General features: G+C 60.5%; 98 protein-coding genes, 1 tRNA gene and 1 pseudogene. 50 read left to right on the top strand and 50 right to left on the bottom strand.

The features are described from left to right. Nucleotides 1-126: 126 nt before the first annotated feature. Nucleotides 127-1044: a polyphosphate kinase 2 gene (gene ppk2 / locus DYL59_RS18075; protein WP_135290382.1), complete on the bottom strand. Its 918-nt coding sequence runs from the start codon at nt 1042-1044 to the stop codon at nt 127-129. 185 nt (nt 1045-1229) lie between these two features. Here ppk2 and pstS point away from each other — a divergent pair, with 185 nt between their 5' ends. The 6 genes from pstS (at nt 1230) to DYL59_RS18105 (ending at nt 6337) form a co-directional block, all read left to right on the top strand. Continuing rightward, nucleotides 1230-2258, top strand: coding sequence for a phosphate ABC transporter substrate-binding protein PstS (pstS, locus tag DYL59_RS18080; protein WP_135290383.1), 1029 nt, complete (start codon nt 1230-1232; stop codon nt 2256-2258). Nucleotides 2259-2332: 74 nt separating this feature from the next. Continuing rightward, complete coding sequence (pstC, locus tag DYL59_RS18085) at nt 2333-3301, top strand: phosphate ABC transporter permease subunit PstC (RefSeq protein WP_135290384.1); 969 nt, start codon at nt 2333-2335, stop codon at nt 3299-3301. Beyond that, on the top strand, nt 3298-4191 hold the full coding sequence (gene pstA / locus DYL59_RS18090; RefSeq protein ID WP_135290385.1) for a phosphate ABC transporter permease PstA: 894 nt from the start codon (nt 3298-3300) through the stop codon (nt 4189-4191). Before pstC ends, pstA begins: the two co-directional genes overlap by 4 nt. A 75-nt stretch (nt 4192-4266) precedes the next feature. Continuing rightward, nucleotides 4267-5028, top strand: coding sequence for a phosphate ABC transporter ATP-binding protein PstB (gene pstB, locus DYL59_RS18095; RefSeq protein ID WP_010210300.1), 762 nt, complete (start codon nt 4267-4269; stop codon nt 5026-5028). A 29-nt stretch (nt 5029-5057) separates the two neighbouring features. Further along, entirely contained in the window at nt 5058-5756 is a 699-nt protein-coding gene (locus tag DYL59_RS18100) for a hypothetical protein (protein ID WP_135290387.1), read from the top strand. Then, nucleotides 5756-6337, top strand: a complete 582-nt coding sequence (locus DYL59_RS18105) for a hypothetical protein (RefSeq protein ID WP_135290388.1) — start codon at nt 5756-5758, stop codon at nt 6335-6337. The genes DYL59_RS18100 and DYL59_RS18105 overlap by 1 nt, the downstream gene beginning before the upstream one ends. Here DYL59_RS18105 and DYL59_RS18110 read toward each other — a convergent pair. The 8 genes from DYL59_RS18110 to deoC all read right to left on the bottom strand — a co-directional run bounded on the left by DYL59_RS18110 (nt 6327) and on the right by deoC (nt 13231). Continuing rightward, nucleotides 6327-6929 (bottom strand): cysteine hydrolase family protein, encoded by a 603-nt coding sequence (locus tag DYL59_RS18110; protein ID WP_135290389.1) that lies wholly within the window; start codon nt 6927-6929, stop codon nt 6327-6329. The two genes, DYL59_RS18105 and DYL59_RS18110, sit on opposite strands and share 11 nt — an antisense overlap. 150 nt (nt 6930-7079) lie before the next feature. After that, the gene (locus DYL59_RS18115) at nt 7080-7733 is read right to left on the bottom strand and encodes a 3-oxoacid CoA-transferase subunit B (protein ID WP_135290390.1); all 654 of its coding nucleotides are present in this window, start codon (nt 7731-7733) and stop codon (nt 7080-7082) included. Nucleotides 7734-7736: 3 nt separating this feature from the next. Beyond that, the gene (locus tag DYL59_RS18120; RefSeq protein WP_135290391.1) at nt 7737-8423 is read right to left on the bottom strand and encodes a 3-oxoacid CoA-transferase subunit A; all 687 of its coding nucleotides are present in this window, start codon (nt 8421-8423) and stop codon (nt 7737-7739) included. A gap of 43 nt (nt 8424-8466) precedes the next feature. Further along, nucleotides 8467-9168, bottom strand: coding sequence for an SDR family oxidoreductase (locus DYL59_RS18125; protein WP_135290392.1), 702 nt, complete (start codon nt 9166-9168; stop codon nt 8467-8469). 43 nt (nt 9169-9211) lie between these two features. Then, complete coding sequence (locus DYL59_RS18130) at nt 9212-10555, bottom strand: MFS transporter (RefSeq protein WP_135290393.1); 1344 nt, start codon at nt 10553-10555, stop codon at nt 9212-9214. Nucleotides 10556-10613: 58 nt separating this feature from the next. Continuing rightward, nucleotides 10614-11564 (bottom strand): 3-hydroxyacyl-CoA dehydrogenase, encoded by a 951-nt coding sequence (locus DYL59_RS18135; RefSeq protein ID WP_202877202.1) that lies wholly within the window; start codon nt 11562-11564, stop codon nt 10614-10616. Between the two features lie 753 nt (nt 11565-12317). Further along, nucleotides 12318-12404, bottom strand: a tRNA-Leu gene (locus DYL59_RS18140). 146 nt (nt 12405-12550) lie between these two features. After that, a complete protein-coding gene (gene deoC, locus DYL59_RS18145; RefSeq protein ID WP_135290395.1) occupies nt 12551-13231 on the bottom strand; it encodes a deoxyribose-phosphate aldolase in 681 nt (226 codons plus the stop codon). 142 nt (nt 13232-13373) lie between these two features. On the opposite strand from deoC, the gene deoR reads away from it, so the two are divergent. The 8 genes from deoR to DYL59_RS18185 all read left to right on the top strand — a co-directional run bounded on the left by deoR (nt 13374) and on the right by DYL59_RS18185 (nt 22098). Continuing rightward, a complete protein-coding gene (deoR, locus tag DYL59_RS18150; protein ID WP_135290396.1) occupies nt 13374-14132 on the top strand; it encodes a DNA-binding transcriptional repressor DeoR in 759 nt (252 codons plus the stop codon). 154 nt (nt 14133-14286) lie between these two features. Then, nucleotides 14287-15261 carry a substrate-binding domain-containing protein gene (locus DYL59_RS18155; RefSeq protein WP_135290397.1) on the top strand — a complete coding sequence of 325 codons (975 nt, stop codon included), beginning with the start codon at nt 14287-14289 and terminating at the stop codon, nt 15259-15261. A 47-nt stretch (nt 15262-15308) separates the two neighbouring features. Beyond that, complete coding sequence (locus DYL59_RS18160; protein WP_238340711.1) at nt 15309-16325, top strand: galactitol-1-phosphate 5-dehydrogenase; 1017 nt, start codon at nt 15309-15311, stop codon at nt 16323-16325. Nucleotides 16326-16406: 81 nt separating this feature from the next. After that, a complete protein-coding gene (locus tag DYL59_RS18165) occupies nt 16407-17927 on the top strand; it encodes an FGGY-family carbohydrate kinase (RefSeq protein WP_135290398.1) in 1521 nt (506 codons plus the stop codon). Next, nucleotides 17924-18898 (top strand): sugar-binding transcriptional regulator, encoded by a 975-nt coding sequence (locus tag DYL59_RS18170; protein WP_135290399.1) that lies wholly within the window; start codon nt 17924-17926, stop codon nt 18896-18898. The genes DYL59_RS18165 and DYL59_RS18170 overlap by 4 nt, the downstream gene beginning before the upstream one ends. Then, nucleotides 18891-20378, top strand: coding sequence for a sugar ABC transporter ATP-binding protein (locus DYL59_RS18175; protein WP_135290400.1), 1488 nt, complete (start codon nt 18891-18893; stop codon nt 20376-20378). Before DYL59_RS18170 ends, DYL59_RS18175 begins: the two co-directional genes overlap by 8 nt. Nucleotides 20379-20382: 4 nt before the next feature. Beyond that, nucleotides 20383-21411, top strand: coding sequence for an ABC transporter permease (locus DYL59_RS18180; RefSeq protein ID WP_135290401.1), 1029 nt, complete (start codon nt 20383-20385; stop codon nt 21409-21411). 12 nt (nt 21412-21423) lie between these two features. Next, nucleotides 21424-22098: an HAD-IA family hydrolase gene (locus tag DYL59_RS18185; RefSeq protein ID WP_135290402.1), complete on the top strand. Its 675-nt coding sequence runs from the start codon at nt 21424-21426 to the stop codon at nt 22096-22098. Between the two features lie 62 nt (nt 22099-22160). Here the strand turns inward: DYL59_RS18185 and DYL59_RS18190 are convergent, their stop codons facing one another. Continuing rightward, nucleotides 22161-22442 carry a hypothetical protein gene (locus DYL59_RS18190; protein WP_135290403.1) on the bottom strand — a complete coding sequence of 94 codons (282 nt, stop codon included), beginning with the start codon at nt 22440-22442 and terminating at the stop codon, nt 22161-22163. A 123-nt stretch (nt 22443-22565) separates the two neighbouring features. Beyond that, nucleotides 22566-23093: a DinB family protein gene (locus tag DYL59_RS18195; protein WP_135290404.1), complete on the bottom strand. Its 528-nt coding sequence runs from the start codon at nt 23091-23093 to the stop codon at nt 22566-22568. Nucleotides 23094-23215: 122 nt separating this feature from the next. Here DYL59_RS18195 and DYL59_RS18200 point away from each other — a divergent pair, with 122 nt between their 5' ends. Further along, the gene (locus DYL59_RS18200) at nt 23216-23914 is read left to right on the top strand and encodes a tellurite resistance TerB family protein (protein ID WP_135290405.1); all 699 of its coding nucleotides are present in this window, start codon (nt 23216-23218) and stop codon (nt 23912-23914) included. A 13-nt stretch (nt 23915-23927) separates the two neighbouring features. On the opposite strand, the gene DYL59_RS18205 is transcribed toward DYL59_RS18200, so the two are convergent. The 3 genes from DYL59_RS18205 to DYL59_RS18215 form a co-directional block, all read right to left on the bottom strand. Then, nucleotides 23928-24539 (bottom strand): LysE family transporter, encoded by a 612-nt coding sequence (locus DYL59_RS18205; protein WP_135290406.1) that lies wholly within the window; start codon nt 24537-24539, stop codon nt 23928-23930. A 72-nt stretch (nt 24540-24611) separates the two neighbouring features. Further along, a complete protein-coding gene (locus DYL59_RS18210) occupies nt 24612-25403 on the bottom strand; it encodes an AraC family transcriptional regulator (RefSeq protein ID WP_135290407.1) in 792 nt (263 codons plus the stop codon). Between the two features lie 37 nt (nt 25404-25440). Continuing rightward, entirely contained in the window at nt 25441-26724 is a 1284-nt protein-coding gene (locus DYL59_RS18215; protein ID WP_135290408.1) for an arsenic transporter, read from the bottom strand. A 140-nt stretch (nt 26725-26864) separates the two neighbouring features. Here DYL59_RS18215 and DYL59_RS18220 point away from each other — a divergent pair, with 140 nt between their 5' ends. The 3 genes from DYL59_RS18220 to DYL59_RS18230 all read left to right on the top strand — a co-directional run bounded on the left by DYL59_RS18220 (nt 26865) and on the right by DYL59_RS18230 (nt 28195). Continuing rightward, nucleotides 26865-27080, top strand: coding sequence for a hypothetical protein (locus tag DYL59_RS18220; protein WP_135290409.1), 216 nt, complete (start codon nt 26865-26867; stop codon nt 27078-27080). A 108-nt stretch (nt 27081-27188) separates the two neighbouring features. Further along, the gene (locus tag DYL59_RS18225; RefSeq protein ID WP_135290410.1) at nt 27189-27884 is read left to right on the top strand and encodes an AzlC family ABC transporter permease; all 696 of its coding nucleotides are present in this window, start codon (nt 27189-27191) and stop codon (nt 27882-27884) included. Further along, the gene (locus DYL59_RS18230) at nt 27881-28195 is read left to right on the top strand and encodes an AzlD domain-containing protein (RefSeq protein ID WP_135290411.1); all 315 of its coding nucleotides are present in this window, start codon (nt 27881-27883) and stop codon (nt 28193-28195) included. Before DYL59_RS18225 ends, DYL59_RS18230 begins: the two co-directional genes overlap by 4 nt. A 155-nt stretch (nt 28196-28350) precedes the next feature. Here the strand turns inward: DYL59_RS18230 and DYL59_RS18235 are convergent, their stop codons facing one another. Next, nucleotides 28351-28566 carry a hypothetical protein gene (locus DYL59_RS18235; protein WP_135290412.1) on the bottom strand — a complete coding sequence of 72 codons (216 nt, stop codon included), beginning with the start codon at nt 28564-28566 and terminating at the stop codon, nt 28351-28353. A 164-nt stretch (nt 28567-28730) separates the two neighbouring features. Between DYL59_RS18235 and DYL59_RS18240 the strand changes: the two genes are divergently transcribed. Beyond that, complete coding sequence (locus DYL59_RS18240; protein ID WP_135290413.1) at nt 28731-29084, top strand: hypothetical protein; 354 nt, start codon at nt 28731-28733, stop codon at nt 29082-29084. Between the two features lie 145 nt (nt 29085-29229). On the opposite strand, the gene DYL59_RS18245 is transcribed toward DYL59_RS18240, so the two are convergent. The 7 genes from DYL59_RS18245 to DYL59_RS18275 all read right to left on the bottom strand — a co-directional run bounded on the left by DYL59_RS18245 (nt 29230) and on the right by DYL59_RS18275 (nt 35792). Continuing rightward, nucleotides 29230-29934, bottom strand: coding sequence for a YoaK family protein (locus DYL59_RS18245; protein WP_135290414.1), 705 nt, complete (start codon nt 29932-29934; stop codon nt 29230-29232). 76 nt (nt 29935-30010) lie between these two features. After that, complete coding sequence (locus DYL59_RS18250) at nt 30011-31048, bottom strand: DNA topoisomerase IB (protein WP_135290415.1); 1038 nt, start codon at nt 31046-31048, stop codon at nt 30011-30013. A gap of 60 nt (nt 31049-31108) precedes the next feature. Further along, entirely contained in the window at nt 31109-32188 is a 1080-nt protein-coding gene (gene modC, locus DYL59_RS18255) for a molybdenum ABC transporter ATP-binding protein (protein ID WP_135290416.1), read from the bottom strand. A gap of 5 nt (nt 32189-32193) precedes the next feature. Continuing rightward, entirely contained in the window at nt 32194-32874 is a 681-nt protein-coding gene (gene modB, locus DYL59_RS18260; protein WP_033902954.1) for a molybdate ABC transporter permease subunit, read from the bottom strand. Continuing rightward, a complete protein-coding gene (gene modA / locus DYL59_RS18265) occupies nt 32875-33627 on the bottom strand; it encodes a molybdate ABC transporter substrate-binding protein (protein WP_135290417.1) in 753 nt (250 codons plus the stop codon). 112 nt (nt 33628-33739) lie between these two features. Then, on the bottom strand, nt 33740-34804 hold the full coding sequence (locus DYL59_RS18270; protein WP_135290418.1) for an NAD(P)H-dependent flavin oxidoreductase: 1065 nt from the start codon (nt 34802-34804) through the stop codon (nt 33740-33742). 109 nt (nt 34805-34913) lie between these two features. After that, a complete protein-coding gene (locus DYL59_RS18275) occupies nt 34914-35792 on the bottom strand; it encodes an alpha/beta fold hydrolase (RefSeq protein WP_135290419.1) in 879 nt (292 codons plus the stop codon). 174 nt (nt 35793-35966) lie between these two features. Here DYL59_RS18275 and DYL59_RS18280 point away from each other — a divergent pair, with 174 nt between their 5' ends. Continuing rightward, nucleotides 35967-36545 (top strand): CGNR zinc finger domain-containing protein, encoded by a 579-nt coding sequence (locus DYL59_RS18280; protein ID WP_238340712.1) that lies wholly within the window; start codon nt 35967-35969, stop codon nt 36543-36545. Here the strand turns inward: DYL59_RS18280 and ada are convergent. From ada to DYL59_RS18295, 4 genes are all read right to left on the bottom strand, one after another. Continuing rightward, the gene (gene ada / locus DYL59_RS18285) at nt 36542-37588 is read right to left on the bottom strand and encodes a bifunctional DNA-binding transcriptional regulator/O6-methylguanine-DNA methyltransferase Ada (protein ID WP_135290421.1); all 1047 of its coding nucleotides are present in this window, start codon (nt 37586-37588) and stop codon (nt 36542-36544) included. The two genes, DYL59_RS18280 and ada, sit on opposite strands and share 4 nt — an antisense overlap. Nucleotides 37589-37664: 76 nt before the next feature. Continuing rightward, nucleotides 37665-38330, bottom strand: coding sequence for a DNA oxidative demethylase AlkB (gene alkB, locus DYL59_RS18290; protein WP_135290422.1), 666 nt, complete (start codon nt 38328-38330; stop codon nt 37665-37667). A 4-nt stretch (nt 38331-38334) separates the two neighbouring features. Further along, nucleotides 38335-38502 (bottom strand): hypothetical protein, encoded by a 168-nt coding sequence (locus DYL59_RS31400; RefSeq protein ID WP_167496692.1) that lies wholly within the window; start codon nt 38500-38502, stop codon nt 38335-38337. A gap of 25 nt (nt 38503-38527) precedes the next feature. Beyond that, nucleotides 38528-38830: a DUF1883 domain-containing protein gene (locus DYL59_RS18295; protein WP_135290423.1), complete on the bottom strand. Its 303-nt coding sequence runs from the start codon at nt 38828-38830 to the stop codon at nt 38528-38530. A gap of 211 nt (nt 38831-39041) precedes the next feature. Here DYL59_RS18295 and DYL59_RS18300 point away from each other — a divergent pair, with 211 nt between their 5' ends. Both DYL59_RS18300 and DYL59_RS18305 read left to right on the top strand, forming a co-directional pair. Beyond that, entirely contained in the window at nt 39042-39392 is a 351-nt protein-coding gene (locus tag DYL59_RS18300) for a hypothetical protein (RefSeq protein ID WP_135290424.1), read from the top strand. Between the two features lie 21 nt (nt 39393-39413). Then, complete coding sequence (locus tag DYL59_RS18305; RefSeq protein WP_135290425.1) at nt 39414-39644, top strand: hypothetical protein; 231 nt, start codon at nt 39414-39416, stop codon at nt 39642-39644. A gap of 8 nt (nt 39645-39652) precedes the next feature. Here the strand turns inward: DYL59_RS18305 and DYL59_RS18310 are convergent, their stop codons facing one another. After that, a complete protein-coding gene (locus DYL59_RS18310) occupies nt 39653-39934 on the bottom strand; it encodes a hypothetical protein (protein ID WP_135290426.1) in 282 nt (93 codons plus the stop codon). A gap of 144 nt (nt 39935-40078) precedes the next feature. Continuing rightward, nucleotides 40079-40264, bottom strand: coding sequence for a hypothetical protein (locus DYL59_RS18315; RefSeq protein WP_071484118.1), 186 nt, complete (start codon nt 40262-40264; stop codon nt 40079-40081). 311 nt (nt 40265-40575) lie between these two features. On the opposite strand from DYL59_RS18315, the gene galU reads away from it, so the two are divergent. After that, on the top strand, nt 40576-41415 hold the full coding sequence (galU, locus tag DYL59_RS18320; RefSeq protein WP_135290427.1) for a UTP--glucose-1-phosphate uridylyltransferase GalU: 840 nt from the start codon (nt 40576-40578) through the stop codon (nt 41413-41415). Between the two features lie 108 nt (nt 41416-41523). Beyond that, nucleotides 41524-42882, top strand: coding sequence for a glutathione-disulfide reductase (gorA, locus tag DYL59_RS18325; RefSeq protein ID WP_135290428.1), 1359 nt, complete (start codon nt 41524-41526; stop codon nt 42880-42882). Here gorA and DYL59_RS18330 read toward each other — a convergent pair whose 3' ends face one another. After that, complete coding sequence (locus DYL59_RS18330) at nt 42883-43890, bottom strand: DNA-binding protein (RefSeq protein WP_135290429.1); 1008 nt, start codon at nt 43888-43890, stop codon at nt 42883-42885. Nucleotides 43891-44060: 170 nt separating this feature from the next. Here DYL59_RS18330 and DYL59_RS18335 point away from each other — a divergent pair, with 170 nt between their 5' ends. The 3 genes from DYL59_RS18335 to ahpF all read left to right on the top strand — a co-directional run bounded on the left by DYL59_RS18335 (nt 44061) and on the right by ahpF (nt 47368). Next, complete coding sequence (locus DYL59_RS18335; protein ID WP_135290430.1) at nt 44061-44987, top strand: site-specific integrase; 927 nt, start codon at nt 44061-44063, stop codon at nt 44985-44987. Between the two features lie 133 nt (nt 44988-45120). Continuing rightward, nucleotides 45121-45684 carry an alkyl hydroperoxide reductase subunit C gene (gene ahpC, locus DYL59_RS18340; RefSeq protein ID WP_003173835.1) on the top strand — a complete coding sequence of 188 codons (564 nt, stop codon included), beginning with the start codon at nt 45121-45123 and terminating at the stop codon, nt 45682-45684. A gap of 118 nt (nt 45685-45802) precedes the next feature. Beyond that, nucleotides 45803-47368 carry an alkyl hydroperoxide reductase subunit F gene (gene ahpF, locus DYL59_RS18345; protein WP_135290431.1) on the top strand — a complete coding sequence of 522 codons (1566 nt, stop codon included), beginning with the start codon at nt 45803-45805 and terminating at the stop codon, nt 47366-47368. A 51-nt stretch (nt 47369-47419) separates the two neighbouring features. On the opposite strand, the gene gloA is transcribed toward ahpF, so the two are convergent. Then, entirely contained in the window at nt 47420-47941 is a 522-nt protein-coding gene (gene gloA / locus DYL59_RS18350; protein WP_135290432.1) for a lactoylglutathione lyase, read from the bottom strand. 182 nt (nt 47942-48123) lie between these two features. Here gloA and DYL59_RS18355 point away from each other — a divergent pair, with 182 nt between their 5' ends. Continuing rightward, on the top strand, nt 48124-48660 hold the full coding sequence (locus DYL59_RS18355; protein WP_135290475.1) for a DUF4946 domain-containing protein: 537 nt from the start codon (nt 48124-48126) through the stop codon (nt 48658-48660). Between the two features lie 111 nt (nt 48661-48771). Here the strand turns inward: DYL59_RS18355 and DYL59_RS18360 are convergent, their stop codons facing one another. Together DYL59_RS18360 and DYL59_RS18365 are read right to left on the bottom strand one after the other, a co-directional pair. Next, the gene (locus DYL59_RS18360; RefSeq protein WP_135290433.1) at nt 48772-49137 is read right to left on the bottom strand and encodes a histone-like nucleoid-structuring protein, MvaT/MvaU family; all 366 of its coding nucleotides are present in this window, start codon (nt 49135-49137) and stop codon (nt 48772-48774) included. Between the two features lie 198 nt (nt 49138-49335). Next, nucleotides 49336-50877 carry an EAL domain-containing protein gene (locus tag DYL59_RS18365; RefSeq protein ID WP_135290434.1) on the bottom strand — a complete coding sequence of 514 codons (1542 nt, stop codon included), beginning with the start codon at nt 50875-50877 and terminating at the stop codon, nt 49336-49338. A 146-nt stretch (nt 50878-51023) separates the two neighbouring features. Here DYL59_RS18365 and DYL59_RS18370 point away from each other — a divergent pair, with 146 nt between their 5' ends. The 6 genes from DYL59_RS18370 to hppD all read left to right on the top strand — a co-directional run bounded on the left by DYL59_RS18370 (nt 51024) and on the right by hppD (nt 58087). After that, nucleotides 51024-51575, top strand: coding sequence for a fimbrial protein (locus tag DYL59_RS18370; RefSeq protein WP_135290435.1), 552 nt, complete (start codon nt 51024-51026; stop codon nt 51573-51575). A gap of 24 nt (nt 51576-51599) precedes the next feature. Beyond that, nucleotides 51600-52382 (top strand): fimbrial biogenesis chaperone, encoded by a 783-nt coding sequence (locus tag DYL59_RS18375; protein WP_135290436.1) that lies wholly within the window; start codon nt 51600-51602, stop codon nt 52380-52382. Between the two features lies 1 nt (nt 52383). Further along, nucleotides 52384-54978 carry a fimbria/pilus outer membrane usher protein gene (locus DYL59_RS18380; protein WP_167496693.1) on the top strand — a complete coding sequence of 865 codons (2595 nt, stop codon included), beginning with the start codon at nt 52384-52386 and terminating at the stop codon, nt 54976-54978. Next, complete coding sequence (locus DYL59_RS18385) at nt 54975-55997, top strand: fimbrial protein (RefSeq protein ID WP_135290438.1); 1023 nt, start codon at nt 54975-54977, stop codon at nt 55995-55997. Before DYL59_RS18380 ends, DYL59_RS18385 begins: the two co-directional genes overlap by 4 nt. After that, nucleotides 55994-56686, top strand: a complete 693-nt coding sequence (locus DYL59_RS18390; RefSeq protein WP_135290439.1) for a fimbrial biogenesis chaperone — start codon at nt 55994-55996, stop codon at nt 56684-56686. The genes DYL59_RS18385 and DYL59_RS18390 overlap by 4 nt, the downstream gene beginning before the upstream one ends. A 324-nt stretch (nt 56687-57010) precedes the next feature. Further along, the gene (gene hppD / locus DYL59_RS18395) at nt 57011-58087 is read left to right on the top strand and encodes a 4-hydroxyphenylpyruvate dioxygenase (RefSeq protein WP_135290440.1); all 1077 of its coding nucleotides are present in this window, start codon (nt 57011-57013) and stop codon (nt 58085-58087) included. Nucleotides 58088-58144: 57 nt separating this feature from the next. On the opposite strand, the gene rarD is transcribed toward hppD, so the two are convergent. The 3 genes from rarD to DYL59_RS18415 form a co-directional block, all read right to left on the bottom strand. After that, the gene (rarD, locus tag DYL59_RS18400; RefSeq protein ID WP_135290441.1) at nt 58145-59026 is read right to left on the bottom strand and encodes an EamA family transporter RarD; all 882 of its coding nucleotides are present in this window, start codon (nt 59024-59026) and stop codon (nt 58145-58147) included. Between the two features lie 226 nt (nt 59027-59252). Next, entirely contained in the window at nt 59253-60263 is a 1011-nt protein-coding gene (locus tag DYL59_RS18410; protein ID WP_135290443.1) for an aldo/keto reductase, read from the bottom strand. 80 nt (nt 60264-60343) lie between these two features. Beyond that, on the bottom strand, nt 60344-61246 hold the full coding sequence (locus tag DYL59_RS18415; RefSeq protein ID WP_135290444.1) for a LysR family transcriptional regulator: 903 nt from the start codon (nt 61244-61246) through the stop codon (nt 60344-60346). Between the two features lie 102 nt (nt 61247-61348). Here DYL59_RS18415 and DYL59_RS18420 point away from each other — a divergent pair, with 102 nt between their 5' ends. Further along, on the top strand, nt 61349-62053 hold the full coding sequence (locus DYL59_RS18420) for an SDR family oxidoreductase (RefSeq protein ID WP_135290445.1): 705 nt from the start codon (nt 61349-61351) through the stop codon (nt 62051-62053). A 126-nt stretch (nt 62054-62179) separates the two neighbouring features. Here DYL59_RS18420 and DYL59_RS18425 read toward each other — a convergent pair whose 3' ends face one another. Then, on the bottom strand, nt 62180-63490 hold the full coding sequence (locus DYL59_RS18425) for an MFS transporter (protein WP_135290446.1): 1311 nt from the start codon (nt 63488-63490) through the stop codon (nt 62180-62182). 158 nt (nt 63491-63648) lie between these two features. On the opposite strand from DYL59_RS18425, the gene DYL59_RS18430 reads away from it, so the two are divergent. From DYL59_RS18430 to DYL59_RS18450, 5 genes are all read left to right on the top strand, one after another. Continuing rightward, the gene (locus tag DYL59_RS18430) at nt 63649-64755 is read left to right on the top strand and encodes a sugar diacid recognition domain-containing protein (protein WP_135290447.1); all 1107 of its coding nucleotides are present in this window, start codon (nt 63649-63651) and stop codon (nt 64753-64755) included. 91 nt (nt 64756-64846) lie between these two features. Next, on the top strand, nt 64847-65986 hold the full coding sequence (locus DYL59_RS18435) for a glycerate kinase (protein ID WP_135290448.1): 1140 nt from the start codon (nt 64847-64849) through the stop codon (nt 65984-65986). A 102-nt stretch (nt 65987-66088) separates the two neighbouring features. Further along, nucleotides 66089-67366, top strand: coding sequence for an AAA family ATPase (locus tag DYL59_RS18440; protein ID WP_135290449.1), 1278 nt, complete (start codon nt 66089-66091; stop codon nt 67364-67366). Further along, nucleotides 67363-68082: an HNH endonuclease family protein gene (locus DYL59_RS18445; protein ID WP_135290450.1), complete on the top strand. Its 720-nt coding sequence runs from the start codon at nt 67363-67365 to the stop codon at nt 68080-68082. The genes DYL59_RS18440 and DYL59_RS18445 overlap by 4 nt, the downstream gene beginning before the upstream one ends. Nucleotides 68083-68142: 60 nt before the next feature. Next, a complete protein-coding gene (locus DYL59_RS18450) occupies nt 68143-68655 on the top strand; it encodes a GNAT family N-acetyltransferase (RefSeq protein ID WP_135290451.1) in 513 nt (170 codons plus the stop codon). Here DYL59_RS18450 and DYL59_RS18455 read toward each other — a convergent pair. Next, nucleotides 68652-69344, bottom strand: coding sequence for an aspartate/glutamate racemase family protein (locus DYL59_RS18455; protein ID WP_135290452.1), 693 nt, complete (start codon nt 69342-69344; stop codon nt 68652-68654). The genes DYL59_RS18450 and DYL59_RS18455 overlap by 4 nt on opposite strands. 216 nt (nt 69345-69560) lie before the next feature. Between DYL59_RS18455 and DYL59_RS18460 the strand changes: the two genes are divergently transcribed. After that, nucleotides 69561-70232: a DUF3313 domain-containing protein gene (locus DYL59_RS18460; RefSeq protein WP_135290453.1), complete on the top strand. Its 672-nt coding sequence runs from the start codon at nt 69561-69563 to the stop codon at nt 70230-70232. Here DYL59_RS18460 and DYL59_RS18465 read toward each other — a convergent pair. The 5 genes from DYL59_RS18465 to DYL59_RS18485 all read right to left on the bottom strand — a co-directional run bounded on the left by DYL59_RS18465 (nt 70229) and on the right by DYL59_RS18485 (nt 75069). Then, nucleotides 70229-71215: a DUF3829 domain-containing protein gene (locus DYL59_RS18465; protein ID WP_135290454.1), complete on the bottom strand. Its 987-nt coding sequence runs from the start codon at nt 71213-71215 to the stop codon at nt 70229-70231. The two genes, DYL59_RS18460 and DYL59_RS18465, sit on opposite strands and share 4 nt — an antisense overlap. Beyond that, nucleotides 71212-72738 carry a J domain-containing protein gene (locus DYL59_RS18470; RefSeq protein WP_135290455.1) on the bottom strand — a complete coding sequence of 509 codons (1527 nt, stop codon included), beginning with the start codon at nt 72736-72738 and terminating at the stop codon, nt 71212-71214. The genes DYL59_RS18465 and DYL59_RS18470 overlap by 4 nt, the downstream gene beginning before the upstream one ends. Nucleotides 72739-72837: 99 nt before the next feature. Beyond that, complete coding sequence (locus DYL59_RS18475) at nt 72838-74238, bottom strand: DUF1254 domain-containing protein (RefSeq protein ID WP_135290456.1); 1401 nt, start codon at nt 74236-74238, stop codon at nt 72838-72840. Between the two features lie 230 nt (nt 74239-74468). Beyond that, nucleotides 74469-74834 carry a response regulator gene (locus DYL59_RS18480; RefSeq protein ID WP_135290457.1) on the bottom strand — a complete coding sequence of 122 codons (366 nt, stop codon included), beginning with the start codon at nt 74832-74834 and terminating at the stop codon, nt 74469-74471. Between the two features lie 28 nt (nt 74835-74862). Next, nucleotides 74863-75069 (bottom strand): hypothetical protein, encoded by a 207-nt coding sequence (locus DYL59_RS18485; RefSeq protein ID WP_135290458.1) that lies wholly within the window; start codon nt 75067-75069, stop codon nt 74863-74865. Nucleotides 75070-75073: 4 nt separating this feature from the next. Here DYL59_RS18485 and DYL59_RS18490 point away from each other — a divergent pair, with 4 nt between their 5' ends. From DYL59_RS18490 to DYL59_RS18510, 5 genes are all read left to right on the top strand, one after another. Further along, nucleotides 75074-78571, top strand: a complete 3498-nt coding sequence (locus DYL59_RS18490; RefSeq protein ID WP_135290459.1) for a response regulator — start codon at nt 75074-75076, stop codon at nt 78569-78571. Next, a complete protein-coding gene (locus DYL59_RS18495) occupies nt 78572-79402 on the top strand; it encodes a CheR family methyltransferase (protein ID WP_420359293.1) in 831 nt (276 codons plus the stop codon). It abuts the gene before it with no gap. Next, the gene (locus DYL59_RS18500) at nt 79399-80004 is read left to right on the top strand and encodes a chemotaxis protein CheB (RefSeq protein ID WP_135290461.1); all 606 of its coding nucleotides are present in this window, start codon (nt 79399-79401) and stop codon (nt 80002-80004) included. The genes DYL59_RS18495 and DYL59_RS18500 overlap by 4 nt, the downstream gene beginning before the upstream one ends. Continuing rightward, on the top strand, nt 79998-81191 hold the full coding sequence (locus tag DYL59_RS18505; protein ID WP_135290462.1) for a hybrid sensor histidine kinase/response regulator: 1194 nt from the start codon (nt 79998-80000) through the stop codon (nt 81189-81191). Before DYL59_RS18500 ends, DYL59_RS18505 begins: the two co-directional genes overlap by 7 nt. A gap of 79 nt (nt 81192-81270) precedes the next feature. Beyond that, entirely contained in the window at nt 81271-81648 is a 378-nt protein-coding gene (locus DYL59_RS18510; protein WP_003217591.1) for a response regulator, read from the top strand. Between the two features lie 159 nt (nt 81649-81807). Here DYL59_RS18510 and DYL59_RS18515 read toward each other — a convergent pair whose 3' ends face one another. From DYL59_RS18515 to DYL59_RS18530, 4 genes are all read right to left on the bottom strand, one after another. Then, nucleotides 81808-83433 carry an ATP-binding protein gene (locus tag DYL59_RS18515; protein ID WP_420359294.1) on the bottom strand — a complete coding sequence of 542 codons (1626 nt, stop codon included), beginning with the start codon at nt 83431-83433 and terminating at the stop codon, nt 81808-81810. A 47-nt stretch (nt 83434-83480) separates the two neighbouring features. Then, entirely contained in the window at nt 83481-84980 is a 1500-nt protein-coding gene (locus tag DYL59_RS18520) for an ATPase domain-containing protein (RefSeq protein WP_135290464.1), read from the bottom strand. A 125-nt stretch (nt 84981-85105) separates the two neighbouring features. Next, nucleotides 85106-86164: a tetratricopeptide repeat protein gene (locus DYL59_RS18525; RefSeq protein ID WP_135290465.1), complete on the bottom strand. Its 1059-nt coding sequence runs from the start codon at nt 86162-86164 to the stop codon at nt 85106-85108. A 65-nt stretch (nt 86165-86229) separates the two neighbouring features. Further along, nucleotides 86230-87123 carry a bestrophin family protein gene (locus DYL59_RS18530; protein ID WP_135290466.1) on the bottom strand — a complete coding sequence of 298 codons (894 nt, stop codon included), beginning with the start codon at nt 87121-87123 and terminating at the stop codon, nt 86230-86232. A gap of 201 nt (nt 87124-87324) precedes the next feature. On the opposite strand from DYL59_RS18530, the gene DYL59_RS18535 reads away from it, so the two are divergent. From DYL59_RS18535 to DYL59_RS18550, 4 genes are read left to right on the top strand one after another with little or no spacing between them, the layout of a single operon-like run. After that, entirely contained in the window at nt 87325-88092 is a 768-nt protein-coding gene (locus DYL59_RS18535; protein WP_135290467.1) for an SDR family NAD(P)-dependent oxidoreductase, read from the top strand. A 12-nt stretch (nt 88093-88104) separates the two neighbouring features. Further along, nucleotides 88105-89289, top strand: a complete 1185-nt coding sequence (locus tag DYL59_RS18540; protein WP_135290468.1) for an acetyl-CoA C-acyltransferase — start codon at nt 88105-88107, stop codon at nt 89287-89289. Between the two features lie 9 nt (nt 89290-89298). Beyond that, nucleotides 89299-90426 (top strand): acyl-CoA dehydrogenase, encoded by a 1128-nt coding sequence (locus tag DYL59_RS18545; protein ID WP_135290469.1) that lies wholly within the window; start codon nt 89299-89301, stop codon nt 90424-90426. An 11-nt stretch (nt 90427-90437) separates the two neighbouring features. Beyond that, entirely contained in the window at nt 90438-91211 is a 774-nt protein-coding gene (locus DYL59_RS18550; RefSeq protein WP_135290470.1) for an enoyl-CoA hydratase, read from the top strand. A gap of 119 nt (nt 91212-91330) precedes the next feature. Here DYL59_RS18550 and DYL59_RS18555 read toward each other — a convergent pair whose 3' ends face one another. The 4 genes and pseudogenes from DYL59_RS18555 to DYL59_RS18570 all read right to left on the bottom strand — a co-directional run. Then, a complete protein-coding gene (locus DYL59_RS18555; protein ID WP_135290471.1) occupies nt 91331-92482 on the bottom strand; it encodes an acyl-CoA dehydrogenase family protein in 1152 nt (383 codons plus the stop codon). A 3-nt stretch (nt 92483-92485) separates the two neighbouring features. Continuing rightward, entirely contained in the window at nt 92486-93589 is a 1104-nt protein-coding gene (locus tag DYL59_RS18560) for an enoyl-CoA hydratase/isomerase family protein (RefSeq protein ID WP_135290472.1), read from the bottom strand. Nucleotides 93590-93706: 117 nt separating this feature from the next. Continuing rightward, nucleotides 93707-94417: an HPP family protein gene (locus DYL59_RS18565; protein ID WP_135290473.1), complete on the bottom strand. Its 711-nt coding sequence runs from the start codon at nt 94415-94417 to the stop codon at nt 93707-93709. Nucleotides 94418-94580: 163 nt separating this feature from the next. Then, nucleotides 94581-95574: pseudogene (locus DYL59_RS18570) on the bottom strand (glycosyltransferase); the annotation flags it as partial.

Consider the following 95574-nt stretch of genomic DNA (forward strand, 5'->3'; position numbering starts at 1 on the left):
AGGCGCAGGATAGTTGCCAGCAGTACCACCGCCTTCGCAGCCTCGCTAAAGCTCGACAGCTTCCACATTTAGACGTGTGCAGGGCTTGAAGACTGAGCACATCCCCAGCCCCACTGAGTGTTTGGCTCAGTAAAGCTGTGGCACGATCAGTTCCGGCGGCGTCGGGCTGCGGGAGTATTCCTCGTGCCGCACACGTTGCGGCAGTTCAATTACCGGCAATTCAACTTCTTCATAGGGCATTTGCCCCAGCAAGTGGCTGATGCAGTTCAGGCGCGCCTTCTTCTTGTCATCGGCTTGCACCACCCACCACGGCGCCTCGGCGATGTGGGTGCGCTCCAGCATGATTTCCTTGGCCTTGGTGTAGGCCTCCCAGCGTCGGCGCGATTCCAGGTCCATGGGGCTGAGCTTCCACTGCTTGAGCGGGTCGTGGATGCGGCTCAAGAAGCGCAGGTGCTGCTCCTGGTCGGAGATGGAAAACCAGTACTTGATCAACTGGATCCCGGAGCGGGCGAGCATGCGTTCGAATTCCGGCACGGTGCGAAAGAACTCCTCGTACTGGTCGTCATTGCAAAAGCCCATCACCTGCTCGACGCCCGCGCGGTTGTACCAACTGCGGTCGAACAGCACGATTTCACCCGCCGCCGGCAAGTGCGATACGTAGCGCTGGAAGTACCACTGGGTCTGTTCCCGGTCGTTTGGCGCGGGCAGGGCGGCCACCCGGCACACTCGCGGGTTGAGGCGCTGCGTGATGCGCTTGATCACGCCACCTTTACCGGCAGCATCGCGGCCTTCAAACAGGATCACCACTTTGTGGCCGGTCTTCACCACCCAACTCTGCAATTTCACCAGTTCGCCCTGCAGGCGGAACAGCTCACTGAAATAAATCCGGCGGGCGGCTTTTTCGGGGCTTTCACCGACGTGCTCATCGAACAACGCGTTCAGGTCATGCCCGTCTTCGGACAGTTCCAGTTCCAGCTCTTCGTCGCTGTGATCCAGCAATTCGCGGTGGATGCGCTGCATCAAGGCGTCTTCTACGGAGGACATGGGCGTAGCTCACATGGTGGGGGATGGCAAAGTCTTAGTCGCAATTTGTTACCAACCAATGACATCAAAAGGCCTTATTGAGGACGGTTCAGGCGGAAACAAGGCGATTTGCCATTCCGCATTCATAAAAGCGTAACAAGAATGTTGCAGAGTGCCCGAGCCCGAAATCACAAGGATTTTCCTGAATGAAACGTCTGATGAAGTCTGCTGCACTCGCCGTCGCGGTTTCCCTGAGTGCCTCCTCGGTGTTTGCTGCCGAAAGCATCCGCTTGACCGGCTCCGGCGCCAGTTTCCCAGCGCCGATCTACCTCACCTGGTTCAAGGATTTCAGCAAGAAAACCGAAGGCGTCACCGTTGACTACCAATCCAAGGGCAGCGGCGCAGGTGTGCAAGACTTCCTGAACAAGACCGTCGACTTCGCCGCCAGCGACTCGGCCATGAAAGACGAAGACATCGCCAAAGTGGCCGAAGGCGCTCAATTGCTGCCGATGACCGCGGGCGAAATCGTGCTGGCGTACAACCTGCCGGGCAACCCGAAGGGTCTGAAGCTGCCGCGTGACGTGTACTCCAATATCTTCCTGGGCAAGATCACTAAGTGGAACGACCCGCAGATCGTTGCCGCCAACCCAGGCATCAAGCTGACTGACACGCCGATCACCGTGGTTGTACGTGCCGACTCCAGCGGTACCACTGCTGTGTTCACCAAGCACCTGGCCGCCATCAACGCCGAGTTCAAGACTGCACTGGGTGAAGGCAACACCGTCAACTGGCCGGCCACTGACAAGTTCATCAAGTCGCCGAAAAACGACGGTGTAACCGCCACCGTGCGCCAGACCCCAGGCGCCATCGGCTACATCGAATACGGCTTCGCCAAACTGGCCAAGGTCGACTTCGCCGAACTGCAAAACAAGGCAGGTCACTATGTAGTGCCTAACGCCGAAAGCGGTGCCGAAGCGCTGGCCGCCGTGACCATGCCGGAAAACCTGATTGCCTGGCTGCCAGACCCGGCCGGTGCCAAGTCCTACCCGATCACCACCTACACCTGGATGATCTTCCGCAAGGACAACGGCAACCCGGCCAAGGCCAAGGCCATGCGTGAAATGGTCGAGTACAGCCTGACCGAAGGCCAGAAGATCGCTGATTCGATGGGCTACATCCCACTCCCGAAGTCGGTCGTCGATCAGGTGCGTAAAGCTTCCGCCAACATCCAGTAAGGCTCGCGAGACCTCCTTCGGCGTGTGCAGACCGCCACGCCGAACGAGTTTCCCCCCTGTTCCGGAATTAGCCCATGAACACACCTTTTGTCGTACCGGTTAACCCGGATTCTGCATGCCGGCCACCGTCTACCAAAGACTTCCTGGTCGATCGCACCTTCCGTGGGCTCGCGCGCATTGGCGTGGTGCTGGTGCTGGCGCTGGTCTTCGCGCTGGTGTTCGAGGTAGGGCGCAAGGCGCTGCCAGGCATGGAAAAACACGGCCTGGACGTGATTTTCGGTAGCGTCTGGGACGTTAACCAAGGCAAGTACGGCATCCTGCCGGCGATTTGGGGCACCCTTTACAGTGCGTTTATCGCGCTGCTGATCGCGGGCTTCTTTGGCGTCAGCATGGCGATCTTCCTCACCCAGGATTTCCTGCCGGCAAAACTGGCGGCGGTGTTTCGCACCATCGTTGAATTGCTCGCAGCCATCCCCAGCGTCGTCTACGGCCTGTGGGGCATTTATGTGGTCATCCCGGCCATCCGCCCGCTGACTGCATGGCTGAACACTGAGCTGGGCTGGATTCCTTTTTTCGGCACGTCCCTGAGCGGTCCGGGTTTGCTCCCGGCGGCGCTGGTACTGGCCATCATGATTCTGCCGACCATTGCAGCGGTCTCCCAGGACGCCCTCACGGCGGTCCCGATGAAAACCAAGCAAGCGGCCTACGGCATGGGCACCACCCACTGGGAAGCGATCCTCAAGGTCATGGTGCCGTCTGCGGCCACTGGCATCTTCGGCTCCCTGGTGCTGGGCCTGGGGCGCGCCCTGGGTGAAACCATGGCCCTGGCCATGCTGGTGGGTAACGCCAACAACATCTCGCTGTCGCTGTTTGCCCCGGCCAATACCCTGGCGGCCTTGCTGGCGCTGAACTTCCCCGAAGCCGGCCCGACTGAAATCGAAGTGTTGATGTACGCCGCCCTGGTGCTGATGTTTATCACGCTGCTGGTGAACGTCCTCGGCTCGATGATCATGCTCTACGCACAACGGGGTCAAAAATCATGACTAACCTGACGTCCCCTATCAAAGCCATGCCGAGCCTGCAGCGCAAGTTCGAAGGCCGCGCCCTGCGCAGCCTGGTGCTGACCACCCTGGTGTGGGGCGGGGCGCTGCTGGCCGCCGTACCGCTGATTTCCGTGCTGTACATGCTGATCACCCGAGGCGGTGCCCGCCTGAGCCTGGAAGTGTTCACCGAACTGCCACCCACCGGTTTCGAGACTGGCGGCGGTTTTGGTAACGCCATGGCCGGTACCTTTGTGATGGTCGGCATTGCCGCTGCCATCGCAGTGCCCGTGGGCATCCTGGCCGCGATCTTCCTGGCTGAACTGGGCCCGGAAAGCAAGCTGGCCAACTCCGCACGCTTTGCCGCCAAGATGCTCACCGGCCTGCCGTCGATCCTGGCCGGTGTATTCGCCTACGCCCTGGTGGTGATGACCACGGGCACCTACTCGGCCCCGGCCGGTGGTGTGGCGCTGGCGGTGCTGATGCTGCCCATCGTGGTGCTGACCGCTGAAGAGTCGATGCGCATGGTGCCCAAGATCATGAAGGACGCCGCCTACGGCATGGGCTGCACACGCTCCCAGGTGATCTGGAAAATCATCCTGCCCACCGGCCTGCCGGCCATTCTGACGGGCGTGATGTTGGCCGTGGCCCGCGCCGCTGGCGAAACCGCACCGTTGTTGTTCACCGCGTTGTTCAGCAACTACTGGATCTACCACGACGGCAGCCTGGCGGTCATGAACCCCACGGCCTCCCTGGCGGTGCTGATCTACAACTTCTCCGGCATGCCATTTGACAACCAGCTGGAGCTCGCCTGGGCGGCCTCGTTGGTGCTGGTAATGATCGTGCTGGTCGTGAATATCGTGAGCCGTATCTTCGGCAAGCCAAAGTACTAAGAAGGGAGCATCTGAATCTTGAACGCCTCTACTGCGCAAATAGCCGCTCCGTTTATCACCGAGTCGCCTGTGGTCATGGACTGCAAGCTGGACAAGATTTTCTACGGCAACTTCATGGCCGTGCGTGACAGCCACGTGCCGATTGAAAAGAACAAGATCACCGGTTTCATCGGTCCGTCCGGTTGTGGCAAATCCACCGTGCTGCGCAGCCTCAACCGCATGAATGACCTGGTGAAGGGCTTTCGTTTCGAGGGCCATGTGCACTTCCTCGGCCAGGACGTGTACGGCAAAGGCGTAGACCCGGTGGTGGTGCGCCGCTACATCGGCATGGTGTTCCAGCAGCCCAACCCGTTCTCGATGAGCATCTTCGACAACGTGGCGTTTGGCCTGCGCCTGAACCGCTACAAGGGCGACCTGGGCGACCGCGTCAAGCACGCCCTGCAAGGCGCTGCGCTGTGGGATGAGGTCAAGGACAAGCTCAAGGTCAGCGGCCTGTCGCTGTCCGGCGGCCAGCAACAACGCCTGTGTATTGCCCGCGCGATCGCCACCGAGCCGGAAGTGCTGTTGCTGGACGAACCCTGCTCGGCACTCGACCCCATCGCCACGCGCCGCGTTGAAGAGCTGATGGTGGAGTTGAAAAAGGACTACACCATCGCACTGGTAACTCACAACATGCAGCAGGCGATCCGTGTAGCAGACACCACCGCGTTTTTCTCGGTGGATATTTCCCAGGGCACTCGCACCGGTTACCTGGTGGAGATGGGGCCGACGGCCCAGATCTTCGAAAACCCACGGGAACAAATGACTGGCGACTACATCAGCGGCAAGTTCAGCTGATTTCCATGCAGCGTTTTTCAGGATTGCCAATGATTGCAACACGTCGTCTTGATCTGGACGCCATTGAACGTGCACTGCGGGAGGTGCAGCGCCGTTTTGCTGCGCTGAGCCGGGACTTTGACGAGCCACGCGACCCCTTGACCGATGAGGTGTTGCAAAATGTGCTTGAAGGCTATGCCCTGATTGACGAGTATGTCGCGCGGGATGTGGACCTGTTTGACCTGCAGCAGCTGAACCTCATGCTGGAGATCAACGCCACCGTGCTCTGTGGCAAAGACCCGGTGCGCCGGCTCGAATACGCCCAGCACCTGGCGGCCACCGAGCAACACTTTTTCAATAATGTGGAAGGCGGCATCAAGGACTTGCACAGCTGGTACTGCAAGCACCACAACGAGTCGGTGTGGAAGCGCGCCGCTGGGGTGTATGTGCGGGTCCTGAGCAAGCCGCAGTTGTTTATCGAAGGCAACCACCGCAGCGGTTCGCTGATCGTCAGCTATTTGCTGATGCGTGAGGGGCTGTCGCCGTTTGTGCTGACGTTGGACAACGCCGAGGGCTACTTCAACCCGTCGTCGGTCATCCGTAACTCCGCTAAACATGGTGTGAAAGCTTTGTACGAATTGCCCAAGATCAAGAAAAAATACGCGGCATTCCTGGAAGATAACGCCCCTGACCCGGCTAAATTTTTCCTCGCGGATGGCCCGGTGTCCGTTTATCAGGGTGGCCACTGATGGCAAGCAATCCAGTGCTCAGCACCATGAACACCGTGTTCAAGCGCCAGCGCGTGCGCATTTCGTTTGATATCGATGACACCCTGGCCTGCCAGCCCCATCACAGTGCCGCTGAAGACAGCAAGTTGCCGGAGTGCGTGCACCGCTGGTTGGGCGAGCCATTGCGCAATGGCACCCGCGCCCTGATCCGTGAATTGCGCCGCCAGAACTGCAGCATCTGGGTCTACACCTCGTCGGGGCGTACGCCGGCCTACATCCGCCGCTGGCTGTTGCTGTATGGCATCCATGTCGATGGCGTGGTCAACAGCGTGCGCCACGGCCATGCCCTGGCCGCGCGCGGGCTGTCGAATGCTCCCTCCAAACTGCCGACGGCATTTGATATCGACCTGCATGTGGATGATTCCGAAGGCGTGCAGATCGAAGGCCATGACCACGGTTTTCGCGTCGTGGTGGTGCAGCCGGACGACGAGCAGTGGGCGCAGAAGGTGCTGGAGGCGGTCGCCCGTGTACAGGCGCAGCTGGCCTGGCAGCAACAACCGCGTCGGCGTGCGGTGTATTCGGGTATCACGCTCAACGGCTGAGCGCGTCCAGGAACTCTGTGTGCCGCAGCACCAGGGAAAACATCGGTAAGGTGAAATGCTCTGCTGCGTGTTGCTGCTCGTCGGTAAAAGTGGCGGTGCAATCGGACAAGGTCACCACGTTGTAGCCTTTCTCATACCCTGAGCGCACCGTCCCCTCGACGCAGCAGTTGGTCAGAAACCCTGCCACCACCAGGTTCTGGATACCGTTGTTGCGCAGTACCAGGTCCAACCCCGTGGTAGCAAACCCATCCAGCCCGCGCTTGCCCTCCACAAGCAAATCGTCGCGCTCCCGTCCCACCGCCTCGCTGATCTCGGCGCCCCAACTGCCACTGCGAAAAGCACTGCCATCGGCTACGCCCTTGAGGATCCCATAGTCACGCGTGGTCAGCTCCGGGTAACCCTCGGCGAACTGAATTGGCAGGTGGATGATCTTTACACCGAGCTTGCGTGCCTGCTGCACCGTGGCCGCCGTGTTGGCCAGCATGTCTGTGGTGTGCATGACGTCTTTGACGGCGTCGTGGAATACGCCGCCTTGGGTGGTGAAATCGTTTTGGAATTCGATCAGGACAAGGGCTGTGCTGTGGGGATTCATCGTGGACCTCCGGTAAGGGGCTGTCTCTGATTGCTTGAGCTCATCGCTCAAGCCGGCAGTTGAGAATACCCGCGCGCCGGTCGGTCGGCCACCTGTAGGAGCTAAAAGCCACCTGTGGCAAAGGCGCAGGCCCCCGCCACAGGCCTGGTGTTACGCGGCGGTGGCGTCAAGCAGGTGTGCGCCTGTCAGGCCTTGCAGCTCGGCAAAGCTCAGCCCTGGGATGATTTCGATCACCTGCAGGCCGGTGTCGGTGACGTCGATCACACACAGGTCCGAGTAGATGCGGTCAACACAACCAATGCCGGTGACGGGGTAGCTCAGCTGTTCGACGATTTTCGGCTCGCCCTGGCGGGTCAGGTGCTCGGTCACGACGAAGACTTTCTTGGCGCCGATGGCCAGGTCCATGGCGCCGCCCACGGCGGGGATGGCATCCGGTTCACCGGTGTGCCAGTTGGCCAGGTCGCCGTTGCTGGCCACCTGGAAGGCGCCCAATACACAGATATCCAGGTGCCCGCCGCGCATCATCGCGAACGAATCGCCGTGGTGGAAGAAGCTGCCGCCCTTGAGCATGGTCACGAACTCTTTGCCGGCGTTGATCAGCTCAGGGTCTTCCTCACCTTTGGCGGGAGGCGGGCCGAATGCGAGCAGGCCGTTTTCCGAGTGCAGGAAGATGTCCTTGTCGGCCGGCAGGTAACTGGCAATTTTCGTCGGCAGGCCGATGCCCAGGTTGACGTAGGCGCCTTCGGGAATGTCCTGGGCCACCCGTTGGGCAATGGCGTCGCGGGAAAGCTTGGTGTAAGGCATGGGTTAAACCTCCTTGGCCGGTTGGGCGGTGCCGACCCGCACCACGTGCTGCACGAAAATGCCTGGGGTCACGATGTGCTCCGGGTCAAGGGCGCCCAGTTCGACGATTTCGCTCACTTGGGCAATGGTGGTCGTGGCGGCCATGGCCATGATCGGGCCGAAGTTGCGCGCCGACTTGCGATACACCAGGTTGCCCCAGCGGTCGCCCTGATAGGCCTTGATCAAGGCGAAGTCGGCCTTGATCGGGTACTCCAGCACATAATGCTTGCCGTCGATCTCGCGGGTCTCCTTGCCTTCGGCGAGCAGGGTGCCGTAGCCGGTAGGCGTGAACACCGCGCCCAGGCCCGAGCCAGCGGCCTGGATACGGCAGGCCAGGTTGCCCTGGGGGACAACCTCCAGCTCGATCTTGCCGGCGCGATACAGACCGTCGAACACCCAGGAGTCCGCCTGGCGTGGGAACGAGCAAAAAATCTTGCGCACCTGGCCAGACTTGAGCAGCGCCGCCAGGCCGTAGTCGCCATTGCCGGCGTTGTTGCTGACCAGCACCAGGTCCCGCGCGCCGTGTTCGATCAGTGCGTCGATCAATTCGGCGGGTTGCCCGGCGGGGCCGAAGCCGCCAATCATGATGGTGGCACCGTCGGGGATCTGGCTGACCGCGGCCTTTATGGATGTATCGGTTTTATCGAGCACATGGCCCTCCTGGGAAGGTTTCAAAGTCGTTGGAAACGTGGGTTCAGACCGGTGCGAAACCAACGGTCATGCCGCCGCACACATACAGGGTCTGGCCGGTGATGAAGCCGCTGCGTTCATCGAGGAAAAACGCCGCCGATTGCGCCACGTCTTCAGGCAGCCCGATGCGCTTGAGGGGGATCGAGTCGATGATCTTTTGCGTGCGCGGCGCGCCCGGCGGGTTGGCTTTGTTGAACAGTTCGGTGCTGATCGGGCCAGGGCCGATGGCGTTGCAGGTGATGCCATGCTCGCCCAGCTCCAACGCCCAGACCCGGGTAAACCCCAGCAGGCCAGCCTTGGTGGCGGCATAGGCACTGCGCAGGTCCTTGCCCAGGGCGGCGCGGGACGATACATTCAGTACCCGGCCAAAACCGGCTGCCTGCATGCCGGGCAGCAGCGCCTGCAGGCATTGCAGGGCGCAGCGCAGGTTCAACGATACGGCCAGTTCGAGTTCGGCCAGGGTCTGTTTCTCGACGCTGGCGGGCACCACGATGCCCACATTGTTGACCAGGCGGGTAATAGGCCCGCCCTTGAGGGCTTCCTGCAGGGCCACGGCAGTGGCCTCTGGCGAGGACAGGTCGGCAATGATGCCATTGCCCACCCGGTCGATGACCACGGGCTCGTAGCCCTCCGCCAGGCAGCGTTCGACAATGGCCGCACCGATTCCTGAAGCGCCGCCAGTGATGAGTACGCGTTGTATAGTCATGATCATTCCACTGCAAATTGAAGTAGGAGCAACTGGGTCGCCATCAAGCCAGTGCTGACTTGGGTTTGGTCGCCGACACGGCGCTGGCTTGGTGCTCAGTGGCGGGCAGGGTGCCAATCCGGGAAATCAGCATCAGCGCGCAGACGATAGTGATCAACACATGGGTAACGGCCAGGGCAATGACCGGCACGATGGTGCCCGTGAGGCCGAACAGGAACTGGCCGACAATCGGCGTGGTGCCCGCGAACAACATGCCGCACAGCTGGTAGCACAGCGAGATTCCGGAGTAACGCACGTTGGCCGGGAAGCCCTTGACCAGGATGCCGGCCATGGCGGCGTAGTACATCGAATGCGGGATGGAGGCCAGCGCCATGCCGAACATCGCCCAGCCGATGGAGCCGGTGTCGATCAGGTAGAACATGATCGGCATGGCGATGATTTCCGGCAGCAGCATCCACAGCACGGCTTTTTTCAGGTCGATACGGGTGGCGAGGATGGCGCCAAAGGGTTGCACAAAGAACTGCACCAGGATGGCGAACGAAATCACGCCGAGGAAGCTGGTACGGTCAAAACCGACGGAGTTCACTGCCCAGGACAGCGCAAAGGTGGTCTTGAAGTACGTAGCCGATAGCGCGATCACGCAGGCCCCCACCCCCATGGCAATGATCGCCTTGTGATTGCGCAGCAGTTCGGCAATCGGCAGCTTGACCACTTTGTTCTGTTGTTTGAGGGCTTCCATTTCTGGGGACTCCTCAACGCTCATGCGGATAAACAGGCCCACCAGCACCAGCACCGCTGACATCAGGAACGGCACGCGCCAGCCCCAACTCACAAACTGCTCATCGGGCAGCGTGGAGCAGGCGAGGAACGCCAGGGTCGCCAGCAGGTTACCGGCGGGCGAGCCTTGCTGGGCGAACGCTGCATAGAAAATCCCTTTGCCCTTGGGCGCATGCTCCGAGGCCAGCACCACCGCGCCGCCCCATTCGCCGCCCATGGCAATGCCTTGCAGCAAGCGCAGTATCACCAAGGTGATGGGCGCGGCAATCCCGATGGTTTGGTAGGTGGGTAACAGGCCGATGGCCGTGGTGCACACCCCCATCAGCATCAGCGTGATGACCAGGGTTTTCTTGCGGCCGATCTTGTCACCCATGTGCCCGAAGATGATGCCGCCCAGTGGACGGGCCAGGAAGCCGATCCAGAAGGTCGCGAATGCGGCCAGGGTGCCGGTGAGGGCCGAAGAGGCCGGAAAGAACAGCTTGCCCAGCACCAGCGCGGCGGCGGTGCTGTAGGCGTAGAAGTCATACCACTCGACGGTGGTGCCGATGAAGGAGGCGATACCTGCCTTTTTGGCCTTGCGGGCCTTGTCCTGTTCGGTGTCGTGATTCACGGGGTGTCTCCGATTATTTTTATGTTGGCATGCACTGAAACGGTGTTGCAGGAGGGGGTTAGTCTTGTTGCTCGCGTGACCGCTTGGCCACGCGCAGGGCCAGCAGCTCACGGTCGCGCCAGGCAACGCGGGCGGCCCACTGCTCCAGGGGCAACAGCGCGCGGCGTTGGTGGGCGACTTCAGCCACCAGTTCGGCGCGCCAGGGCGCTGTGTCGGTGCGCTCGGCAGCCATGTCCGCATAGGCCTGGCCCATGCGCTGGGCATGGTCGGTAATGCCGCCGCGGTAGTTGAGGTCCGAGGTTTCGAACGGGCCGATCACCGACCAGCGCAGGCCCAGCCCGTGCTTGACCACCGTATCGATGTCTTCGACGCTGGCGACGCCGTCATCCACCAGGCTGTAGGCTTCGCGCAGCACGGCGCCTTGCAGGCGGTTGAAAATGAACCCTTTGATTTCCCTGTTGAGCACCACAGGTTTCAACGCGCAACGCGTGTAGATCTGGCGAGCCCGTTCAACACTGGCCGCAGCGGTGTGCGGTGAGGGCACAATCTCGATCACCGGGATCAGGAACGGCGGGTTGCCGGGGTGACCCACCAGGCAGCGCGGCGCGCAGTCCAGGTGCTGGCAAAAGGCGGAGGAGGGCAGTGCCGAGGATGAACTGGCAAACACCGCCGTGGGTGGCGCGTGCTGCTCCAGTTGTTGAAACACGGCTTGTTTGATCGCCAGGGTTTCCAGCACGCATTCCTGTACAAAGATGACGTCTTCAACGGCGCTGGCCAGGGTGTCATGCAGGCTTACCCGTGCGCAGACATCGTCAACACGACCGTTCAGGAAGCCGCTGTCGGACAGTAGCGTGGCTTGTTTGAACAGTTTGTCTTTGGCCTGGCTCAATGCATCTTCATGGCTGTCATAAAGATGGACTGTATAACCGGCCTGGGTGAACAGAAGTGTAAAAGCCAGGCCAATACTGCCCGCACCGATAACGGCAATTTTCTCGGAAGTGGATGTCACAGCAACCTCGCGGTACACCTGAGTGCATAAGACGATGGCGCGAAAAGTTATACCCAAGGCCAACTAGCCGGTAACGGGTTAGTTGCGGATATATACGTTTCGATTGTTATTGTTCGGGCTGTTTTTGCTGACGGCCATCATAGCTTTGCGCGCCGGCCAGACAAGCGTTGAAATGGGATAATGTTCGATAATCGCCCAAATTGAGCTTTTCACCGTTGATAAGTCAGTGGCGCAACACCCTCCAGGCGCGGCTTCTGCAGGCGCGCCCCGGCGTTCTACCCGGCCCTGTGCGTGGCTCGGGTGCTTGCGTACTGAGCGCGGAGGAACTTCAAGGGTGGAGAGTCAAGTTGTGGCGTTGTGCTCCAACCCAATGCCGCCAATAACACGCTAGGGGTTGCTGTTCTCTTGGCTTTATTGTTTTAAGTGACCCGGTCTGATTGCCGTGAGTGAATGAGCGAAGGCTTGGAAGTCAATGACGTTGATAAAGCCGAATCTAAACTTAGGTATTTCAATCGAAGGGGTTTGATGACGCTCTCGGTTGCAAACTATCGGGGTCGTCAATCGACATTTGAACAACGCTCTGGAGCGGGGTTCGGGGGAGGTTAATTGTGAAAGCGGGACGTCATTGGCATCGCAGAGCATTTGGATGCTTATCAGTTGGAGTCCGAGAGAGCGCCATAAACGAAAAAACCCGCCAAGCGGCGGGTTTTAAAGGGTTCTATGGACTTTACTGGCTGTCCATGGAACAAGAGATGGTGCCCGAACCCGGAATCGAACCGGGACGCCCTTACGAGCGGGGGATTTTAAGTCCCATGCGTCTACCAGTTTCGCCATTCGGGCGGTAGCGCGATGTTGCAGGGTTGGGAATATATAGGCCCAGGCGCGTTGATGCAAGGTCGAATGACAGCTTTGTTGCGTTGGTGCAGGTAGGAAAAAGCTCTGTAGATCAGTGGTCTACAGAGCTTTTTTAAGAATCCTCCAAACCTTCAGTAAGCCCCCGCTGCTGCCTGGGCACCACTCACAATCGCAATCCCGGAACTGCTGCCCAACCGCGTGGCGCCGGCTTCAATCATCGCCAGGGCTGTCGCCACGTCACGCACGCCGCCAGAGGCTTTCACGCCGATTTCGGGGCCGACCACTTCACGCATCAGGCGCACGTCCGCCAATGTGGCGCCGCCATGGCCGAACCCAGTGGAGGTCTTGACGAAGGCGACGTTCAGGTCCCGGCAAATCACGCAGGCCTGGGTCTTTTGTTGATCATCGAGCAGGCCGGTTTCCAGGATCACTTTCAGCGGCACGCTGGCGCAGGCGTCGAGCACCAGGGCAATGTCGTCGCGAACTGCATCCAGCAGGCCGTCCTTCAACCAGCCGATGTTCAGCACCATATCGATTTCCCGGGCTCCGGCCTCAATGGCCAGGTGGGCTTCCTGAGCTTTGGCGGCGCTGAGACCTGCGCCCAGCGGGAAGCCGACGACAGCGCAGACCAGCGAGGGCGCGCCCGCCAGGCACTCCACCGCAAGTGGCACATTGGCGCTGTTGACGCACACCGACTTGAAGCCATAAGTACGCGCTTCGTCACACAGTTGGCGAACGCTTGCCTGGGAGGCGTCGGCGGCCAACAGGGTGTGGTCGATGTAAGCGGCGAGGGGCGTGGTGTCTTGGGGCATGGCAGAAGTCCTGTGGGGAAGGGTGCTGGCAAAAGCCTGTTTGTGTTAAGTTGAATGCATTAAATGTGAAATAAATAACATTGTAAATGGATTTTGTGAGCCGTTTTGTCACTCGGCCGCATTCAATCAGGGTGAGCACGCAGTGGATTCAAAGAAAACCGAACGATTCAAAGCCATGCACCGCGCCTTGCAAGGCGAGGCGGCGGTGCACCTGCGGGATATGGCCGCGCTGCTGGGCGTGTCGGAAATGACCCTGCGTCGTGACTTGGCGGACAACGCCCAGGGCCTGCGTCTGCTGGGCGGCCATGTCACTCGCAGCGGTGCGCCGGAGGCGGATTACCAGGTGGCCGAGCAAGACCTGCGCAACATTGCCCAGAAGCGCCAGATCGGCCAGCACGCCGCCAGCCTGGTGCGTCCAGGCGATACGATCTTTATCGATTGCGGCACCACCACGCCGTTTATCGTCGATGCGCTGCCGGATGATCTGGAGTTCACCGCACTGTGCAACTCCCTCAACGTACTGCTCAAACTCCAGCAAAAGCCTTTGTGCACGGTGATCCTGTGTGGCGGGATGCTGGACCGGCGCAACCTGGTGTTCGAAAGTCGTGCCGAAGCCGGGATCATCGATGGCATCCGTGTGGCGTGGGCGTTCATCTCCGCCGCTGGCGTCAGCGCTGCCCATGGCGTGACCTGCTACAACCTCAATGAGGTGGACGTTAAACAGCGCGTGATGGCGCGGGCGCAAACCTGTGTGCTGGTGGCCGATCACAGCAAATTCGATCAAGTACGGGCCGCGCATTTTGCTGAATTGAATGACTTCCAGCGGGTCATCAGCGACCCAGGGTTGTCCCCGGCCCTGCAGGCGATCATCCGGGAGGGCGGCGCAATACTGGTGGTGTGATTTTTATATCGGATGTTTGGATTCTAACAAAATAGCCTTGACACCTTCGGGCGCAAGGCATAGTTTTTCAAATGTGATCGCGGTTCACATTTGTGAGCACGACCTCCCTGAAGGCCGTGCCCGAATCCAGACAACAATAAAAATAGGAATCACCATGCTACAGATAGCCCGTAAACCTGTTCATGTGCTGTCCCTTGCCCTGGCTGTCGCGGCCTCGACGCTGGCGTTGAATGCCCAGGCCAAGGACCTGAAGATCGGTTTCAGCCAGGTCACCCTCCAATCCCCGTTCTATGTACAGCTGCGCGACGGCGCCAAGGCCGCAGCGGCCAAGGACGGCGACGAGCTGATCTTCCTCGATGCCAACGGTGATATCAGCAAGCAGAACAACGATATCCAGGACCTGCTGACCCGTAAGGTCGATGTGCTGATCATCAACGCCGTCAACCCTGATGCCGTGGGCGCTTCCCTTGAGGCGGCCAAGCGCGCCAAAGTGCCGGTCATTGCGGTCGACCGTGCCATCAACGCGCCGGTTGCCGCCACCATTGGCCGTAACAACGCCGAGATGGGCGAACTGTCCGGCAAGGCGCTGGTGGCGGCGCTCAAACAAAAAGGCGTGGTCAACGGCAAGATCATCGAAATTCAAGGCGATGCCGGTGGCACCGTGATGAAGGAACGTCGCAAAGGCTTCCACACCGCCCTGGCCGGTACCGACTTCAAGATCATCGACGGCCCTTACAGCGAATACATGCGCGCCAACGCCGTCACCGCGATGCAAGACCTGCTGCAAGCCCACCCCGACCTCAAGGCAGTGATCGCCCACAACGACGACATGGCCATGGGCGCCCTGCAAGTACTGAATGAAAGCGGCAAGAAAAACGTCCTAGTCGCCGGTGTGGATGGCCTGTCGGAAGCCATCAACGCCATCCAGAACGGTGACCAGTACGTGGCCACCGCCCTCAACGACCCACGCTACCTGGGCGAAGTCGCGATCGAAGCCGCCCGCGGCCTGATCAGCGGCAAGACCATCCCGGCGTTTGTCGATGCCGGTACCAAGGTCGTGACCAAGGCCGATGCGGCCGAGATCAAGCACGACGCCACCTTCGGCGAATACCGTCCCGGCGCGCTCTGAACCCGCGCTGAAAACACTTCATTGCCTATCCAACAGGGGATTTCACTGTGAAAGCTGCCGTCATGTACAAACCGGGTGATATCCGGGTCGAAGACGTTCCAAAACCTGCGGTAAAAGCTGGCCACGCCCTGGTGCGCGTTGCGGCCTGCGGCGTATGCGGTTCGGATATTCCGCGCATGCTGAGCAAGGGCGCCCATGTGATGCCGCTGATCTGCGGCCACGAGTTCGCCGGTTTCATCGAAGAGATCGGCAGTGGTGTCGAGGGTTACACCATCGGCGAACTGGTCACCGTGCCACCGATGATTCCCGATGTGACCAGTGACCAGTACGCCCGTGGCTTCCCGTCACGCTGCGAACGCTACGACTACTTTGGCAGCCGCCGCGATGGCGCCTACGCCGAATACGTCAACGTGCCATTGAGCAACCTGATCAAGGTACCGCAGGGTATGGACCCGATTGCCGCTTCACTGGTGGACCCGGCGGCGATTGCCCTGCATGCCATCTGGAAGTCGGACTTCAAGGCCGGGCAGAGTGGGGCCGTGGTGGGATGTGGGCCGATTGGCCTGTTTGTGATCCAGTGGCTACGCATCATGGGCGCCAAGGACATCGTGGCCATCGACATTGCCGAAGAAAAACTCGCCATGGCCCGCGAGGCTGGTGCGACCCATACCTTGCTCAGTGGCGCTTCGGATGCCGAATTGCCGCGTTGCCAACTGGTGATCGAAGCAGCCGGTCACCCCAGCTCCATCAATCAGGCGGTGCAATTGACCAAGGCCGGCGGCCATGTGGTGTTTATCGGTATTCCAGCCGGCGAAGTGCCGCTGAGCACCGCGACTTTTTCGCACTTTCTGCGTCAGGAAATCTCCCTGCACGGCGCCTGGAACTCGTTTTCCGCACCGTTTCCAGGGGATGAATGGACCGCCTCCATCGACAAGCTGGCCTCGGGTGAGCTGCAGTGGAAATTCATGATCACCCACGACCTGCCACTCACCGAGTTGCCCTCGATGTTCCAGCGTTACGCAGACCGTAGCGAAGTGGCGGCCAAGGTTATTTTCCGCCCGTGATGCAATGCCAGCCCTGTAACCTGCGTGTTGCAGGGCTAAAAACAAAAAGCGTCGGCAAGCCAAGACGCAGGAGGACTACCGATGACCTTGTTGTTGGGACTGGATTTCGGAACAGGTGGAGTGCGCGCCGGTTTATACGACCTGCACAGCCATAAACTGGTGCAAGTGGCAGAAGCCCCTTACACCACGCAATATCCCCGGTTGGGCTGGGCTGAACAGGCGCCCGCCGACTGGTGGTCGGCACTGGGCAAGGCCTGCCGGCAATTGATGAGCCAGGCCGGGCACCCGGCGGTGGCAGCGGTATGCGTTGCAACCACAGCATCCACGGTGGTGGCGGCCCAAGCCGACGGCCAACCCCTGGCCCCGGCGTTGCTATGGATGGACTGCCGCGCCGCCGTCGAGTCGGCACGCACCGCCCAGATCAGCCACCCGATGATGAACCAGGGCGGCGATGCGGTGGAGTGGTTGGTACCCAAGGCCATGTGGTTGGCTGAACACGAGCCGCAGGTGTACCGGCAGGCCGCACGCATTTGCGAAGCCGTGGACTGGCTCAACTTCCAGCTGACGGGCCGCTGGGTTGCCTCTCAGCTCAATGCCAGTTGCAAGTGGAACTACGACACCCTGCAACAACGTTTCCCGGTGGAGCTGTATGCCGAACTGGGCATTGCGGAGCTGGCGCAAAAACTGCCGCCGGAGGTGATCAAGGTTGGCGGGCGTATCGGCCCATTGACCGCTGACGCCGCTAATCACCTGGGCCTGACCCGCGACACGCTGGTGGCGCAAGGCGGCATCGACGCCCATATGGCCATGCTCAGCGCGGGCACCACGGGCGCTGGCGAATTGCTGTTTATCGGCGGGACGTCGGTGGTGCAATTGATGCACACCCCCAAGCGCATCGACGTGCCCGGTATCTGGGGGCCTTACCCGGACGCATTGCTGGACGGCCAATGGCTGATGGAAGGCGGGCAAGTCTCTGCCGGTTCGATCCTCAACTGGCTTGCGCAAAAAATGTTTGGCCTGGACGACGCTGGCCACCAGCAACTGATCCGTCAGGCTGCGGCCCTGCAACCGGGCTCCACCGGCCTGTTGGTGCTGGACTACTGGATGGGCAACCGCACGCCGTATCGCTCGCCGGATATGCGCGGCGCGATCATGGGCCTGTCCCTCAACCATGACCGACATGACCTGTACCGCGCCTCGGTGGAAGCCATCGCCCTGGGCTCGGCAAATATCTTTCACACCTGGCGCAGCGAAGGCATCGAGATCACCCGAGTGGTCGCCGCCGGTGGCTTCCAGAAGAACCCGCTGTGGTTGCAGGCCACAGTCGACGCCACCGGCGTGCCGTTTGAAATGGTGCCCCACGACAACCTCACCCTGATCGGCACCGCCGCAGCGGCGGCGTGTGCCCTTGGCCAATTCAGCGACTTGCAGCAAGCGGCCACTGACTTCACCACCACCGGCAGGCTGATCGAGCCGGATCCTTACGCCCACGAACAATACATCGAACTGTTGGGCCGTTACCGAGCGGCCACCGAAAGCGTGGCGCCCATCAGTTGCAAGCCGCCGGCGAACCGCGTGCTCGGCGTAAGGCCGGCAGCATGAGCGCCGAATCGCTGTCACCCAAACCCAGCGCAGACTCCCAGCGCGACGACTTGATGGTGCAGGTCGCCAAGCTGTACTTCGACCTGGAAAAAACCCAGAGCGAAATCTCCAAAGAGACTGGCCTGACCCGCTGGCAGGTCAGCCGTCTGTTACGCGAAGCCCGCGACTGTGGCGTGGTGCGCATCGACATCGTCGCCCATTCCGCCCGTGTACCGGCGCTGGAAGTCGCCTTGCAACGCCGCTTTGGCCTGCGCGAGGCACTGGTGCTGGACGTCGAGGACGATGACGCCCTGAACGTGGTCACCCAAGCCGCCGCGCGCTACCTGTGCAACCTGCAACCCCAGCCTGCGCTGATCGGCGTGTCCTGGGGCCGGACCCTGACCAAGATGGCCCAATGGCTGGTGCCGCGCTGGAACGAAGGCGTCAACGTGGTACTGCTCAATGGCGCGATCAATACGCGCTCCTCCGGCGAGCCCAACCATAACGTCGCCGAACGTTTTGCCCAGGCGGCCCGTGGCCAGGCGACCCTGCTGCCGGTGCCCGCGATTCTGGGCCACGCCGATACCCGCCAGGCGCTGGAACAAGACCCGGTCATCGCTCAGGTCATGCAACTGGGAGAGCAGGCGCCAGTGGCATGTTTCAGCCTGGGGGAGTTGTCCGATCATTCGGTGCTGATGGAGTCGGGTTACATCGACCAGCCTCTGCTGGCTGAGTTGGAGCGCCTCGGCGCCGTCGGCGACATCATGGGCCGGTTTATCGGCATGGATGGCGAGCCGGTGCTACCCGAACTGGACGCACGCACCCTGGGGCTGCGCTTGTCGGCGCTGCGCGAAAAGGACTGGTCGATTGCCGTGTGCGTCGGCGCCCACAAGCACCGCATCGTGCACGCCAGTGTCAAGGCTGGCTACGTCAACGTGCTGGCCACCGACGCCGCCACCGCCCGCTATTTGCTGGAGCAGGATCATGAATGAGTTGGCCTTGGAAATTCGCCATGTCAGCAAGCGTTTCCCACCGAATGTGATTGCGCTGACCGATGCATCCCTGGATGTACGCCCCGGTGAAGTTCACTGCCTGCTGGGCGCCAACGGCGCAGGTAAAAGCACGCTGTTGAAGATCGTCGCCGGAGCCCATCGCCCGGATGGCGGCGACATGTCCATCGCAGGCGCAAGGGTGGAATTGAAGAACCCGCAACAGGCGCGCCAGGCGGGGATCGCCATGATTTATCAGGAACTGGACCTGATCCCGCAGATGACCGTCGAAGAAAACCTGATGTTGGGCTACGCGCCACGGCGTTTGGGCATGATCGACCGGGGCAAGCGCAGCGCCTTGGCCAAGGCGGCGCTGTCGCGGGTGGGGGCTACGTTTGCCAGTACCGACCGCGTGGGCAGCCTGTCGATTGCCAACCAGCAATTGGCGGCGATTGCCCGGGCGCTCACCTGCGAAGCCAAGGTGGTGGTGATGGATGAGCCGTCCGCTGCGCTGAACGAGACTGAACTCAAGCAGGTGTTCCAGGTGATCCGCGAGATCACTGCGGCGGGCGTTGCGGTGTTGTATGTGAGCCACCGGCTCAATGAAATTCGCGAGATCGGCGACCGCGTCACGGTGCTGCGCGCTGGGCGCACCTTGCAAACCCATGAGCTGGCGCAGATCGACGATCAGGCGTTGATTACAGCAGTGGTGGGCGAGCACCGTGATTTGCTCGAACGCAGCCCTCGGCAACCGCCGCGTGAGGCATTGGCGCTCAACATCCGCCACCTCAAAGGCGCCCAAGGCCTGGACGTACGTGAGTTGCAGGTACGCCAGGGCGAAATCGTCGGCCTTGCAGGGCTTAACGGCGCGGGCCGCAGTACCTTGCTAAAGGCGTTGTTTGGCGTGGGGCGCAACGACAGTGATGTCGAACTGTTTGGCCAAGCCTACCGCCCGCTGACCTCACGCCAGGCGATCCGCCAGGGCGTTGGCCTGGTTCCGGAAAACCGCAAGACCGAAGGCCTGCTACTGGACGCGCCGATCTATCGCAATGCCTGCCTGGTGCACGCACGGCACCTGCGCTGGTTTTCCCATCGCCAGGCCAAGGACCGCGCCGGCCCGGTGCTGCAACGCCTGCAAACCAAGCTCGACAACCTGGAGCAGCCGGTACGCCAGCTGTCCGGTGGCAACCAGCAGAAGGTGGTGATGGCCAAGTGGGTAATCGACGGCGCGCGCCTGCTGTTGCTGGACGAGCCCAGTCGTGGCCTCGATGTGGGCGCCAAGGCCGATCTCTACGCCCTGGCCCGTAGCCTGGCACAGGAAGGCGCGGGGGTGCTGGTGGCCAGCAGTGAGCTGGATGAGTTGTACGTCAATTGTGACCGGATCTGGGTCATGCACGAAGGGCGCAACGCGGTGTGTTTCGACCCGTTGAGTGCCAGCCGCGACCAGATCGACCAGGCCATCCTTATTGGTAAAAGAGTGTAGAACCATGACTATCGCCAGTAACCCGACACCCGTGTTCGACAAGCCCGTAGCCCTTGCCGCCAGCCGCCGCAGCGCCGTGCTGGAGTGGGTGATGCGCTACAACTTCGTGTTTATCTTTCTGTTCGCCGTGGGGGTGGCGACGTTCTTGTCAGATGACTTCCTGACCTTCGGCAACATCGCCAACCTGTTCCAGCAAGGGGCGATTGTGGGCATTGTCGCCATCGGCATGACCTTTGTGATTCTGACCGCGAACATTGATCTGTCGGTGGGCAGTTTGTGCGCGTTCGGCGGCATCCTGGTCGCGGTGCTGTTGCAGAACCAGGTCAGCGGTTGGCTGGCTGTGCCCGCCACCTTGCTGGTGGGGCTGGCGATTGGCACCTTGATGGGCAGCCTGACCGTATTTGGCAAAGTCCCCAGTTTTATCATTACCCTGGCCGGGCTGGTGTCGCTGCGCGGTGCGACGTTCCTGGCTTCCGACGGCGCGCCGATTGGTGGCTTGCCCGCCAGCTTTACCGGCTTTGGCTCTTCGATGATCGAGATACTGCCCAGCGCCGGTATCGTATTTCCGGTGTTGGGGCTGATCTTTATCCTTATCACCCTGATTGCCTGGTTGGTGCTGCGCTACACGGTGTTCGGCGAATATGTACTGGCCACCGGCGGCAACCTGGAAGCGGCACGCTTGTCGGGTGTGCCGGTGCGGGCGGTGACCATCGGGGTGTTTGCGATCTGTGGCGGCCTGGCAGCGTTTGCCGGGTTGCTGATGACGTCCCGCCTGCACGTTGGCCAGCCAACCGCAGCCCAAGGCTTGGAACTGGACGCCATCGCCGCCGTGGTACTGGGCGGCACCAGCCTGTTCGGCGGGCGGGGCAGTGTGGTGGGCACCGCCGTGGCGGTGATGTTGCTGCAGGTGCTGCGCAATATTTTCAATCTGCTCGGGCTGGGTTCGTTTTATCAAATGGCGATTACCGGCGTGATCATCGTGTTGGCCATCTTGCTCAACCGCTTGATCGACCATTACGCCGGGCGCACTTGAGGATAACGACCCATGAATACACCCCAGGTCAAGGCCGTGATTTTCGACATGGATGGCTTGTTACTCGACACCGAGGGCGTCTATACCGAGGTCACTCAACTCATTTCCGACCGCTACGGCGGCCGGGCGTTTGACTGGCACTTCAAGCAGAACACCATTGGCCTGGGGGCGTATGACTTGGCGAGCTACATCGTGCGCTCGCTGGAGCTGCCCATAAGCCCCGAGACGTTCCTGGAACTGCGTACGCCGTTGATGAACGAACGCTTCCCCCAGGCTGCGGCCATGCCAGGCGCCGAAGCCTTGGTGCGGCACCTGTCGGCCAAGGGCGTGCCGATTGCGGTGGGCACCAGTTCATCGCGGCATTACTTCGAATTGAAGATCAGCCGGCATCGGGAGTGGTTCGGGTTGTTCGATGCGATTGTCACGGCGGACGACCCGCAGGTGGGGGCCGCCAAACCGGCACCGGATATCTTCCTGGTAGCGGCCCAGCGGTTGGGAATCGATCCGGCCGATTGCCTGGTGTTCGAAGACTCGCCGTTTGGAATTACAGCGGCGAAAGCAGCGGGGATGTATGCGGTGGCGGTTCCGGACCCGGCGATGCCGGAGGAGAAGTTCCGGCATGCCGACCGGCGTCTTGCCAGCCTGGAAGCCTTTGAAGCAGACCAATGGGGCCTGCCTGCACAGTGATAACGGCTCAATTGCTGTATGGGAGGGAGCAAAAGCCCTCCCACACAGCAATAGGTTCGCCGTTAAACGAACCCTTGCCCGCTGAATCCACGGGGCAAACGCTGCAACCCTGGCAAGTCGGTAAGTCGCTGCGTCCAGGCGCTGCGCCAGTCGCCCGCAGGATGGGTCTTGGCCTTGCGGTTTGCCCGGCGGGCGGCATTGCGCTGAACGCGGCGCGCTTCCTTGTAGGCATCGGTATTGCGGCAGGTACGGCACTTGACTCGGTTCAGCTCGGTGCTGGAAGGGAGGTTGGTGCCGTGGTGGCCGCAGGCCAAATGACCGGCGACCTTGAAGTGAATGACCATGTAAGCGTCTCCTTCGATGGGGTACGCGCATTGGTAAACCCACAATGCACGCGGGGAGGGCGGGGCAAGCAAAAGTCCCGGCACCTGAAGTTACGACCCCAGGCCGATGGCGACGTTCGATAATCAGTCGATAAGCGCCAGCAGGTCGGTATCCCCTACGTCCACGCCCGCCTGGGTCAGCAGGGTGGTTGCCTGGCCCCGGTGATGGGTCTGGTGGTTGAAAAAGTGCACCAGCAGGCCAAAAAAGGGTTTGTCCGCTGCGATACCGCGCATGTTGTGGTACTGCAGGCGATGGTCAAGGTCGGCCTCCCGCAGGGTGGGAACCCAATCGATGATCAGTTGATCGAGCCAGGCGCGGTAGGCTGCCAGTTGGCGGATATCGGCAAAGGCCAGGTGCTTGAGATCGGTGGGGGTGGCGATGGTGTCCAGCGCGGCTAGCACCGAGTAGTCCGCCGGGTGTTGCGCAAAACGTTTGAGCCAGACCGTGTCGCCCAAGGCCAGATGATTGAGCGTGCCGAGGATCGAACCAAAAAACGCCTGTCGATCCAGGACCAATTGCGCGTCGTTCAGCCGGGCGCTTGCCTCGTAGAGCTTGCGGTTCATCCACTGGTTATAACTCGCCAGCAGCGCAATATGTTCGATCCGGTTCACCTGGCTTTTCCTTCGCAGTCGCAGTGGCGCCATCATAAGCCGTGCCCGCCCGGCGGTCATGGTGTTCCGGCAGGCGCGGGCTATGGTTGATAGACGTCAACAGTGCGCTCTTGGAGGACACCATGAACACCAGCGATCTACTCGAACAACTCCTGCGCGCCGGGCAATCCAGCGGTGCCTCCTCGGGCGGTGGTCTGGGCGGGTTGCTCGGCGGTTTATTGAAAGGCACCCGCACCGGCAATGCCTCCGCTGGCGGCGGTCTGGGCGACTTATTGGGCGGCCTGGGCGGCATGCTCGGCGGTGGCGCAGCGGCGCGTCCAAGCCAAGGGCGTTCCGGTGGGATGAATTATGCGGCACTCGCCTCCCTTGGCATGGCGGCGTACCAGGCCTATCAGGCTTGGCAGCGCCAGCAGGCCAGCGCACCGCAGTCATCCTTCCAGACGGTGGACCAACTCGACGGCCCAGAGGCCGAAGCCCATAGCCACGCCGTACTGCGCGCCTTGATCGCGGCCGCCAAGGCGGACGGGCGTATCGATGAACAAGAACAGCAGCTGATTTCCAGTGAGTTGGGCCGACATACCGACGACCCGCAACTGCAGCAGTGGCTCGACGCAGAAGTCGCCAAGCCCCTGGATGCAGCAGACTTTGCTGAGTTTGCCCACGACCCTGCCGTAGCCGCCGAAGTCTACCTGGCCAGTGTGATGCTGGTGGACGACCAGCAGGACGCAGAACGCAATTACCTCGATGACCTCGCGGGCCAATTGCAAATAGACCCGCAACTGCAAGTGCACCTCGAACAGCAGGCCCGCGTCACGGCATAGATTCGCCGGCGGTTCACAGGCCCTGGGCAGCGAGCACGGCCAGATAGATCAGTACCACTGCGCACACGCCATGGCTCACGCGTTGCCAGGCAGGCGAGGCATTCTTGCGCAACAGATTGACCAGCGCGGCAGTGAGGAAACACGAAAGTACCGAAGCCAGCATGAAACCGGCGAAGAACATCAGGGTTTGCTCGTGGCTCGGGGTGGCGCCGACGATGCCCGTGAGCGCACTGCCCAAGGCGCCCCAGTAGACGATGTTCTTCGGGTTGGCCAGGGAAATCGCGGCGCCCACTGCCAGCGCATTCTGGTTGGAACTGGCCGGTGCGCTGTCGGCCTGGGGCAAGCGCCTGGCGTCCATCAGGCTTTGCACGCCGAGCCAGGCCAGGTAGAGGGCGCAGGCGATCGTCAACGGCACGCGAACGGCGTCATGCTGGATCAGCAGGGCGATACCGGTCAGGCCAATCACCGCCCATACGGCATCGCCCACCAACGAACCGACCTGCACCAGCAGTGCCGGGGTAAAGCCGTGGAGCAGGCCACGGCGCAGGGTCTCCGCCAGCACGGCACCGGGAGACAGGCAAAACACGAAACCGAATACCAGCGCATAGAAAAAAATCGTCAACATGCCCGCGTTCCTTCAACAGATGGCCAGCATTCTGCGGACACGCAGGCGTGTTGTCTTGAACCAGATTGCTGTTTAGCGTTTGAGGAGGCTTTGATAGCGGCCGGGGGTGGTGCCGTAGGCGGCCAGGAAGTGCCGGTTGAGGTGGCTCTGGTCGGCAAAGCCCAGGTCATGGGCGACTGCGCCTGCGCTCAGCCCATTGCGCAACAGCCCCTTGGCGCGTCGGGTGCGCAGTTGCATGGCCCACTGGCGCGGGCTCAACCCGGTTTCTTTTTGGAAAGCACGTAGCAAATGAAATTTGGACAGCCCAAGCTCATCACCCAGATGATCCAGGGGCAGGGATTGCTGCAAGTGTTCGGCCAGCAACTCCTGGGCGCGGGCGATCAGGTTTTTGCCGGCGGCCGCGGTGCCGGGTACGCGAACACCACTGGCATTCACCACCTCACCCAGCAGCATGATCAACGCGTCTTCACTCTGGTCACGCTCCAGCGCGTCAAGGCTGAACGCGTTGTTTACGGTAGCCGCGAGGCGCAGTGCCAGTTGCGGTTGGAAGCATACCGCGCGATCAAACTCCAACTGCCCAAGCCCCAGGTCGGCCGCCAATTGCTCGGCTGTGACGTACAGGCTGACAAACTGCCACGCTGCGCCTTCGGCCGCACCGCCGCCCTGGATCTGCCCTGGGTTGTACAAGGTGATCGACCCGGGCCCCGCTTCGAACTCCCTGCGGTCGAGCCACACCTTTTCCTCGCCCACCAGGTTGACGCCGATCACGCATTCGTCATGACTATGGCGGGCAAAATTCAGGCCGGTACAGGTGGTACTGCTCAACTCGTAATTGCCCAGCCAGGCGTGTTGCATGGCACTCATCAGGTCGACTCAAGACAGAGGAAGGCGTCGAGCATAACTAAATGCTCAAGCGCAAGGCGAGGGCGGCGAGGGTGACCAGCAGCACCGGAACCGTCAGTACGATCCCGACCTTGAAGTAATACCCCCAAGTAATAGTGATGCCCTTGCGCGCCAGAATATGCAGCCACAGCAGCGTGGCCAGGCTGCCAATGGGGGTGATCTTCGGGCCCAGGTCGCTGCCGATGACGTTGGCGTAGATCATCGCCTCCTTGATGACACCCACGGCATGGCTGGACTCGATGGACAGTGCACCGATCAACACGGTGGGCAGGTTGTTCATCACCGACGACAGCAGCGCCGTCAGTACACCAGTGCCCATCGCGGCCCCCCATATGCCGTAAGTGGCGAAGGTATCCAGCCACGTCGCCAGGTAACTGGTGAGTCCGGCATTGCGCAAGCCGTAGACCACCAGGTACATGCCCAGGGAGAACACCACGATCTGCCACGGCGCTTCCTTCAACACCTTGCGCGTGGAAATCTTGTGACCCTTGGCGGCGATCACCAGCAAGAGCACGGCACATGCCGCGGAAATCGCACTGATGGGAATCCCCAGGGGTTCCAGGGCAAAGCAGCCCACCAACAGGATACCCAGCACCCACCAGCCGGCACGGAAGGTGGCGCGGTCGTGTACTGCGCTGGCAGGGTCATCGAGGTCGGCGGGGTTGTAGGTGTGCGGAATATCGCGGCGAAAAAACCACAACAGCACCGCCAGGGTGGCCGCAACGCTGACCAGGTTGACGGGGATCATCACGCCTGCGTATTCGTTGAAGCCAATCTTGAAGTAATCCGCCGAGACGATGTTGACCAGGTTCGACACCACCAACGGCAGGCTTGCGGTGTCGGCAATAAACCCCGCGCCCATCACAAAGGCCAGGGTCGCCGCCGGGGAAAAGCGCAGCGCCAGCAGCATCGACATCACGATGGGCGTAAGAATTAACGCCGCGCCATCGTTGGCAAACAGCGCCGACACCAATGCGCCAAGCAGCACCATATAGGCAAACAACCGCCGGCCCCGGCCACGCCCCCAACGCGCCACATGCAGCGCCGCCCATGCGAAGAAACCCGCCTCATCCAGCAGCAGACTGATGATGATCAGCGCCACAAAGGTGCCGGTGGCATTCCAGATGATGTGCCACACCACCGGTATATCGGCCAGGCTGATGACGCCACAGGCCAGGGCCAGGATCGCGCCGAGGCTGGCGCTCCAGCCCACGCCCAAGCCCTTGGGTTGCCAGATGACCAGTACGATGGTGAGCAAAAAGATGCCAGCGGCAATAAGCATGAATGTCCCCGGAGAAGGCGAAATGCGCCTAAAGATTGACCTGCGCCAACGTTTATTAATTCAGCCACAAGTGTTTGAAATTAAAATGAAACACGCGTGTCCTAAAGTGCCCCACCCTTGGTGATAAAGGAAGTAACCGCGTGACCCGTGCCACTCGTAACCTGCGCAAGACCCTCGATTCCGTCGCGGACAATAACGAAACCGCGGCCTTTGATTTGATGCGCGCCGTCGAAAAACTCGGTGATGAAGTGCTGCGCCAGCGCCTGCTCAATACCATCCACCGCCTTAACCAGGATGCGTATGAACTGCGCGAAGCGCGGGACGCGGTGGAGCGTGTGTCGGTCAAGCTGGCGTAGTTGGCCATTTATTTTCCCCCCACGCTATAAAGGGCGCGCAAGATCGTTCAAGACAAGGCCCTGTTTGCACTGGCATCCTTGTCGACTGTCTGTCGATGAGCCGTATCCATGCCTACTGCCTTACCCCATTACGCCTTTGCTCGCGGCGCCATTGCCGTTATTCCTTTGTCCCTGGCCTGCGCGCCGTGGGGCCTGTTGGCAGGCTCAATGGCCATCGATGCGCAATTCACGCCGCTGCAGGCCCAGGGGTTGTCCGCCATCGTATTTGCCGGCGCCGCGCAGTTGGTAGCCATCGGCATGGTCAAGAGCGGCGCCAGCCTGATATCCATCGTACTGACTACCTTGTTGCTGACATCCCAGCACCTGCTCTATGGCATGCACATGCGCCCGACCCTGTCGACGCTCACTACCCGCTGGCGCATGAGCCTGGGTTTTTTACTCACTGACGAATTCTTCGCGCTGGTCAGCCACTACGATCGCCAGACGTTCAACCGCTGGTTTGCCCTGGGCGTAGGCCTTACGTTCTACATCGCCTGGAACCTGTTCACCCTGGCCGGCATTGTGCTGGGTAAAAGCATCCCCGGCCTGGACCAATTGGGCCTGGAGTTCTCGATTGCCGCGACGTTTATTGCGTTGATCACCCCCGTGGTCCGTGATGTGCCGACGGTGGTCTGCGTGGCCGTTTCGTTGCTGTGTTCGGTGTGGCTGAGCTTCCTGCATTGGGAGTCGGCCGTGGTGGTGTCTGGCCTTCTGGGCATGAGTGCAGGCTATGTGTGCAAACGACTGGGGGTAGGGCAGCCATGATCTACATCATGATTGCAGTGATGGGCCTGGCGGTTTTTCTCAATCGCTACCTGTTTATCGAGCCGCGCCTGCCGGTGCGCCTGAACCGTGGGGCGCGGGAGTTCCTGGGGTTTGCGGTGCCGGGCATGCTCACGGCGATCTGTGGGCCGATTATTTTCCTGGCCGATCACCAGCACCTCAACCTCAGCCCGGCCAATCCGTACCTGCTGGCTGGCATCAGTGCCGTGGCGTTGATGTACTGGACGCGCAACGTGCTGCTGACGGTGTTGCTGAGCATGGCGGTGTTCTATCTGCTGCGCTGGTGGCTCTGAACAGCAGGCAAAAAAAAGCCTGCGGGAGGGCAGGCGTCAAGGGAGACTTCTAAAAATGAGCCAAGCCACTATAGGCGGCGCATTCTCCCTTCACAGTGAAACTAAATTCATCCACTGCCGCGCAAAGCAGCCCCGCGAGGGGCCGCCACGTCGCATCAGTTTTTCGCGTTGAGCTTGCGCAGTTCCTCATAGGTAGCCGACTGCACGAACCAGAAACCGGAAATGATGCACCACGTCAAAGTACCGCCCACCAGGACCGCCAGGCCCGACAGGAAACTCGCGCTGAACATCGACACCAGGCCGATGAGCCAAACGAAGGCCAAAGCGATGTAGAGCACGGAGTTGTTGACGCTGATGACGAAATCTTTCATGACGCTTCCTTGTAGAGAATATCCCGTGGCCTCCTCAGTGAGACCAACGGCGACATCATAATGCCATGTCAGCGGCCTGCGCCACCTTGATTGCTTCTCAAGTAATGCGTCGTGGAGCGGCCGGCTAATGGTAGAGTCGCGTTTTTTTCCAACGGAGCAATGGCATGCACAAGGTGGTAGTGGGCGCATTGGTACTGGCAGCATTGGCCGGTTGCGCAGGTTCCAAGATGAAGGATGCACGCGCAGGTGCCCCTTATAAAACCCTGGCCTCGGACAAGGCGACCCTGGTGGTTGCCGAATGCATCCAGTTCGGCTGGCAAGACGAAAGCGTATTTGGTGTGGATGCCGGCGGCTTCAAGGAACCCATCGGCACGGGCGGTTTTACCGTGTACACCACCGGCGGCGATTACTTCGTTGATGTGCAAGGTGCCGGTGCCGGTTCCTCCGTCAAGTACTACGCCATCGAAGACAATATGCCTGCCAAACGACGTTTGGCTGCGCTCGCGACCTGTCTGTAATCCATTGCCTTAGTGTTTTTAGGAAATGCCCGGCACGACAGCTGCGGGACATTCGCTTATGATTCACATCGCTCGCCCGACATGATGGCTCTTTACCAGTACACGGATGTCGAGGCTGGAAAGTCGGGCGGGCATCCCCCTTTGCTCAACGTGGCATGAAACCCAAATGCCAGCGCCTGGGGATCTTCAGCGATACCACACCCAGCACACCGGCCAGCGCAGCGCTGACAACCAGCGCCCGGAGGCCCATGTGCTGCTCCAGCAGCGCCCCGATCACAGCCCCCACGAACATCCCCGCCCACGGCACCAGTTGCACCCGCCAGCCGTTGCGGCGTTCCCCCAATACCCAGCGACCCAGGCCGCGCCCGAAGCGTGAAAGTGCGCCTGTCACGTAGGTCAGGCCTACGGGCAAGCCGTTGACCTCTTCCACCGCCGCATTGAGCATGCCCATCGCGATGATCGCCGCGAGAAGCGCGGGCAAGGCGTCGGTCACTGGTAACAAGGCCCCGCCGCAGAGCAGTGCGGCAATGCACAACAGCAAGGGCAGGGCATGCCGGCGACCCAATCGGCTGACCACCACCCCCAGCGCATTGCCCACCACAAAGGTAGTGATCAGCAACAGCAGGCGCCCCGTCAGCCCCAGGTCCCCCGCGCTGATCGCCACGGCCAGGCGAGTGGTATTGCCGCTCATGAACGACACAAAGTCCCCGCTGGCCATAAAGCCAATGGCATCGGTCATGCCCGCCAATACCGAAAGGCTGGCCACCAACATCAAGCCCACCCGCCCACGCCAGCGCTGGTGGTGAGCGAGTACGGCATTTGCGTAGGGCTTGCGGGGCGCAGGCAACATGGTGGCGGGGTTCCTCGGTGAGATTATCCGGCCACTACGGTAGGACGCTTTGCACAGGTGTGCAATGGCCTGAAGGCTAGGGCGCCTTGGCGTTCTTCGGCAGGTCCGCAGCCAATTGCTCCAGAAACATCGCCAGCGCCACTTCTTCGGCCTTGAGCCCCTTGCGTACCCGAGGCTTGGGCAAGCGGGACAGCTCGCCCAGGCTGAAATGCTCCAGCACGGCGGGGTGGATGTAGCACTTGCGACACACCGCCGGGGTGTTGCCCAGTTGCCGGGCCACATCCTTGACCATGGCCACCACATGCCGCTTGGCGTCGGATTCCGGCTGCCATTCCAACTCGCGCAATACCGCCAATGCCAGCGCGGTGCCGGCCCAGGTGCGGTAGTCCTTGGCGGTAAAGTCAGCGCCAGTGAGGCTGTGCAGGTAGGCATTCACATCATGGGAACTGACGGTGTGGCGTTCGCCGTCCTCGTCCAGGTACTGGAACAGGTTCTGCCCCGGCAATTCCAGGCAACGTTTGACCACCGTGGCCAGGCGCCGGTCCTTGACGCTGACCTGGTGTTCGACGCCGCTCTTGCCGCGAAACTGGAACTGAATCTGACTGCCCTTGATGTCCACATGCCGGTTGCGCAGGGTGGTCAGGCCGTAGGATTTGTTATCCCGTGCGTACTGGGTGTTGCCAACACGGATCAAGGTGGCGTCCAGCAGCATGACCACGGTGGCCAGTACTTTTTCTCGGGTAAACCCAGGCTCGGCGATTTGCGCTTGCAGTTGCTTGCGCAGCTTGGGCAGCGCATTGCCGAATTCCTGCAGACGCGAATACTTGTCGGTGTCGCGTACCTCGCGCCAACGTGCGTGATAGCGATATTGCTTGCGCCCTCGGGCATCACGGCCGGTGGCCTGCAGGTGGCCACGCGGATCGGCGCAGATCCATACATCGGTGTAGGCAGGCGGCACGGCCAGGGCATTGAGGCGTTGAATCTCAGCAGCATCCTGGATGCGCTGGCCCTTGGCATCGAAATACTGGAACTTGCCCCGAAGCGTCTTGCGACGGATACCGGGCTGGGTGTCATCTACATAATGCAAATCGCGGGGCAGGTCGACGTCGGACATGGTGGCGTTCCTTTGGGCATGTTCGATTGACCGCAGCGTTGCGCGGTCGTGCCAAAAGGTTTATGCCAGCACGGCCACTGCCTTGATCTGTGCCCACAGCCGTTGGCCTGGGTGCAGTTGCAACTGGTCGCGGGAGAAGCGGGTGATGCGTGCCAGCAACGGTGTACCGCTGGCGTCCAGGCGCACCAGTACATGGGCTTGGTTGTCTGCGCCGAGTTCCTGGGTGACCGTCACCGGCAGGCGGTTGAGGATGCTGCTGTGCGCCTCGGGTTGCAGGTTGAGGCTTACGTCCCGCGCCTGCACCTTGACCCGCAAGGCCTTGCCCACTGCCAGCGGCGCATGGGCTACGCGCATATGCAGGTCGCTGTCGGGCAGTTGCAGCGTCAGCAGTTGGTAGTGGGCGTCGTAGGCGCTGACCGTCCCCTTGATCACCACCCCGGCGTCGTCGCCTGACGCCATGGGCAGGTCCAGCCGTGCCAGGGTTTCGCCGATGGGACCGCTGGCCAGGGCCTTGCCGTCATTGAGCAGCACGATGTGATCGGCCAGGCGCGCCACTTCATCCTGCGCATGGCTGACATACAACACTGGGATGTCGAGCTCGTCATGCAGGCGTTCCAGGTAGGGCAAGATCTCGCCTTTACGCTGGCTGTCCAGCGCGGCCAACGGCTCATCCATCAACAACAACCTGGGGCTGGTGAGCAAGGCGCGGGCGATGCCGACGCGCTGGCGTTCGCCGCCGGACAGGTGTTGCGGGTGACGGTCGAGCAAGTGGCCGATCCCCAGCAACTGCGTGGCCTGGGCCATGTCCACACGCCGCTGCTCACGCGCGATGCGCTTGAGACCGAACTCCAGGTTGGCGCGCACCGCCAGGTGCGGGAACAGGCTTGCTTCTTGAAACACGTAACCCAGCGCGCGTTTGTGGGGGGGCACGAACAGCCCGTTGCGGCTGTCTTGCCAGACTTCGTCGTTGATCTGGATAAAGCCATCGTCGGCCCGCTCAAGGCCAGCGATGCAACGCAAGCAGGTGGTCTTGCCCGAACCAGAATGCCCGTACAGCGCGGTCACGCCACGGCCGGGCAGATGAAGGTCCACGTCCAGCTCGAACCCCGAGTACTTGAGTTGCAGGCGTACATCAATCATCGCAATCAACTCCAGCCCATCTTGGTTTTACGACTGGAATACAGCGCCAGCAGCACCAGGAACGCGAACACCACCATGGACCCTGCCAGCCAGTGGGCCTGGGCGTATTCCATGGCTTCTACGTGGTCGTAGATCTGCACCGAGACTACTCGGGTCTTGTCCGGGATATTGCCGCCGATCATCAGCACCACGCCAAACTCACCGACGGTGTGGGCAAAACCCAGGATCGACGCGGTGATAAAGCCTGGGCGTGCCAGGGGCAGAATCACCGTGAAAAACGTGTCCCACGGGTTGGCGCGCAACGTGGCGGCCACCTCCAAAGGGCGTGTACCGATGGCAGAGAAGGCGTTTTGCAACGGCTGCACCACAAACGGCATGGAATAGATCACCGAGCCAATCACCAACCCGGCAAAGCTGAAGGTGAGGGTGCCCAGGCCCAGCCATTGGGTGAACTGGCCGAAGTAACCGTTGGGACCCATGGTCAACAGCAGGTAGAAGCCGATCACCGTGGGCGGCAGCACCAGCGGCAAGGCAACAATTGCGCCGATGGGCCCGCGCCACCACGAACGGGTGCGCGACAGCCACAGGGCAATCGGAGTGCCGATGACCAGCAGGATCACCGTGGTCAGGGACGCCAGTTTGATGGTCAACCAAATAGCGGAAAAATCGGCACTCGATAGCGGCATTTAGAGCTCGTAACCGTAGGACTTGATAACGGCAGCGGCTTTTGGCCCCTTGAGGTATTCAACCAGTGCCTTGGCAGCGGCGCTGTCTTTGCCTTTATTGAGGATGACCGCGTCCTGTTTGATCGGATCATGCATGGACGATGGGACGATCCACGCCGAACCGCTGGTGACTTTGCCGTCTTTGTAGATCTGCGACAAGGCGACGAAGCCCAACTCGGCGTTGCCGGTGGACACGAACTGGTAGGCCTGGGTGATGTTCTGGCCTTCAACGATCTTGTCCTTGACCTTGTCGCTCAGGCCTTCTTTGGCCAGCACCTGGGTCGCAGCCAGGCCGTACGGCGCGGCTTTCGGGTTGGCGATGGACAGGTGCTTGAACGCATTTTTCTTCAGCACGTCGCCCTTGGCGTCCACGTAGCCTTCCTTGGCCGACCACAACGCCAGGGTGCCCACGGCGTAAGTGAAGCGCGAACCTTTGACGGTGTCGCCTTCGCTTTCCAGTTTTTGCGGAGTGGTGTCGTCGGCGCTCAGGAATACCTCGAACGGCGCGCCGTTTTTGATCTGGGTATAGAACTGGCCGGTGGCACCGTAGGCCGCGACCAACTTGTGGCCGGTGTCTTTCTCGAAATCGGCGGCAATCGCCTGGATCGGCGCGGTGAAGTTGGCGGCGACCGCCACCTGTACTTCATCGGCGTGAGCCGAACCAAAAGCCAGGGCAGCGACCAGTGCGGCCAGGCGTGAGACACGGATCATCATGAAGCAGCTCCTTGGGGATGTACGGCGTGTTATAGGTAAAAGGCTATACCGCTATTTACGGGAATATATAGCGGTTAGCCACTGCCGGTACAGCCAAAAGTTGCCTCGGGTGTCAGTTCGGCTTGAGCTTGGCCAATGCCTGCTCGGCCAATTGGCGGGTCAGGTCATACGTGCAGATGTCTTTGCCCAGGCGCAGCGCCTGACCAGACCACAGGTTGCTGAAACCCGCTTCGTCCTTGGCCTTGAGCGGGATCAACGCACCACCGGCCGTGGGAAACGCTGGGGCAGCCTGGTTTATGGGGCCCAACTCACGCATTACTCGGTTGACGATGCCACGGGCCGGGCGGCCGGTGAACAGGTTCGTCAGTGCGGTTTCGCTGGCTTGGGCGTGGCGCAAGGCGTGGTAGTGGGAAGGGGTGACGTTGGCTTCCGGGGTAAACAGGTAGGCGGTACCGATCTGAACCGCAGAAGCGCCTAGCGCAAACGCCGCGACAATGCCCCGCGCATCGCCAATACCACCGGCGGCGATCACCGGCACACTGACGGCATCCACGATCTGCGGCACCAGGGCAAACAGGCCGATCTGGGTGTTGAGGTCGTCGCTGAGAAACAACCCTCGATGCCCACCTGCCTCGATGCCCATGGCGATGATCGCGTCGCACCCATGCTGTTCCAGCCAAATGGCTTCTTCGACTGTGGTGGCCGAGGACAGCACTTTGGCGCCGGTGGTTTTAACCCGCTCCAGCAGGTCTTTTTGCGGCAAGCCAAAGTGAAAGCTGACGACTTGGGGATGAAACTCTTCGATCACCTGGCAAGCGGCTTCGTTGAACGGCTCGCGGTTGGACACCGGCGTTGGCGCGTCATAATCGGCGCCCAATTCGCGGTAGTAGGGTTCCAGCAACGCTTTCCAGTGACGGTCGCGTGCCGGGTCAGGCTGGGGTGGTTGGTGGCAGAAGAAGTTGACGTTGATTGGGTGGGTGCTGGCTTGACGGATTTCGCTCAACGCCTGGCGCAGTTGCTCGATGCTCAACGCTGCTGCCGGCAGCGAGCCCAAAGCGCCCGCTTGGCTGGCTGCTATAACCATGGCCGTCGTCGTGCCGACGGCCATGGGCGCCTGGATGATGGGCAGTTCGATGCCCAGCAGGTCAAGAATGCGGGTGTCTGGCCAAGTGCTCATGGGATGCGTCTCCAGCGTTAGTAAGGCATTTCGCTGTTTTAGCAGGGCACCCGGCACCCGGCCAGTCTGTTTTATTCACTGGACGAAACCCAGGTTTCGTGCGCCTGCATCAATCGATAGCGTGGCCCAGCACCGCGTGAATACGTTGGGCAACATGGACGGCATGGGTTTCCAGGGCGAAGTGGCCGGTGTCCAGCAATTCCACCACGGCGTTGGGGTTGTCGGACGCGTAGGCGTGGGCGCCCGGTGGGATGAAGAAGGGGTCGTTCTGGCCCCAGATCACCAGGGTCGGTAGTTGCGTGGCCTTGAAGAACGCCTGGAAGGCAGGGTATTGCGTGAGGTTATTGCGATAGTCGAGGAACAGGTCCAGCTGGATATCCTCGTTGCCCGGCCGCTGCATCAGCAGTACGTCGAGCATGTAGGACTCGGGCGCCACACGGTCCGGTTGGTTCACCCCTTGCAGGTATTGGTAGCGCGTGCCTTCAAGGCCCAGCACTCCTTTGCGCACCACATCGCGATTGGCCGCGCTTGGGTCGGCCCAGTAGGCACGAATCGGCGCCCATGAATCCCCAAGGCCTTCCAGGTAAGCATTGCCGTTTTGCGAGACCAGTGCGCTGACCCGCTCCGGGTGCGCCACGGCCAGGCGCAGGCCAACAGGCGCGCCGTAATCAAAAACGTAGAGGGCGTAGCGGCTCAATTGCAGTGCATCTACAAAATGCCCCACGGTGATTGCGAGGTTGTCGAAGCTGTAGGGGTAATTGCGCTCGGCCGGTACTTCGGTGAAGCCAAAACCTGGCAGGTCAGGGGCGATCACGCGAAAGCGCGTCGCAAGCAGGGGGATCAGGTTGCGGTACATGTGGGACGAACTGGGGAAGCCGTGCAACAGCAGAATCACCGGGGCGGTCGGTTCGCCGGCCTCACGGTAGAACATGCGAACGCCATCGACGTCGACGTGGCGGTAGTAAACAGCGGTGGCTTGAGTGGTCATTTCGAGTGCGCCTTATGTAACTTGATTGGGTTGATATAGCGGTTACCTGGCTTAAAAGCTGCGCCCAAAAAAGTAACCTGTCAAATGGTTTATACGGGTTATTTGTTTTTGCTCTGTAACTATCATTAAGCTTAAATGGCGGTTACTATTTCATCGCTCTCACGAGGAATGAACATGACCGCCACCGCACTGCTGGAACCCTACGTCCTTGCCGATGACCCGGTACTGGACATGCTCAACACACGCGCCAATGTCGACGGTGAGCCCTTCGAGTTCTGGCAAAGCGATGCCGATGTCGAGCGCTGGCTGGTGCGTTTGGGTTGGGTCGCAGAAGGCGCGACACCTGTATTCGAGGTCGGGAGCTTGTTGGCGACGGCCAAGGTGTTGCGGGAAGTGATTCGTACGCTGCTTGAACAACGCAAGGCGGGGGAGCAGGGCGATCCGGCTGCACTCAATGGTTTTTTGCGCAAGGCTGTCAGCCATCCGCAACTGATGTGGCCTGCACCGGGTGAAGTGCGCCTGGAACGTCAACGCAAACAGCAAACGCCGGAGCAGTTCCTGTCACCGATTGCCGAGGCGGCTGCGGGCTTATTGGTGGACGGTGATTTCAATCTGATCCGCACCTGCGAGCACCCCGAGTGCGTGCTGTGGTTCTACGATCGGACCAAGGCCCACAAACGCCGGTGGTGCAGCATGGCGCTGTGTGGCAACCGGCATAAGGTCGCTGAGTTTCGCAAGCGCAAGCTGCTTTAGGCTTGGCTTTCGCGCTCCAGCAATTGGCGCTTGCGTTCGACGCCCCAGCGATAGCCCGATAAATCGCCATTGCTACGCACCACCCGGTGACACGGAATCGCTACCGCCAGGCTGTTGGCACCGCAGGCCTGGGCCACTGCGCGGAAGGACTTTGGCGCGCCGATACGTTCGGCTATTTGCCCATAGCTGGCAGTGCTTCCCAGCGGAATATCACGCAAGGCCTGCCACACCCGCTCTTGAAAGGCGGTGCCACGCAGATCCAGCGGCAGGTCCAAGCCCAGGGCGGGCGCCTCGACAAACCCGACCACTTGGGCCACCACCTGTTCGAAGCTGCGATCTGCGCCCACCAGGCGGGCCTTGGGAAATTGATCCTGCAGATCACGCACCAGCTTGCCCGGATCATCCCCCAGCAGGATCGCACACACGCCACGAGTGCTCTGCGCGACCAATATGGCGCCCAGCGAGCACTCCCCAACGGCGAACAGAATTTCATTATGGGTACCGCCCGCCTTGTAATCACTGGGTTTCATGCCGAGCAATTGATTGGCCGACTCGTAGAAGCGGCTGTTGGAATTGAAGCCGGCGCCGTACAACGTGTCGGTGACCGAGTGCTGGCTTTTGAGCCCATCGCGCACCTTGCGCGAGCGGTGGGCGCTGACGTAGCCCTTGGGCGTCAGGCCGGTCACGGCCTTGAACACGCGATGGAAGTGGAAGGGGCTGAGCCCGGCTTGGGCCGCAAGGGTTCCGAGGTCCGGTGGCGTTTGCGCCTGTTCGATAGACCGACAGGCATTGGCGACCAGTTGGGCGTGTTGGGCGGCCACCTGGGTTCGGTCTGAGGCCGCGCGTTTGCTTGCGCGGTAACCTGCCGCTTCGGCTTGGGCCGGGGTGTCGAAGAACTCGACATTCTCCCGACGCGGCAAACGTGACGGGCTGCTGGGGCGGCAATACACACCGGTGGTTTTCACGCCATACACAAACAGGCCGTCGGCCTTGGGGTCACGGGCCAGGATTGCAGCCCAGCGAGGGTCGTCGTTGATAGTCATGCTCGGCACTCTTTGCAGGTGTTGAGCAGACTAACGCTGTTGCACGCACCTGACACTCCGAAGCTTGCGGTCAAAATCAGCCGGCGGTGCGAAAGGTAAGATTGATGCGTTGCGGCCCCATGACCCCATGCACGCCTTCCTTGATGGGCATCACGCCATGAAAGCGCAGGCGATCAACGCCACCCCAGACCACCACGTCGCCGTGGAACAGCGAAACCTTTTGGGTTTTGTCGCTGCGCTCATGGCCGCCAAACAGGAAAATCGCCGGCAGGCCCAAGGAAACTGAAACCACCGGAGCACCGAAGTGGCGTTCATTTTTGTCCTGGTGCAGGGACATCTTCGCGCCGGGCACGTAACGGTTAATCAGGCAGGCATCGGGGGCGAAGTCGGCAAAACCGGCATCCGCCGCGGCCTCAGCCGCCAGTTGGCGCAAGGCTTGCGGCATGCGTGGCCAGGGCTGTTGGCTACGCGGGTCGAGAGGGCTGTAGCGGTAGCCGCTGGTATCGGTGGTCCAGCCGAGTGCGCCGCAACTGCTCAAGGCCGCTGACATGGTAAAGCCACCGGGCGTGACCATTCTGCGAAACGGTGACTGGGCCAGCACGCGCCGCAGCTCAGGCAGAAGCCGATCGATCCAGGGTAGGGCATAGCCCCGCAATACGTAGGACTCGTCGCCGATCTGTTCGCGCCCCGAGGGTTGCTGCAGGGCATCGTCGGCGAACAAGTCCTCGGTGGGGCCGGGCATGGGCTTAGAGCGCCTTGCTCACATTGATGTCGGTGATTTCATCGCTGGCATCATGGATTTTCGCCAGGGCTTGCTTGGCTTCTTCCACGCTGTTGCTTTGCAATTGGGCGAACTCGAAGCGGCGTTCACCGTTGAGTTTGTACTTGATGACGTATTTGGTGGTAGTGGTCACGGCTATTTCCTGTTGGGTGTTCGGCTCAGCTCAATTTGGAGCTGGTGCGACGCACGATGCGGATCTTGTGGGACAGGGTCGGCTTCTTGGTGACGCTGATGGCGCGGCGTGTCACCACATCCAGGGTGATGTTCCAGAACCCGGTGCTGGGCGCGGTGATCTTGGCTGGGAATTTGTCGAAAGCGCCACCGTGGTAGGTATGGCGACCGCCATTTTTGAAGCTGCGAAAGTTCGCATCGCTCATCAGGCGGATATTGCACGTTTGCGAGCATTCGATGACGACAATGTCTCCCTCGTTGAGGTGCTCGCGCTGGTGGATGAATTTCATGGGGTGTCTCCAGAAGGGCTTTTTCTGAAAAATCAGAACGATACGTAGGTTAAGATGGAGTTTATCAGCCCCAGCGCGTTTATTATCGCGTCGTCTTCGACGACATCGACAATTTAAAACAGTTATTTACCGAGTTATCAGGGATAAATCCTACGTGGGCGGGAGAAAATTACCATCCCCGCTGTCGTAGGGTCTTTATCGGAGGTTTTGTATGAAGTGGAGTGTGTTGGTTCTGGCCTTGGCGTTGGGTGGGTGTGCTTCGGTTGCAGATATCAAGCAGACCCCGCCGACGTTGTCGGTCATTTCCGGGAAGAAACCACAGGAATACGCCGCGTGCGTGGTGCAGAAGCTGTCTGCTACGCGCCGGCCGCCGCAGATCGAGCCGCACAAGGAAGGCTTTCAGGTGATCGTGCCGCAAAAATTCTCGGCCGACCCTTCGGCGATCTTTGAGATCGAGGAGCGCTCCAGCGGCAGTAGCATCAAACTCTACGAGAGCATGTCCAATGTGCCTATCCGTCCGGGCGACGTGAAAAAGGCCGGGGAAGAGTGTATTTCCGGCTAATGCCGCGACGGAAAATCATATATGAAGCGTGAACACGTCATCGCCCGCCATGCCGAGGGGCAAATCTCGGCGACCCATGTCATCCAGAACCCCGCCGACCTTGGCGAGTGGATCGTTTTCTTCAAAAAAAGCGGCGGGCGCAGCTTTTTCCTGGTAGACGAACAGGATGAAGTCGAATCCTTTGCCAGCCTCGATGAGTTGACCGAGACGCTGCGTGGGCTGGGGATCAAGTTTGCCGAGATTCACTTGTAGCCCGCAGACTATTTGCACACCACGACGACGCTGCGGCTTTTATAGTTGCCGACGTCCTTGCCCAGGGTCTTGTCGTCCTCGTTGAGCGAGGGCGTACCCTCAGTGCCAACGATGCGATAGCCGGTACCCGCGCAGGAGGCATCGGCTTTTTCGTAGCAACTGGCCCAGGAGTTGGCCTCGCCCGAACAGTCGATGGTCAGGCCTTGCTCGCCGTTTTTCAGGTACACGTCAGAAGTGGTGGTGCAGCCGGCCAGCGCCAGTACCGCAGTCAGTGCCAGTAGTCTATTCATGGAGGGTTCGTCATCGAGGGTGTTGGGGGAGGGGCGCTGACACTGTCGTGGTGCGTCTGCGGCAGATTATAGCGAACGGCCATCTAGGTACAGACAAACACAAAAAAGCCCCGTGACCGGGGCTTCTTTTAGAGCGCGCGGTAATTACTTGCCCTTGGGACGCTTGCTCGACGCATGGCCCGCTTCATCGACAAACACTTCTGCGACCGCGATGGCTTCGCGCTCGGTGGCGAATGCGCCGGCGACGCTGTCACCGTGGAAGTTGATCAAGTGCCAGCCGTCTGCTCGCTGGGTGATCAGGTAGCCGTTCACGCCTTTTGGTTCTGACATCTATTGGGAATCTCGTGGTCTGGTTCAGAGGCGCTCATGATAGCGCCAAATGTCGCGGGCCAGCGCAAGTTATTGTAGGTCAGTGTCCCTCGGTCAAAAGCATGCTAAAAAGGTTGCAGCCCTCACCAATCGTGAGGCGTGGATGTTTTTTAGCCTGCCGGCGCAGTGGCTCTTCGTAAGATCAGCGGAACTTACGCCGACATTTTTTCTCTATGATGACATCGCAACGCCAGCAGGACCCATTGTAAGGTGACTGCGGCCTGATTAGACTGCGCCGAATTTCGTACGCACAGCCCTTTGTAAGGACTTATATGATCAAGAAATGCTTGTTCCCAGCAGCCGGTTACGGCACTCGCTTCCTGCCAGCGACCAAAGCCATGCCCAAAGAGATGCTGCCGGTGGTGAACAAGCCACTGATTCAGTACGGCGTTGAAGAGGCACTGGATGCCGGCCTGAACGAAATTTCCATCGTGACCGGCCGTGGTAAGCGCGCCCTGGAAGACCACTTCGACATCAGCTACGAGCTGGAAAACCAGATCAAGGGCACCGACAAGGAAAAATACCTGGTAGGTATCCGCAAGCTGTTGGACGAGTGCTCGTTCTCCTACACCCGCCAGACACAGATGAAGGGCCTGGGCCACGCGATCCTCACCGGCCGCCCGTTGATCGGTGACGAACCGTTCGCCGTGGTCTTGGCGGACGACCTGTGCGTCAACCTGGATGGCAAGGGTGTTCTGGAGCAGATGGTTGATCTGTACAAGAAATACCGCTGCACCATCGTTGCGGTCCAGGAAGTGGACCCACAGGAAACCAACAAGTACGGCGTGATCGCCGGCGACGAAATCGGCGATGGCCTGATCCGCGTACGCGACATGGTTGAAAAGCCAGCACCGGAAGATGCACCGTCGAACCTGGCGATCATCGGTCGCTACATCCTGACCCCGGACATCTTCAAGTTGATCGAAGAAACCGAGCCAGGCAAGGGCGGCGAAATCCAGATCACCGACGCCCTGTTGAAGCAAGCCAAAGACGGTTGCGTCATTGCCTATAAGTTCAAGGGCCAGCGTTTTGACTGCGGCGGCGCTGAAGGCTACATCGAGGCGACCAACTTCTGCTACGAGCACTTCTATAAGACTGGCAAGGCCTACTGATTCACCGTAGTCCTACAGCGTTATAGAAAGAAAGCCACCTTCGGGTGGCTTTTTCGTTTTTCGGTCCCATGTAAGTCGGTATGCTGATGTCCTGCCGAGGAGAGTGAAATGGCCTACGATTTTGACCTGTATGTAATTGGCGCCGGTTCCGGCGGTGTTCGCGCGGCACGTTTTGCGGCGGGCTTTGGGGCCAAGGTGGCCGTGGCGGAAAGCCGCTACCTGGGCGGTACCTGTGTGAATGTGGGCTGCGTGCCAAAAAAACTGCTGGTCTACGGCGCACACTTTGCCGAGGACTTCGAGCAAGCCAGCGGCTTTGGCTGGTCATTGGGTGAAGCGAACTTCGACTGGGCAACCCTGATCGCCAACAAGGACCGCGAGATCAATCGCCTCAATGGCATTTACCGCAACCTGCTGGTCAACAGTGGCGTGACCCTGCACGAAGGGCATGCACGACTGATCGACCCGCACCAGGTGGAGATCAATGGCGAGCGGTTCACTGCCAAGCACATCCTGATCGCCACCGGCGGATGGCCTCAGATTCCGGAGATTCCAGGGCGCGAGCACGCCATTGGCTCCAACGAAGCGTTCTTTCTCAAAGAGCTGCCCAAGCGCGTGCTGGTGGTCGGCGGGGGCTACATCGCCGTAGAGTTCGCCGGTATCTTCCACGGGCTGGGCGCGCAGACATCGTTGCTGTATCGCGGCGACCTGTTCCTGCGTGGGTTTGACGGTTCGGTGCGCACCCATTTGAAGGAAGAACTCACTAAACGCGGCCTGGACTTGCAGTTCAATGCCGACATCGGGCGCATCGACAAGCAAGCAGATGGCAGCCTCAAGGCCACACTGAAAGACGGTCGTGTGCTGCAAGCCGATTGCGTGTTCTACGCCACGGGGCGCCGCCCGATGCTCGACAGCCTTGGCCTGGAAAACACCGGCGTGAAGCTCGACAAGCGTGGCTTTGTCGAAGTGGACGACCTGTACCAGACCACCGAACCGTCGGTCCTGGCCATTGGCGATGTAATTGGTCGCGTGCAGCTGACCCCGGTGGCCCTGGCCGAAGGCATGGCCGTGGCGCGTCGCTTGTTCAAGCCTGAGCAATACCGCCCGGTGGATTACGCGATGATCCCGACGGCGGTGTTCAGCCTGCCTAATATCGGTACGGTTGGCCTGACGGAAGAAGAGGCGAAAGAAAAGGGCCACAAGGTGCAGATCTTCGAAAGCCGTTTTCGGCCGATGAAGTTGACCCTGACCGAGTGCCAGGAAAAAACCCTGATGAAGCTGGTGGTCGATGCCGACACCGACAAAGTGCTGGGTTGCCATATGGTCGGCCCGGACGCCGGTGAGATCGTCCAAGGCCTGGCGATCGCGCTCAAGGCGGGCGCGACCAAGCAGCATTTCGATGAAACCATCGGCGTGCACCCAACGGCGGCGGAAGAGTTTGTCACCATGCGCACGCCTGTGGCGCACTGATCAGTCTTGTGGTGGCGCTTCTGGCGCCGTTGCAACGACGGCCGCCAGGCGCAACGCCTCGATACTGGCCTGGGCCTTGATCAGGTTCAGTTCCAGGGCTTTGTGGGTGTGCTGGTGAGCGATCACTGCCTCCTGATGTGATTGGCACTCCAGCACGGCAACCCGTAGGCGCTCTTGAAGCAGGGTGCGCTCGCTGTCTACCTGGCTCAGTTGCTCCCTCAGTTTGAGCTGCTGGGCCTGATCCTCGCGGACTTGTTCCTGCAAAGCGGCCAATTCCTTGGTCGTTACCCGATGCTCAATCAATAGCCGCTCATTGTCGCGATGCAGCTGGGTGATTTCATCCTGGCGCACCAGTGCGCTTTGCTGGGCCTGGCGCAATTCGGCCTGAACCTGCTGTAGCTGGCCTTCGTGGCGGCGCTGTTCCTGCTCACGCTGTTCCTTGATCGCGTTGCGGTAATGCTCCAGCGCGTCGCGGGCATGCAGGTGCTTATCTTCCAGCGAGCGAATCTGTTCGTCCTTGTCGTTGATGCGCAACTCGTAATCGCTGCAAGCCTGGCTCAGTCCGGCATTGCGGGTTTGCTCGGTCTGCAGGCTGGTGCTGGCGGTTTGCAGGGCGGCGCTCTCTTCAGTCAGGGCGGCGGCCTGTATATCGAACTGTTGCTTGAGTTGGCTGTGGGCCTCTTCCAGTGCCGCTACCTGTGCGAGCAGGGCGGTTTTCTGCTGTTCAAATTGCGCCAAGGCCAAGTCGATGGGTTCTTGGGCTTTGTCTTTGAGGCGCTGGGCCAGCCTTGCTACCAGTTCGCCCAACTCATCATCGAGGGGCGCTTCGGTGATGGTCAGCCGGGTTTCGCTGTCGTCCAGCTCCTTCAAATAGCGGTGAATCGTGGTCTTTGAGCCGGTATTGCCCATTTCGATACGTACGGCATCGATGCTGGGGTTTTCGCCGCGGGCGAGGATCGCCAAGCGGGCCGTTTGAACTACTGCTTTATTGATGCCGCCGCGAGCCATGGGGTCTCCGTCGATTTAGTACTGTGGTACGTAGTATGTATTTACGTACTATATCATGAATATGGTTTGGTTTGAATTCGTCATTTCTAAGATGGGATATTGGCGTATTATCCCGTGTCATCAGCATTTTAACCGGGCAAACACCTGCCAGCAGTATGAATAGGCTTCCCATGAGCGATCTGGATCGTTACCTCAATGCCGCCACACGCGATAACACGCGGCGCAGCTACCGCGCAGCCATCGAGCATTTCGAAGTGAGTTGGGGAGGGTTCCTGCCCGCCACGGCAGACAGCGTGGCTCGCTACCTGGTGGCCCACGCAGGTGTGCTCGCGGTCAATACTTTGAAACTGCGGCTTTCGGCATTGGCGCAATGGCATACCAGCCAAGGTTTTCCCGACCCAACCAAGGCGCCCGTGGTGCGCAAGGTGCTCAAGGGGATTCGTGCCGTGCACCCCGCGCAGGAGAAACAGGCTGAGCCGCTGCAGCTCAAGCACTTGGAGCAAGTGGTTGCGTCCCTTGAGCGCGAGGCAAAAGACGCGGCTCATGACCCTGCGCGGCTATTGCGCGCCAAGCGCGACACTGCGTTGATCTTGCTGGGTTTTTGGCGCGGCTTTCGTAGTGATGAACTCTGTCGGCTTCAGATCGAGCATGTACAGGCTACGCCCGGTGCCGGCATCAGCCTGTATCTACCGCGCAGCAAAAGCGATCGCGACAACCTCGGCAAGACCTATCACACCCCGGCGCTGTTACGCCTTTGCCCGGTACAGGCCTACAGCGAGTGGCTCAGTGCTTCGGCGCTGGTGCGCGGGCCGGTGTTTCGTGGGATTGACCGCTGGGGCAATCTGGGCGAGGAGGGCTTGCACGCCAACAGTGTGATCCCGCTACTGCGCCAGGCCCTGGAGCGCGCCGGCATGCCTGCCGAGCAATACACCAGTCACTCTCTGCGTCGGGGCTTTGCCACTTGGGCCCACCGCAGCGGTTGGGATTTGAAGTCGTTGATGAGTTACGTCGGCTGGAGCGACATGAAATCGGCCATGCGCTATGTTGAAGCGACGCCCTTTCTCGGCATGACACTGGCTAGCCAACCGCTGATTTGAGATTTCTTCTATTAATACAGTCACCTGATAGGGAAAACCAATCGCGAGCATCAGGTTTGCCAATGAGCCATCGATGCAGAGAGTGGGTAGGATTCACTTCATCAACTTCTTAACCCCTGACGGAGAGTCAACGATGCCTATCATCAACAGCCAAGTAAAACCGTTCAAAGCTACCGCCTACAAAAACGGCAACTTCGTAGATGTGACCGACGCTGACCTGAAAGGCAAATGGTCCGTTGTGTTCTTCTACCCAGCCGACTTCACCTTCGTTTGCCCAACCGAACTGGAAGACCTGGCCGACAACTACGCCGAATTCCAGAAGCTGGGCGTCGAGATCTACAGCGTTTCCACCGACACTCACTTTGCCCACGCTGCCTGGCACAACACTTCGCCAGCCATTGGCAAGATCCAGTACACCATGATCGGTGACCCGACCCTGACCATCTCCCGCAACTTCGACGTACTGATCGAAGAAGCTGGCTTGGCCGATCGCGGTACTTTCGTGATCAACCCAGAAGGTCAGATCAAGATCGTTGAACTGAACGACGGCGGTGTGGGCCGTGACGCTTCCGAGCTGCTGCGCAAAATCAAGGCTGCCCAGTACGTTGCTGCCCACCCAGGCGAAGTGTGCCCAGCCAAGTGGAAAGAAGGCGAAGCGACTCTGGCTCCATCCCTGGACCTGGTCGGCAAGATCTAAGTCTGTGAAGCATCTAGGGCGGGTATCCGCACCTTAAGTAAGCTGCAACCGCCCTCAAAAACGCCCGGGCGAGATTCGCTCGGGCGTTTTTTTTACCGAATCAAAAGGAATCGCCCGTATGTTGGACGCCAATCTTAAAGCTCAGTTGAAGTCATACCTGGAACGGGTCACCCAGCCGATCGAGATCGTCGCCTCCCTCGACGACGGTGCGAAGTCCCAGGAAATGCTTGCCCTTTTGCAGGACGTAACCAGCCTCACCACGCTGATTACCCTGAAAACCGATGGTGATGATGCGCGCAAGCCGTCGTTCTCCATCAACCGCCCGGGTGCCGAGATCAGCTTGCGTTTCGCCGGCATCCCCATGGGTCATGAATTCACTTCGCTGGTGCTGGCCCTGCTGCAAGTCGGTGGCCACCCGTCGAAGGCCAGTGTCGAAGTCATTGAACAGATCCGCGCCCTCAAAGGCGAGTTCAGCTTCGAGACCTACTTCTCGCTGTCCTGCCAGAACTGCCCGGACGTGGTCCAGGCGCTGAACCTGATGGCCGTGCTCAACCCGAATATCCGCCACGTCGCCATCGATGGCGCGCTGTTCCAGGCTGAAGTGGACGAGCGTCAGATCATGGCGGTACCGAGCGTGTACCTCAATGGTGTGAACTTCGGCCAGGGCCGCATGGGCCTGGAAGAAATCCTCGCCAAGCTCGACACCAGCGGTATCGAAAAAGCCGCCGAGAAAATCAGCGCCAAAGAGGCTTTTGATGTGCTGGTCGTCGGCGGTGGCCCAGCGGGTTCTGCCGCTGCAATCTACGCAGCACGCAAAGGCATTCGTACCGGTGTTGCCGCCGAGCGTTTCGGTGGGCAAGTGCTGGACACCATGTCCATCGAGAACTTCATCTCGGTACAGGAAACCGAAGGGCCGAAACTGGCCAGCGCCCTTGAAGCTCACGTCCGTCAATACGACGTGGACATCATGAACCTGCAGCGCGCCAGTGCCCTGATCCCGGCGAAGAAGGCCGGTGAGTTGCACGAAGTTCGCTTTGAAAGCGGTGCGACCCTCAAGTCCAAGACCGTGATCCTGGCCACCGGCGCCCGCTGGCGTGAAATGGGCGTGCCGGGTGAGCAGGAATACAAGGCCAAGGGCGTGTGCTTCTGCCCGCACTGCGATGGTCCTTTGTTCAAGGGCAAACGCGTGGCCGTGATTGGCGGTGGCAACTCTGGCGTTGAAGCGGCCATCGACCTGGCCGGTATTGTGAGCCACGTAACCTTGCTTGAGTTCGACAGCAAGCTGCGCGCCGATGCCGTGTTGCAGCGCAAGCTCTACAGCCTGCCGAACGTGGACGTGATCACCAGCGCGCTGACCAGCGAAGTCAAAGGTGATGGCCAGAAAGTCACCGGGCTTGCGTACAAGGATCGCGACAGCGGTGAGTTCAAGACTGTGGATCTGGAAGGTATCTTCGTACAGATCGGTTTGCTGCCTAACACCGATTGGCTCAAAGGTACCGTGGAGCTGTCGCCCCGTGGCGAGATCATCGTCGATGCGCGTGGCGAGACTTCACTGCCAGGTGTATTCGCCGCCGGTGACGTAACGACCGTGCCGTACAAGCAGATCGTGATTGCAGTGGGTGAGGGCGCCAAAGCTTCCCTGAGCGCATTCGATCACCTGATCCGTACGTCCGCCCCGGCGTAAATTCGGCCCGGTAAATGAAAAACCCCATGAGCGATCATGGGGTTTTTTCGTTTACAGCGGCGCTGGTTGGATGATTTCGACCCAGTACGCATCCGGGTCCTTGATGAAGGCCAGGCTTTTCATGCGGCCATCGCTCAAGCGCTTCTGGAAGTCGCAACCCAGGGCTTCGAAACGTTCGCAGGCAGCGACGATATCCGGCACCGAAATGCAGATATGGCCAAAACCGCGCGGGTCGGTGTTGCCGTTGTGGTAAGCGAAGTCGGCATCGTTTTCAGTGCCGTGGTTGTGGGTCAGTTCCAGGATGCCCGGGATCGACTTCATCCATTGGGTACGCTCGGCGGCGTCGGCCGGGATCTGGGATTTGTCCACCAAAGCCAGGAAGTACAGGCTGAATTCGGCTTCCGGGAAGTCGCGCTTTTCAACCAGGGAGAAACCCAGCACGCGGGTATAGAAGTCCAGCGACTTGGTGATGTCCTTGACCCGCAGCATGGTGTGGTTGAACACGAAGTTCGAGGTGGCGGTATCAGGTTGGGCAGTAACGCCCGGGAAAGTGTTCAATTCGTGCAGGCTCATGGGCCCTCCAGAAAAATGGGGTAAGTACGGGCGGTCCCTTGGCGTGCGGCTGGCATCCGTGCAGCCGGGCCATGATACGCAAGGGCTGCGCGCTGCGCCAAATGAAAAAGGCCACGCAGGCCTTGCGACCAGCGGGGGCGGGCCTCAGACTTTGCAGCCTGAACCTTGGGTGTTTTTCGCACATGATCGAATTTCGTATATCGCTGTTGACCGCTGTGTGCTTGCTATTGGCCAGTCCGCTCGTGTGGGCGACGGACCCGCAGGTCCATTGGCCCAGTGGCTGGCAAGTCGAGGAAGTGGTAGCCGATGACCAGGCACCGGCACAACCCCAACCGGTGTCCCGCCAGCGAGCCATCAAGAATGATGAAAACGGCGCGACGCTGATGGTGATGGAGTTGACCGCCACACCGATTGAGGCCGGGCATACCGTTAATCTACAAGGTGTGTTGCTGGAGATGCGCAAGTCCATTCAGAAAGATTTTGCCCAGGGCGGTTATCAAAGTGTCTGCAGCAAAATGCACCCGACAACACTCAGTCGTCTTGATGCGCTGGAAACTACTTGCGTGATTACCGAAAACGGGCGGCATGTGTTGTCGCAAACATTGGTGGGTGCTGTTGACGCCGATAAAGCCTATGTTTTTTCTTACGCAGGCCAAGCGCAAGCGTACGAGGCGAGTAAGGATGAAGTCCGTTCAGTGCGCGACAGCCTGGAACTTTGAATACGCTGCTTGCGTCGATTTTGAACAAAATGAAATGTTATTTAAGTTCGGTTTCGAACGCTGAAATAAAAAAGCCCCGCGAATGCGGGGCTCTTTGTTAGTGCGTTCAGGTCACTTGCGCAACCAAGATTCAACAGTGGCGGCACCGTGCTGTTCTTTCCAGGCCTTGAGGCCACGGTGGTTGCCACCTTTGGTTTCGATCAGCTCGCCAGTGTGAGGGTTCTGGTAAACCTTGACCACGCGTGCGCGACGCTGTTTCGGGGCGGCAGTAGCTGAGGCGCTGGCCTTGCCCGGGTTAGGATCAAGGATCGAGATGATGTCCCGCAGGCCTTTGCCGTAGGACTTCATCAAGGCTTGAAGCTTTTCTTCAAATTCGATTTCTTTCTTCAGGCCGGCATCGTTCTTCAGGGACTCCAGCTGGGCGAGCTGCTCTTGAAGGGCTTTTTCTGCTGCGCGAAATTCGGCGAGTCTGGACAAAATCTGTACTCCAATAGTGTATTTGGCTGATATCAACTGCAGACAAAGCTATAAGCCAAGAGCTTTAAGGCGACTCAAGAAAGAAGTCGTCCTGCGAGTTCTGCACAGGCAGGAAAAATTGTAGTAGTTAATCTGCCATGAGTAAATCACGTCTTTTGTCTAAACAACATTATTTCAACGTCTCTAGTGCATGACTAATCAATGGGTGGCCAGGGATTTAATGAATTCATCGCAGGGCAGTGGCCTTGCGAACAGGTAACCCTGGAGGAAATCCACGCCTTGGGCGACCAGGTATTCACGCTGCTGTGCTGTTTCAACCCCTTCGGCGACGATGCCCAGGTCGAGCTTGCCGGACAGCTCTATGATGCTGTCCAGAATATGCCTAGATAGTGCATCGGCACCGATCATGGCGACAAAACTCTGGTCAATCTTCAAATAGTCCACATTGAAGTTGCGTAAGTAACCAAGGCTTGAATGGCCAGTGCCAAAGTCATCGATGGCGATCATCACCCCCAGTTGATGCAGGGCGTCGAACAAGCGGCGGGTGATCTCGGTGGGCACGATCAGCTCGCGCTCGGTCAGCTCCAGCACCAGGGTGACCTGGCCGGGAGGGAAGGCCGCGAGAAACTCGCGGCAGTCCTCAACCAGGTCCAGGTCCTGGCAGTGGCGTGCGGTGATATTCACGCCGATATGGAACCCTGGGCACAAGCGCGTGGCATGGGGCGCCAGTTGAGCGGCGACCTGACGCAGCAGCGCACGCGTCATCGGTACGATCAGGCCGCAATGTTCGGCCAGCGGGATAAACAGGTCGGGGCGCACCAGGCCTTCCTTGGGATGCTGCCAGCGCATCAGCACTTCGCATCCGGCCCATTCACCGGTATCGCCACGCACCACCGGCTGGTAATACGCAATGAATTCGTTGGCCCCCAGCGCGCGTTGCAACTCATGGGTGGGCGCTGAGGAACGCTTTTGCAGCCAGTGTGCCAACAGGCCTGCCAAGCCACCAAAGAACACCAGCAGGCTGAACATCGCCGGGTAACGGTCCTGCATGTATCGCCACACTTCGCCCGCCGGCATACCCGCGTCGACACTGTAGGGGTAACGCGCGGAAGCCAGGTGATGATGGGCCACGGCGAATGTGGGCACGGCCGAACTGTGCACCTTGGCGCTATCGTCCAGCCAATGGGGGCCGACTTGCAGGATGAGATGCGCGTAAGGGCTGATCAGGCGCAAGGCGTTGGTCAGGTGGTAGCCGTCAATGGAGGCAAACGCGGCTTTATCACCGTCCACCAGCCGATAGACCAAGAGTGCAGTATCCGGTGTAACCGGGTTGCCGTTCATTAGCCATAACTGGCCGTCCACGTAGTCATCGGGGTTCACCGCCGATTCGTAGTGGCTGCCGAACAACGAGCTGCAATAGATGTTCTTCTGCCAGGACAGTGTGGTGGCCCGTACAAAGGGCCGGCGCGTGACCTGCTCGCGCAGCGCCAACTGCGCGCTGTCATCACAGGGTTGGCCTGCCAGGGGCAGCAAGGTTTGGGCGGCGAGGGCGGTGTTGTCGAGCATCAGGTCGAATTGGCGTATGGCTTCCTGGGCCGTTTGGGCCGTGCTTTTTTGCAGCGTGCGCTCGGCCTGCCAATGCAAGATCACCACCCCCAGGGCAACAGGGAGCAAACCGCTGAGGGCGGTGATCAGGTAGCGCGTGACGCGTTTTCGCGGGCCAGTGACGGTTAGGGGCATAAAGGAGCCAGCCTGTAACGGGGATGGAACGATGATAGAGGGCCAGGTGCAAATAAGCTCGCCTACCTAGCCGTTTGGTCAGTAGGCGCCGTCAGAATAGTTACCTAAGATCGAACCGTCAGTTTTGCTTCGATGAGGTATCGATCATGAAGAGCAGATGGTTGGCGCTCATGCTAATGGCATCGGGTTGCGTTATGGCGGCGGATGGGACTATCACCATCACGGGTGAAATCCAGGGCTCCACCTGCACCGTCAGTGGCAGCAACAGCGCAACACCCGGTACTGCCGCAAGCTTCCCGATAGTACTGGATCGTGTACAGGCTTCCGCACTCAACGCGGAAAATGCGGTGGCGGCCTATAAGCCATTTTTCATTCATATCGGCGGTGGCAGCACCAATTGCCCGCCACAACCGGTTGCCGTGCTGTTTGAACGCAGCAGTCCGGCGATCAGCACCGCCACGGGTAACCTGGTCAATCAGGCGACCACGTCGGCGGCGGCCAATGTCGAGGTGCAGATTATTGATGTCACGGCTAGCCGGCAGATCAACCTGAGCCTCGGCGCTCCTTCCACATCGGTCACGATCGATGCCGCCGGCACCGCAACGCTGCCCTTTGCCGCGCAGTACATTGCGGTAGGTGGCCCTGCCGGGCCTGGCCTGGTGAACACCAGCGTGCAGTACTCCGTGACATTTCCCTGAGCAGGTCTTGGGCAGGAGGGCAGGATGAATGTCCTAGGCAAGCCATCCCAGCGCCGTGTAGCGTGCGCCGTAGTCGCTTTGCTGATGTGCGACTTTGTCATGGCGGGCATCATTGTCACGGGGACTCGTCATATTTACCCCGAACGCCAGCGCGAAATCACCATCCTGTTGACCAACGACGATCCAACCACCCCGCGCCTGGTCCAGGCATGGATCGAGCGGGCAGACAAGCCAGCAGGGCCCGAAGCCAGCGATGTGCCGTTCAGTCTGTCGCCACCGGTGTTTCGCATTGATGCGAGCAAGGGGCAGGCCATGCGCCTGGTCTACACCCGCGAACCTTTGCCAGGGGATCGTGAATCACTGTTTTGGCTGAATGTGCTGGAGGTGCCGCCTACTATCCCGACCCGCCCGGTTCTGGGTGAAGCAGGGCAGAACTACTTGCGCTTCGCCTTTCGCATCCGCACCAAAGTGTTCTTCCGCCCGGACAAGTTGCCAGGCAAGCCGGAGCAGGCCATCGACCAACTGCGCTGGAGCCTGCAACAGGGCCCCGAGGGGGCACAGTTGCAGGTGCACAACGCCTCCAACTATTACGTCACGTTCAATGAAGTCGCCCTCACAACCGGCACGCGCGTCGATGCGCCTTTGCTGCCGTGTGAAACCGGCATGGTTGCACCAGGCGCCAGCCTGACCCTGGCTGTGCATCGCAGCAAGGCTGCAGTGATTTCGGCAGATGCGCAGGTGCAGTTCAAGTTCATCAATGATTACGGCGCGTTTTCCGCGCCGCAGCGTGCCTCGCTGCGGTTCTGAAATGAACAGGCCTGAGTGGGTGGGTGGGTTGGTCGGTGCAATGCTGACCACTTCAGAAGGCCTGTGCGCGCCGTCCCTTAACTTTGACCTGCACGCCTTCAGCAGCCAGGTGGCGACCGACGTGGACATGTCGCGCTTCAACCTGCGCAACCTGATGAGTCCTGGCGTTCATCGCGTCGACATCGTGCTCAACGGTCAGCGTAAAGGCCGGCGAACCCTTGAGTTTGTGGCCATGGATGCCGCCAACGACGCCGTGCCCTGCGTGGATCTGGAGACCCTGGAAACCCTCGGCGTCAACCTGGAAGCCCTGCTGCTCAGCCAACCCTCAGCGCAGGTGCAGTGCCCAACCCTGGAGCAGTGGCTCCCGCTTGCCAGCAGCCACGTGGACGCCAGTACGCTGGAGTGGACCGTGAGCATTCCCCAGGCGCACCTCAACCGCACTGTGCGAGGGTTCGTCGACCCTGCGTATTGGGACGAAGGCATCAATGCAGGGCTGCTCAACTATACCTTCAGTGCTTCCGCACCTTTATCGGGTGAAGGTGAGGGTCGTCGTTATCTGGGACTCAACGGCGGTGTCAACCTGGGCAGTTGGCGCTTGCGTCACCAAGGCGCTCAAGCCTGGAATGCCCGCTCCGGGCTGCAACGCTATCAAAACACAGCCACCTATCTGCAGCGCAGCCTGGCGCCATGGCAGGGGCAACTCATTGTGGGCGACAGCTTCACGGGCGGGCAAATCCTTGAGGGCATACGCCTGCGCGGGGTCAGCCTGGCGAGCGATGAGCGGATGCTGGCTCAATCCCAACAAGGTTATGCGCCCCAGGTACGCGGGTTTGCCGACAGCAACGCCACCGTGACCATCAGCCAGAACGGCTACACCCTGTACGAGACCACCGTGGCCCCCGGGCCATTCGTGATCAGCGACCTGTACGCCACAGGCTACGGCGGTGAGCTGACCGTGCGCGTGACTGAGGTGGACGGGCGCCGCAACACCTTTGTGGTGCCCTGGTCGGTGGCACCCCAGCTGTTGCGCCTGGACAGCCGCAAGTATCAGTTGAACCTGGGGCAGGTTCGCCGGTATGGGCAGTCGGCCAATACCCCGCTGGTATTTCAAGCCACCTTGGCCCAGGGCATCAGCAATCACTGGACGCTGTATGGCGGCGGCTCCCTGACCCAAGGCCATTCGCTGGGCAAGCTCGGGGTGGCCATGGGGACTTCCGTGGGTGCGTTTTCCTTTGATCTGAGTGATTCAACCACACAGTTACCGGGGCAGGGCAGCGTTGGGGGGCGCAGCCTGGGGTTTGGCTACAATCACAACCTGCCAGGCACGGGCACGCACTTTGTGCTGGGGGTATATCGCTACTCCACCCGTGGCTACCTGGGGCTCAACGATGCACTGACCTTGCAAGCGCGAGCGCGAAGCCAACGTAGTGTGCAGGACTTTGCCCGCCCAAAAAGCCGGGTCGACCTTTCTATCAGTCAGAAGCTCGGCCCCGGCACCCTGAGCCTCTATGGCAGCTCCGTGGATTTTTGGCGGCGCCAGGATGGCCGGCAAACCTCATTCACCGTCAGCTACGGTGCCAGTTGGCGAAAACTGTCGTGGAACCTCTCTGCCCAGCGCTCGCGCATCGAAGACACGCGCCGATTTCTGTCCGATCGGGAGCACAGCGACGACGTGTTCTTCGGCCGTATCGGCCAACGCGGTCGCCTGGATAATCGCCTGATGCTCACGCTGTCCATGCCGTTGGGCGGTAGCCCCAATTCACCGTCGTTGACCAGTTCAGTGGCCCGCGACCGCGGTGACCATCGCGCGAGCCAGCAACAACTGGGGATCAGCGGCCTGCTGGGGGAGAATGCCCAAGGTCATTACGGGGTGTCGGCTAGTCGCAGTCGCACCAATCAAGGCGCCTTCAATAACGTGAATGCCTACGCCGGCGTGCGCACCCGAGCGGGCCAGTTGCGTGCGGGCTACGCCCAGGCGCACGACACGCGCCAGCTGTCATTCAGTACCGAGGGCGGCGTGATCGCCCATGGGGATGGCATTACCTGGTCACAAAGCCTGGGGGAGGCCGCCGCATTGGTACAAGCGCCGGGCGCCGGGGGTGCAATGCTTGGTCACACCAGCGGGGCACGTATTGGTACCAGCGGCTATGGCGTGGTGCCGTCGCTGCGGGCCTTCCATGACAACGTAATCAGTCTCGACCCCAGTGGCATGGCGATGGACGTTGAACTCAAGGAGTCGGTGCAACATGTGGTGCCCACCCTGGGCGCTGTGTCGTTACTGCAATTTGAAACCCTGAACGGCCGCGCTGTGGTGGTCAAGGCGTTGCGCGACAGTGGGCTGCCGCTGCCATTCGCCGCCCAGGTGTTGGATGAACAGGGCCTGGAGGTCGGCGTGGTAGGGCAGGCCAGCAAGGTGTTCGTACGGGGTGTTGCCGATAGCGGCAGGCTGACCGTTGTATGGAGTGAAGGCCCATCCGGTCGCTGCTATATCGATTATTGGCTACCGCCCCCCGAGTCTGGCTCGCGGCAAGCCAAAGCCGACCTGCTGGAAGGGCGTTGCATCACCCGGCCTGAGTCAGAAGCGAGGCTGCCATGAGGTCGCTCGGTTGGTTGTTTGTCGCGATTGCAGGCCTGCTCGTGGCTGAAAGCGCCCAGGCCAGAGCGACCTGCAATCCCGGCCCGCCTACGGTGTTGCCGATCCCGCCGATCGATGTGCCGGCCGACCCGGTCTTGATGCAAGTGCTGGGTAATCCCAACGGCTACCCCTTCGATTTACCCAACGCCTTGGTATGTACCTATGACCCCAATGTGTCCATCGACTACTGGTCGTTCATGACGTTTTCTAGAGACTTTCTTTATATTGGTTACAGTTTGCCCGCCCAAGGCGTCTCTGTACCGGTCTACAGAAGTGGTGTGACCGGCGTCGGCATAGGGATGGTCGTCCAGGACCGCGATGGCGGGCCCTTTTACGGTGTTAGCGGAATAACGACGTTACGCGCTCATGTCAACCCTGGCATGCGCTCCTGGGGCGTGCGTGGACGGGTGTATTTCTTCGTCACTGGCGTTATTCAGGGCGGAATGATCCCGGCCTCTACGCTTGGTTCATTCAACGTCTACACCGCCAGCGCCACCCATGATATCGCCCTCGGCAACACCTTGATCAGCCCACCCCGAAAACCTACATGCATGGTGTCAACACCGTCGCTGACGATGGGTCTTGGAGAAATATCCGCGCGCGCGTTCAGGGGCGTTGGCAGCGTAGCAGGTGCCACCACCGATACCATCACCCTGCAATGTGCGGGCGGCACCGGGGCCAGCGTGGATGTACTGGTGACGTTAACTGATCAGACCGCGCCGGCCAATCGCAGTGACCGCCTGACCCTTACAGGCACATCGACTGCCTCGGGTGTCGCCCTGCAACTACTGCACGGTGCGCAACTGCTGAGTTATGGCGAAGACTCCAGTGCGGTGGGCAACCTGAACCAATGGGCAGCGGGCAGCGCCGATAACGGCATGTTTCAAATTGCCCTGACGGCGCGTTATGTTCAGACGCTGCCCGTTATCAAACCGGGCTCGGCAAATGGCGTGGCCACGTTTACCCTGAGTTATCGATGAGAGGGCTCAGTCTGTGTTGCCTGCTCGCCTGCAACGCCATGGCGGATGTGGTCATCGACCGTACCCGCATCCTTTATCCGGCAGCCAGTCGAGAAGTCAGCGTCCAACTGACCAACCCTGCCGATACTCCTAGGCTGGTCCAAGTGTGGATCGACAACGGGGATGCCAGGTTGCCGCCGGAATACAGTGACGTGCCGTTCAGCGTCACGCCGCCGATGCTGCGTCTCGAGCCCGGCAAGGGGAAGGCCTTGCGCGTTGCGTTTCACCCTGCGCAAGGGCAGGGCATGGCCACTGACCAGGAATCGGTGTATTGGCTGAATGTGTTGAGCATCCGCCCGACGCCCAGCGGCAATCACCTGAACCTGGCGTTTCGTACGCGGATCAAGTTGTTCTTGCGTCCCGAGGCGCTGCCCACATCACGCACACCCTTGCAGTGGCGGGTATTGAGCCATAGCCCGCTGCAACTGGAAGCACGCAACGAAAGCGTCTATCACGTCACGTTATCCCAGGTAGCCTGGCGCGTCGCCGGCGTGGACTACCGGAACGATGACCCTCCCATGATCCCGCCCAAGACCACATTGGTTCTGCCGCTGCAGGGCCAGTCCGCCCACCCGGCGGGGACTGGCGTTCTGCGCTTTATCGTCCTCGACGACCACGCCATTGCCCGCCATTACGAACAGCCGCTATAACTGACAGACCTGCCCGTATCGTGCTTGTGGTCGGCCCGACCACGAACCCCTTGCGCCGCCCGAGGCAATAGGCATTTGATAAGAGTACGGACAAACGCTGTTACGCTGTGTAGAATCGATTTACGCATACAAGAATATGGACTTGCGCTCACGCAAGCCTCGGCCGTCAGAGACTGATGCAACCATGAAGCTATTGGGCTCCCCCCTCATCTTTGGTGACTTCCTCGCCCGCAGCGTGCGAGGCCTTTCCTGTGCGCCACCCTCCAACCTCATCCTTGCTCGCAACTAACCCTGTGTTTATGACAAGAATGATGAGGTGCCACCATGGCAGATCTATACGAAAACCCAATGGGCCTGATGGGCTTTGAATTTATCGAGTTCGCCTCGCCAACCCCCGGCACCCTGGAGCCGATCTTCGAGATCATGGGCTTTACCAAAGTCGCGACCCACCGCTCCAAGAACGTTCACCTGTACCGCCAGGGCGAGATCAACCTGATCCTCAACAACGAGCCCCACAGCATCGCCTCCTATTTTGCGGCCGAGCATGGCCCATCGGTGTGCGGCATGGCGTTTCGCGTGAAGGACTCGCAACAGGCCTACAACCGCGCGCTGGAACTGGGTGCCCAGCCGATTCATATCGAAACCGGCCCGATGGAACTGAACCTGCCGGCCATCAAGGGCATCGGCGGTGCGCCGTTGTACCTGATCGACCGTTTTGGGGAAGGCAGCTCGATCTATGACATCGACTTCGTGTTTATCGAAGGTGTGGACCGCAACCCGCAAGGCGCCGGCCTCAAGGTGATCGACCACCTGACCCACAACGTGTATCGCGGGCGCATGGCCTATTGGGCCAACTTCTACGAAAAACTGTTCAACTTCCGCGAAGCGCGCTACTTCGATATCAAGGGCGAATACACCGGCCTGACGTCCAAGGCCATGAGCGCGCCGGACGGCATGATCCGTATCCCGCTCAACGAAGAATCGTCCAAGGGCGCAGGGCAGATCGAAGAGTTCCTGATGCAGTTCAACGGCGAGGGCATCCAGCACGTAGCGTTCCTTACCGAAGACCTGGTCAAGACCTGGGATGCGTTGAAGAAGATCGGCATGCGCTTCATGACCGCGCCGCCAGACACCTATTACGAAATGCTCGAAGGCCGCTTGCCGAACCACGGCGAACCCGTGGATCAGTTGCAGGCGCGGGGTATCTTGCTGGATGGTTCATCCATTGAAGGCGACAAGCGCCTGCTGCTGCAGATCTTCTCCGAAACCCTGATGGGCCCGGTGTTCTTCGAATTCATCCAGCGCAAAGGCGACGATGGGTTTGGCGAGGGCAACTTCAAGGCGCTGTTCGAATCCATCGAGCGTGACCAGGTGCGTCGTGGTGTACTGACCACCGAGTAAGCGTAAAAAAGCCCGGCCCCGGATAACCTCCGGGCCGGGCTTTTTATTGCCTGGGAATCAGGCCTTGCGTTGTCGTACCAGGTGCTTGAAACCTTCGTACACCAGCACCATCACCGCCAGCCAGATGGGGATATAGGTGAGCCATTCACCGCCCTTGATGCTTTCGCCCAGCAGCAGTGCCACACCCAACAACAATACCGGCTCGACGTAGCTGAGCAGGCCGAACAGGCTGAACGGCAGCAAACGGCTGGCAATGATGTAGCTCACCAGAGCCGAGGCACTGATCAACCCCAATAGCGGAATCAATGTATACAGCTTCGGGTGGGCGTCCATCACGGCAAAGCCCTGTTCGCCGCTTTGCACGAACCACCAGGCCACCGGCAGCATGAACGCCATGTCCAGCCAAAGCCCGCCCAAATGGTCGGTCTTGAGGTATTTGCGCACGATGAAATACACCGGGTAACCGATGATCACCACCAGCGTCGCCCAGGAAAACCCGCCTGCCTGATACAACTCGTTAACCACGCCAAGTCCGGCAAAGAACACGGCAATCTTCTGCAGGTAGGAAAGCTGTTCGCCCCACACCAGGCGACCGGTCAGCACCATGGTCAGCGGCAGCAGGAAGTAGCCCACCGATACATCCAGGCTGCGGCCATTGAGCGGCGCCCACATGAACAGCCACAACTGCACACCCAGCAGGGCGGAAGACAATACTGCCCCGCCGATGAGTGCAGGCTTGGCCGCCAGCCTGCGCAACAACTCCCACGCCCGTCGCCATTCGCCACTGACGATCATGAATACCGTCATGCACGGCATGGTCAACAGCATGCGCCAGCCAAAAATTTCCAGGCCGCTCAAGGGCGTGAGCAATGACGTGAAGTAATACATCACGGCAAACAACGCCGAAGCCGAGACCGATAACCCAACACCTTTAGACACGCTGTCCTCGCGAAAACCGATTGTTACAAAGAAGCGTGGATTATGGTGCTTTTAACGCGCGCATGCTGCGCTGTTTTGGGGCATTTATCGGGATTTTTCTCGCCCTTGCCCCCTGTAGGAGCGGGCTTGCTCGCGAAAAACGTCAACGATAACGCGGGAAACCTGGTTAACCGCAGTGCCATTGAATGCTTCGTGAGCAAGCTCGCGCCTACTGGGGTGACGTGTATCAAGGACGAGCGATGCGGCCTGAAACAAAATGCCCCACATCATTGAACCCCGGCGTCGAGGAGTGCCCCGGCGTCACCAGCGAATCAATAAACGCCTCATCTTCAGCCGTGATCTTCACCTCCAACGCGCCCGTGTACGCGTCCCATTGCGCTTCGGTGCGGGGCCCGACAATCGCTGAACTCACCGCGCTGTTGTTCAGCACCCAGGCAATTGCAAACTCGACCATGCCCACGCCACGCCCTTGGGTGTATTGCTGGATCTGCTGGGCAATGCGCAGCGATTCCACGCGCCATTCGGTTTCGAGGATGCGCTTGTCCTGGCGCGCCGCACGGCTACCGGCTTCGGGGCTGACATCCGGCGCATATTTGCCGCTGAGCACGCCACGGGCCAACGGGCTGTAAGGCACCACGCCCAATCCGTAGGCGGCAGCGGCAGTGATCTGCTCGACTTCGGCCTGGCGGTTGACGATGTTGTACAGCGGCTGACTGATCACCGGCCTGTCCACCCCCAAGCGCTCGGCCACGCGAATCACTTCGGCAATGCGCCAGCCACGGTAGTTGGACAAGCCCCAGTAGCGGATCTTGCCCTGGCGAATCAGATCGCCAATCGCCGACACCGTGACTTCCAGCGGCGTGCCGTGGTCTTCGCGGTGCAGGTAATAAATGTCCAGGTAGTCGGTGTCGAGGCGGGTGAGGCTGGCTTCCAGCGCGTTGAAAATGCGTTTGCGGCTCAGGCCGCTGCGGTTGGGCACGCCATCGGTAGGGCCGATCGCGACTTTGGACGCCAGCACCCAGTCTTCACGGTGGCGGGCAATGGCTTCGCCGACGATTTCTTCCGAGCGCCCGCCGGTGTACACGTCGGCCGTGTCGATAAAATTGATGCCCTGGTCCCAGGCCTTGTCGATGATGCGCAGCGAGTCCTCGGTGTTGGTCTGTTCGCCAAACATCATGGTGCCCAGGGTCAAGGCGCTGACCTTCAACCCGGACTGGCCCAATGTGCGGTAAATCATGCAAAGCTCCTCAAGGCAGGCAAATGTGTCTATGCAATACCAGAGTCAAAGGCTCTGGAACAAGCCCTTGGCGCGTTTCTTCATGCAATGAGCAAGGCCTGGCAGCGTGCCTGCACAAATCGATGCAGCACCTTCACCCGCTCCGACACTTGCAGGCGGTGGGGGCACATCAGGTTGAACGGCGTGGGTTCGCCTTGCCAATCGGGCAACAGAGGCACCAGGCGCCCGGCCTTGAAGTCACGAGCCACATCCAAGTTGGCTTTATAGGCGATGCCATGGCCGGCGAGGGCCCAGCGCCGCACGATTTCGCCGTCATCACTTAGGTAATCGCCTGTCACTTCGACTTCCTGACGCGTCGAGCCCTGATAAAAAAGCCAGGTGCTGTTGGCTTGCCCCCGGCGCATGTAGCGCAGCGTGCTGTGCCCTGCGAGCTCAGCCGGTGTGCGCGGAACGCCGTGACGGGCAAGGTAGTCGGGGCTGGCGCAGGGGATGCGATGGTGGCCGGGAACCACCGGCAGCGCCACCAGGCTGGAGTCCCGGGGCACGCCAAAGCGCAGGGCGATGTCGACGGTGTCGCGGAACAGGTCGGCGTTGCTGTCATTGAGCAACAGTTGAATGCGGATATCCGGGTGCTCCACCTTGAACTCATCCAACCAACCCAGCAGCACATTGCGCCCAAAATCCGACGGCGCCGACAACTGCAACAGGCCACTCAGGCTCTGGCCTTGCTGCTTGATCGCACGTTCGCCTTCGGACAGCGTCTCCAGGGCCAGCCGCACGCTGTCCAGGTAACGTGTGCCTTCTTCGGTCAGGCGCATGCTGCGGGTCGAGCGGGCCAGCAGGCGAATGCCCAGCCGGGTTTCCAGGCGCTTGAGGGCGATACTCGCCGCAGCGGGGGTCAGGTTCAGCCCGCGCGCGGCCGCCGACAGGCTGCCCGTGTCAGCGGTGCGCACAAAGACTTCAAGGTCGAGGGTTGAGCTCATTTGTAAAAATCCTTTAAAGATCTTGTCGTTTTACCGGGATTTTTCGCTGATTGCCAAGCTGAGAGGATGAACGCTCATTTTCTTACCCAGGAACTTTGTCCCATGACGTCTTCCCTCAACGGCAAAACCATCATCGTGATCGGCGGCAGCAGCGGAATCGGCGCCGCCGTGGCCAAGGCGGCCGCTGCCCGCGGTGCCCATTTGGTACTAGCGGGGCGACGCCTGGTATCGGGTGCGGAAAACGGCCTGCGTAGCGAGCCGGTTGATGTCACTGATGCCGCCTCCCTGCAGCGCTTGTTTGAAACCGTGGGGCGTTTTGACCACCTGGTCTACACCTCCGGGCCGTCGGTGCGCGCCAAAAACTTGGTGGAGACCGACCTGGATGAAGCCCAGGACAACTTCAACGTCAAACTCTGGGGGGCGTTGCGCGCGATACAACAGGCACTGCCTTACCTCGACGAGCGCGGCAGCATCAGCCTGACGTCAGGGCAACTAGGGCGAAAACTGGCGTCGGGCCAATTCATCAAGATCGGTATCAATGCCGCCACCGAAGCCCTGGGCAAGCAATTGGCCAAGGAATTGGCACCGCGTCGGGTGAACGTGGTCAGCCCAGGGGTGATCGATACGCCGGCGTATGCGGGATTGCCCGAGGAGCAGCGCTCGGCGATGTTTGACAAGGTGGGCGGGGCGTTGCCGGTTGGGCGGGTAGGGCAGGCGGAGGAAGTCGCGGCGGGGTATGTCTTGGCTATGGAGAATGGGTTTATGACGGGTGCCGTGATCGACATCGATGGCGGTGGTCAGCTGTAAACACAGATCAAAATGTGGGAGCGGCGGTGCGACGATTCGACTTGCTCGCGAAAGCGTGGTGTCAGTCGATACATCTTTGACTGAATTACCGCATTCGCGAGCAAGCCCGCTCCCACAAAGACCGAGTTACGCCTTCAAGGTCCGCGTCATCCGCAGCGCCAACACACTACCGGCCACAATCACTGCTGCCAGCAGATACAGGGCCATGTCCGTTGAGCCCGTGGCATCCTTCACAAACCCGACGATATACGGGCTGAGGAATCCCGCCATCTGGCCCATGGAGTTGATCAACGCCAGGCCACCGGCCGCAGCACCGGCGCTGAGCATGGCAGTGGGCACCGGCCAGAACATCGGCAGGCCGGTGAGGGCGCCCATGGTGGCGATGGTCAGACCCAGGATCGCAATCGCCGGCGTGGTGGCGAAATTCACCGCAATCACCAGGCCAATGGCGCCCATCAGCATTGGCACCACCAAGTGCCAGCGACGCTCCTTGCGCAGGTCTGCCGAGCGACCTACCAGCAGCATGAACACCGCCGCCAGCAGATAAGGGATCGCACTCAACCAGCCAATCACCAGGTTGTCGCTGAACCCCAGGTTCTTGATGATCGATGGCAGCCAGAAATTGATGGCGTAGACGCCACTCTGGATGCAGAAGTAGATCAGGCCGAACGCCCAGATTGCCGGGTTCTTGAACACTTCGGCCAGCGAATCGGTGGTGGTTTTGGGCTTGTTGGCCAGGTCAGTGGCCTGGTCGGCCTCCAGCACAGCGCGCTCGTGGGGTTTGAGCCACTTGGCGTTGGCGAAGCTGTCGCTGAGCAGGAAGTAGGCGAGGGCACCCAGGATCACGGTAGGGATGCCTTGCAGCAGGAACATCCATTGCCAGCCGGCAAGGCCGCCTTGGCCAGCGGCGAAGTGGTTGAGGATCCAGCCGGAAAACGGGCTGCCCAGCAAGCCGGACACCGGGATCGCCGACATGAACAGCGCCATGATCCGCCCGCGACGGAACGTGGGGAACCACTGCGAGAGGTACAGCACCACGCCGGGGAAGAATCCTGCTTCGGCCGCGCCCGTAAACAGGCGCAGGGTGTAGAAGTGCGTCGGTGTGGTAACGAACAGCAAGCAGGTGGACAGGGTGCCCCACACGATCATCATCAACGCGATCCAGCGTCGAGGGCCGAACTTGGTCAGCGCCAGGTTGCTCGGCACGCCGCACAGCACGTAGCCGATAAAAAAGATCCCGGCCCCCAGGCCGTATACGGTTTCGCTGAACTTCAAGGCGTCGAGCATCTGCAATTTGGCAAAGCCAACGTTTACCCGGTCGAGGTAATTGAACAGATAGCAGATAAAGATGAAGGGAATCAGGCGCAGGGTGATGCGCTTGTAGATGGCGTTTTTATCGTCATCGGTGGCCAGTGCGGCAGTGGCGCTCTGTGACATGGCAGTCTCTCTTTATTATGATTTTGCGCGATGCGAGGGTAACGTTGATCGCCCAAACAGTCTCGGTGACGTGATGGGGTACTGTCTTTGTGCTCGCGCACAGTGAAGCACCCTTTGCGCTGTGCCGGTGAACAACCACCTTTTAGGAACTTAGCCCCATGTTCGAGCTGGATCATGACCTGGCGCAGGATATTGTCGATCGCACCATGGCGATCCTGCCCTATAACGTCAATGTCATGGACAGTCAGGGCCTGATACTCGGCAGCGGTGAGCCTGAACGCATCAACACTCGCCATGAAGGGGCACAACTGGTCCTGGCCAATGGCCGCGTGGTGGAAATCGACGGGCAGACCGCCAAGCACCTCAAAGGCGTGCAACCGGGCATCAACCTGCCGTTGCTGCACGACGGGCGCCTGATTGGCGTCCTGGGTATCACCGGCGAACCTGAAGGGCTGCGCACCTACGCCGAACTGGTGCGCATGACCGCCGAAATGCTCGTGAGTCATCGCCACCAGCAGGCCGAACAGCAATGGCGCCGCCAGCGCTGCGACGATCTGCTGGCTTTGTTGCTGGCCGACAGCGGCGACTCACCGCGCCTGGTGGACGAGGCCCAGCAACTGGGGCTCAAGCCGCAGATGGCGCGTACACCGTACCTGTTCGAATTGGGAGTGGGGCAATCGGCGGAGGCGTTGAGTGCCTGGTTGACCTCCCGCTACCCGGACAGCTGGTGCGTCAGTTCCGCGCAATATTCCTTGTTGTGGTGCCGACCGGCCGCCCTGGCGGTCGACAACCCGCGATTGCTGGAGAAACTCGACAGCCTGGGCTGGAACATTTTGCGCGTCGCCGTCGGCGGGCAGGCGGATGGCCTGGCCGGGTTGCGCCGTTGTTATCGGCGTGTCGGCGATCTGCTGGCCTATGGGCGGGATATTCTGCCGCAATCGCGCTTGTTGACGCTGAACCGCTATCGCCTGCCGGTGATGCTCTGGCGCCATCGCAACGACGACGCCCTGGATGAGTTGCTCAACCCCCTGCGCAAAGTGCTGGCCAAAGACAGCAACGGTCAACTGTTGGCCACCCTGCGCAGTTGGTGCGAGCACGATGGGCAGAGCCAGTCCTGCGCCGATGCCCTGGGAATCCACCGCAACAGCCTGCGCTACCGCATGGAGCGCATCGCCGAACTCAGTGGCGTCGACCCGCTGACCCTCGACGGCATGCTGGCGCTGTATCTGGGTGTGCAGTTGTTGCCCCAGGCTTTGTCGGAATGAACAACAAACCTTTGCCGCACTTGTGCATCGGACCGGCGTCTTCGGCGGTGCCAACTGGCAGCATGGGCGCTATAAAAACCGGAGAAAGCCCATGAAAATCATCATCGCCCCCGACTCATTCAAGGACAGCCTGAGCGCCGAAGGTGTGGCCCAGGCCATCGCGGCAGGCCTGGCCCAGGTCTGGCCGGAAGCCGAATTGGTCCAATGCCCCATGGCGGACGGTGGTGAAGGCACGGTTGAATCGGTATTGGCGGCGTGCAATGGCGAGCTGCGCAGCCAGCACGTCCAGGGCCCCCTGGGCGGTACGGTTGAAGCCCGCTGGGGCTGGCTGGCTGACAGCCGCACCGCGATCATCGAAATGGCCGAGGCCAGCGGCCTGCAACGGGTACCCCTTGGGCAACGCGATGCCTGCTCCAGCACCACCTACGGCACCGGCGAACTGATCCGCGCCGCCCTGGACCTCGGCGCCCAGCGCATCATCCTGGCCATTGGTGGCAGTGCCACCAACGACGGCGGCGCGGGTGCAATGCAGGCCCTTGGCGTACAACTGTTCGACGCCCAAGAACAGGCGTTGCCAGCGGGCGGCCTGGCGTTGGCACGACTGGCCCACATCAACCTTGAACAACTCGACCCGCGCCTGGCCCAGGTCCGCTTTGAAATCGCCGCCGATGTGAACAACCCCCTGTGCGGCCCCCATGGCGCTTCGGCGATTTTCGGCCCGCAAAAAGGCGCCAACCCCGAACAGGTCCAACTACTGGACGCTGCCCTCGGCCACTTCGCCGACCACTGCGCCAAGGTCCTGCCCAGGGACGTGCGCGACGAACCCGGCAGCGGCGCCGCCGGTGGCCTGGGCTTTGCCGCCAAAGCCTTCCTCGGCGCACAATTTCGCGCCGGCGTGGAAGTGGTGGCCGAACTGGTGGACTTGGATCAGGCCGTACGCGGCGCTGACCTGGTCATCACCGGCGAAGGCCGTTTCGACGCCCAGACCTTGCGCGGTAAAACCCCCTTCGGCGTCGCACGTATCGCCCAGCAGCACAGCGTGCCAGTGATCGTCATCGCTGGCACCCTGGGCGAAGGCTACGAACAGATGTATGCCCATGGCGTGAACGCCGCCTTTGCCTTACCCGCCGGGCCGATGACCCTTGAGCAAGCCTGCAGTGAAGCGCCTCGCTTGTTGCGTGAACGGGCGGCGGATATTGCGCGAGTGTGGCGAGTGGCTGCGCGAGGCTGATAGAGGCAACCTCCAGCGCCGTGACAGATCAGTCGATAATTACTATGATCCGTGCCTACTTTGAAGAATGGCCGACCTGGCTGGGCACGTTGGAAGCCGATCATGCAGATCAAGCGTTTTACCCTCGTCAATTTCCGCGGCATCAAGCATATGGAACTCGATTTTGAGGCTAAGCAGACTGTCGCCCTGGTTGGCGTCAATGGCGTCGGCAAGTCTTCGATTCTAGATGCGTTGGCGATTACTTTGTCGAATTTGACCTCGCGTATTGTTGGGCAACCCCAGCGATCAAGGGCAATTTCTAAAGACGACATTCGGGTTGGGGCAGAGTACACGCGCCTGCATGTATATATGGATTTAACTATTGGTCATGACGTCGACTGGGCGATAGCGCTGAACCGCAAGGCAGGAAGTTATACCAAAGACCGTAATAGTGATCTTCAACGTCTGAACGAGGCGACTGAGGACGCTGAGGCATTCATTCAACGGTATGAAGCGGGTGAAGTTAAGTTCGCCGCGCTTTTTCCGCTGGCTGTTTATTACGATGTCCATCGTGCGGTGCTCGACGTGCCATTGCGCGCACGCGAGTATGCCAGCAACGATGTCGGCACGGGCTACGAAGACGCGTTGGGCCGAGGTGGTGCTGACTTTAAGAAGTTTTTCAGCTGGTTTCGGAGCCAGGAGGACTTGGAGAATGAAATCAGTAGAGATCGACCGGGCTATCGTGCACCTGAACTCACCGCTGTACGCAGAGCAATCGAAGCCTTTACAGGTTTTGAAGATATTCGAGTGCGGCGTATACCTTTTTTAAGAATGACGGTCATAAAAGGCGGGGTCGAACTGAATGTTTTACAGCTTTCGGATGGTGAGAAGTGTCTATTGGCAATGGTTGGCGACCTCGCACGAAGACTAACGCTGCTAAATCGTGATCTACCTGACCCGCTATTGGGAAATGGGGTTGTCTTAATCGATGAGTTGGATCTCCATTTACACCCTAGCTGGCAACGCACCGTCGTGCCTAATCTGGAAAAAACCTTCCCCAAGTGCCAGTTCATCATCACCACCCACTCGCCACAAATCCTGGGTGAGCTGCCTGCGGATTCCATACTGTTGCTTAAAGACGGTCAATATCTTGGCCATCCAGAACGTTCATTGGGTTTACGTAGCAGCGAGGTGATCGAGGAGTTGATGGGAGGGTTGTCCCAGAACCCCAACGTCAGCCAACAACTCAGGCAAATCTACCGAGACCTTGATAAAGATGATCTCGAATCCGCCCAGGCCAACCTCACGCAATTGCGTGAGAAGGTCGGGAGAATCCCAGATGTACTGGAAGCCCAAGCCAGCATTGATTCTCTGAAGTTGATTGAAGAGGGTGATGCGTGAAGTCTATAAAAAAAGGCGCGGAGCCAAGGGCGCTGATTGAATGGCGAAGGGAAAACCGCGATACCCCGCATAATCTTTTTTATGGCAAAGGAAGTAGTTTTCCGAGTGAAGCGGTTCGGCAGGCGCTATTGAAAGAGCAATTCCACTTATGTGCCTATACCTTGCGGCGGTTACCGACAGTCGCTGATTGCAGGGCAGAAGATCAAGGCACACAATTTAGCTGCCATATCGAACACGTACTTCCACAAAAACACCACAAGGCCGAGAGTATCGCCTACAGCAACTTGGTGGCCTGTTATCCATCCAGCCAAACCAAGGTTGCTTGCGGATATGGCGCCGTTGAAAAAGCCGACTACGATCCAGCTAGAAAGCCTTTTGTGTCACCGCTGGCAGCCAACATCGAGCATCAGTTTAGTTATTCCAGTGATGGCTATGTCGAAGGGTTAACCCCTGAGGCCAGCACGACAATCGATGTCCTCAAGCTTAACCACCCTACGCTGGTCAATGACCGAGCGGCTGTTATTAGAGGCCGGTTGAAGCCCCGCGGCATACCTATTACCGCCAAGACCGCAAGGCGCCTGGTTGATGAACTGGATGCGGCTGATGCTCAACACTGTCTACCTGAATACTGCCAGGCGCTTAAGCAACAGGCGCAGCTATATGCGCATCGCCGAGAACAGCGCGCTGCGCGCGTACGCGGCCAAGCAAGGACTTGAAGAATACCCGTAGACCCCATCAAACTGGCCGGCCACTTGTTTTTCAAAGGATGAAACACAATGCACACGCCTGAACCCCATATCGTCATCCAGCGCTTTACCGAGGCCCACCTTGAAGGCGTCGCGGCGCTCTATAACGAACCGGCGGTGTGTCGACAGGTGCTGCAGATGCCGTTCCAGTGCGCTGAGTCGTGGCGCAACAAGCTGGTAATGGACAACGAGCGGCGGCTGCAACTGGTGGCGTTGAATGGCGGTGAGGTCATCGGCCAACTGGGACTGGAGCAATACCTGCGGGTTCGACAGAGCCATGTCGGCTCATTTGGCATGGGCGTGGCAACGGCCTGGCAGGGCAAGGGTGTTGGTTCCCGGTTGCTGGCGGCCGCGCTGGACGTGGCCGACAACTGGATGAACCTGCATCGGGTGGAACTGACGGTGTATGCCGACAACGAGGCCGCCCAGAACCTGTACCGCAAGTTCGGCTTCGAGGTTGAAGGGCGGTTGCGTGACTACGCGGTGCGCGATGGCAGGTATGTCGACACCCTAAGCATGGCACGCCTGCGAACTTCAGCTTAACCCTGCAAGGCAAACGCCACCGCAGCCTGTGCATGCAGCTCGGTGGTGTCCAGCAGTGGCAGGTCACTGTGCTGTGGCTTGATCAGCAGGCCAATTTCCGTACACCCGAGAATGATCGCCTGGGCGCCGCGTGCGGCCAGGGAAGCGATGACCCGCTGATACACCTGGCGTGACGCGTCGCTGATCACGCCCACGCACAACTCGTCATAGATGATCCGGTGCACCGCCTGGCGCTCATCGGCGTCGGGCACCAGCACGCTCAGGCCGTGGCCGGCCAAGCGTTTTTTGAGAAAGTCCTGCTCCATGGTAAACGCGGTGCCCAGCAAGCCCACGGTCAAGGTGCCAGCCTCGACAGCGGCCAGCCCGGCTGCATCGGCGATATGCAGGAACGGAATCGACACGGCGGCTTCGATACGCGGCGCAACCAAATGCATGGTGTTGGTACACAGCACCACGCACTCAGCGCCCCCGGCTTGCAGGCGGCGGGCGGCGTCTTCGAGGATCAGCGCGGCGTCGTCCCAGCGCCCGGCGTGCTGGGCCTGCTCAACGGGACCGAAGTCCACGCTGTACATCACGATTTGCGCCGAACGCAGCGGGCCGAGCAGGTCACGCACCTGTTGGTTGATGAGGCGGTAATACTCGGCGCTGGACTCCCAGCTCATGCCGCCGATAAGGCCGATGGTGCGCATGCGATGCTCCTGACACGAAATGTCGGCCCACCTTACCCATCGTGCGTGGAATAGTCATACGCAGTTGTGGGCCAAATGACCGGTGCAGTTCAGCGTCGGCGTTTGCTCATCTGGTTTTGACGCCGGTTGCAGGGCCGGTCGAATACCGGCTATTTCCCCAAAATTGGCTATACCTACAGCTCAGTGTTTCAGCGATGTCCGCCAGGGAGTTCAATGATGAAACTTAGGCTCATGATCAACACGCTGTGCCTCGCTTCAATCGCAATGACAGGGTGTGCCAGCAAGGTTACGCAACCGGACGAATACTCCGGTTTTCTGTCGGACTACAGCCAGCTCAAGCAAGCCCAGTCACCGTCAGGTGCCGAGGTGATGCGCTGGGTTGATCCCCAACTGGATCTGAGCCGCTACCACGCGGTGTATGTCGAACCGACCCAGTTCTATCCCAAGCCCCAGGCCACAACGAAAATCCCGCAAGGCACCCTCAACGGCATCAACGCCTATTTCAACCAGGCACTCAAACGTGAGTTGGAGAAATCACTGCCCCTGGCCAACGCACCTGGCCCCGGCGTGATCGTGGTGCGCGCGGCGATCACCGCTGTGAGCAGCAAGACCGAAGCCCTCGCGCCTTACGAGTACGTTCCCGTGGCGCTGGTTGTCGCGGCAGTGAGCACCGGTACCGGCCACCGTGACCAGGAAACCACCCTGGGCACCGAGGCGCAATTCCTTGACGGCGCCAGCGGCAAGGTACTGGCCCAAGTGGTGCGCAAAGGCACGGGTAAACCGTTGTCCAACGACGCCCAGGTGATGCAGGCCGACGATGTCAAAGGCGTGATCGATGGTTGGGCGTCGGACTTGCATCAGTCCTATGTGAAGCTGCGCAAGCACTAGAACGTATTGCGCGCCTGCCGGTTGTAGTAGCTGAGCAGAGCGTCGTAGCGGCGGGTGGCCAAGTAGTAGTCGTCACTCAGTTGCTGCGGCGGCGCGTGCTCCCGCCAGTTTTGTTCCAGGGTGTGCAGCGCCGCCAGGTAAGCGTCGGCTGCAGGCGTGATGGTGTACCACAGGTACTCGGCAGCTTCGTCGCGCTCCGGGCTGGTGGCTTTGCGGATGTAGGCCTTGGCGCCGTCGGCCGCTTGTTGCAGCGTTTGCGCCAGGGCGGCAACCGTGTCCGGGGTGAGGGTTTTATCGCGCATGCCGTGTTCGATGTGGTTCACGGCCTGCCGCGCCGCGATCATGTAGTTGAGGATGTGCCAATGCACGTCGCGGCCAAAACGCGACTCCACCCGTGCCAGTTGCGCCGGGCGTACGTGCAGGTCTTCCTCCCCCAGCTGCTGACGTAGCTTGGCGGAAGCCCGCAAATAGTCCTCGCCTTTGATCCGCAGCTCCTGCGCCCTATGCTTGTTCATCACGTCGGCGACCATTTGCTGAGTGCTCGGCGGTATGCCGTCGACCCGATACATCGGCGCGACGCTGTCAGCCAGCGAGGTGAATTTATTCAACCGGTCGGCGTAGTCGTTGGCGAGGCCGATCAGGGGGCTTGCAGGCGCCTGGCGCTCCAGCTTCAGGGTGTACAGCTGCGAACACACCGCCGCCTGGATCAGGCGCGGTTCGGGCTCGTTGCGGTCGCCAAACTTATCGTTGTCCGGCGCTTCGGACTGGGTGGAGCGCTGGCGGTAATACGCCAGGCGCGTGTCCCGGTCGATGCGGTTTACGCAGTTGATGATCGGCGCCAGGGCGCTGGCGGTGGCGGTGTGGGGGCTGTCGCGTTGGTCCAGCCACAACTGCACCCGTTGCAGGGGCTTGGTGGCGCCGGCGACGCCGAGCAACCCCAGGCCCAGGACCAGGCTGATGGGTAATAGCCATTTCGGATTCATTGCTGGGCCTCCTGGCCGTACCACTGCGCCTGGGTGGCCGGTGCCTGGCATTCGAGGTCGCTGCGCGGCATGCGACTGCACAGGCGTTCGGTCCACTGTTGCAGGCCTTGGTTGCGGTTGAGCAGGCTCTGCCTGTCGAGCAGCAACAGGCCGCTGTAGAGGGCGACCCCACCGAGCACGAACAGCACCAAGCCCAGATTTGTCCAGCGTGGATGGCGAACGGTCCAGGGCGTGTGGTGGTTGCAAAAGGGCCGCTTGATCAGCCCGATCAATGCCAACGTCGCCACCAGGGACAGGCTGGCGAAGGGGCTGAAGACATACCCCAGCGCACCTGCCACCACCACGCCGGGCACCAGATCCCGTACGGGCAATAACTTCAATGGCAGGCGTTCGGCGAGGCGTTCATCCATCACGCGGTATTGGTGGGCCAGCGGCCGCCAGACTTGCCAGGCCAGCCCGGCACTGATCACGGCGCCCAGCGACCAGAGTATCCCGTAGCCCAGGGTGGGGATCACATGCCCCGCCAGGTGTTCGGCCTTGACCAGCACACCCACCAGGCAGGCGATTACCAATGCGATGATCCACGGCCAAGTGTCGGTGGCGGTGTCCCAGCCTTGCCAGAAATACACGGTACCTCCGGGCATCGCTTCGGCGATGGCCACATGATCGGCATAGATATCGGCACTGAGGGCCTGGCAGGCTTTCCAGTCGTGTTCGTCGAAACGCCGGGCGAACGCACGCCGCTGCGCCAGGCTCATAGGCGCCAGTAACAGGCGTGCAGCGCGCTGTTGGGGGGTAAAGGGCGGCTCGGCGGCCAGGGCACGTTGGCCCGCAATGAAGATCGGCCCTTGCTGGCGCCGCAGCAACAATGCCCAATCGCCCGCCGGGCAGGCATGATCGGTGCCGCCGTACCAGTTCTGGCCGGCACACACTGCGTCGAACACCGTGCTCGACCAGTAGTGGCTCTGGGCCAACAGCCTGGCCAACCATTGGTTGAACCACTCGGCATGGGGGTGGTTGTGCACCCATCCATGCTGATCCCGTGCTGCGTAGGCGGCCAGGAACGCGCCCGCGTCTTTTTGCTCAAGGGCCTCACGCAAGGGTTGTTGCAGGGCAGCGCGGTGTTGGCGCTCAAGCTTTTCGATAAGGTCGGTGGGCAGTTCAAGGCGTTGCCAGGCAGTCAGCCAATTAAAGGTCGCAAAGGCCCAGCGCGTGTCCTCGGCGGTGAGTTCGCCGGCAACGCTGCGATGCAGCAGATGGATTTCGAAAAGTAGCGCAGTGCCGTCATGCAAGGCCGCCTGGTAGCGCTCGTCGAGGGTTTCACCCCGATGTTCGACGACGATTTCAAGCGTTTGCTGAGCTTCCTGGCTCCACGCCAGCGCAGCCTCGTAGGCTTCGCGCAGGCGCTGGAAACCTTCGGGGTCATCGTCCGGGCGGGTTTTCTTCAGCAGCGCGGCGTATTGGCGCTTGATCGTGCGGCTATCGGCATCGGGCGCCAGGCCAAGGACATTCCAGCAAGTCATGTGCGGTGCAACTCCCTAAACAATCGGGCGCACCTTACCTGTTTTACCTGGATAGAAACCAGCCATAAAAAGGCCGCTCCAGGGAGCGGCCTCGTAGTGTTACTTCAGGGGTGTCAACGGTGGCAACGTCCATTGACCGCTACCGACCTCAGGCTTGGGCAGGTAGATACGCAGCACCGCGTAGAACGGGCCCGGTGGCGCCGGCAACCAGTTGCTCTGTTCGGCCTTCGGCGGTTCGTGGTGCTGCAACGCCAGGGTCAGGCCGCCGTCGGCGTCCAGCTTGAGGTTAGGCAGCATGCGCGAATTGATCAGGTAGCGCTTCTTGTGGTTGGGCACCAGCAACTTGGTCTTGGCGTCGTACATGGTCAGCGACCAGAACGCGTCGGCCGGTGGCAGTTGGTCCTTGGCGAAATGCACGGTGTAGCTGTGGCGTGCGCCGTTGGCAGGCTTGCCTTCGCTGTCGGTGAAGTAGCTCAGGTAGAGGGCTTCGTCGGTGGAGTTGCCGAAAATTCCCAGGTCCGCACCGGCATAGCGATACAGATAGTTGTTTTTCAGGCGGTCACGGCTGCCGAACAGGTCGCCGCTGGACACCTGGTGGGTGTCGATCTTGTCTTTCTTGAACGCGGCAAATTCAGCGCGGCCATCGGCGATCCCGTCTTCCAGGGCCTTGCGTTGCTCCGCCGTCAATTGGCTGACCTTGAATGGCGCGCCAGGGGCGATGCCGATTTTGGCGAAACGAGCCAGCAGGTCTTTTTCGCTGTCCTGAGGCGCGGCAAAGGCCAACATGAAGTTCAAGTAGCGAAACAGCTGCGGGCCCTCGGTCATGGTCGCCATTGGCTTGGGCCACTCGATCTTGGGTACTGCCGCGGGTGCGGGTTGTTTCACGTAGGTGCTCAGCGGTTGCACCTTGTAGCCGTTTTGGATCTGCTTGACCTTGTTGAGGTCTTTCTCATCAAACAGCTGGGTGCGGTACAGCGCGTAGGCAATGTTGCTTTCGCTGTACACCACACGGTCGATGTCTACCGGCTGCTGACCTTTCCAGTCAGGCCCGGCGATCATGTAGTGACCGCCATTGTTGCCGGTGCTGCGGGTGCCCAGGTAAGCGATGTTCTGTGTGTAGAGGTCGATCAACTGCACCGAGTAGTAGCGGTTGTCTTCGATCTTGGGCAGGGTCAGGACCAAGGGTTCCTTGCGCAGGTCCATCCACACGAACGAGTAGGGGGTGTCGGCGTTGGGGGTAACAACCGCAGTGTCCTTGGGCGTGAACACCTGGGCGGTGTTGCCGATATGGTTGAACGGCGCCTTGAAGTTCGCGCCGCCCTTGTCAACGGCCTGGGTGTAGAGCGTCTTGTACATCGCCACCACCGGGTAGCCATACAAGTAGGCTTCCTTGGCGATGGCGCGGGCTTCGGCGGGGCTGGCAGTGAAGTTGGCCAGGGCGCCGGTGCTCATCAGTATCGAGAGGCTCGCCAACAGCAGGCGCGTCGGTTTTCCAATCATGTTGTTGCGTCCTTCCAGAGATCTTTTTAAAGGGCGTGGGCTGAAGCCGCCGAGTTTCCAGTTTTATTTGCCGAACGTCACGTTAATCCCTGCAAACAGGGTGAACTGAGGCAAACACGGCGAGAATATATTCCGGTGGGATTTAGTTAAGAGGGGGCAGCACTGTCATGTGTGTGTGTGGCGAGGCACACATCGCTGCCCTGGCTGGGCAGCGACGGGAAAAGACTGGCTCAGGCGGCTGGCAGCATTGCTTTGACTTTGTCGCGCAATTGATCAATGGAGAACGGCTTGGCGATCACCTGCATGCCCGCCGGCACATCGATATTTTCCGCGTAACCGCTCGCAAACAGGATGGGCAGCGTAGGCCGCAGTTCGCGCACCAGGGTCGCCAATTGCTTGCCGTCCATGTCTGGCAGGCCGACATCGGTCATCATCAGGTTAATGATTTGGTCCGTGTCCTTGACCCGCACCAACGCTTCTTCGGCATCAGCGGCCTCAAGCACGGTGTATTCCAACTCCTCCAGCACGTCGACAATGAGCATGCGCACGATGGCATCGTCTTCGACGACAAGGATGGTGGAGGTGACTGCGGACATAATATGGAATTCCCAAAAAAGGCGAGGTTTACAGGCGGCTGTTCAGACCGGCCTCTTCCATGAGTAAGCGCGGACTCCCGACAAGTTCCCGCTGGCCGTAAAAACAATGCAATACAAAAGAACAGAGAGAATAGCCTGTTCCAGTGTAGGAATCTGTACAAAACCGTTCCAGAAAAATGGTCTTGCCTGCCACTTTGGGGCAAACTCCCGGTTTTTCCACACTTGGCCAAGGCATGCCCATGACTCCTGCGTCGTCCATCGATGAAAAGAGCTTTCGTAACCTCCTGAGCCGAAACGTTGCCTTGCCCCTGGGTGTGGGCGTGCTCAGCGCCGTGTTTTTTGTCTGCCTGATCACTTATTTGCTGTCTGTGATCCAGTGGGTGGAACACACCGACCGGGTTATCAATAACCTCAATGAGTCGTCCAAGCTGACGGTGGACCTGGAAACCGGCATGCGTGGTTTTCTGATCACCGGTGATGAGCATTTCCTCGACCCTTACGAAGTGGCCAAGCCGCGCATCCTCGCCGATCTGCGTAACTTGCAGGACCTGGTGGCGGATAACCCTCAACAAGTCGATCGCCTCAAACGCTTGGAAGCCTTGCAGGTCGAGTGGAACCAATACGCCCAATCGATGATTGATATGCAGCGCCAAAGCGGTGACTACCGCAGCGCCGTCAAAGCGGGCCGTGGCAAGCGCCTCACCGATGAAATTCGCAAGGAATACGACAACGCGGTGGATATGGAGCAGCAGTTCCGTATCAACCGTAACGAGCAAGTTACCCGTACGACGGTGATCAGCGTCACCCTGTACCTGGCCTTCGTGCTAGGGCTAAGTGGGTTCCTGGCGTATATCGGCCGAAAGAATTTAATTTCACTATCAGATAGTTATAACGCAAACCTCGCGTCACAACAGAGGATCGCAGCGCGGTTGGAACAACAGGCCTGGCTGCGCAATGGCCAGACTGAGCTGGCCGAACAGGTGCTGGGCCAACTGACCTTGAACATGCTGGGGCGCAATATTCTGCAATTCTTTGCCCAGTACATGGGCTCGGCCGTAGCTGCCTTGTATGTACGCGAAGAACACGGCGGCCTCAAGCGCATGGCCACCTATGGCTTTTCCCGCGAGCAAGAACAGCTGGAACAGTCGATCTACAGCGACGAAGGCATCGTTGGCCAAGCCGCCCAGCTTGATCGCCTGATTCGCCTGGACGATGTGCCGGTGGATTACTTCAAGGTCAGTTCCGGCCTGGGTGAAGGTGCCACCCGCAGCGTGCTGGTGGTGCCGACCAGTGATGATGACCGGGTCAATGGCGTGATCGAGCTGGGTTTCCTGCGTCCACTGCAAGAACGTGACGTGGAGTTGCTGGAGCTGATCGCCGGGAATATCGGCACCTCCATCGAGGCCGCCCGTTATCGCCAGCGCCTGCAGGAAGTGCTGGCCGAGACCCAGCAGCTTAACGAAGAGCTGCAAGTGCAACAGGAAGAACTCAAGACCGCCAACGAAGAGCTCGAAGAGCAGTCGCGCATCCTCAAGGAGTCCCAGGCCCACCTGGAAACCCAACAGGCGGAACTGGAGCAGACCAACGAGCAACTGGCCGAGCAGACCCAGACCCTGGCCGAGCAGCGCGACGCCATGGACCGCAAGAACGTCGAACTCAACCAGGCCCAGTTGGAGCTGGAGGATCGTGCCGAAGAGCTGCAGCGCTCCAGCAAGTACAAGTCCGAATTCCTCGCCAACATGTCCCACGAGCTGCGTACGCCGCTCAATAGCTCGTTGATCCTGGCCAAGCTGCTGGCGGAAAACCCCCAGGAAAACCTCAGTGCCGAACAGGTCAAGTTTGCCGAGTCGATCTATTCGGCCGGCAATGACCTGCTCAACCTGATCAACGACATCCTCGACATTTCCAAGGTAGAAGCCGGCAAGTTGGAGATGCGCCCGGAAAACTCCAGCGTAGCCCGCCTGGTTGACGGCTTGCGCGGCATGTTCGAACCGCTGGCGGCCGACCGCAAGCTGGGCTTCCAGGTTGAAGTGCAGGCAGGTAGCCCTGGCATGCTGTTTACCGACCGCCAGCGTTTGGAACAGATCCTCAAGAACCTGCTGTCCAACGCGGTCAAATTCACCGAGCAGGGTGAGGTGAGCCTGTCGGTGTCCCGCGCGCCGGGGGAGGGCATTGCCTTTACCGTGCGCGATTCGGGTATCGGCATTGCGCCGGACCAGCAAGAGAGCATCTTCGAAGCCTTCCGCCAGGCCGATGGCACCACCAACCGCCGCTACGGTGGCACCGGTCTGGGCCTGTCGATCTCCCGCGACCTAGCCACCTTGCTTGGCGGCTATATCAGTGTCACCAGCGAACCGGGCAAGGGCAGTATTTTTACCCTGGTATTGCCAGAGCAGTATGTCGAGCGCCAGGAGGATGCTGCGCCCATCGAGCCGCCACGCCAGGTGGTCGTGGCGCCCGCACCGGCACCGGTCAAGGTTTCACCGCTGCCAGTGGCCGATAACGCCCTTATCCCGCGCTTCGCCGATGACCGTGACAAGGCCCCGTTCACCACCCGCTGCATCCTGGTGGTAGAAGATGAGCCGAACTTTGCACGTATCCTCTTCGATCTGGCCCACGAACTGGGGTACAACTGCCTGGTGGCCCATGGCGCAGACGAAGGCTACAGCCTGGCCGAAGAGTACATCCCCGATGCGATCCTGCTGGACATGCGCCTGCCGGACCATTCCGGGCTGACCGTGCTGCAACGCCTCAAGGAGCACGCCAGTACCCGGCATATCCCTGTGCACGTCATTTCCGTGGAAGACCGCGTCGAAGCCGCCATGCACATGGGCGCCGTGGGCTATGCGGTCAAGCCTACTACCCGCGAAGAGCTCAAGGACGTATTCGCCCGCCTGGAAGCCAAGCTGACCCAGAAGGTCAAGCGCGTGCTGCTGGTAGAAGACGATGACCTGCAACGCGACAGCATTGCCCGCCTGATCGGTGACGATGACATCGAGATCACCGATGTCGGTTACGCCCAGGCAGCCTTGGACCTGCTGCGCACCCACGTCTACGACTGCATGATCATCGACTTGAAGCTGCCGGACATGCTCGGCAATGAGCTGCTCAAGCGCATGGCCACCGAGGACATCTGCTCGTTCCCGCCGGTGATTGTCTACACCGGGCGCAACCTCACCCGGGATGAAGAGGCCGAGCTGCGCAAATATTCGCGCTCGATCATCATCAAGGGCGCACGCTCGCCGGAGCGTCTGTTGGACGAGGTCACACTCTTTCTGCACAAAGTCGAATCCCAGCTGTCCCATGATCGCCAGAAGATGCTCAAGACTGCCCGCAGCCGCGACAAGGTCTTCGAGGGGCGCAAGATCCTGCTGGTGGACGACGATGTGCGCAACATCTTCGCCCTGACCAGCGCCCTGGAGCACAAAGGCGCCGTGGTGGTGATCGGGCGTAACGGCCGTGAAGCCATCGACAAACTCAATGAAGTCGACGATATCGACCTGGTGCTGATGGACGTGATGATGCCGGAGATGGACGGTTACGAGGCTACTGCCTTGATCCGCCAGGATCCGCGCTGGAAAAAACTGCCGATCATTGCCGTGACGGCCAAGGCCATGAAGGACGATCAGGAGCGCTGCCTTGCGGCTGGCTCCAACGATTACCTGGCCAAGCCGATTGATCTGGACCGTTTGTTCTCGCTGATTCGCGTCTGGCTGCCAAAGATGGAACGCATTTAAGTGGAGCGAAGTTTTTTGGAAAAAAGCAGCGACATTGAGCTGCGCCTGCTGATCGAGGCGATTTACCTCAAGTACAGCTACGACTTTCGCGACTACTCGGGTGCGTCGGTCAAGCGGCGCGTGGCGCATGCCTTGCGCCAGTTCAATTGTGCAACCATCTCTGCGTTGCAGGAGCGCGTGCTGCACGACCCGGCGGCGTTCATGCAGTTGCTGCAATTTCTTACGATTCCGGTGAGCGAGATGTTCCGTGACCCGTCGCACTTCCTGGCGATCCGCCAGGAGGTGGTGCCGCTGCTCAAGACCTATCCGTCGATCAAGATCTGGATTGCCGGCTGCAGCACCGGGGAGGAGGTGTACTCCATGGCCATCTTGCTGCGTGAAGAAGGCTTGCTGGAGCGCACCATCATCTACGCCACCGACATCAACCCAGCATCGCTGGACAAAGCCAAGCAGGGCATTTTTTCTCTGGAAAACGTGCGGGCCTACACGGCCAACTACCAGCAGGCTGGCGGTCAACGTTCATTTGCCGACTACTACACCGCGGCTTACGATTACGCGATCTTCGACAAGACGTTGCGAGAGAATGTCACCTTTGCCGACCACAGCCTGGCGACCGATAGTGTATTCTCAGAAACTCAATTAATTTCGTGCCGTAACGTATTGATTTATTTCAATAAAAAACTACAGGATCGTGCGTTTGGGTTGTTCCATGAGTCGCTGTGCCATCGCGGCTTCCTGGTGCTGGGCAGCAAGGAGACCCTGGATTTTTCTGCCTTCGGCAAACAATTCGAACCCTTGGTCAAACAGGAACGGATCTACCGAAAACTATGAATGAAGCGGCTGCCAGCCCGGCATCGGTCCAGGGCATAGAGGCTATCGTCATCGGTGCATCCGCAGGCGGCGTCGAGGCGTTGCTCACGGTATTTGGTCAGCTGCCCACCGGGTTCGGATTGCCGATCATCACGGTGCTGCACCTGCCGGACGAGCGTCGCAGCCAATTGGCCGAAGTGTTCGACCGCCGGGTGAACATGCCGGTGGTAGAGGCGCGAGACAAAGAAGTGATCAAGCCTGGCACGCTGTATTTTGCAGGGCCCGGTTATCACTTGTCGGTGGAGCATGACCGCAGCCTGTCGTTGAGCCAGGAAGATCGCGTGCATCACTCGCGGCCCGCTATCGATTTTCTCTTCGAGTCCGCCAGTGACACTTACGGCGCGGGGCTGTTGGCGATTCTGCTGACCGGCGCCAACCAGGACGGCGCGCGCGGCCTGGCCCACGCCAAACAACAAGGTGCAACCACCGTGGTGCAAGACCCCACTGAGGCCCGCGTGGCCGTGATGCCCCGCGCGGCCCTGGCCCTGCATACCCCTGACCACATTCTTACGTTGAGCCGGATTGGCTCATTGCTGGCTTCCCTGGAATATTCCCCATGCTAAGTACTGTCCAGGCCAAACTGCTGATCGTTGACGATCTGCCGGAAAACCTGCTGGCCCTCGAAGCGCTGATCAAGCGCGAGGACCGCCAGGTGTTCAAGGCATTGAGCGCCGACGAGGCCTTGTCCCTGTTGCTGGAGCACGAGTTCGCCATGGCGATTCTCGACGTGCAGATGCCCGGCATGAATGGTTTCGAACTGGCCGAATTGATGCGCGGCACCGAAAAAACCAAGAACATCCCGATCGTGTTCGTGAGTGCCGCCGGCCGCGAACTCAATTACGCCTTCAAGGGCTATGAAAGCGGCGCGGTGGATTTCCTGCACAAACCGCTGGATATCCATGCGGTCAAGAGCAAGGTCAATATCTTCGTCGACCTGTATCGCCAGAGTAAGGCGATGAAACTGCAGGTCGAAGCCCTGGAGCGCAGCCGCCGCGAACAGGAACTGCTGCTCACGCGCTTGCAAGCCACCCAGGCCGAGCTTGAGCAGGCGGTGCGCATGCGCGATGACTTCATGTCCATCGTCGCCCACGAAGTGCGCACGCCCCTCAACGGGCTGATCCTGGAAACCCAACTACGCAAAATGCACCTGGCCCGGGACAACGCCGCCGCGTTCACCCTGGACAAGATGCACGCCATGGTCGACCGGGACGAGCGCCAGATCCAGAGCCTGATCCGCCTGATCGAAGACATGCTCGATGTCTCCCGCATCCGCACCGGCAAGCTGTCCATTCGCCCGGCGCGCGTTGACTTGGCCCAATTGGTGCGCAACCTGGTGGAAAACTTCGCCCCACAAGTGGCGGCGGCGGACTCGTCCATGCACCTGGTGACCGAAGGGGCCGTTGAAGGCAATTGGGATGAGTTCCGTATCGAGCAAGTGGTGACTAACCTTCTGACCAACGCCTTGCGTTATGGGGCCAAGAGCCCGGTCGATGTGCGGGTGTACACCGAGCACGGCGAGGCGCGTGTTGAAGTGCGCGACCGTGGCATCGGTATCAGCGAAGACAACCAGAAACGTATTTTCCAGCAGTTCGAGCGTGTCTCCGCCAGCCATGTAGCGGCCGGCCTGGGCCTTGGGCTGTTTATTTCCGAGCAGATCGTGGCGGCCCACGGCGGGACCATCGAGGTCGAGAGCCAGATAGGCGAGGGCGCCCTGTTCCGGGTGTGCCTGCCCCTTGAGGCCTCGGCATGAAATCAATCGTCACCCCGACGCAACCTTCTGCGTGACCCCATGGTCGTAATTGCAGCAATTGACCGGACAAAGGCTTCCCATGAGTGAAGATGCACAAGATGTCGTTCTGATCGTCGAGGACGACGAATCCATTATGTTTGTGCTGGGTGAATACCTGGCCGGCCTGGGCTATCGGGTATTAAAGGCGATCGATGGGGAGCAGGCCTTCGAAATCCTGGCCACCAAGCCGCACCTGGACCTGATGGTGACCGATTACCGTTTGCCGGGTGGGATCTCGGGCGTGCAGATCGCTGAGCCTGCGATCAAGCTGCGTCCGGAACTGAAGGTTATTTTCATCAGCGGTTACCCGCAGGAAATTCTCGACTGCAATAGCCCGATCACGCGCAACGCGCCGATCCTGGCCAAGCCGTTTGACCTGGATACGCTGCAAGAGCACATCCAACGCCTGCTCGCCTGAGCCCGTCAGTCAAAGGCATTCACTGTACCTGTGGCGAGGGGGCCTGCCCCCGTTGGATTGCACAGCGACCCATCTTGAGGCCGCGTTGCGGCCCAGCGGGAGCAAGCTCCCTCGCCACAGGTGGCTGTTGCCCCTTCTAACCTTTAACGGCGTCGCGCGTTACACGCTGCGAATCATCTCCCGCACTTTTGCGGTCAGCAGGTCGAACGTGAACGGCTTGGTGATCAGTTGCATCCCTGGGTCCAGGAACCCGCCGCGCACGGCAGCATGTTCGGCGTAGCCAGTAATGAACAACACTTTGAGGTCCGGACGTATCTGGCGGCCGATCTCCGCCAATTGACGGCCGTTCATGCCCGGCAAGCCCACATCGCTGATCAGCAGGTCAATGCGCTGGTCCGACTCAATGATCGGCAGCGCCGTATCGGCATCGCCAGCTTCGACAAAGCCGTAGCCCAACTCCTTGAGTACCGCGCTGACCAGTACGCGCACAGCGGGGTCGTCCTCGACAATCAGCACAGTTTCGCCAGCCTTGGCGAATGGCAGCATGGCAGGGTCGGTGGCCACATCCGCGACAATTTCACCCAGATAGCGTGGCAGGAACAGGCTGACCGTGGTGCCCTTGCCCACTTCACTGTGAATGGTGACGTGCCCGTGTGACTGGCGGGCAAAGCCGTAGATCATCGACAACCCAAGGCCGGTGCCCTGGCCAATGGGTTTGGTGGTGAAAAAGGGGTCGAACACCCGGCTCATCAGGCCTTCAGGGATGCCACACCCGGTATCGCTGACACTCAGCTCGACGTAGTCACCCGGCTTCAAGGTGCCGTAGGCCGCAATGAATACGCTGTCCAGGTGGCGGTTGGTGGTTTCTACCTTAAGGCTGCCGCCGTTGGGCATGGCGTCCCGCGCGTTGATCACCAGGTTGAGCAGGGCGCTTTCCAGTTGGTTGGGGTCGGCTTCAGCGGTCCAGAGTTCGCCGCTCAAGCGCATTTCCAGCTTGATGCTTTCATTGATACTGCGTTGCAGCAGTTCACCCATGGAGGTCACCAGTTGGTTGATCTCTACGGGCTTGGAGTCGAGCGATTGCCGACGGGAAAACGCCAACAGCCGGTGGGTAAGACCCGCCGCCCGGTTGGCAGAGGTGACGCCCAGGTCGATCAGGCTGTCCAGGTCATCGAGCTTGCCGCGCGAAACGCGCCGGCGCAGCAGCTCCAGGCTGCCGATGATGCCGGTGAGCATATTGTTGAAGTCATGGGCGATGCCGCCGGTCAATTGACCCACCGCTTCCATCTTCTGGGATTGGCGCAACGCTTCTTCGTTATGGCGCAGTTGCGCGGTGCGCTCCTCAACCTGTTGTTCGAGGGTTTCCAGGGTGCGTTGCAGGCGCAATTCGCTTTCGCTGAGGTCAACCAGGCGATCCCGTGCTTCATATTGCCGCCGTCGGCCGCGCAGGGCAGTGCTGACCAGGCTGATCAGCGTCACCGGATGAAACGGCCGCTCAAGAAAAGTGACATTGCCCAGCAAACCGCCCAAGTGCGATGAGCCGTTCTGTTCGCTGCCGCCGTGGTGCGTCATCAACACAATGGGCAGGTCTGACCAGGCGGGCTGTTGGCGCAGGTTTTCCAGCAACGGTTGAAGTTCTACACCCAACAGCGCCTCTGCGGCGATGATCAGCATGCCGGCGCCTTCTTCCAAGGCATCACACAATGTCGTCAAGTCCGTGGCGACGATGCCGGTGTAGCCGGCTTCATTGAGCATCATCAGCGCCAGGGAGCCGTCACGGCCCATCGGCGCCAGGATGATTGCGCGCTCGGAGACCGATGTAAGGCCCGGCACTACCCCTGATCCTTGAGCAAAGGCGAACCGGCATCCAAGTACGTCGGAATTCCGCGTAACACCCCCTGGAAGTTGTGCAGAGGCTCGCCGACGGTCATGCCGCGACTGCCAATGCGGTACTCGCGAATCGTCGACTCGTGGGAGCCGGTGCGCTTCTTGATGATCGAGATGGCGCGGCGCACTTCACCCACCGCTTCGAAGTAACGCAGCAGAATCACAGTGTCAGCCAGATAGGTGATGTCTACCGGCGCTTGCATATCGCCCACCAACCCGTGCTGGGCAACGGTCATGAAGGTGGCAGCGCCGCGACGGTTCAGGTACAGCAGCAGTTCATGCATGTGCAGGATCAGCGCGTTTTCTTCCGGCATCGCGGCCTGGTAGCCGTTGATGCTGTCGATGACCACGGTCTTGGTGCCGCTCTCATCCACGCAGCGACGCACGCGGTGGGAGAACTCACCCGGCGACAGCTCGGCGGCGTCCACCTGTTCAATCAGCAGGTTGCCCGTGGCTTGCAGTGCGGCAAGGTCGATGCCCATGTTCTTCATGCGCTCGAACAGCAGGCCCAGCTCTTCATCGAAGATAAACAGCGCAGCCTTTTCGCCCCGCGCCACGGCGGCGGCGGCAAAGATCATTGAGATCAGCGATTTACCTGTACCGGCAGGCCCCAGGATCAAGCTGCTGGACCCGGTCTCGATACCGCCACCCAGCAAGGAGTCCAACGCGCTGATGCCGCTGGTGAGAGTCTGGCGGTTGTAGCCACCACGGTGTTCGGCCGCCACCAGGCGCGGGAACACATGGACGCCATCGTGCATGATGGTGAAGTCATGGAAGCCGCCGCGGTATTTCTGGCCACGGTATTTGACTACCCGCACCCGGCGACGCTCGGCGCCGTAGTTAGGGGTGAGTTCTTCCAGGCGGATCACGCCGTGGGCCACGCTGTGCACGGTTTTGTCCAGGGACTCGGTGGTCAGGTCGTCCAGCAGCAACACGGTGGCGTCATAACGCACGAAGTAGTGCTTGATCGCCAGGATCTGCCGGCGATAGCGCAGCGAGCTTTGCGCCAGCAGGCGGATTTCAGAGAGGCTGTCGATGACCACACGGGTGGGCTTGACCCGCTCGACCACTTCAAAGATCTGCCGCGTGGCCTCGCCCAACTCCAGGTCGGAGGAATACAGCAGGCTCTGCTGGTGCTCGGCGTTCAGCAGGCTTTCCGGCGGCGTCAGCTCGAAGATATGGATATTGTCGTCCAGGTCCCAACCGTGGGACTTGGCGCCCTGGCGCAACTCGCGTTCGGTTTCGGACAACGTGATGTAAAGCGAGCGCTCGCCATTTTTCGCCCCGGCTTGCAGAAAGTGCAGGGCGACCGTGGTTTTACCGGTGCCAGGTTCACCTTCCAGCAGGAACAGGTGGCTGCGGGACAAACCGCCGGAAAGAATGTCATCCAGACCTTCGATACCGGTGGCGGCCTTTTCACTGAACAGCTCATTGGATGTTGACAAGGAGTGCCCTCGGGTCACGTTTGAATAAAAGTACGCGCCGCCCTGGGCGCGCTATATTTCTCTTGACCTTGATGGCACGAGGCCGTTCCACAACTCGTAAAATTTGTACAAAGGTTCGGCCGGCGTCAAAGGCCTTGCTGGAGCGCCGGGTCGTCAGGGTTTTGCTGCTCTAGCTGCGCCAACAGCACCTGTACGTTTTGCAACTGACCGCTTTCTTTCCAGTAATTGACCAGCAATACCCGCGCCTTGCGATTGGCCGGGTGGCGTTGGAGGATTTCTTCCAGCTGGCGCTGGGCCGCTTCCAGTTCGTGCTGGGCATGCAAGGTGGTGGCCAGGTCGTAGCGATAGTCTTGGTTATCCGGCTCCAACTCTACCGCTTTGGAGAGGCCCAGCAAGGCGTACGGACGCTCGCCGTGGTGCAGCAACCACATGCCGAGGGCGTGCTGCAGATAGGCCGATTCCGGGTGGGCGGCCAACTGGCGGGCCAGCAATTGGCGCGACTCCTCTGACTTGCCTTGTTTGTCCAGCAACTCGATCTGCGCGACTACGGCTTGCAGGTTGTCCGGTTCAAGGCGCATGGCTTGCTCCAGGGCGTCCTGGGCTTGTGGCAGCAATGCGCTGTGGATGTACAGGCGCGCCAGTTGAATCCAGCTTTCGGCGGTTGGCGGCTGGGCCTTGAGCTTTTTCACGAACTCGTCCAGCACCTGCTGCAACGGCCCGAAGTACAACCCCAGGGTGTCCGGGGATAAACCCAGCAGGGCATTGGCGGCAGCAAAACGCACGCCTTGCTCGGGGTCATCCAGGGCCGGGCCCAGCAACAGCGTGCGCTGGCCGGAGGGCACCAGCCCGACAATGCTATGAATAGCGGCTTCGCGTACCAGGGGTGAATCGCTGGCCAGGTCTTTGTCTGCCAGCTTCAACGCCTGGGGGCTGGGGTAGTTAGGCAACTCTGCATGCAGCGCGGCACGGCGTTCAGGCGTCAGGTCCGGACGGCCCAATTGCTGATACAGCACCCGTGCGGCGCCGGGCTCGCCGTTGCGCGCTTGCTTGAGGGCTTTGGAATAACCATGGGCAATTGCGGCCGGTACAGCCACCGGGGTGGAGCGGGCGAAATACCAGGTGAGCAACACGACAAACAACAGGGCGCACAGGCCGATGATGGAGTAACGGCGTGACTTTGACATGCAGGCGTCCGAGCGATTGCAAAGGCGCAAGCTTCGACCAGACCACCGCGAGTGTCAAACCCGCGTCAGGTGAGCACGTATTCCACCGGTTCCAGGGCAGGGGGCAGCTCGGTTTCGCCGAGGGCGGCAAGGATCTCGCGCTCCAGGGTACGCACGATGGCATTGCAGGGCAGGTCGTTCTCGTCGAAGCCGAACGGGTCCTCCAGGTCATCACCAATTTCATCAAGGCCAAAAAAGGTGTAGCTGACGATGGCGGTAAACACCGGCGTGAGCCAGCCCAGGGGCTCGGCCATGGCGAATGGCAGCAGAATACAGAACAGGTAGATGGTGCGGTGCAGCAGCAAAGTGTAAGGGAAGGGTAGCGGTGTGCTTTTGATCCGCTCGCACGAGGCCTGGACCTGGCTGAGGCTCACCAACCGCGCTTCCAGTTGGGTATAGCGCCATTCGCTGATCACGCCTTGCTCGGCCAGCCGGGAAAACCGTGCGCCCACTGTTTGCAGCACCTGATCCGGTGGGTTTGGGTGGTCGCCGCCCACGTCGATCCAGGGCCTGATCGCCTGGCTTTCGCTTTCCAGGCGCAAGCGGGCAATCAGGCCGTGGGCGAAGCCACACAAGCCCCGCAGCACGCCGGCGCGCTCCGAGGGGTCCATGAGTACCTGGGTTTCGCGGATCAGCGAGCGCACATCGATGATCATCTGCCCCAATTGTTTGCGGCCTTCCCACCAACGGTCATAGCAGGCGTTGTTGCGAAAGCTCATGAAAATCGACAGTGACAGGCCCAGCAGCGTGAACGGTGTGGCGTTGACCTTGGAGAAGTAGGCCGGGTGCAGGGTTTCCACCAGCACGATCACCGAGGCCAGCAACGTGACCAGCAGGCTGCGCAGGGCAATGCGCTTGGCAATCGAGCCCTTTAGGGAGAACAGGATGCCCAGCAGGTTGGGTTTGGGGCGGACAATCATCGAGGGCAGGGCTTCTTCTGTGGCGCAGGCCCTCAGGTTAGAAGCTTGCGCGCAGAGCGTCCAATCGCTTGGGCTGACCAATCGATCAGCGGGATCGATGACTGGCCAAACCAGTCAGCCAGGTTGATGGCTTTGACCATTGCTGCGCCGAATCGTCGGGGCGATTATTGAGGCCATTCGCAAAGCCCAAGGACAACAACAATGCAGATTGAAAACAAGGTATTCCTGGTCAGCGGCGGCGCTTCGGGCCTGGGCGCGGCCACCGCCGACATGCTGGTCGCGGCCGGCGCCAGGGTGATGCTGGTGGACTTGAACGCCGACGCCGTGGCGACCAAAGCCAGGCAACTGGGGGATAACGCCCGCAGTGCCGTTGCCGATATCAGCCAGGAGGCCGCTGCCCAAGCCGCTGTACACGCCACGGTCGCCGCCTTTGGTGGCCTGCACGGCCTGGTGAACTGCGCCGGCGTGGTGCGCGGCGAGAAGATCCTCGGCAAGAATGGCCCCCACGGGCTGGCCAGCTTTGCCCAGGTGATCAACGTCAACCTGATCGGCAGCTTCAACTTGCTGCGCCTGGCGGCTGCGGCCATGGCCGAAACCGACGCGAACGCCGATGGCGAGCGCGGGGTCATCATCAATACGGCGTCGGTGGCTGCGTTTGACGGGCAGATCGGCCAGGCGGCCTACTCGGCTTCCAAAGGCGCGATTGCCAGCCTGACCTTGCCGGCCGCCCGTGAACTGGCACGCTTCGGCATCCGTGTGATGACCATCGCACCGGGTATTTTCGAAACCCCGATGATGGCCGGCATGACCCCCGAAGTGCGCGACTCGCTGGCCGCAGGCGTGCCATTTCCGCCGCGCCTGGGCAAACCGGCCGAGTACGCTGCGCTGGTGCGGCATATCATCGAAAACAGCATGCTCAATGGCGAGGTGATCCGTCTCGACGGGGCCTTGCGCATGGCAGCCAAATAAGGAGCATTTGTGATGACCGATCCCATCGTGATTGTCAGCGCCGTGCGCACCCCCATGGGCGGGTTCCAGGGCGACCTCAAGGGCCTGACCGCACCGCAACTGGGTGCCGCCGCGATCCGTGGCGCCGTCGAGCGCGCGGGCATTGCCACCGACGCCGTGGATGAAGTGCTGTTTGGTTGCGTGCTGCCTGCCGGCCTCGGCCAGGCGCCTGCCCGACAGGCCGCGCTGGGTGCGGGCCTGGACAAGTCCACGCGCTGCACCACCCTCAACAAGATGTGTGGCTCGGGCATGGAGGCGGCCATTCTGGCCCATGATTCGTTGTTGGCGGGCAGTGTCGAGGTGGTGATCGCCGGCGGCATGGAAAGCATGTCCAACGCCCCGTACCTGCTGGACCGCGCCCGTAGCGGCTATCGCATGGGCCATGGGCGTGTGCTGGACCATATGTTCCTCGACGGTCTCGAAGACGCCTATGACAAAGGCCGCCTGATGGGCACCTTTGCCGAAGACTGTGCGTTGCACAACGGCTTTACCCGTGAGGCCCAGGACGCCTTCGCCATCGCCTCCCTGACCCGTGCGCAGCAAGCCATTGCCGATGGCAACTTCGCTGCCGAGATCATCCCGGTGCAGGTTACCGTGGGCAAAGAGCAAAAAACCGTCGAGCACGATGAGCAGCCGCCCAAGGCCAGGCTGGACAAGATCACCAGCCTTAAACCGGCGTTCCGCGAAGGCGGCACGGTGACGGCGGCCAATTCCAGTTCTATCTCTGATGGTGCAGCGGCGCTGGTGCTGATGCGCGAGTCTCAGGCGCTCAAGCGCGGGCTCAAGCCCTTGGCAGTGATTCATGGGCATGCGGCCTTTGCCGACGAGCCGGGGCTGTTTCCGGTCGCGCCGGTGGGTGCCATTCGCAAGCTGATGACCAAGACCGGCTGGACGCTGGATGACGTCGATCTGTTCGAGATCAACGAAGCCTTCGCTGTGGTCAGCCTGGTGACCATGAGCAAGCTGGAAATATCCCACGCCAAGGTCAATATCCATGGCGGTGCCTGCGCCCTGGGCCACCCGATTGGCGCCTCCGGTGCGCGGATTCTGGTGACCCTGCTCTCAGCCCTGCGCCAAAAAGGCCTCAAGCGTGGCGTTGCCGCCATCTGTATTGGCGGTGGTGAAGCCACGGCCATGGCTGTCGAATGCCTGTATTAAGGACACACCATGCTGCCCAATGACGAACAACTGCAAATCAGCGACGCGGCCCGGCAATTTGCCCAGGAGCGCCTCAAACCTTTCGCGGCCGAATGGGACCGCGAGCATCGCTTCCCCAAGGAGGCCATCGGTGAAATGGCCGAACTGGGCTTTTTTGGCATGCTGGTACCGGAACAGTGGGGTGGGTGCGACACCGGCTACCTGGCGTATGCCATGGCCCTGGAAGAAATCGCCGCCGGCGACGGTGCCTGCTCCACCATCATGAGTGTGCACAACTCGGTAGGGTGCGTGCCGATCCTCAGCTTTGGCAATGACGAGCAGAAGGAGCGCTTTCTCAAGCCCCTGGCCAGCGGGGCCATGCTCGGTGCCTTTGCTCTCACCGAACCTCAGGCCGGTTCCGATGCCAGCAGCCTGAAGACCCGTGCGCGCCTCGATGGCGACCACTACGTGCTCAATGGCTGCAAGCAGTTCATCACCTCCGGGCAAAACGCGGGCGTCGTGATTGTGTTTGCCGTCACCGATCCGGCGGCTGGCAAACGTGGAATCAGCGCGTTCATCGTGCCGACCGATTCGCCGGGCTACAGCGTGGCTCGGGTCGAAGACAAACTCGGCCAGCACGCCTCTGATACCTGCCAGATCCTATTTGACGACGTGAAGGTGCCGCTGGCCAACCGTTTGGGCGAGGAGGGCGACGGTTACCGGATCGCCCTGGCCAACCTGGAAGGCGGCCGCGTGGGCATCGCCTCCCAATCCGTGGGCATGGCCCGCGCAGCGTTTGAAGCGGCCCGTGACTATGCTCGTGAACGGCAAAGTTTCGGCAAGGCCATCATCGAGCACCAGGCCGTGGCTTTCCGCCTGGCGGACATGGCCACGCAAATCGCCGTCGCGCGGCAGATGGTGCACTACGCCGCCGCCCTGCGTGACAGCGGCAAGCCAGCCCTGGTCGAGGCGTCCATGGCCAAGTTGTTCGCCTCGGAAATGGCGGAAAAAGTCTGTTCCGCCGCCTTGCAAACCCTGGGCGGTTACGGTTACCTGAGCGACTTCCCCCTGGAGCGCATCTACCGCGATGTGCGGGTCTGCCAGATTTACGAAGGCACCAGCGATATTCAGCGCATGGTCATCTCACGCAACCTCTAAGGAGCCGATACATGAGTTACGAAACCCTTTTGCTTGAAGTCCAGGGCCGCGTCGGGCTGATTACCCTCAATCGCCCACAAGCCCTGAACGCTTTGAACGCACAGTTGGTCAGCGAACTGAACCAGGCGCTGGATGGCCTGGAAGCCAACCCGGAAATTGGCTGCATCGTACTGACGGGGTCGAAGAAGGCCTTTGCCGCCGGCGCCGACATCAAGGAAATGGCTGAGCTGACCTACCCGCAGATCTACCTTGATGACCTGTTCAGCGACAGCGACCGCGTGGCCAACCGCCGCAAGCCGATCATTGCCGCGGTAAACGGCTTTGCCCTGGGCGGTGGCTGTGAACTGGCGTTGATGTGCGACTTTATCCTGGCCGGCGACTCGGCCAAGTTTGGTCAGCCGGAAATCAACCTTGGCGTGCTGCCGGGCATGGGTGGCACCCAACGCCTGACCCGCGCGGTGGGCAAGGCCAAGGCCATGGAAATGTGCCTGACCGGGCGGTTTATCGATGCCGTTGAAGCAGAACGCTGCGGTATCGTGGCCCGCATCGTACCGGCCGATGAACTGCTGGAAGAAGCGCTGAAAGTCGCCGCGCTGATTGCCAGCAAGTCGGTGCCCATCAGCATGATGGTCAAGGAAAGCGTGAACCGGGCGTTTGAAGTGAGCCTGTCCGAAGGGGTGCGTTTTGAACGCCGGGTGTTCCATGCGGCATTCGCCACCCTGGATCAAAAGGAAGGCATGGCAGCATTCGTGGCCAAACGGGCGCCAGAATTCAAGGACAAATAACCTGAGCCCCCAAACACCGGCGATCTGAATGTGAGAGGGGGCTTGCTCCCGATGGCGGCGAGTCAGTCCCAGATAGGCAGACTGACACATTGTCATCGGGGGCAAGCCCCCTCAGCCATTCAGAGCAGGTAGTGCTTGAGTTCGCGGGCAATCACCATCCGCTGAATCTCGCTGGTTCCCTCGTAAATCTGCGTGATCCGCGCATCCCGGTAGTAACGCTCCACCGGGTAATCCTCCAGGTACCCATACCCCCCATGAATCTGCATCGCCGAGGAGCAGACCTTTTCGGCCATTTCAGATGCAAACAACTTGGCTTGGGACGCTTCCGACAAGCAAGGTTTACCGGCCGTGCGCAGGCGCGCCGCATGCAGGATCAGCAGCCGTGCCGCGTTGAGCCGGGTTTGCATGTCCGCCAGCAGGTTGGCCACGCTCTGATGTTCGATGATCGGCTTGTCGAACTGCACACGGTCACGGGCATAGGCCAGCGCCGCTTCAAAGGCCGCACGGGCGATGCCCAGGGCCTGGGCGGCAATGCCGATGCGACCACCCTCCAGGTTGGACAGGGCGATGGCCAGGCCCTTGCCTCGTTCACCCAGCAGGTTGGCTTCGGGCACGCTGCATTGGTTGAGCGTGACCGCGCAGGTGTCCGAGGCGCGAATGCCCATCTTGTGTTCGGTGCGGTCCACGATAAAACCTGGGGTGTCAGTGGGCACCAGGAACGCAGAGATGCCTTTTTTGCCCAGGTTGGGGTCAGTCACTGCAAACACGATAGCCAGCTTGGCGCGCTTGCCATTGCTTACGAATTGCTTGGCGCCGTTGATGACCCACTGGCCGTCCCGCAGCTCGGCGCGGGTGCGCAGGTTGTGGGCTTCGGAGCCGGCCTGGGGTTCGGTCAGGCAGAAACAGCCAATTGCCTGGCCGCTGGCAAGGTCGGCGAGCCAGGTTTGTTTTTGCTCAGGTGTGCCGTAGTTGAGGATCGGCCCGCAACCTACTGAATTGTGGATACTCATCAGTGCGCCAGTGGCACCGTCGCCCGCAGAAATTTCTTCGACGGCGAGGGCATAGGCCACGTAATCGACATAGGTGCCGCCCCATTCCTCCGGCACCACCATGCCCAGCAGGCCCAATTCACCCATCTTCGCCACCAGGGCGTCATCGATCCAGCCGGCCTTTTCCCAGGCTTGGGCGTGGGGGGCGATTTCGCCACGGGCAAAGTCGCGTGCCATGTCGCGGATCATCACTTGTTCTTCTGTGTATTCAATGTCTTGCATGGCTTAGTTCGCAACCTGCTCGAAGTGATGGAAGAAGCTCTCGACATGGCTGGCAGCCAGCCCATGGAGGGTCGGCGGGTTCCAGCGCGGCGCCTTGTCCTTGTCGATGATCAGCGCGCGTACGCCCTCAATCAGGTCGCCGCGTTCGAACCATTGGCGGTCCAGATGCAGTTCCAGGGCAAAGCACTGTTCCAGCGGCAGGTGACGGCCGCGACGCAGCATCTGCAGGGTCACGGCCATGGCCAGGGGCGAACGGGTTTGCATCAGCCTGGCCGTGGCGAGCGCCCATTCATGGCTGTCGGCGACGGTAACTGCCTGCAACTGCTCTACGATGCTGGGTACGTCGGGCAAGGCGAAGAAGTGGTCGATTACCGGACGCAGAACGGCCAGCGGCGCATCGGGCAGTTGTTGCACGGCCAATTTGGCCAGTACGCCCTGCAGGTCCTTGAGGGGTGAGGCGTGCCAGTGCAAGTGGTCGAGCTTGTGGTCCAGGTCGGCCAGCCTGGCGCTGTCGAGGTACCAGTCGGCCAACCCGCAGTACAACGCATCGGCGGCGCGGATCTGAACACCGGTCACGCCCAGGTAGGTCCCCAGCTCGCCGGGGATACGCGACAGGAAGTAGCTGCCGCCTACGTCCGGGAAGTAACCGATGGCCACTTCGGGCATCGCCAGGCGGCTGCGTTCGGTCACCACGCGCAGGTCGGCACCTTGCACCAGGCCCATGCCGCCGCCCAGTACAAAGCCATCCATCAGGGCAAGGATAGGTTTGCGGTAGTGGTGGATGGCCAGGTCCAGCGCGTATTCCTCGACGAAGAAATCCTGGTGCAGCGTGTCGCCGCTTTTGAAGCTGTCGTACAGGGAGCGGATGTCACCGCCAGCGCAGAAAGCTTTTTCGCCTGCGCCACGCAGGACCACGGCGTAGACGGCGGGGTCATCGGCCCAGGCCTGCAGCTGGCGGGTCAGGCTGCGGACCATGTCCAGGGTAATGGCATTCAAGCCGGCGGGGCGGTTGAGGGTGAGGTGGCCGATGTGGTTGCGTACGTCGGCCAGTACTTCGTCCTGAAGTGTGTCGGCACGGCTTGCTTCGGATGAAACCTGAGCAGTCATCTCTAACTCCCTGCTTTTATTGTTCTTTATCAAGATGTTCGCGGACGAACCATCTCGCGATCCTACCAGTGCAAATTTGCCCAGTACAACCGTCAATCCTGCAGGTCGTTTTTGCATTTATGCCGTACGGCTGGCCAGCACCTCGCCAATGCTGCGCCGCCGCGCATGGGCTTCAGCGGCGTGGATCAACTGTTCCAGCTCCGTGGGCTCGATGTCGTAGAACTGCTCACTGTCTGCCAGTGCCTGCTTGAGGTCGGCGGCGGTGATCGCGGGGTCCACGGGTGCTGGTGTGTAGCCCATGGGCTTGACCGGCGTTTCCACGGCGCCCTTGGGGTAGCGTGTGCGCGTGGCGTTGTTATAGGCCAGTGCGCAGGTCAGCAACGCACCCGCGCCAAGCATCACCGCGCCGAGTTCTTGCCACCCCAACCCGGCAGAGGCCGGATCAGCCAACACCAGGGTCATGGCCAGGCCACCGGCCGGCGGATGCAGGCAGCGCAACCAACAGATCAACACCACGGTCATGCCCGCCGCCAGGCACGCACTACCCAGGGTACGCCCGAGCACGCGCGCCACCAACAAAGCAACCACACCGGCGCACAGGTAGCTGCCGATGATCGACCAGGGTTGCGCCAGCGCGCCGGACGACACCGCGAACAGCAGCACTGCCGAGGCGCCCAGCGGGCCCAGCAGATGCAGCGCGACTTCCATGCCAAACACCTGGGCGCACACCCAGACGCTGAGCATTGTGCCCAAGGCCATGCCAATGGCGGCACGGCTCCATTCAGTGGGACGAGTGTTGATTGCAGCGGGGAACCAGCGAGCGAGCATCGGAGAGAATCCATAAACGACAGGCAAAAAAAAGGCTTGTCTGGTTGCCCGGAGAAGCCCTTTGAAAGTTCCTACATTGGGGGAAGGAACCCATGCAGTGTGCCGCGCCCTTTAGCGCAGCGCCAATGCATATTAATGAGGGTTGAATGCAAAAATAATGCATTCAGGGGGCGGTGGGCTTGACCAGGTGCAGCAGCACATAGGGGTTCATGTCGAACTCACCGGTAAGCGTCGGCGTGATAGCGCGTAAGCGCGGGTCTTGCAGCCCGGCAAAATCCGCGGCGCTCATTACCAGCCACGCCGGGGTGGGAATGGGGTTCAGGTCTGCCGGTTTCTGGGTGAACAGCGGCACTCGGTCGCAATCGTAATTGACCATGAACTTGATCGCCTTCGCGTCCTTGCCCAAGCCATGCAGCACCACGGGTGCTGGATCCTGCTGGATCCGGGCCTTGGCGGCCAGACTGAAGGTACGGGTGTCGTAAAGGCTGCGCTGCAGCGGTTCGACCACCAGGATATAGGTGGCCCACAGCGCCAATACCGCCATGAATGCCGGACCGACTGGACGCAAGCGTGGCTTGAACAGCATCAACAACGCCAATACCTGCAGCGCACCCAGCACCGCAAAGGCCAGCCCGAGGTGGTCCAACTGCTGGGTGTAACGGCGCTGCACCATCAGCAAGGCAACCGCCAGCACCACCGGCAGCAGCACCCAGAGGCCCAGCATCAGCCCACGCAGCCAGGCAAACACGCGGCCCTGGGCAATGTGGAAGGGGTACGCCGCAATGATTGCCGCCATGGGCAGCATCGCCAGCACGTAGCGCGCCTTTTTCGCCTGGGGAATCGACAGGCCGAGCATCACCAGCAAGCCCGCGGCTGCGCAGTACAGCACCAGTTGCAGCGCAGGGTCCGGCGTGCGCCGCCCGCCGACGGCCAGCGCCACCAACACCAGCAACGCCATCGGGTAGGCGAAGGCGTAGTTACCCAGGGAACTGGTGAAGTAATACAGCACGCCACTGGAGCCTTCGCTGCCGTCCATACGCCCCAAAAACTGCATGCGGATCACGTCCTGCATGAATGCTGCGCCGCCGCTGAGCTTGGCCAGCAACAACAGCAGGCCAACACAGGCCACCAGCAGGGCCAGCGCCAACAGGCCAAAA

Origin of the sequence: Pseudomonas kairouanensis, from assembly GCF_004682055.1 — a bacterium.
Classification (GTDB): domain Bacteria; phylum Pseudomonadota; class Gammaproteobacteria; order Pseudomonadales; family Pseudomonadaceae; genus Aquipseudomonas; species Aquipseudomonas kairouanensis.

Excerpts from the sequence above, each read along its gene's own strand:
- DYL59_RS18335 (WP_135290430.1), top strand. The coding sequence starts at position 44,061 with ATGAGCGATCTGGATCGTTACCTCAATGCCGCCACACGCGATAACACG.
- DYL59_RS18450 (WP_135290451.1), top strand. The coding sequence starts at position 68,143 with ATGCACACGCCTGAACCCCATATCGTCATCCAGCGCTTTACCGAGGCC.
- gloA (WP_135290432.1), bottom strand. The coding sequence starts at position 47,941 with ATGAGCCTGCACGAATTGAACACTTTCCCGGGCGTTACTGCCCAACCT.
- ahpF (WP_135290431.1), top strand. The coding sequence starts at position 45,803 with ATGTTGGACGCCAATCTTAAAGCTCAGTTGAAGTCATACCTGGAACGG.
- DYL59_RS18215 (WP_135290408.1), bottom strand. The coding sequence starts at position 26,724 with ATGCTTATTGCCGCTGGCATCTTTTTGCTCACCATCGTACTGGTCATC.
- DYL59_RS18275 (WP_135290419.1), bottom strand. The coding sequence starts at position 35,792 with ATGACCACTCAAGCCACCGCTGTTTACTACCGCCACGTCGACGTCGAT.
- DYL59_RS18460 (WP_135290453.1), top strand. The coding sequence starts at position 69,561 with ATGAAACTTAGGCTCATGATCAACACGCTGTGCCTCGCTTCAATCGCA.
- pstA (WP_135290385.1), top strand. The coding sequence starts at position 3,298 with ATGACTAACCTGACGTCCCCTATCAAAGCCATGCCGAGCCTGCAGCGC.
- DYL59_RS18295 (WP_135290423.1), bottom strand. The coding sequence starts at position 38,830 with ATGAAATTCATCCACCAGCGCGAGCACCTCAACGAGGGAGACATTGTC.
- DYL59_RS18530 (WP_135290466.1), bottom strand. The coding sequence starts at position 87,123 with ATGATTGTCCGCCCCAAACCCAACCTGCTGGGCATCCTGTTCTCCCTA.
- DYL59_RS18505 (WP_135290462.1), top strand. The coding sequence starts at position 79,998 with ATGCTAAGTACTGTCCAGGCCAAACTGCTGATCGTTGACGATCTGCCG.
- DYL59_RS18490 (WP_135290459.1), top strand. The coding sequence starts at position 75,074 with ATGACTCCTGCGTCGTCCATCGATGAAAAGAGCTTTCGTAACCTCCTG.
- DYL59_RS18190 (WP_135290403.1), bottom strand. The coding sequence starts at position 22,442 with ATGGTCATTCACTTCAAGGTCGCCGGTCATTTGGCCTGCGGCCACCAC.
- DYL59_RS18110 (WP_135290389.1), bottom strand. The coding sequence starts at position 6,929 with ATGAATCCCCACAGCACAGCCCTTGTCCTGATCGAATTCCAAAACGAT.
- DYL59_RS18480 (WP_135290457.1), bottom strand. The coding sequence starts at position 74,834 with ATGTCCGCAGTCACCTCCACCATCCTTGTCGTCGAAGACGATGCCATC.
- DYL59_RS18270 (WP_135290418.1), bottom strand. The coding sequence starts at position 34,804 with ATGAGCACTTGGCCAGACACCCGCATTCTTGACCTGCTGGGCATCGAA.
- hppD (WP_135290440.1), top strand. The coding sequence starts at position 57,011 with ATGGCAGATCTATACGAAAACCCAATGGGCCTGATGGGCTTTGAATTT.
- DYL59_RS18515 (WP_420359294.1), bottom strand. The coding sequence starts at position 83,433 with ATGGGCCGTGACGGCTCCCTGGCGCTGATGATGCTCAATGAAGCCGGC.
- ada (WP_135290421.1), bottom strand. The coding sequence starts at position 37,588 with ATGACTATCAACGACGACCCTCGCTGGGCTGCAATCCTGGCCCGTGAC.
- DYL59_RS18170 (WP_135290399.1), top strand. The coding sequence starts at position 17,924 with ATGAGCGCCGAATCGCTGTCACCCAAACCCAGCGCAGACTCCCAGCGC.
- modA (WP_135290417.1), bottom strand. The coding sequence starts at position 33,627 with ATGATGATCCGTGTCTCACGCCTGGCCGCACTGGTCGCTGCCCTGGCT.
- DYL59_RS18385 (WP_135290438.1), top strand. The coding sequence starts at position 54,975 with ATGAGGTCGCTCGGTTGGTTGTTTGTCGCGATTGCAGGCCTGCTCGTG.
- DYL59_RS18370 (WP_135290435.1), top strand. The coding sequence starts at position 51,024 with ATGAAGAGCAGATGGTTGGCGCTCATGCTAATGGCATCGGGTTGCGTT.
- DYL59_RS18475 (WP_135290456.1), bottom strand. The coding sequence starts at position 74,238 with ATGATTGGAAAACCGACGCGCCTGCTGTTGGCGAGCCTCTCGATACTG.
- DYL59_RS18410 (WP_135290443.1), bottom strand. The coding sequence starts at position 60,263 with ATGATTTACCGCACATTGGGCCAGTCCGGGTTGAAGGTCAGCGCCTTG.
- DYL59_RS18545 (WP_135290469.1), top strand. The coding sequence starts at position 89,299 with ATGCTGCCCAATGACGAACAACTGCAAATCAGCGACGCGGCCCGGCAA.
- DYL59_RS18330 (WP_135290429.1), bottom strand. The coding sequence starts at position 43,890 with ATGGCTCGCGGCGGCATCAATAAAGCAGTAGTTCAAACGGCCCGCTTG.
- DYL59_RS18555 (WP_135290471.1), bottom strand. The coding sequence starts at position 92,482 with ATGCAAGACATTGAATACACAGAAGAACAAGTGATGATCCGCGACATG.
- DYL59_RS18390 (WP_135290439.1), top strand. The coding sequence starts at position 55,994 with ATGAGAGGGCTCAGTCTGTGTTGCCTGCTCGCCTGCAACGCCATGGCG.
- galU (WP_135290427.1), top strand. The coding sequence starts at position 40,576 with ATGATCAAGAAATGCTTGTTCCCAGCAGCCGGTTACGGCACTCGCTTC.
- DYL59_RS18500 (WP_135290461.1), top strand. The coding sequence starts at position 79,399 with ATGAATGAAGCGGCTGCCAGCCCGGCATCGGTCCAGGGCATAGAGGCT.
- DYL59_RS18100 (WP_135290387.1), top strand. The coding sequence starts at position 5,058 with ATGATTGCAACACGTCGTCTTGATCTGGACGCCATTGAACGTGCACTG.
- DYL59_RS18305 (WP_135290425.1), top strand. The coding sequence starts at position 39,414 with ATGAAGCGTGAACACGTCATCGCCCGCCATGCCGAGGGGCAAATCTCG.
- ppk2 (WP_135290382.1), bottom strand. The coding sequence starts at position 1,044 with ATGTCCTCCGTAGAAGACGCCTTGATGCAGCGCATCCACCGCGAATTG.
- DYL59_RS18535 (WP_135290467.1), top strand. The coding sequence starts at position 87,325 with ATGCAGATTGAAAACAAGGTATTCCTGGTCAGCGGCGGCGCTTCGGGC.
- DYL59_RS18375 (WP_135290436.1), top strand. The coding sequence starts at position 51,600 with ATGAATGTCCTAGGCAAGCCATCCCAGCGCCGTGTAGCGTGCGCCGTA.
- DYL59_RS18155 (WP_135290397.1), top strand. The coding sequence starts at position 14,287 with ATGCTACAGATAGCCCGTAAACCTGTTCATGTGCTGTCCCTTGCCCTG.
- DYL59_RS18465 (WP_135290454.1), bottom strand. The coding sequence starts at position 71,215 with ATGAATCCGAAATGGCTATTACCCATCAGCCTGGTCCTGGGCCTGGGG.
- deoC (WP_135290395.1), bottom strand. The coding sequence starts at position 13,231 with ATGCCCCAAGACACCACGCCCCTCGCCGCTTACATCGACCACACCCTG.
- alkB (WP_135290422.1), bottom strand. The coding sequence starts at position 38,330 with ATGCCCGGCCCCACCGAGGACTTGTTCGCCGACGATGCCCTGCAGCAA.
- DYL59_RS18210 (WP_135290407.1), bottom strand. The coding sequence starts at position 25,403 with ATGAGTGCCATGCAACACGCCTGGCTGGGCAATTACGAGTTGAGCAGT.
- DYL59_RS18225 (WP_135290410.1), top strand. The coding sequence starts at position 27,189 with ATGCCTACTGCCTTACCCCATTACGCCTTTGCTCGCGGCGCCATTGCC.
- pstC (WP_135290384.1), top strand. The coding sequence starts at position 2,333 with ATGAACACACCTTTTGTCGTACCGGTTAACCCGGATTCTGCATGCCGG.
- modB (WP_033902954.1), bottom strand. The coding sequence starts at position 32,874 with ATGCCGCTATCGAGTGCCGATTTTTCCGCTATTTGGTTGACCATCAAA.
- DYL59_RS18565 (WP_135290473.1), bottom strand. The coding sequence starts at position 94,417 with ATGCTCGCTCGCTGGTTCCCCGCTGCAATCAACACTCGTCCCACTGAA.
- DYL59_RS18315 (WP_071484118.1), bottom strand. The coding sequence starts at position 40,264 with ATGTCAGAACCAAAAGGCGTGAACGGCTACCTGATCACCCAGCGAGCA.
- DYL59_RS18115 (WP_135290390.1), bottom strand. The coding sequence starts at position 7,733 with ATGCCTTACACCAAGCTTTCCCGCGACGCCATTGCCCAACGGGTGGCC.
- pstB (WP_010210300.1), top strand. The coding sequence starts at position 4,267 with ATGGACTGCAAGCTGGACAAGATTTTCTACGGCAACTTCATGGCCGTG.
- DYL59_RS18165 (WP_135290398.1), top strand. The coding sequence starts at position 16,407 with ATGACCTTGTTGTTGGGACTGGATTTCGGAACAGGTGGAGTGCGCGCC.
- DYL59_RS18485 (WP_135290458.1), bottom strand. The coding sequence starts at position 75,069 with ATGCCTTGGCCAAGTGTGGAAAAACCGGGAGTTTGCCCCAAAGTGGCA.
- DYL59_RS18425 (WP_135290446.1), bottom strand. The coding sequence starts at position 63,490 with ATGTCACAGAGCGCCACTGCCGCACTGGCCACCGATGACGATAAAAAC.
- DYL59_RS18560 (WP_135290472.1), bottom strand. The coding sequence starts at position 93,589 with ATGACTGCTCAGGTTTCATCCGAAGCAAGCCGTGCCGACACACTTCAG.
- DYL59_RS18380 (WP_167496693.1), top strand. The coding sequence starts at position 52,384 with ATGAACAGGCCTGAGTGGGTGGGTGGGTTGGTCGGTGCAATGCTGACC.
- DYL59_RS18355 (WP_135290475.1), top strand. The coding sequence starts at position 48,124 with ATGATCGAATTTCGTATATCGCTGTTGACCGCTGTGTGCTTGCTATTG.
- DYL59_RS18125 (WP_135290392.1), bottom strand. The coding sequence starts at position 9,168 with ATGACTATACAACGCGTACTCATCACTGGCGGCGCTTCAGGAATCGGT.
- DYL59_RS18235 (WP_135290412.1), bottom strand. The coding sequence starts at position 28,566 with ATGAAAGATTTCGTCATCAGCGTCAACAACTCCGTGCTCTACATCGCT.
- DYL59_RS18250 (WP_135290415.1), bottom strand. The coding sequence starts at position 31,048 with ATGTCCGACGTCGACCTGCCCCGCGATTTGCATTATGTAGATGACACC.
- DYL59_RS18365 (WP_135290434.1), bottom strand. The coding sequence starts at position 50,877 with ATGCCCCTAACCGTCACTGGCCCGCGAAAACGCGTCACGCGCTACCTG.
- DYL59_RS18470 (WP_135290455.1), bottom strand. The coding sequence starts at position 72,738 with ATGACTTGCTGGAATGTCCTTGGCCTGGCGCCCGATGCCGATAGCCGC.
- DYL59_RS18420 (WP_135290445.1), top strand. The coding sequence starts at position 61,349 with ATGACGTCTTCCCTCAACGGCAAAACCATCATCGTGATCGGCGGCAGC.
- DYL59_RS18180 (WP_135290401.1), top strand. The coding sequence starts at position 20,383 with ATGACTATCGCCAGTAACCCGACACCCGTGTTCGACAAGCCCGTAGCC.
- DYL59_RS18440 (WP_135290449.1), top strand. The coding sequence starts at position 66,089 with ATGCAGATCAAGCGTTTTACCCTCGTCAATTTCCGCGGCATCAAGCAT.
- DYL59_RS18430 (WP_135290447.1), top strand. The coding sequence starts at position 63,649 with ATGTTCGAGCTGGATCATGACCTGGCGCAGGATATTGTCGATCGCACC.
- DYL59_RS18185 (WP_135290402.1), top strand. The coding sequence starts at position 21,424 with ATGAATACACCCCAGGTCAAGGCCGTGATTTTCGACATGGATGGCTTG.
- DYL59_RS18550 (WP_135290470.1), top strand. The coding sequence starts at position 90,438 with ATGAGTTACGAAACCCTTTTGCTTGAAGTCCAGGGCCGCGTCGGGCTG.
- DYL59_RS18525 (WP_135290465.1), bottom strand. The coding sequence starts at position 86,164 with ATGTCAAAGTCACGCCGTTACTCCATCATCGGCCTGTGCGCCCTGTTG.
- DYL59_RS18310 (WP_135290426.1), bottom strand. The coding sequence starts at position 39,934 with ATGAATAGACTACTGGCACTGACTGCGGTACTGGCGCTGGCCGGCTGC.
- DYL59_RS18280 (WP_238340712.1), top strand. The coding sequence starts at position 35,967 with ATGACCGCCACCGCACTGCTGGAACCCTACGTCCTTGCCGATGACCCG.
- DYL59_RS18200 (WP_135290405.1), top strand. The coding sequence starts at position 23,216 with ATGAACACCAGCGATCTACTCGAACAACTCCTGCGCGCCGGGCAATCC.
- DYL59_RS18435 (WP_135290448.1), top strand. The coding sequence starts at position 64,847 with ATGAAAATCATCATCGCCCCCGACTCATTCAAGGACAGCCTGAGCGCC.
- DYL59_RS18510 (WP_003217591.1), top strand. The coding sequence starts at position 81,271 with ATGAGTGAAGATGCACAAGATGTCGTTCTGATCGTCGAGGACGACGAA.
- DYL59_RS18455 (WP_135290452.1), bottom strand. The coding sequence starts at position 69,344 with ATGCGCACCATCGGCCTTATCGGCGGCATGAGCTGGGAGTCCAGCGCC.
- DYL59_RS18205 (WP_135290406.1), bottom strand. The coding sequence starts at position 24,539 with ATGTTGACGATTTTTTTCTATGCGCTGGTATTCGGTTTCGTGTTTTGC.
- DYL59_RS18240 (WP_135290413.1), top strand. The coding sequence starts at position 28,731 with ATGCACAAGGTGGTAGTGGGCGCATTGGTACTGGCAGCATTGGCCGGT.
- DYL59_RS18300 (WP_135290424.1), top strand. The coding sequence starts at position 39,042 with ATGAAGTGGAGTGTGTTGGTTCTGGCCTTGGCGTTGGGTGGGTGTGCT.
- DYL59_RS18105 (WP_135290388.1), top strand. The coding sequence starts at position 5,756 with ATGGCAAGCAATCCAGTGCTCAGCACCATGAACACCGTGTTCAAGCGC.
- modC (WP_135290416.1), bottom strand. The coding sequence starts at position 32,188 with ATGATTGATGTACGCCTGCAACTCAAGTACTCGGGGTTCGAGCTGGAC.
- DYL59_RS18175 (WP_135290400.1), top strand. The coding sequence starts at position 18,891 with ATGAATGAGTTGGCCTTGGAAATTCGCCATGTCAGCAAGCGTTTCCCA.
- ahpC (WP_003173835.1), top strand. The coding sequence starts at position 45,121 with ATGCCTATCATCAACAGCCAAGTAAAACCGTTCAAAGCTACCGCCTAC.
- DYL59_RS18245 (WP_135290414.1), bottom strand. The coding sequence starts at position 29,934 with ATGTTGCCTGCGCCCCGCAAGCCCTACGCAAATGCCGTACTCGCTCAC.
- DYL59_RS18230 (WP_135290411.1), top strand. The coding sequence starts at position 27,881 with ATGATCTACATCATGATTGCAGTGATGGGCCTGGCGGTTTTTCTCAAT.
- gorA (WP_135290428.1), top strand. The coding sequence starts at position 41,524 with ATGGCCTACGATTTTGACCTGTATGTAATTGGCGCCGGTTCCGGCGGT.
- DYL59_RS18540 (WP_135290468.1), top strand. The coding sequence starts at position 88,105 with ATGACCGATCCCATCGTGATTGTCAGCGCCGTGCGCACCCCCATGGGC.
- pstS (WP_135290383.1), top strand. The coding sequence starts at position 1,230 with ATGAAACGTCTGATGAAGTCTGCTGCACTCGCCGTCGCGGTTTCCCTG.
- DYL59_RS18415 (WP_135290444.1), bottom strand. The coding sequence starts at position 61,246 with ATGAGCTCAACCCTCGACCTTGAAGTCTTTGTGCGCACCGCTGACACG.